Source organism: Streptomyces sp. Ncost-T10-10d, assembly GCF_900091955.1.
Lineage (GTDB): Bacteria > Actinomycetota > Actinomycetes > Streptomycetales > Streptomycetaceae > Streptomyces.
In genome coordinates this window covers 57,672-171,733 of the sequence record NZ_FMDF01000073.1, presented here as the reverse complement: position 1 = coordinate 171,733, position 114,062 = coordinate 57,672, and the positions used below count along the sequence as shown (strand labels likewise).

At 67.3% G+C, this 114,062-nt stretch carries 109 protein-coding genes, 3 tRNA genes and 5 pseudogenes (2 of these 117 cut by a window edge); 60 read left to right on the top strand and 57 right to left on the bottom strand.

Going from position 1 to position 114,062, the window contains the following annotated elements; translation table 11 throughout:
- On the bottom strand, window positions 1–336 hold the 5' end (the start) of the coding sequence (locus GA0115254_RS11040) for a serine hydrolase domain-containing protein (protein ID WP_093895090.1). 1,047 nt of this gene lie to the left of the window's left edge; 336 of the gene's 1,383 nt are visible here — the first part of the coding sequence; its start codon is at window positions 334–336; its stop codon lies off the left edge, out of view.
- A gap of 87 nt (window positions 337–423) precedes the next feature.
- A complete protein-coding gene (locus tag GA0115254_RS11035) occupies window positions 424–1,008 on the bottom strand; it encodes a dihydrofolate reductase family protein (protein ID WP_093895089.1) in 585 nt (194 codons plus the stop codon).
- Between the two features lie 125 nt (window positions 1,009–1,133).
- On the opposite strand from GA0115254_RS11035, the gene GA0115254_RS11030 reads away from it, so the two are divergent.
- Window positions 1,134–1,733: a TetR/AcrR family transcriptional regulator gene (locus GA0115254_RS11030; protein WP_093895168.1), complete on the top strand. Its 600-nt coding sequence runs from the start codon at window positions 1,134–1,136 to the stop codon at window positions 1,731–1,733.
- Window positions 1,734–1,906: 173 nt separating this feature from the next.
- Here the strand turns inward: GA0115254_RS11030 and GA0115254_RS43030 are convergent.
- Window positions 1,907–2,065 (bottom strand): annotated as a pseudogene (locus GA0115254_RS43030) (ABC transporter); the annotation flags it as partial.
- Window positions 2,066–2,077: 12 nt separating this feature from the next.
- Window positions 2,078–2,746 carry a DUF4097 family beta strand repeat-containing protein gene (locus GA0115254_RS11020; RefSeq protein ID WP_093895087.1) on the bottom strand — a complete coding sequence of 223 codons (669 nt, stop codon included), beginning with the start codon at window positions 2,744–2,746 and terminating at the stop codon, window positions 2,078–2,080.
- Window positions 2,747–2,976: 230 nt separating this feature from the next.
- Here GA0115254_RS11020 and GA0115254_RS11015 point away from each other — a divergent pair, with 230 nt between their 5' ends.
- Complete coding sequence (locus tag GA0115254_RS11015; RefSeq protein ID WP_093895086.1) at window positions 2,977–3,732, top strand: GbsR/MarR family transcriptional regulator; 756 nt, start codon at window positions 2,977–2,979, stop codon at window positions 3,730–3,732.
- On the opposite strand, the gene GA0115254_RS45860 is transcribed toward GA0115254_RS11015, so the two are convergent.
- The 6 genes from GA0115254_RS45860 to GA0115254_RS10985 form a co-directional block, all read right to left on the bottom strand.
- Complete coding sequence (locus GA0115254_RS45860; protein WP_256102496.1) at window positions 3,707–4,351, bottom strand: dienelactone hydrolase family protein; 645 nt, start codon at window positions 4,349–4,351, stop codon at window positions 3,707–3,709. The two genes, GA0115254_RS11015 and GA0115254_RS45860, sit on opposite strands and share 26 nt — an antisense overlap.
- Before the next feature lie 217 nt (window positions 4,352–4,568).
- Window positions 4,569–4,814, bottom strand: a complete 246-nt coding sequence (locus tag GA0115254_RS11005; protein ID WP_256102495.1) for a hypothetical protein — start codon at window positions 4,812–4,814, stop codon at window positions 4,569–4,571.
- 242 nt (window positions 4,815–5,056) lie between these two features.
- A complete protein-coding gene (locus tag GA0115254_RS11000) occupies window positions 5,057–5,452 on the bottom strand; it encodes a hypothetical protein (protein ID WP_093895085.1) in 396 nt (131 codons plus the stop codon).
- A 39-nt stretch (window positions 5,453–5,491) separates the two neighbouring features.
- Window positions 5,492–5,839 (bottom strand): hypothetical protein, encoded by a 348-nt coding sequence (locus GA0115254_RS10995; protein WP_256102494.1) that lies wholly within the window; start codon window positions 5,837–5,839, stop codon window positions 5,492–5,494.
- A 215-nt stretch (window positions 5,840–6,054) separates the two neighbouring features.
- Window positions 6,055–6,972, bottom strand: a complete 918-nt coding sequence (locus tag GA0115254_RS10990) for a recombinase family protein (RefSeq protein WP_093895084.1) — start codon at window positions 6,970–6,972, stop codon at window positions 6,055–6,057.
- A 162-nt stretch (window positions 6,973–7,134) separates the two neighbouring features.
- The gene (locus GA0115254_RS10985; RefSeq protein WP_093895083.1) at window positions 7,135–7,797 is read right to left on the bottom strand and encodes a GntR family transcriptional regulator; all 663 of its coding nucleotides are present in this window, start codon (window positions 7,795–7,797) and stop codon (window positions 7,135–7,137) included.
- Window positions 7,798–7,925: 128 nt separating this feature from the next.
- On the opposite strand from GA0115254_RS10985, the gene GA0115254_RS10980 reads away from it, so the two are divergent.
- From GA0115254_RS10980 to GA0115254_RS10945, 8 genes are all read left to right on the top strand, one after another.
- Complete coding sequence (locus GA0115254_RS10980; RefSeq protein WP_093895082.1) at window positions 7,926–8,357, top strand: VOC family protein; 432 nt, start codon at window positions 7,926–7,928, stop codon at window positions 8,355–8,357.
- 49 nt (window positions 8,358–8,406) lie between these two features.
- A complete protein-coding gene (locus tag GA0115254_RS10975; protein WP_093895081.1) occupies window positions 8,407–9,060 on the top strand; it encodes an NAD(P)H-binding protein in 654 nt (217 codons plus the stop codon).
- A 48-nt stretch (window positions 9,061–9,108) separates the two neighbouring features.
- Window positions 9,109–9,510, top strand: a complete 402-nt coding sequence (locus GA0115254_RS10970) for a RidA family protein (RefSeq protein WP_093895080.1) — start codon at window positions 9,109–9,111, stop codon at window positions 9,508–9,510.
- 2 nt (window positions 9,511–9,512) lie between these two features.
- Window positions 9,513–10,178 carry an NAD(P)H-binding protein gene (locus GA0115254_RS10965; protein WP_093895079.1) on the top strand — a complete coding sequence of 222 codons (666 nt, stop codon included), beginning with the start codon at window positions 9,513–9,515 and terminating at the stop codon, window positions 10,176–10,178.
- 100 nt (window positions 10,179–10,278) lie between these two features.
- On the top strand, window positions 10,279–11,388 hold the full coding sequence (locus GA0115254_RS10960) for an NADH:flavin oxidoreductase/NADH oxidase (RefSeq protein WP_093895078.1): 1,110 nt from the start codon (window positions 10,279–10,281) through the stop codon (window positions 11,386–11,388).
- 78 nt (window positions 11,389–11,466) lie between these two features.
- On the top strand, window positions 11,467–12,210 hold the full coding sequence (locus tag GA0115254_RS10955) for an SDR family oxidoreductase (protein WP_093895077.1): 744 nt from the start codon (window positions 11,467–11,469) through the stop codon (window positions 12,208–12,210).
- Between the two features lie 96 nt (window positions 12,211–12,306).
- Window positions 12,307–12,741 (top strand): SRPBCC family protein, encoded by a 435-nt coding sequence (locus GA0115254_RS10950; protein ID WP_093895076.1) that lies wholly within the window; start codon window positions 12,307–12,309, stop codon window positions 12,739–12,741.
- Window positions 12,742–12,928: 187 nt separating this feature from the next.
- Window positions 12,929–15,964, top strand: coding sequence for a Tn3 family transposase (locus tag GA0115254_RS10945; RefSeq protein ID WP_093895075.1), 3,036 nt, complete (start codon window positions 12,929–12,931; stop codon window positions 15,962–15,964).
- Window positions 15,965–16,219: 255 nt separating this feature from the next.
- On the opposite strand, the gene GA0115254_RS10940 is transcribed toward GA0115254_RS10945, so the two are convergent.
- Window positions 16,220–16,636, bottom strand: a complete 417-nt coding sequence (locus GA0115254_RS10940; protein WP_370740851.1) for a hypothetical protein — start codon at window positions 16,634–16,636, stop codon at window positions 16,220–16,222.
- A gap of 119 nt (window positions 16,637–16,755) precedes the next feature.
- Between GA0115254_RS10940 and GA0115254_RS10935 the strand changes: the two genes are divergently transcribed.
- The 3 genes from GA0115254_RS10935 (at window position 16,756) to GA0115254_RS10925 (ending at window position 19,128) form a co-directional block, all read left to right on the top strand.
- The gene (locus GA0115254_RS10935; RefSeq protein WP_256102493.1) at window positions 16,756–18,006 is read left to right on the top strand and encodes a hypothetical protein; all 1,251 of its coding nucleotides are present in this window, start codon (window positions 16,756–16,758) and stop codon (window positions 18,004–18,006) included.
- 325 nt (window positions 18,007–18,331) lie between these two features.
- Window positions 18,332–18,730, top strand: coding sequence for a hypothetical protein (locus tag GA0115254_RS10930; protein ID WP_093895073.1), 399 nt, complete (start codon window positions 18,332–18,334; stop codon window positions 18,728–18,730).
- Window positions 18,731–18,843: 113 nt separating this feature from the next.
- Window positions 18,844–19,128 (top strand): hypothetical protein, encoded by a 285-nt coding sequence (locus tag GA0115254_RS10925; protein ID WP_344316316.1) that lies wholly within the window; start codon window positions 18,844–18,846, stop codon window positions 19,126–19,128.
- Window positions 19,129–19,140: 12 nt separating this feature from the next.
- Here GA0115254_RS10925 and GA0115254_RS45855 read toward each other — a convergent pair whose 3' ends face one another.
- From GA0115254_RS45855 to dnaB, 7 genes and pseudogenes are all read right to left on the bottom strand, one after another.
- Window positions 19,141–20,592, bottom strand: a complete 1,452-nt coding sequence (locus GA0115254_RS45855; protein WP_256102492.1) for a LysR family transcriptional regulator — start codon at window positions 20,590–20,592, stop codon at window positions 19,141–19,143.
- Window positions 20,502–21,158, bottom strand: coding sequence for a hypothetical protein (locus tag GA0115254_RS45850; protein ID WP_256102508.1), 657 nt, complete (start codon window positions 21,156–21,158; stop codon window positions 20,502–20,504). The genes GA0115254_RS45855 and GA0115254_RS45850 overlap by 91 nt, the downstream gene beginning before the upstream one ends.
- Before the next feature lie 243 nt (window positions 21,159–21,401).
- Window positions 21,402–21,716 (bottom strand): annotated as a pseudogene (locus tag GA0115254_RS45845) (TniQ family protein); the annotation flags it as partial.
- 74 nt (window positions 21,717–21,790) lie between these two features.
- A complete protein-coding gene (locus GA0115254_RS10915; RefSeq protein WP_093895072.1) occupies window positions 21,791–22,909 on the bottom strand; it encodes an AAA family ATPase in 1,119 nt (372 codons plus the stop codon).
- Window positions 22,906–25,035, bottom strand: coding sequence for a helix-turn-helix domain-containing protein (locus GA0115254_RS10910; protein ID WP_093895071.1), 2,130 nt, complete (start codon window positions 25,033–25,035; stop codon window positions 22,906–22,908). The genes GA0115254_RS10915 and GA0115254_RS10910 overlap by 4 nt, the downstream gene beginning before the upstream one ends.
- Entirely contained in the window at window positions 25,032–25,763 is a 732-nt protein-coding gene (locus GA0115254_RS10905; protein WP_256102491.1) for a TnsA-like heteromeric transposase endonuclease subunit, read from the bottom strand. Before GA0115254_RS10905 ends, GA0115254_RS10910 begins: the two co-directional genes overlap by 4 nt.
- A gap of 205 nt (window positions 25,764–25,968) precedes the next feature.
- Window positions 25,969–27,447: a replicative DNA helicase gene (gene dnaB / locus GA0115254_RS10900; protein ID WP_093895070.1), complete on the bottom strand. Its 1,479-nt coding sequence runs from the start codon at window positions 27,445–27,447 to the stop codon at window positions 25,969–25,971.
- 459 nt (window positions 27,448–27,906) lie between these two features.
- On the opposite strand from dnaB, the gene GA0115254_RS10895 reads away from it, so the two are divergent.
- Window positions 27,907–29,244 (top strand): MATE family efflux transporter, encoded by a 1,338-nt coding sequence (locus tag GA0115254_RS10895; RefSeq protein WP_093895165.1) that lies wholly within the window; start codon window positions 27,907–27,909, stop codon window positions 29,242–29,244.
- Window positions 29,245–29,332: 88 nt separating this feature from the next.
- On the opposite strand, the gene rplI is transcribed toward GA0115254_RS10895, so the two are convergent.
- The 4 genes and pseudogenes from rplI to rpsF form a co-directional block, all read right to left on the bottom strand.
- Window positions 29,333–29,779, bottom strand: coding sequence for a 50S ribosomal protein L9 (gene rplI / locus GA0115254_RS10890; RefSeq protein WP_093895069.1), 447 nt, complete (start codon window positions 29,777–29,779; stop codon window positions 29,333–29,335).
- An 18-nt stretch (window positions 29,780–29,797) separates the two neighbouring features.
- A complete protein-coding gene (rpsR, locus tag GA0115254_RS10885) occupies window positions 29,798–30,034 on the bottom strand; it encodes a 30S ribosomal protein S18 (protein WP_003967857.1) in 237 nt (78 codons plus the stop codon).
- Window positions 30,035–30,077: 43 nt separating this feature from the next.
- Window positions 30,078–30,684, bottom strand: a pseudogene (locus GA0115254_RS10880) (single-stranded DNA-binding protein).
- A 74-nt stretch (window positions 30,685–30,758) separates the two neighbouring features.
- Window positions 30,759–31,049 (bottom strand): 30S ribosomal protein S6, encoded by a 291-nt coding sequence (rpsF, locus tag GA0115254_RS10875; protein ID WP_015609864.1) that lies wholly within the window; start codon window positions 31,047–31,049, stop codon window positions 30,759–30,761.
- 278 nt (window positions 31,050–31,327) lie between these two features.
- Between rpsF and GA0115254_RS10870 the strand changes: the two genes are divergently transcribed.
- From GA0115254_RS10870 to GA0115254_RS10860, 3 genes are all read left to right on the top strand, one after another.
- Window positions 31,328–31,642: a hypothetical protein gene (locus tag GA0115254_RS10870; RefSeq protein ID WP_093895068.1), complete on the top strand. Its 315-nt coding sequence runs from the start codon at window positions 31,328–31,330 to the stop codon at window positions 31,640–31,642.
- Window positions 31,643–31,881: 239 nt separating this feature from the next.
- Window positions 31,882–33,000 carry a lipid II:glycine glycyltransferase FemX gene (locus tag GA0115254_RS10865; protein WP_093895067.1) on the top strand — a complete coding sequence of 373 codons (1,119 nt, stop codon included), beginning with the start codon at window positions 31,882–31,884 and terminating at the stop codon, window positions 32,998–33,000.
- A 103-nt stretch (window positions 33,001–33,103) separates the two neighbouring features.
- A complete protein-coding gene (locus tag GA0115254_RS10860) occupies window positions 33,104–34,135 on the top strand; it encodes an alanine racemase (protein WP_093895066.1) in 1,032 nt (343 codons plus the stop codon).
- A 51-nt stretch (window positions 34,136–34,186) separates the two neighbouring features.
- Here the strand turns inward: GA0115254_RS10860 and GA0115254_RS10855 are convergent, their stop codons facing one another.
- Window positions 34,187–35,680, bottom strand: a complete 1,494-nt coding sequence (locus GA0115254_RS10855) for a glycosyltransferase family 87 protein (protein WP_093895065.1) — start codon at window positions 35,678–35,680, stop codon at window positions 34,187–34,189.
- Between the two features lie 118 nt (window positions 35,681–35,798).
- Window positions 35,799–38,162, bottom strand: a complete 2,364-nt coding sequence (locus tag GA0115254_RS10850) for a transglycosylase domain-containing protein (protein WP_256102490.1) — start codon at window positions 38,160–38,162, stop codon at window positions 35,799–35,801.
- An 87-nt stretch (window positions 38,163–38,249) separates the two neighbouring features.
- Between GA0115254_RS10850 and GA0115254_RS45840 the strand changes: the two genes are divergently transcribed.
- From GA0115254_RS45840 to GA0115254_RS10835, 4 genes are all read left to right on the top strand, one after another.
- Window positions 38,250–38,387, top strand: coding sequence for a hypothetical protein (locus GA0115254_RS45840; RefSeq protein ID WP_256102489.1), 138 nt, complete (start codon window positions 38,250–38,252; stop codon window positions 38,385–38,387).
- Between the two features lie 509 nt (window positions 38,388–38,896).
- Entirely contained in the window at window positions 38,897–39,604 is a 708-nt protein-coding gene (locus tag GA0115254_RS10845) for a PadR family transcriptional regulator (RefSeq protein ID WP_093895063.1), read from the top strand.
- A 61-nt stretch (window positions 39,605–39,665) separates the two neighbouring features.
- Window positions 39,666–40,748, top strand: a complete 1,083-nt coding sequence (locus tag GA0115254_RS10840) for an inositol-3-phosphate synthase (RefSeq protein WP_093895062.1) — start codon at window positions 39,666–39,668, stop codon at window positions 40,746–40,748.
- Window positions 40,749–40,872: 124 nt separating this feature from the next.
- On the top strand, window positions 40,873–42,135 hold the full coding sequence (locus tag GA0115254_RS10835) for an MFS transporter (protein WP_093895061.1): 1,263 nt from the start codon (window positions 40,873–40,875) through the stop codon (window positions 42,133–42,135).
- Window positions 42,136–42,264: 129 nt separating this feature from the next.
- Here the strand turns inward: GA0115254_RS10835 and GA0115254_RS10830 are convergent, their stop codons facing one another.
- Window positions 42,265–43,707, bottom strand: coding sequence for a CCA tRNA nucleotidyltransferase (locus GA0115254_RS10830; protein WP_093895060.1), 1,443 nt, complete (start codon window positions 43,705–43,707; stop codon window positions 42,265–42,267).
- Window positions 43,708–43,890: 183 nt separating this feature from the next.
- On the opposite strand from GA0115254_RS10830, the gene GA0115254_RS10825 reads away from it, so the two are divergent.
- The 7 genes from GA0115254_RS10825 to trxA all read left to right on the top strand — a co-directional run bounded on the left by GA0115254_RS10825 (window position 43,891) and on the right by trxA (window position 53,530).
- Window positions 43,891–46,179, top strand: a complete 2,289-nt coding sequence (locus tag GA0115254_RS10825) for a DUF6049 family protein (RefSeq protein ID WP_093895059.1) — start codon at window positions 43,891–43,893, stop codon at window positions 46,177–46,179.
- A 49-nt stretch (window positions 46,180–46,228) separates the two neighbouring features.
- A complete protein-coding gene (murJ, locus tag GA0115254_RS10820) occupies window positions 46,229–48,388 on the top strand; it encodes a murein biosynthesis integral membrane protein MurJ (RefSeq protein ID WP_093895058.1) in 2,160 nt (719 codons plus the stop codon).
- A 129-nt stretch (window positions 48,389–48,517) separates the two neighbouring features.
- On the top strand, window positions 48,518–50,236 hold the full coding sequence (locus GA0115254_RS10815) for a protein kinase family protein (RefSeq protein WP_093895057.1): 1,719 nt from the start codon (window positions 48,518–48,520) through the stop codon (window positions 50,234–50,236).
- Between the two features lie 170 nt (window positions 50,237–50,406).
- Window positions 50,407–51,111, top strand: a complete 705-nt coding sequence (sigM, locus tag GA0115254_RS10810; RefSeq protein WP_093895056.1) for an RNA polymerase sigma factor SigM — start codon at window positions 50,407–50,409, stop codon at window positions 51,109–51,111.
- Window positions 51,108–52,058: an anti-sigma factor gene (locus GA0115254_RS10805; protein ID WP_093895055.1), complete on the top strand. Its 951-nt coding sequence runs from the start codon at window positions 51,108–51,110 to the stop codon at window positions 52,056–52,058. Before sigM ends, GA0115254_RS10805 begins: the two co-directional genes overlap by 4 nt.
- A 134-nt stretch (window positions 52,059–52,192) precedes the next feature.
- Window positions 52,193–53,155, top strand: coding sequence for a thioredoxin-disulfide reductase (gene trxB / locus GA0115254_RS10800; protein ID WP_093895054.1), 963 nt, complete (start codon window positions 52,193–52,195; stop codon window positions 53,153–53,155).
- A gap of 42 nt (window positions 53,156–53,197) precedes the next feature.
- On the top strand, window positions 53,198–53,530 hold the full coding sequence (gene trxA / locus GA0115254_RS10795) for a thioredoxin (protein WP_093895053.1): 333 nt from the start codon (window positions 53,198–53,200) through the stop codon (window positions 53,528–53,530).
- Window positions 53,531–53,612: 82 nt separating this feature from the next.
- On the opposite strand, the gene GA0115254_RS10790 is transcribed toward trxA, so the two are convergent.
- From GA0115254_RS10790 to rpmH, 9 genes are all read right to left on the bottom strand, one after another.
- Complete coding sequence (locus GA0115254_RS10790; protein ID WP_093895052.1) at window positions 53,613–54,230, bottom strand: GNAT family N-acetyltransferase; 618 nt, start codon at window positions 54,228–54,230, stop codon at window positions 53,613–53,615.
- Between the two features lie 302 nt (window positions 54,231–54,532).
- Window positions 54,533–55,615, bottom strand: a complete 1,083-nt coding sequence (locus GA0115254_RS10785) for a ParB/RepB/Spo0J family partition protein (protein ID WP_093895051.1) — start codon at window positions 55,613–55,615, stop codon at window positions 54,533–54,535.
- Window positions 55,612–56,688, bottom strand: a complete 1,077-nt coding sequence (locus GA0115254_RS10780) for a ParA family protein (protein WP_093895164.1) — start codon at window positions 56,686–56,688, stop codon at window positions 55,612–55,614. Before GA0115254_RS10780 ends, GA0115254_RS10785 begins: the two co-directional genes overlap by 4 nt.
- 292 nt (window positions 56,689–56,980) lie before the next feature.
- Window positions 56,981–57,697 carry a 16S rRNA (guanine(527)-N(7))-methyltransferase RsmG gene (gene rsmG, locus GA0115254_RS10775; protein WP_093895050.1) on the bottom strand — a complete coding sequence of 239 codons (717 nt, stop codon included), beginning with the start codon at window positions 57,695–57,697 and terminating at the stop codon, window positions 56,981–56,983.
- A 109-nt stretch (window positions 57,698–57,806) separates the two neighbouring features.
- Complete coding sequence (locus tag GA0115254_RS10770) at window positions 57,807–58,316, bottom strand: Jag family protein (protein WP_093895049.1); 510 nt, start codon at window positions 58,314–58,316, stop codon at window positions 57,807–57,809.
- 14 nt (window positions 58,317–58,330) lie between these two features.
- Window positions 58,331–59,596, bottom strand: a complete 1,266-nt coding sequence (gene yidC, locus GA0115254_RS10765) for a membrane protein insertase YidC (RefSeq protein WP_093895048.1) — start codon at window positions 59,594–59,596, stop codon at window positions 58,331–58,333.
- A gap of 3 nt (window positions 59,597–59,599) precedes the next feature.
- The gene (yidD, locus tag GA0115254_RS10760; protein ID WP_093895047.1) at window positions 59,600–59,959 is read right to left on the bottom strand and encodes a membrane protein insertion efficiency factor YidD; all 360 of its coding nucleotides are present in this window, start codon (window positions 59,957–59,959) and stop codon (window positions 59,600–59,602) included.
- Window positions 59,956–60,327, bottom strand: coding sequence for a ribonuclease P protein component (rnpA, locus tag GA0115254_RS10755; RefSeq protein WP_093895046.1), 372 nt, complete (start codon window positions 60,325–60,327; stop codon window positions 59,956–59,958). Before rnpA ends, yidD begins: the two co-directional genes overlap by 4 nt.
- An 18-nt stretch (window positions 60,328–60,345) precedes the next feature.
- Window positions 60,346–60,483, bottom strand: a complete 138-nt coding sequence (rpmH, locus tag GA0115254_RS10750; RefSeq protein ID WP_030930485.1) for a 50S ribosomal protein L34 — start codon at window positions 60,481–60,483, stop codon at window positions 60,346–60,348.
- Window positions 60,484–60,864: 381 nt separating this feature from the next.
- Here rpmH and dnaA point away from each other — a divergent pair, with 381 nt between their 5' ends.
- The 9 genes from dnaA (at window position 60,865) to GA0115254_RS10705 (ending at window position 73,631) form a co-directional block, all read left to right on the top strand.
- Entirely contained in the window at window positions 60,865–62,667 is a 1,803-nt protein-coding gene (gene dnaA / locus GA0115254_RS47210) for a chromosomal replication initiator protein DnaA (protein ID WP_093895045.1), read from the top strand.
- Between the two features lie 1,026 nt (window positions 62,668–63,693).
- Complete coding sequence (gene dnaN / locus GA0115254_RS10740) at window positions 63,694–64,824, top strand: DNA polymerase III subunit beta (protein WP_093895044.1); 1,131 nt, start codon at window positions 63,694–63,696, stop codon at window positions 64,822–64,824.
- A 130-nt stretch (window positions 64,825–64,954) separates the two neighbouring features.
- Entirely contained in the window at window positions 64,955–65,833 is an 879-nt protein-coding gene (gene gnd / locus GA0115254_RS10735; RefSeq protein WP_093895043.1) for a phosphogluconate dehydrogenase (NAD(+)-dependent, decarboxylating), read from the top strand.
- Between the two features lie 86 nt (window positions 65,834–65,919).
- Window positions 65,920–67,050, top strand: a complete 1,131-nt coding sequence (recF, locus tag GA0115254_RS10730) for a DNA replication/repair protein RecF (protein WP_093895042.1) — start codon at window positions 65,920–65,922, stop codon at window positions 67,048–67,050.
- Window positions 67,051–67,106: 56 nt separating this feature from the next.
- Complete coding sequence (locus GA0115254_RS10725; protein WP_093895041.1) at window positions 67,107–67,631, top strand: DciA family protein; 525 nt, start codon at window positions 67,107–67,109, stop codon at window positions 67,629–67,631.
- A 401-nt stretch (window positions 67,632–68,032) separates the two neighbouring features.
- Complete coding sequence (gene gyrB / locus GA0115254_RS10720; protein ID WP_093895040.1) at window positions 68,033–70,138, top strand: DNA topoisomerase (ATP-hydrolyzing) subunit B; 2,106 nt, start codon at window positions 68,033–68,035, stop codon at window positions 70,136–70,138.
- Between the two features lie 46 nt (window positions 70,139–70,184).
- Window positions 70,185–72,818: a DNA gyrase subunit A gene (gene gyrA / locus GA0115254_RS10715; protein WP_093895039.1), complete on the top strand. Its 2,634-nt coding sequence runs from the start codon at window positions 70,185–70,187 to the stop codon at window positions 72,816–72,818.
- Between the two features lie 93 nt (window positions 72,819–72,911).
- A complete protein-coding gene (locus GA0115254_RS10710; protein WP_093895038.1) occupies window positions 72,912–73,484 on the top strand; it encodes a DUF3566 domain-containing protein in 573 nt (190 codons plus the stop codon).
- Window positions 73,485–73,554: 70 nt separating this feature from the next.
- A tRNA-Ile gene (locus tag GA0115254_RS10705) sits at window positions 73,555–73,631 on the top strand.
- 457 nt (window positions 73,632–74,088) lie between these two features.
- Here the strand turns inward: GA0115254_RS10705 and GA0115254_RS10695 are convergent.
- Window positions 74,089–74,460 carry a DUF6344 domain-containing protein gene (locus GA0115254_RS10695; RefSeq protein ID WP_093895037.1) on the bottom strand — a complete coding sequence of 124 codons (372 nt, stop codon included), beginning with the start codon at window positions 74,458–74,460 and terminating at the stop codon, window positions 74,089–74,091.
- A 307-nt stretch (window positions 74,461–74,767) separates the two neighbouring features.
- Between GA0115254_RS10695 and GA0115254_RS45200 the strand changes: the two genes are divergently transcribed.
- The 3 genes from GA0115254_RS45200 (at window position 74,768) to GA0115254_RS10680 (ending at window position 78,342) form a co-directional block, all read left to right on the top strand.
- Window positions 74,768–74,902, top strand: coding sequence for a DLW-39 family protein (locus GA0115254_RS45200; protein WP_003958712.1), 135 nt, complete (start codon window positions 74,768–74,770; stop codon window positions 74,900–74,902).
- Window positions 74,903–75,052: 150 nt separating this feature from the next.
- Complete coding sequence (locus tag GA0115254_RS10685; RefSeq protein ID WP_256102488.1) at window positions 75,053–76,981, top strand: vWA domain-containing protein; 1,929 nt, start codon at window positions 75,053–75,055, stop codon at window positions 76,979–76,981.
- Complete coding sequence (locus tag GA0115254_RS10680) at window positions 76,981–78,342, top strand: hypothetical protein (RefSeq protein WP_093895036.1); 1,362 nt, start codon at window positions 76,981–76,983, stop codon at window positions 78,340–78,342. Before GA0115254_RS10685 ends, GA0115254_RS10680 begins: the two co-directional genes overlap by 1 nt.
- A 52-nt stretch (window positions 78,343–78,394) precedes the next feature.
- On the opposite strand, the gene GA0115254_RS10675 is transcribed toward GA0115254_RS10680, so the two are convergent.
- Together GA0115254_RS10675 and GA0115254_RS10670 are read right to left on the bottom strand one after the other, a co-directional pair.
- The gene (locus tag GA0115254_RS10675) at window positions 78,395–79,732 is read right to left on the bottom strand and encodes a serine/threonine protein kinase (RefSeq protein ID WP_093895035.1); all 1,338 of its coding nucleotides are present in this window, start codon (window positions 79,730–79,732) and stop codon (window positions 78,395–78,397) included.
- An 83-nt stretch (window positions 79,733–79,815) separates the two neighbouring features.
- Window positions 79,816–80,364, bottom strand: coding sequence for a helix-turn-helix domain-containing protein (locus tag GA0115254_RS10670; RefSeq protein WP_093895034.1), 549 nt, complete (start codon window positions 80,362–80,364; stop codon window positions 79,816–79,818).
- 172 nt (window positions 80,365–80,536) lie between these two features.
- On the opposite strand from GA0115254_RS10670, the gene GA0115254_RS10665 reads away from it, so the two are divergent.
- Window positions 80,537–80,609: transfer RNA gene (locus tag GA0115254_RS10665), tRNA-Ala, on the top strand.
- A gap of 67 nt (window positions 80,610–80,676) precedes the next feature.
- On the opposite strand, the gene GA0115254_RS10660 is transcribed toward GA0115254_RS10665, so the two are convergent.
- Complete coding sequence (locus tag GA0115254_RS10660) at window positions 80,677–81,411, bottom strand: DUF5324 family protein (protein ID WP_093895161.1); 735 nt, start codon at window positions 81,409–81,411, stop codon at window positions 80,677–80,679.
- A 429-nt stretch (window positions 81,412–81,840) separates the two neighbouring features.
- Here GA0115254_RS10660 and GA0115254_RS10655 point away from each other — a divergent pair, with 429 nt between their 5' ends.
- Complete coding sequence (locus GA0115254_RS10655) at window positions 81,841–82,368, top strand: peptidylprolyl isomerase (protein ID WP_093895033.1); 528 nt, start codon at window positions 81,841–81,843, stop codon at window positions 82,366–82,368.
- A 154-nt stretch (window positions 82,369–82,522) separates the two neighbouring features.
- Complete coding sequence (locus tag GA0115254_RS10650) at window positions 82,523–83,422, top strand: rhomboid family intramembrane serine protease (protein ID WP_093895160.1); 900 nt, start codon at window positions 82,523–82,525, stop codon at window positions 83,420–83,422.
- 300 nt (window positions 83,423–83,722) lie between these two features.
- Here the strand turns inward: GA0115254_RS10650 and crgA are convergent, their stop codons facing one another.
- Window positions 83,723–83,977 carry a cell division protein CrgA gene (gene crgA / locus GA0115254_RS10645; RefSeq protein WP_093895032.1) on the bottom strand — a complete coding sequence of 85 codons (255 nt, stop codon included), beginning with the start codon at window positions 83,975–83,977 and terminating at the stop codon, window positions 83,723–83,725.
- A gap of 142 nt (window positions 83,978–84,119) precedes the next feature.
- Between crgA and GA0115254_RS10640 the strand changes: the two genes are divergently transcribed.
- Genes GA0115254_RS10640 through GA0115254_RS10615 form a run of 6 tightly spaced genes read left to right on the top strand, consistent with a single transcriptional unit; the run spans window position 84,120 to window position 88,612 of the window.
- Entirely contained in the window at window positions 84,120–84,887 is a 768-nt protein-coding gene (locus tag GA0115254_RS10640; RefSeq protein ID WP_093895031.1) for a DUF881 domain-containing protein, read from the top strand.
- A gap of 26 nt (window positions 84,888–84,913) precedes the next feature.
- Window positions 84,914–85,609, top strand: a complete 696-nt coding sequence (locus tag GA0115254_RS10635; RefSeq protein ID WP_093895030.1) for a class E sortase — start codon at window positions 84,914–84,916, stop codon at window positions 85,607–85,609.
- 56 nt (window positions 85,610–85,665) lie between these two features.
- On the top strand, window positions 85,666–85,848 hold the full coding sequence (locus tag GA0115254_RS10630; protein ID WP_093895029.1) for a hypothetical protein: 183 nt from the start codon (window positions 85,666–85,668) through the stop codon (window positions 85,846–85,848).
- Window positions 85,845–86,483 (top strand): aminodeoxychorismate/anthranilate synthase component II, encoded by a 639-nt coding sequence (locus GA0115254_RS10625; protein ID WP_093895028.1) that lies wholly within the window; start codon window positions 85,845–85,847, stop codon window positions 86,481–86,483. The genes GA0115254_RS10630 and GA0115254_RS10625 overlap by 4 nt, the downstream gene beginning before the upstream one ends.
- Window positions 86,480–87,856: a class E sortase gene (locus GA0115254_RS10620; RefSeq protein WP_093895027.1), complete on the top strand. Its 1,377-nt coding sequence runs from the start codon at window positions 86,480–86,482 to the stop codon at window positions 87,854–87,856. Before GA0115254_RS10625 ends, GA0115254_RS10620 begins: the two co-directional genes overlap by 4 nt.
- Before the next feature lie 27 nt (window positions 87,857–87,883).
- A complete protein-coding gene (locus tag GA0115254_RS10615; protein ID WP_093895026.1) occupies window positions 87,884–88,612 on the top strand; it encodes a class E sortase in 729 nt (242 codons plus the stop codon).
- On the opposite strand, the gene GA0115254_RS47465 is transcribed toward GA0115254_RS10615, so the two are convergent.
- From GA0115254_RS47465 to GA0115254_RS10580, 9 genes and pseudogenes are all read right to left on the bottom strand, one after another.
- Window positions 88,609–88,851, bottom strand: coding sequence for a hypothetical protein (locus tag GA0115254_RS47465; protein ID WP_370740850.1), 243 nt, complete (start codon window positions 88,849–88,851; stop codon window positions 88,609–88,611). The two genes, GA0115254_RS10615 and GA0115254_RS47465, sit on opposite strands and share 4 nt — an antisense overlap.
- A gap of 100 nt (window positions 88,852–88,951) precedes the next feature.
- Window positions 88,952–89,047: pseudogene (locus tag GA0115254_RS47460) on the bottom strand (restriction endonuclease); the annotation flags it as partial.
- A complete protein-coding gene (locus GA0115254_RS47455) occupies window positions 89,014–89,340 on the bottom strand; it encodes a hypothetical protein (protein WP_370740849.1) in 327 nt (108 codons plus the stop codon). The gene GA0115254_RS47455 and the pseudogene GA0115254_RS47460, both read right to left, overlap by 34 nt.
- 224 nt (window positions 89,341–89,564) lie before the next feature.
- Entirely contained in the window at window positions 89,565–91,547 is a 1,983-nt protein-coding gene (gene pknB, locus GA0115254_RS10605) for a Stk1 family PASTA domain-containing Ser/Thr kinase (RefSeq protein WP_093895025.1), read from the bottom strand.
- A gap of 167 nt (window positions 91,548–91,714) precedes the next feature.
- Window positions 91,715–93,172 (bottom strand): penicillin-binding transpeptidase domain-containing protein, encoded by a 1,458-nt coding sequence (locus tag GA0115254_RS10600; RefSeq protein ID WP_093895024.1) that lies wholly within the window; start codon window positions 93,170–93,172, stop codon window positions 91,715–91,717.
- Window positions 93,169–94,569, bottom strand: coding sequence for an FtsW/RodA/SpoVE family cell cycle protein (locus GA0115254_RS10595; RefSeq protein WP_093895023.1), 1,401 nt, complete (start codon window positions 94,567–94,569; stop codon window positions 93,169–93,171). The genes GA0115254_RS10600 and GA0115254_RS10595 overlap by 4 nt, the downstream gene beginning before the upstream one ends.
- Window positions 94,570–94,592: 23 nt before the next feature.
- A complete protein-coding gene (locus GA0115254_RS10590; RefSeq protein ID WP_093895022.1) occupies window positions 94,593–96,089 on the bottom strand; it encodes a Stp1/IreP family PP2C-type Ser/Thr phosphatase in 1,497 nt (498 codons plus the stop codon).
- 129 nt (window positions 96,090–96,218) lie between these two features.
- Window positions 96,219–96,734: an FHA domain-containing protein FhaB/FipA gene (locus tag GA0115254_RS10585; RefSeq protein WP_093895021.1), complete on the bottom strand. Its 516-nt coding sequence runs from the start codon at window positions 96,732–96,734 to the stop codon at window positions 96,219–96,221.
- Window positions 96,735–96,744: 10 nt separating this feature from the next.
- Window positions 96,745–97,629 carry an FhaA domain-containing protein gene (locus GA0115254_RS10580; protein ID WP_093895020.1) on the bottom strand — a complete coding sequence of 295 codons (885 nt, stop codon included), beginning with the start codon at window positions 97,627–97,629 and terminating at the stop codon, window positions 96,745–96,747.
- 315 nt (window positions 97,630–97,944) lie between these two features.
- Between GA0115254_RS10580 and GA0115254_RS10575 the strand changes: the two genes are divergently transcribed.
- A tRNA-Leu gene (locus tag GA0115254_RS10575) sits at window positions 97,945–98,027 on the top strand.
- Between the two features lie 239 nt (window positions 98,028–98,266).
- Here the strand turns inward: GA0115254_RS10575 and GA0115254_RS10570 are convergent.
- Window positions 98,267–98,496 (bottom strand): annotated as a pseudogene (locus tag GA0115254_RS10570) (FMN-dependent NADH-azoreductase); the annotation flags it as partial.
- Here GA0115254_RS10570 and GA0115254_RS10565 point away from each other — a divergent pair.
- Window positions 98,459–98,731, top strand: a complete 273-nt coding sequence (locus GA0115254_RS10565; protein WP_256102503.1) for a winged helix-turn-helix transcriptional regulator — start codon at window positions 98,459–98,461, stop codon at window positions 98,729–98,731. The pseudogene GA0115254_RS10570 and the gene GA0115254_RS10565 sit on opposite strands and share 38 nt — an antisense overlap.
- A 91-nt stretch (window positions 98,732–98,822) precedes the next feature.
- Here the strand turns inward: GA0115254_RS10565 and GA0115254_RS10560 are convergent, their stop codons facing one another.
- Entirely contained in the window at window positions 98,823–99,293 is a 471-nt protein-coding gene (locus tag GA0115254_RS10560) for a MarR family winged helix-turn-helix transcriptional regulator (RefSeq protein ID WP_093895019.1), read from the bottom strand.
- Window positions 99,294–99,383: 90 nt separating this feature from the next.
- Here GA0115254_RS10560 and GA0115254_RS10555 point away from each other — a divergent pair, with 90 nt between their 5' ends.
- The 4 genes from GA0115254_RS10555 to GA0115254_RS10540 all read left to right on the top strand — a co-directional run bounded on the left by GA0115254_RS10555 (window position 99,384) and on the right by GA0115254_RS10540 (window position 103,542).
- Window positions 99,384–100,529, top strand: coding sequence for an ABC-2 transporter permease (locus tag GA0115254_RS10555; protein WP_093895018.1), 1,146 nt, complete (start codon window positions 99,384–99,386; stop codon window positions 100,527–100,529).
- A gap of 148 nt (window positions 100,530–100,677) precedes the next feature.
- Window positions 100,678–102,126, top strand: coding sequence for a DUF2252 domain-containing protein (locus GA0115254_RS10550; RefSeq protein ID WP_093895017.1), 1,449 nt, complete (start codon window positions 100,678–100,680; stop codon window positions 102,124–102,126).
- A 59-nt stretch (window positions 102,127–102,185) separates the two neighbouring features.
- On the top strand, window positions 102,186–103,151 hold the full coding sequence (locus tag GA0115254_RS10545) for a J domain-containing protein (protein WP_093895016.1): 966 nt from the start codon (window positions 102,186–102,188) through the stop codon (window positions 103,149–103,151).
- A gap of 46 nt (window positions 103,152–103,197) precedes the next feature.
- Complete coding sequence (locus tag GA0115254_RS10540) at window positions 103,198–103,542, top strand: rhodanese-like domain-containing protein (protein WP_093895015.1); 345 nt, start codon at window positions 103,198–103,200, stop codon at window positions 103,540–103,542.
- 87 nt (window positions 103,543–103,629) lie between these two features.
- Here GA0115254_RS10540 and GA0115254_RS10535 read toward each other — a convergent pair whose 3' ends face one another.
- The 6 genes from GA0115254_RS10535 to paaA form a co-directional block, all read right to left on the bottom strand.
- Window positions 103,630–104,826: an acyl-CoA dehydrogenase family protein gene (locus GA0115254_RS10535; protein WP_093895014.1), complete on the bottom strand. Its 1,197-nt coding sequence runs from the start codon at window positions 104,824–104,826 to the stop codon at window positions 103,630–103,632.
- 112 nt (window positions 104,827–104,938) lie between these two features.
- Window positions 104,939–105,997 carry a 2Fe-2S iron-sulfur cluster-binding protein gene (locus tag GA0115254_RS10530; RefSeq protein WP_093895013.1) on the bottom strand — a complete coding sequence of 353 codons (1,059 nt, stop codon included), beginning with the start codon at window positions 105,995–105,997 and terminating at the stop codon, window positions 104,939–104,941.
- Window positions 105,998–106,504 carry a 1,2-phenylacetyl-CoA epoxidase subunit PaaD gene (paaD, locus tag GA0115254_RS10525; protein WP_093895012.1) on the bottom strand — a complete coding sequence of 169 codons (507 nt, stop codon included), beginning with the start codon at window positions 106,502–106,504 and terminating at the stop codon, window positions 105,998–106,000.
- Window positions 106,498–107,199 (bottom strand): 1,2-phenylacetyl-CoA epoxidase subunit PaaC, encoded by a 702-nt coding sequence (paaC, locus tag GA0115254_RS10520; protein WP_093895011.1) that lies wholly within the window; start codon window positions 107,197–107,199, stop codon window positions 106,498–106,500. Before paaC ends, paaD begins: the two co-directional genes overlap by 7 nt.
- The gene (paaB, locus tag GA0115254_RS10515) at window positions 107,196–107,486 is read right to left on the bottom strand and encodes a 1,2-phenylacetyl-CoA epoxidase subunit PaaB (RefSeq protein WP_072487546.1); all 291 of its coding nucleotides are present in this window, start codon (window positions 107,484–107,486) and stop codon (window positions 107,196–107,198) included. Before paaB ends, paaC begins: the two co-directional genes overlap by 4 nt.
- Entirely contained in the window at window positions 107,483–108,487 is a 1,005-nt protein-coding gene (paaA, locus tag GA0115254_RS10510; RefSeq protein WP_093895010.1) for a 1,2-phenylacetyl-CoA epoxidase subunit PaaA, read from the bottom strand. The genes paaB and paaA overlap by 4 nt, the downstream gene beginning before the upstream one ends.
- A gap of 119 nt (window positions 108,488–108,606) precedes the next feature.
- On the opposite strand from paaA, the gene GA0115254_RS10505 reads away from it, so the two are divergent.
- The 3 genes from GA0115254_RS10505 (at window position 108,607) to GA0115254_RS10495 (ending at window position 111,391) form a co-directional block, all read left to right on the top strand.
- Window positions 108,607–109,362, top strand: coding sequence for a DUF5819 family protein (locus GA0115254_RS10505; protein ID WP_093895009.1), 756 nt, complete (start codon window positions 108,607–108,609; stop codon window positions 109,360–109,362).
- Entirely contained in the window at window positions 109,359–110,624 is a 1,266-nt protein-coding gene (locus GA0115254_RS10500) for an HTTM domain-containing protein (RefSeq protein ID WP_093895008.1), read from the top strand. Before GA0115254_RS10505 ends, GA0115254_RS10500 begins: the two co-directional genes overlap by 4 nt.
- A gap of 125 nt (window positions 110,625–110,749) precedes the next feature.
- Window positions 110,750–111,391, top strand: a complete 642-nt coding sequence (locus GA0115254_RS10495; protein WP_093895007.1) for a TrmH family RNA methyltransferase — start codon at window positions 110,750–110,752, stop codon at window positions 111,389–111,391.
- A gap of 197 nt (window positions 111,392–111,588) precedes the next feature.
- Here GA0115254_RS10495 and paaN read toward each other — a convergent pair whose 3' ends face one another.
- Complete coding sequence (gene paaN / locus GA0115254_RS10490) at window positions 111,589–113,289, bottom strand: phenylacetic acid degradation protein PaaN (protein ID WP_093895006.1); 1,701 nt, start codon at window positions 113,287–113,289, stop codon at window positions 111,589–111,591.
- A 123-nt stretch (window positions 113,290–113,412) separates the two neighbouring features.
- On the opposite strand from paaN, the gene GA0115254_RS10485 reads away from it, so the two are divergent.
- Together GA0115254_RS10485 and GA0115254_RS10480 are read left to right on the top strand one after the other, a co-directional pair.
- A complete protein-coding gene (locus GA0115254_RS10485; RefSeq protein WP_093895005.1) occupies window positions 113,413–114,006 on the top strand; it encodes a TetR/AcrR family transcriptional regulator in 594 nt (197 codons plus the stop codon).
- Between the two features lie 41 nt (window positions 114,007–114,047).
- Window positions 114,048–114,062 carry the beginning of an alpha/beta hydrolase family protein gene (locus tag GA0115254_RS10480; protein WP_093895004.1) on the top strand. The gene runs 786 nt beyond the window's last position, so only the first 15 of its 801 coding nucleotides appear in the window; the start codon lies at window positions 114,048–114,050; its stop codon lies off the right edge, out of view.

The following is a 114,062-nucleotide window of genomic DNA, read 5'->3' as shown; positions in this document are numbered from 1 at the left end:
GCTGTGGCCCAGGAGTTGGTGGACAGTGACTCCACCGACGCCCGTCCCGGGCAGATGCTTCTCCAGCGGGTCGTCCAGATCCAGAAGTCCCTCGTCGCGCAGCCGCAGAACCAGCACTGCCGTGAACGTTTTGGTGATTGAGCCGATCCTGAACTGGGTGTCCGCGTCGGGAGCATGGCCGTCCACGCAGCTGCGGGAGCCACTCCAGGCGATCTGTCCCTGTCTCTGTACTGCGGCGACGAGCGAAGGTGCCCGGCCTTCCGACTGTGCGGTGGCGATGCGGTGCAGCAGGGCCCGCTGCGTACCGGGGAGCAACTGTTCAGATGCGGAGGTCATGCTCAACAACTACCCGCCGAACCCGAGCTGTGGCGAGCGCATTTCACGGCACCGGGACCGCATCCCGCCATCGCCACCAACGACCGGTCAGCGCGTCCGGCTATAGGCTCTGACCAGGGCGCCGTTGTCGAAGACACGAACCGAGTCCAGCGCGAACACGGTGGGCGCGAAATCCGATCCGAACATCGGCATGCCCGATCCATAGACCAGCGGATACGTCTTGATCACCAGCTCGTCGATCTCCTCGATCAGCTCTCCGGCGAGCTGGGAGCCACCACAGAGCCAGATCCCGAGCTTGCTGTTCTCCGCCTTGAGTTTCCGGACCCTTGCGACCACGTCGTCGGAGACGAGCTCGACATTCGGGTCGGGTGACTCCTTGAGGGTCCGCGAAGCGACGATCTCTCGCAGCTGGGCGTACGGACTGGTGATGTTGACATCCAGCGCCAGTTGATAGCTGGCCCGCCCCTGGATCACAGTGTCGAACTGCTGGTTCTCGACTCCGTGAAAGCCGAGCAGCTTGCGGCCCTCGGCCGAAATCGTCTCCGGGTACTGCGTTTTCAGGAACTCAAGGAACTCCTCGTTCACGAACTGATACATGGACGACGCGTCACCGCTCGGGTCTCCGATGAAACCGTCGATGGAGCAGGCGATGAAGTAGGTCAGCTTGCGCACAGGATCCCCGTTCCGTTGCGGCGTATCCGAGCCGCAACCACTTCACCTAGAGTGCTTCATCTGTAGTGGTTAAGCAATCCTTTTCCGTGGAAGAGCCGAAGAAGAAGATCAAGGAAGGCATACGCATGGCCAGGAACCCCGAGCGCAGAACAGCGCTCGTCGATGCCGCCATCGAAGTACTGGCGGACGAGGGCGCGCGAGGGCTCACGTTCCGCGCGGTCGATGCACGCGCCGGCGTCCCGGTGGGCACGTCGTCCAACTACTTCGCCAACCGTGACGACCTGTTCATGCAGGCGGCCGCCCGTATCACCGTCCGGATGACACCGGACCCGGCCAAGGTCGAGGAGGCCATGCGCCCGACGCCCTCGCGTGAGCTGGTCGCCGACCTGATGCGATGGCTGGTGCAGCGCATGGAGGACGACCGCACCGGCTACCTCGCCATGCTGGAACTCCGCCTGGAGGCCACTCGCCGACCGGCGCTCCGCAACCGGCTGACGCGGCCCGTCCGTGCCAACCTCGACGAGAGCGCCCGGTTCCACCGGGAGGCGGGGCTGCCGGGCGATGCGGACGCCTTCCTGGTGCTCTACCTGGCCATGACGGGCCTGCTGCTGGAACACTTCACGCTGCCCGGCGTTCTCATCGGCCCCGAGAACGGTCTCCGGGCCGAAGCCACCTTGAACCGGCTGGTGGGGACGGTGGTCACGCACGTCATTCCGTCGTCCTGAACCCGTCCCGCACCGGTCGTCCGAGACCGGGAAACTCCACAGTTCGGCCCGCGGTTCCTCAGCCTGCCTCACGTGATGCCATGGCGGGTTCGACATCCTTGACGGCATCGGCCGTGAGAGCACGACACGGTGCGCGAGACCCCGCAGGACCGCTGCAGGCCCGCTGCGGGAGAGGTGGTGCAGGTCCGCCAAGCGGTGGTCTTGCCGGCGCCGTTCGGGCCGAGCAGGGAGGAGATCGTTGCTTCGGGCGCGGCCAGGTCGACGCAGTCGAGCACGACCTTGTCGCCGTAGGACTTGCGCAGCCCGTTCGCCGCGATGGCCAGGTTGGTCATGATGGGTGCTCCTCAGAGGCTTCGGGCGGTGATGTCGCCGTAGGCGGTGGTCGCGTGGATGTTCAGGCCGGCGGCGCCTTCGGTGTTCTTGAGCGCGTTGTGAATCCGGCCGTAGGTGGTGCCGGCGTCCAGGGAGGCGGAGACTCCGTGGGCGGCGCCGACGGAGATCTCGCCGGACTCCGTGCGCAGTTCGACCGTGCCGCGCACGGCCTCGGCGACGTGGATGTCGCCCTTTTTGGTGCTGATCTCCGCGGGGCCGCCCAAACGGCCGACCGAGACGTCGCCGGCGAGGAGGTTGAGGCGGGCGCTCGCGGTCTCGTCGACCTTGACCGAGCCCTGTGCACACTCGAAGGCGACGTCGCCGAGCCGTCCGACGCCCCGGAACTCGGCGCTGGCCGCCTTCGCCTCGATGCGGGAGCCGGCGGGCAGCTGGATGGTCACTTCGATGGATCCGGAAGCGCCGAGGATCCGGTTCTTCGCCGGTGAGGCCGTGATCCGCAGGACGCCGTCGCTGTATTCGACCTCGGTCTGCTCCGCCGCCTTCATGTCGCGGCCGTTCGAGGTGTCCGCGGGCAGGACCTCGACCGCGGTGTCGGCCCGGTCGGCGGCGATGAACCGGATGCGTCCCGCGGGGATGTCGAGGACGGCGGAGACCGGGGTGGGGGTGTCGAACTTCTGCATCATGCACTCCTTGAGTCGTTGTTTCTGACAATAGAAACGCTACGTTGCATTCAAAGATCCAGCAACACAGTCGTTGCGCATACTTACAATAAACACAGGTGAAGGCCGATATATCGTTGCAATGACCCCAAGTTTAACGCAACAACCTCCATCCGGTTCGTTGCAATGGATTGGATGTGAATGCTATGCTGGAGAGACCAGGGCCACGAAAGACCGCGAAGGAGACCGCGATGCCGGGAGGCAGGCTCACCCAGCAGGAACGCCAGCAGATCGCGCTGGGGCTGGCCGACGGCCTCGCCTACGCGGAGATCGCCCGACGTCTCGACCGCCCCACCTCGACGATCACGCGTGAGGTGATGCGCAACGGCGGCCCCACCGCCTACCGCGCCGACTTGGCCCACCGCGCCACCGAACGCCGCGCCCACCGGCGCAAGCACACCCCGCCCCGAGGGCAGGGGGCGCCGGCACAGAGCCACGGGCGCGACGACGAGGCCCTGCGCGAGTACGAAGAGGCGTTCACCACCCTCCTGATGCAACAGGGCCTGCCCAAGATGACGGCTCGGGTGCTGACCTGCCTCTTTATCGCCGACGCGGGCAGCCTCACCGCGTCCGAACTCGTCCAGCACCTCCAGGTCAGCCCGGCGTCCGTCTCCAAGGCGATCGCGTTCCTCGAAGATCAGGGCCTCATCCGCCGGGAACGCGACGAACGCCGCCGCGAGCGCTACTTCGTCGACAACGACGTCTGGTACCAGTCGACGATCGCCAGCGCCCGCGGCGTCGCCCAGGTCGCCGAGACCGCACGGCAGGGCGTCGGCGTCCTCGGCCGCGGCACCCCGGCCGCCGCCCGCCTGGAGAACATCGCCCGCTTCAGCGACTTCATCAGCGAGAGCATCCTCCGCGCCGCGGAGCAGGTCCGAGAGGTCCTCTACACGAAACCCGAAGCGAGCTCAGGCGGCAGTGCTACGCCGGGTTCGGATCGCGGATAGACAGCTGTCCTGAGGTCACAGCCAGTGGTGCCCCCGCCCGATCTTTCAACCTGAGCCGACCCCGTCGCGCGCCCGCCAGGCGGCCTCGTTCATGCGAACGTCGGTGAGGCCGGCACGTCATTCGTCGCAGCTCTGTGGCTGATCGGATGGCGGCACCCGCCGGGGTACGAGGATGGGGCACAGCCACGGCCGACCCCGGGTCGAGCCGGGCGTCCATGTCCAGACGGAAGGTGCCGCAGGGGTTCACGTCCGACCGGAAGAGCGCGGTCAGCCCCCGCCGCTCCGCGTCCGTCAGCCGCGATCCCACGTCGGCTCCGACAGGACCTGCTGCAGCGGCAGCGTGTGACGTGCACGAGGCCGTGCCGTAGCCGATGGCGGCGATCCGGTCGGGGTCGGTCCGCGTTTCGGCACGCAGCACATCGAGTGCCGCATGGCCGATACCCCGCATCCGGTCGGGGCCGGCGAGCAGCGGGGTCACGCGCGCCAGCATCTCCTGTGGGTCGGTGAACCAGCGCCCGCCGTGGACGTCGAAGGCCAGCGCAACGTAACCCAGTTCGGCGAGGGCGTCGGCCCGGCGACGCTGGAATTCGTTCAGGCCCGGCCCGTCGGGCCCGATCACTGCAATCCGTATAGGACCTCGCGTCTTGTGGCATACGCCGATTGCCCAACCAGCAGGTTTCCCCGCTGTCTCATGGCGATGGCACACGGTCCGGTCTCACGAGATGTGGCGCGTCCTCAGGGGCAGCCCCTGACCAGTGGGTTTTCGGGTGGTCTCACACCGTGGCCGGATGCTCTTGTCTCAGGACGGGTGGTTCTTTCTCGCGTCCCGTCAGAAGTCATGACGGCCGGGCTGTGATCCTCCGACGGGCCGTGTCCCAGAGCTCTTCGATGACCGTGTGCAGGAAAGGCTGAGCCACGACGGACCGCACGCCGGCATCGAAATCGGCGAAGAGCAGCCTCGCCGATCCCAGGCGCGACTCGTAGATCACATGGTCGCGCACCGTCGCGGACCAGTAGATGCCGGAGTAGTGCTTCTGGCCCTTGTACCAGCGGAAAGTCCGCCATGGAGCAGCCGACTCCACAAGGGTGAAAGCTCCGACCAGCGAGTCTCACAACGGCGACACAAGTGCCACCGTTGTGCCATCGCGGCTGAGTTCGTGCCGCGAAATCTGAGGCCCTGCAACAACGCTGTAGGTTCTCACTTTCGGTGTCATGCGCGGACGCTATGACCTGGATGTTCCTCTCCAGTCTCACGACGTGTCGGCAGGCGGCTGTCTCAGATCGATGTCATTTCCTCAGACTGCCCAGCCGGCTGCGCCGGACCTCATGAACCTGCATCGGCGGCCGTCCGTTCCATCCACTCCCGCACCTTCACTGCTTGCTCGATGCGGTTGACGATGTCCTTCTTGGACTCCGTGTCCAAGGTCTCCGGGATCTTGTCGAAGGTGTCGGGAAGGACGTCGAGGAGACCCCAGATCTGTTCGCCGGTACTGACGGTCAGCAGTTGCTGGCATCTCCACTGCAGCGGCACCTCGGGACGGTGCGTGAGCCGCTGCACGAGCGTCGGGAACAGGTAGTGCGTCGCCTCTGCGGCCAGGTGCTCTCGGAGCCAGTCGACCGGGAGCCGCTGGCTGAAGCCATGCATAGCGGCCTCCTGGGCCAGGTCCAGGAGCTGAGCGGTGTCGACGGCTCGGACGGTGCGGGGAAGGGGCGGGGCCATGCCCCGATGATGCCAAGAAGCCTCCGCGGGGCCGAGCGGTCAGCCGGGCCGGGATGCAATCTGGCAACGGGCAGGACCCCAGACTTCCTCGAACTCCTCGAAGGTGAGTTGTTCGGGCTCGTGGCCTTCCCACTCCGAGACGGGCAGCTCGGCTGTGATCCCGAACCTGCTGTCGTACTCATCGAGGCGGCCTGCATCGCGGGCCCCCTGCCACTCGGCGAGGGAGGCAGCTGCGATCGGGATCAGCTCAGGCCCTTCGAGTTCGACTTGCCGGATCAGGGGTGCCGTTAACGAGCGGCGAACAAGGTGACAAGTAACCCGCCAGTAGTTTTGGATCGGCCCCGGGGGCAGGGCGGTTTCAAAGTCTTGTCGATTGTCCTGTGACATCGGATCTTGAGCGTGTGCAACCGAACCTTGACCGGGCGCGAGTCTGGGGTCCGAGTAGGAACGGACCAAGAATCCGGTGTTGCTGTCAGAAGTTTTGACAGGCCGTGATCGACCGAAGCCCTTCGATCCGAAGGCGCCTGTGACCAGCTGAACAGCGAAGGCCTTCGACATCTCCCAAGTCGGAAGCCCCTTGGTTTTGAAGCCCGGATAGCTTGCTACGGGGTCTCGGTCCCGAGGGCGTTGACGCGGTTCGCGTACTCGCGGCGGGCCTTGCGCTGGGCCGGGATCGCCGAGGGGGCGTCGAGCGGCTGGCAGCGGTCGAGGAGTTGGCGGTGGACCGAGGGCACCGCGGGGACGCGAAGTGTGTAGCCCTGGCCGCGCCGTACGGTCACGCCCTGGTCGAGCGCGTCCTGCTCGGCGGGCTCCAGTTCGGCCGCGCGCAGGAAGTCGGCGACCTTGCCCGGCATGTCGAGGGCGACCGCGATCTCCGGTGCTGGGGTGTCCTGGCGATCGTCGGTGTGCTCGGGCATGAGGTCGGCGACGGCTGTACGGATGGCGCCGCGGCTGACGTGGTGGTCGCGGGCCAGACCGGCGATGGACTGGCCGCCCAGGTATCCGGCGCGCACGGCGGCGGCCTTCGCGGCCGTGACAGCCGGGCGTCGTCCGCCCTTGTTGCCCTTGGCCTCGGCGGCCCGCAGCCCGTCGTAGGTCAGTTCCCGCTGGAGGTCGCGCTGGAGTTCGCCGGCGGCGGCGAGGGTCTGCACCATGAACTTCACGGTGGACAGCAGCTCCCCGGTGCGCGGGTGGCGTGCGGTGAGGTCCATCGCGGAGAACGCGCCGTCGTGGATGCGCAGCGCCACCTGGTCGCGGTGGAGGACGTCGAGCACGTCGAGGATGTGCCCGGTGCCGCGCACGAGGCGGAACATCTCGGAGATGTGCACGGTGTCGCCCGGCCGCGCGTACGTGTGTAGCTCGCTGAACTTCGGCCGCTGGAGCGGGTGGAGGCGGCTGGAGGTGCCCGGGGCCTCCTCGAAGACGACCGGGCCCTCGATTCCGGCCTCGTCCAGGACGAGGTTCTGACGGTCGGTCGACTGCTGGTCGGTCGAGACCCGCTTGTAGACCAGGTTCGCCACCGAGGGGCCCCTTCCGTACGGAGGATCGGACCCTATCTGTCGTCAAACCCTGTCAGCAATCACCATCGGATCTGATTGGATTCGAGCCGCCGTGAACCCCAAGATTGCGCGGGTTCATTGGACGTGTCGGGCGCCTGTCGTCATTCGAACGTTTGCCGACACTCAGGCGGTGGTTCCGGCGACCACGTCGACGGCGTGGCGGCGGTGGGCTGCGAAGAGGTTGAGGGCGGTGTCGGTGTCGCGGGCGCGCAGTGCGGTGACGAGTCCGTGGTGCTCGCGCGGGATGCAGTCGAGGTAGCCGGCGGTGCTGCGACTGATCCGGGTCAGCAGGAACAGGTGGACCTGGCAGCGTATGCCGTCCCAGGCGTCGGCGAGGCGCTGGTGTCCTGCGGCGGCGAACACCGCGTCGTGGAAGGCGATGTCCAGGCGCACCATCTCGTGCGCATCGCCGGCCCGCTCCATCATGTCGGCCGTCTTCGCGATGGACGCGAGGTCCTCGTCCGAGGCGTGGGCGATCACCTGCCGTACGGCGAGGTCCTCCAGCGCGCCGCGCAGGCTGTCGAGCTCAGCCACGTCCTCGGCGGACAGCGTCGTCACCGTCGTGCCCCGGTGCCACGCACAGTGCACCAGGCCCTCGCGCTCCAGCAGCCGCAGCGCCTCGCGCACCGGACCACGGCTGACGTCCATCTCGCCGGACAGCTCCACCTCGCGCAGCTGCTCGCCCGGGGCGTAGGCCCCGTTGAAGATGGCGTCGCGGATGCGGTCCGCGACCTCGTCGGCCAGACCCCGGCGGCGAGCCGGGGCCACCTTGCCCTGATCACTCATGCCCGAATTGCACCTCCTCCACCAATGGCCTAATGTTAACATTCAGACGTTGTCGTGATGTCAACATTAGGACAAGTCCAGCAGGACCGCCCACGGGCCGCTCCGCTCCCCGGCAGGAAGGCAGTGCCTTGACCGTTCTCGACTCCCCGATCCCCCGCTTCCACCTGGCCGTGCCGGTCGACGACCTGGCTGCCGCGCGCCGCTTCTACGGCGACGTCCTGGGCCTGGAGCAGGGCCGCAGTGCGGACACGTGGGTGGAGTGGAATCTGCACGGCCATCAGTTCGTCACGCACCTCGCGCCGGAGCGCGCGCAGCGCCTACACAATCCGGTCGACGGCCACGACGTACCCGTGCCGCACTTCGGTCTGGTTCTGACGGTCGAGGCCTTCCAGGAGTTTGCCGAGCGGCTGCGGGCGGCGGGCACCGAGTTCGTCATCGAGCCGTATGTGCGTTTCGCGGGCCAGAAGGGTGAGCAGTGGACGATGTTCCTCCTCGACCCGGCCGGCAACGCGCTGGAGTTCAAGGCGTTCGCCGACGACTCGCAGGTGTTCGCCGCCTGACCGGCTGTCGGCACCACCCACCCCCACACGCGAAAGACGGGACGAGCTCATGAAGGTGTTCCAGATCGGCGCTGCCGGAGGAGTCGGCCGCCGCCTCACTCAAATCCTCACCCAACGCGGTGACGTCGTGACTGGCATGCACCGCGGGCCCGCTTATGGCGAGACCGTGCGGGCGGCCGGCGGGACTCCGGTGATCGGTGATCTCATCGCCGACTCGGTCGATGACCTGGCCGGCAGGATGCGCGGCCATGACGCCGTGGTCTTCTCGGCCGGCGCACACGGCACCGGTCAGGACAAGACGACCCTCATCGACGGCCGTGGCCTTCAAAAGGCCGCCGACGCGGCCGCGCTGGCCGGGGCGGCGCGGTTCGTCCTCGTCTCGGTGTTCCCTGACGCGCTGCGCGACGGGGAACGTAGTGAGGGCTTCGAGCACTACATCAAGGTCAAGAAGACCGCCGACGTCTATCTGACCCGTACCGGCCTGGACTGGCTGATCGTCCGTCCCGGAACCCTTCTGGACACCCCCGGCACCGGCCGGGTCACCGCCGGTCCCGCCGTCGAGTACGGCGACGTGCACCGCGACGACGTCGCCGCGTTCCTTGACGCCGCCCTGCACGCCCCGGCCCTCAACCGCGTGATCGTCGAGCTCACCTCCGGTGACACCCCCGTCGCGGACGCCGTCACCCGCCTCACGGCCGCCTGAGCTCACACCCGCACCTCAACCACAGCACCATCAGCAAGGAGAAGCACCATGACCGCCATCGATTCCTACAGCCACGACGTCTCCGGTGAGAAGGACTTCGGTTTCGCCCAGGCCATCAAGGTCGGCGACACGATCTACGTCTCCGGGCAGCTCTCGCACGACGAGCAGGGCAACTTCCTCTACCCGGGCGACTTCGACGCCCAGCTGAAGCAGTCCTACGCCAACTTCGAGAAGGTGCTCGCCCACTACGGCGCCACCCGCAACCAGGTCGTCTCCGAGACCCAGTTCATCGTGGACCTGCCGAAGCACAACATGGCGATGGCTGCGGCGAACCTGGCCTACTTCGGCGACCACCGCCCCACCAGCTCCACCATCGGCGTCGCGTCGCTGTTCTTCCCAGGCCAGCTCATCGAGGTCAACTTCGTCCTCGACACCCGCCTGCCGGCCTGATCATGAAGGTCGTGATCGCCGGAGGGCACGGCAAGATCGCCCTCATCCTGGAGAAGCTCCTTACCGAGCGCGGCCACTCGGTGGCAGGGCTCGTACGGAACCCGGCCTACGCCGATGACCTTGCCGAGGCCGGCGCCGAGACCATCGTGCTCGACCTGGAAAAGGCCACGGTGAGCGAGCTCACCGAGCATCTGGCCGGCGCGGACGCTGTCGTCTTCGCCGCCGGCGCCGGGGCGGGCAGCGGATCGGCCCGAAAGGAGACCGTCGACCGCGACGCGGCGGTCCTCCTCGCGGACGCCGCCGAGGCTGCCGGAGTCGGCCGCTACCTGCTCGTCTCCGCCATGGGCGACCACCTGCGGGCCGACCCGGCGGACTTCGAGCAGGAGTTCGGCATCTACATGCGGGCCAAGGCCGCAGCCGAGGACGCCATCCGCGCCCGGAGCAATCCCCGGGCGACGATCGTCCGCCCCGGCCTGTTGAACAACAATCCGGGGACCGGACGGGTCGACCTCGGTGACCGCACCGGCACCGGCCCGATTCCCCGCGCCGACGTCGCCGCCGTCCTGCTCGCCCTCCTCGAAGACCCCCGGCTGGACGGCCGGACCGTCGAGGTCATCGGCGGCCCCACCCCGATCGTGGACGCCCTGGACACGCTCGCCGGCGCCTGAACGCGTTCCGGACACCAGGAAGGGCCAGGTCAGCCACCGAAGGCGGAGGCCAGGCCCGACCGGGACAACCCAGCACACCACCATGAAAGAAGACTCAGCCGTGAGTGCCCTGTTCACCCCCCTCAAGCTGCGATCCCTCCAGATACCCAACCGGGTCTGGATGTCCCCGATGTGCATGTACTCCGCTGCCCCCACCGGGCCGGAGACCGGTGTGCCGACAGACTTCCACCTCGCCCACCTGGCCTCCCGCGCGGCCGGCGGCGCGGGCCTGGTGATGGCCGAGGCCACCGGTGTCCGCCCGGACGGGCGGATCAGCCAGTGGGACCTGGGCCTGTGGAACGACCACCAGCAGGAGGCGTTCGCGCGGATCACCCGGGCCATCAAGGCCCACGGCTCTGTCCCGGCCATCCAGCTCGCGCACGCCGGCCGCAAGGCGTCCGTCGACAAGCCCTGGCTGTCCGACCGGGCCCTGCCCGATAGCGAGGGCGGCTGGCAGGCCGTCGCCCCGAGCCCGATCGCGTACAACGGCCTGACCGTCCCCCACGAGCTGACCGTCGCCGAGATCCAGCAGCTCGTCCGCGACTTCGCCGACTCCGCCCAGCGCGCCCTGGCCGCCGGCTTCGAGGTCGCCGAGGTCCACGGCGCCCACGGCTACCTGATCAACTCCTTTCTCTCTCCGGTCTCCAACCACCGCACCGACGCCTACGGCGGCAGCTTCGCCAACCGCATCCGCTTCGCCCTCGAAGTCGTCGACGCCGTCCGCGCCGTGTGGCCCGCCGACCTGCCGGTCTTCTTCCGCACCTCCGCGACCGACTGGCTCACCGAGAACCCCGAGGACACGCGCGAGGGGTGGACCTCCGAGGACACCGTCCGCCTCGCCAAGGAGCTCCAGGCCCACGGCGTGGACCTGCTCGACGTGTCCACCGGCGGCATGGTCCGCGACGCGAAGATCGTCGCCGGTCCGAACTACCAGGTCCCCTTCGCCGCCCAGGCCCGCGACCAGGCCGGCATCCCTACCGCCGCCGTCGGCATCATCACCGAGCCGCAGCAGGCCGAGGACGTCATCGCCTCCGGCCAGGCCGACGCCGTCTTCCTCGGCCGCGAACTCCTGCGCAACCCGTACTGGGCACAGCACGCCGCCCTCGCGCTGGGCGCCGAGCCGAACTGGCCGGACCAGTACGCCTACGTCGTCAAGCGCCGCAAGCGCTGACGCCTGCCGCTTTCATCACCACCGGCCGCACTGTCCTTACCAGGGAAGACGTGCCGGACACCTCACACGGAGATCCCCATGAACCACCTTGAAGGCAAGGTCGTCGTCATCACCGGCGCCTCCTCCGGCATCGGCGCCGTCAGCGCCAAGGCACTCGCCGCCCGCGGCGCCACAATCGTCGCCGCAGCCCGCGGCCAGGAAGCCCTCGACCAGCTGGTCGCCGACATCGAGAAGGCCGGCGGCACCTCCGTCGCCAGGCTCACCGACGTCGCCGACGCGCAGGACGTCCAGGCGTTGGCCGACTTTGCGGTCGAGCGGTTCGGGCGGATCGACATCCTGGTCAACAACGCGGGCCTGATGCTGTTCTCCTTCTGGAAGGACGGGGCGATAGACGACTGGAACCGGATGATCGACGTGAACATCCGCGGGTACCTCAACGGCGTCCACGCCGTTCTTCCGGTGATGCTGCGCCAGAAGTCCGGTCACATCCTGAACATGGACTCGGTGGCCGGTCACCAGGTCGGCGACGGCGCCGGGGTCTACAGCTCCACCAAGTTCTTCGTCCAGGCCATGACCGAGTCCATGCGCAGGGAGCTCAGCGTCCGCGAAGGCATCAAGGCGTCCACGATCAGCCCCGGCGTCATCGACACCGGCTGGGCCGACAAGGTCACCGACCCGATCGGACGCCAGGCCGCCCAGGAACTCAACAAGGTCGCGATCACCCCCGAGAGCGTGGCCGACGCCGTCGTCTACGCCCTCGACCAGCCCGCCGACGTCAACGTCAACGACCTGATCATCTCCCCGGCCCGCCAGAACTGGTGACACGGTAACTCCCCACTCCCGCACGACAAGCAGAGAAGACGGCGGGCGGCCACTCACACGGTCGCCCGCCACCCCGAAACGAGAGGACCACCGGCCATGGCACAGGCGTACTGGAGCTCGGCCTTCACCAGCTCCGCAGAGGACACATGGGCCGTCGTACGACGGTTCAACGGGCTGCCCGACTGGCACCCGGCCATCCAGGACAGTGCTCTCGTCGAAGGCGAGAGCGAGTTCACGTCCGGCGCGATCCGCCTCCTGACCGGCACGGACGGCAACACCTACCGGGAACGCCTCGTGGCCCTGGACGACGCCCGACGGACCCTGACCTACGAGATCGTCGACGCACCGCTGCCAGTCAGCGGCTACCGCTCGACCCTCCAGGTCCAGACCGTCGCCGACACCGGCGGCTCATTTCTTACCTGGCAGTCCACCTTCGACGCGGCCGACGGCACCACCTCCGAAGAGGCCAGCGCGGTCCTCGAAGGCGCCTACGCCCAGGCCATCGTCGGCCTCCACAAGACCCTCGGCTGACCCGCACCGACTAGCGCAGCGTTCCTTGATGCGCTCGCCTGGACCCGACGTGGGCGGAAGCCGGTACTTCTAGCAGGTCCGCCTGCCCGGCCGGACTATTTCGCGGATATCCGCGTGCGCTGTACAGCGGCGCCTCTACCGTCCAGCCCGAATGCTGATCACGGGGGCGTGCGGAAGGGGCTGTCGAGTGGGGCGGGATCTGGGTCTGGACGGGGTGGTGGACCACTTCACCCTGTCCGGTGACGAGGCGGGCTGGTTACGGAACAAGACCGGGGCCACGAGGCTGGGCTTCGCCGTTCAGCTCAAGTTTTTGACCTGGCGCGGCCGGTTTCCCAAGATGCGCCTGGAACTGCCGCCCGACGCGGTCGAGCACGTCGCCAAGCAGGTGGGCGTCGCCGCGTCCGAGCTGGGGTTCTACGACTTCACCTCCCGCGCCGCGAAGCGGCACCGCAGCGAACTACGGGATCTGACCGGGTGGCACGAGTGCAGCCTGACCGGCCAGGTCAAGCTCATCTCGCAGCTGGTGGACGTGATCTGGCACGACGAACGCCGCGAGGAACAGGTACGCGCCGAGCTGCTGCGGCAGATGCGCATGGACCTGATCGAGCCGCCGATCGCGGCCCAGGTCGACGCGATCATCCGGTCCGCGCTGCACCAGGCCGACGAGCGGGCCGTCGCCGAGGTCGCGATGCGCCTCGCCCGGAAAGAGGACTGTCCCCGCCGCCTGGACGCGCTGGTCTTCACCGACCCGACCGCCGACAGTGCACAGGACGACGACACCGAGACCGTGGACGGCGACGGTGCGGAGGACGAGGACGATGTGGAGTCGGTGCTCTCCGACATCAAGGCTCATCCGGGCAACGTCAGCCTCAACTCGCTGCTGGACGAGATATCCAAGCTCAAGCAGGTCCGCGCCGTCGGCGTCCCGGTCGGCGTGTTCGCCGGCATCGGCGTACAGGTCATCAACGCCTGGCGGGCCAGAGCATCGGCCGCCTCCCCGAGCCACCTGCGGCGCTTCGACGCCCCCGTGCGCCGCGTCCTGCTCGCAGCCCTGCTGTTCCAGCGTCAGCGGGAGACCACCGACACCCTGGTGGAGCTGCTGAACTCCACCGTGCACCGCATCAACGCGCGGGCGGAGAAGAAGGTGACCGAGGCGTTCGTCGCCGAGTTCACCAAGGTCCGCGGCAAGTCCGGGCTCCTCGGGAAGATCGCGGCAGCCTCGCTTGCCGCCCCGGACGGCTCGGTCCGCTCCGTGGTGTACCCGGCGGCCGGCGGGGAGAAGACCCTCAAGGATTTGGTCGCCGAGATGAAGGCGACCAACGCGGAGTTCGCCCGCAACAAGCGGGAGGTGTTCAAGTCCTCCTACAGCAACCACTACCGCAGCGGGCTGATGAAGCTCCTCGGCGTGCTCGACTTCCGCTCCTCCAACGACCAGCACAAGCCCGTCATGGACGCGCTGAAGCTCATCGAGCGGCACAAGGACTCCTCCACCACCTACCTGCCGCTCGGCGAGACCATCCCGCTCGAGGGCGTCGTACGCAAGGACTGGATGGAGTTCGCGCTCTTCACCCCCGACAAGGGGCCCAAGCGCGTCATGCGCACCGTGTACGAGGCATGTGTCTTCCAGGCCCTGCGCGACCGGCTGCGCTGCAAGGAGATCTGGGTGGTCGGAGCCGACAAGTGGCGCGACCCCGACGACGACCTGCCCGACGACTTCGAGGTCCGCCGCGCCGAGTACTACGAGAAGCTGAACAAGCCGCGCGACGCGAAGCTGTTCACCGCCCAACTCCAGGCCGAGATGCGCGCCGAGCTCAGCGCGCTGGACACCAAGCTCCCGAAACTCCCGTGGGTGACGATCAGCGGCAAACACCGCAACGGCGCGATCAAGTTCACCGAGCCCGAGCCGCAGAAGGAACCCAAGAACCTGCGCAAGCTCAAGAAGGCGATCCGCAAGAAGTGGGGCACCGTCGCCCTCATCGACATCCTCAAAGAGGCCGCCCTGCGCACCGGGATGCTCAAGGCCCTCGCACCCGTGGGCACCCGCGAGGCGATCGACGAGGCCAAGCTCCTGGAACGCCTGCTCCTGATCGCCTACGCGTACGGCACGAACTCGGGGATCAGCTCGGTCGCGGCCGGCGAGCACGGGCACAGCGAGGAAGAGCTTCGCTACACCGCCCGCCGCTATCTGACCGCCGTCGGGCTCAAGGCGGCCGGTGTCGAGATCGCCAACGCCACCTTCGCGGCCCGCTCCGAGGCCGTGTGGGGGCAGGGCACCACCACGGTGGCCTCGGACTCCACGCACTTCAAAGCCTGGGACCGCAACATCTTCACCGAGTGGCACTCCCGGTATGGGGGCCGCGGCGTGCTCGTGTACTGGCACATCGAAAAAGGGTCGATGGCGATCCACAGCCAGCTTCTGAACTGCACCGCCTCCGAGGTCGCCGCCGCGATCGAGGGCATGATGCGGCACGCCACCACCATGCAGGCCGAGGGCAACTACGTGGACTCGCATGGCCAGTCGGAAATCGGGTTTGGGCTGACCAGGCTCCTGGGCTACGACCTGCTGCCCCGCATCAAACAGATCAACAAGGTCAAGTTGTACCGGCCTGGCCGGGAGGACGAAGACACCTACAAGCGGCTGTCCGACGCGATGACCCGCCCGATCCGCTGGGACGTCATCGAGAACAACTACGACCAGCTCATCAAGTACGCCACCGCGATCCGGGTCGGCACCGCCTCCACCGAGGCCATTTTGCGGCGCTTCACCCGCACCGCCTCCCACCCCGTCTACCAGGCCATGCTCGAAGTCGGGCGCGGGCAGAAGACCATCTTCGTGGCCCGCTACCTGCGCGACCGCGACCTCCAGCGCGAGATCCAGGAGGGCCTCAACGTCGTCGAGGGCTGGAACGGCGCCAACGACATCATCTTCTTCGGCAAGAGCGGCGAACTCTCCTCCAACCGCCGTGACCAGCAAGAACTATCCGTCCTCACGCTCCATCTCCTGCAAACAGCGCTCGTCTTCGTCAACACTTTGATGATCCAGGAGATGCTCGCCGACCCGGAGTGGGCGAACCTCCTGACCGACGAGGACAAGCGGGCCCTGACCCCGCTCATCTGGATGCACATCCAGCCCTACGGCGAGGTGCGGCTCAACATGGGCAGCCGCCTCCAACTCGCCCAGCCCGTACCCCAGGAACCGGACCCCGAGCCGGTCGCCGCGTAGCCCGGCACCCCCAGAGCCTGAGAGGACCCCGGCCACGGCCGGAGTCCTCTTCTGCGTAGAGCGCCTTCGATCCAAAAATTACTGACGGGTTACTTGTCACCTTGTTCGCCGCTCGTTAACGGCACCCCGATCACCCAGCCGTCGGCGTCTACCTCGAAGTAGAACCAGGTGTCTTCCTCGTCCCAGTAGCAGCGCATCCATGTGGTCACCAGGCCATGATGCCGGGCCAGATGCGCCGCCCTACTCCGCTCTACCTCATGACTGGGCGATGAATCCTGCGGATCGGTCAAGCTGGAAAGGAGAACCGACCCGGGTTGGATCCCAGCCTTGATCCCGTGCCTCTCGAATGCTGGCAGCAACGTGAGCCGGACGAATGGGCTCCGTCTCGACGCCCACCCAGTTGCTGGGATGGGCCTGACCGCTGGTGACGATCAAGGTCGTGCCCGGCTGGCTGCCGCTGGCCGCTTCAACCGCATAGGTCATCGGTGTCCAGCAGAGTCCCTGCATGTAGGAGGGCTTCCTGCGGATCCGCCAGCGGTACTCGATCCCGTCAACGGTTATGCGCCGGGAACCCTTCTTGTTCAGCGCCATCTTCGCCTCCTCCGCTGTTGGACTGTGCTGTGTCGCCGCGGTCGCGAAAAGCAGGTTGCACGCGAACGTACCGAACGTCATCGCCGACAAGCACCTTCGGGACTACGGATGGGTTGATCAGCCCATAAGTTGGTGTCAGTGCCGAGCGACCCGGCGCATCGCACCCACCCCGGGTGCACTCACCGCGATCGGAGAGCACCGTGAAGAACAGCCCGTTGTGGCGAGTGGTTGACAACGAGAGCGGTACCCAGTCCATCGTCAGCACGCCCTCCGAGGCGGTCGCTTTCGTCAACAGCCGGTTCGACACCGATGACGACGACGAACCCTTCAGCATCACCGAGGTCGGCCCTCTCCTTCCGAAGCCACTCGAGATCATCACCGCATGGGCCGCCGAGAAGGACGGCGAGCGAACCGACGGGCGTACTGCCCCGATCACCATCTGGCCGGTTGTGACGGACAACGCCAGCGAGTGCGACGACGTCGTGCTCTGGGGCGACGTGTACGTCTCCTGGGACCACGACATGTACACCGTCGAGGAGCCGGACAGCTCCGAGTACAGCGAGGCTTACAGCGCAACCGAGTTGAGTGCGATCCTCGACGAGTACGCCGACGACTATGAGTACGCGCCTGAAGGGCCTGAAGGGCCCGACAGCCACAGGTGGCCGAAACCGGAAGAGTTGATCACCTACGGCGCCCAGGAGTGTGCCAAGCGGTTCGGGCACCTCGACGACGACGCCCTGCTGTGGCTCGCTGCCACCCGGATCACGCTCGCCGTGTGGCGCAACACACCCGTCGAGAATTGGCATGCCGGGAAGAGTCCGCTCCACGACGGCACAATGATGCGGATCAACACGGCAACCACCCGACTCGTGCGCTCGATGCTGTCGTTCGACCATGTCGACTGGATCGGTCTCGGTCTCGCGATCGTCAACCCGTCCCGGGTTCTACCGACAGGGCAGTCCGTACTCGAGCTCGGGCTGGCCTGCCACAACCCTGACGACCCGGCGCACGAGGTTGATCCGCGAGAAGAACTCGCGGAGATGGCGCAGGTCGCGATCTCATGGGGGCGAAGGTACTGCCTTCACGAGAAGGAGTTCGGCCTGCGAACCCTGATCGAATCCTTCTGTGCGTCCGACAACGGCTGGTTCGGAGCACCGAGTTGGGGGCGCATCGTCGATCGGTTCCTTACGGCTGTCGACGACCGGGAGAATGCGCACTGGCGCATATACCGGGACAAGTCTTGGTTCAACGAGTGGTTCACCAACCGGCCGGCCGACATTGCGGACACCACGGAATTTCGTCGGCTGCTCCTTGCCGGGCCCGACCTGCTTTCCGAGGAGGCCGCCGAATGGTGCGTGGATGGTGCCATCGGCTACGTCTGCCAGGACGACCACGCGAACGACTGCTGGCGGTGCGGTATCCCGCTGGCAACGGAGTCCCCCAACGAGTGAATGTGTGCACCAGCATAGAAAAGCAGCAATCCACTGACCGCACTCTCTCCCGCCTACTCGGCGGCCTCCCCTGCTTGGGGAGCCAGTCGCGGCTCCACTGACTGGAGATGTGCGGGTGCTTCTGACGGATCTGTGGCAGCAACGCTGGCCCGGCTGCCCGCCGGTCGGCCACAAGCTCCGTGAGCCCTACAGGAATGTCTGGGTCCGCTTCCACAGTCCGTCGGGTCTTTGACATCAGTATCACCGGCCTGCCGGTTTCTTGATAACCACGGCTTCCACGACACGGAGGTCGAGCAGGTCGCCGGACCTCCGGGATCATGACGCCATGCAACTCCGATACTTCAATCAGACCGGATGGACCGCCATCTTCAATGGCACTAAGACCGAGATCGGTCGCATGGTGCGCGTGGAGGGATGGGATCCCGCAACCGGGACAGCCTTGGTGGTCGACCCGCAACGAGGGGCACTGCGCCAGGTCACGGACTACGTGGACTTCTCCCACTTGGAGCGGGCCGATCAGGTGGTCGCCGCGATACCCGGTGGGGGATGGCGGGCACACTGGACGGATGAAGGGCCGGGTGGATCACCTCTCACGGAGCAGGTGCTGGCCTGGTTGATCACTTCGCAGGGCCGGGCGACTGCCATCACAGTCGATGCTCAGGGGCATGTGGAGGACGCCGACAGCGCCGACGCCTTCATACCGCCGGGTGAGGAGCTTCAGTGACGGCGTCGATGCCGCAACAGGCGGGCCCGGCGTCCGAGGGTCGGGCTTCTGATGCCGACTGGGAGGCTCCCTACTACCGGGTTCGGGCCGCCGGCTTCCAGGTGCTCTTCCTCGTGGAACCGGACGAGGCGATCGAAGAGGTCTGCAACGTCGATGCCGAGGTTCATCTTGCCGACGGGTCGCGCTGGAGTTCCACGATCTTCACTCTCGCCGAGGTGGATCGGCTCATGCGGAGCTGGGAGGCGAGCGGAGAGGCGGTCTCCGGGCAGTGCTTCTTCTGCGCGGACGGGCTGATCGTGCGGAATCCCGGCATCGGCAGCATGGTGCGCGTGATTGCCGGGCTCGTGGCATCCGGCGAGTTCGACGGGGTGTTCCGACGCATTGCCGACCCGGAATGATCATGCCGCGTCTCAGGGCATCGTGTTGTCCTGCATCTTTCGAATGGCCTTGAGCACCTTCTTCCCCAGGGGAGTGAGCGTCATGGGCCTACCGCGTTCCGCCCGGACCAGGAGTGGTCCACCGAGTTCTCGTTCGATCCGGTTGATCTGTGCAACGAGGGTGAACGTGTTGAGGCCGAGGCCGCTCGCTGCGGCACCGAGGCTGGGGTAGGGAGATGCAGCCGCGAATCGGCTCAACCGTTCGCTGGCCCCCTGGCCGCCGAGTGCCGGCCGAAGGATGCTTGGTGCTCGGCTGGCCTGGTCGATTGCCCGAAGTACCTGGCTGTGACTGGATCCTCCGCGTGGTCGCAGCGGAACGTTGTGGGTCTTGGCCCAGCGGGCCATGTTCGCGGTGCTCATGCCAGCTTCTCGGGCGAGGTCCGGCAGGGTCCGGCGGCGGTGGACGTACTGCTCGATGAGCCAGGCCCGTTCGACGGTGCCGCGGCGCTTGTAGTCCTTGGGGCCCTCGCGGAGCGGGATGCCGTACTCCTTGGCAAGGCCGGTCAGCACTCTGCGGGAGAAGCCGGTGAGGGTGGCGATCTGCTGGAGGGACCGGTGTTCGTCAAGGTAGAGCCGGGTGAAGCGCTCTGCCGGAATGGCTTGCCGGGCCTGCTGCCGGATGCGGCCGGCGGCCCTGGCGGTGCTCTTCGTCAGCGGGGGTGCAGGGGCTGGATGTTCGTCGAGAACATGTCGGATGGCCTCGACGGTCGTACCCAGAACCTGGGCGGCGTGCTGAACAGGGTGCTGGCGTTCGCGGACAAGCTGGTGCAGGCGGGGTAGGTCGACGTGTGCCGGGTCGGGGCCGGGAAGGGAGAGCCCTGCCAGCAGGGTGGCGGGCGGCTGCCAGGTCATGGGCTCGTCGTGGATGTGGTGTGAGGCCAGGAAGTTGAGGGCTTCCTGCTGGAGGGCGTGCGCGAGTTCAGGGGTCTGAAGCGCGGTGAACCGCAGGGACGTCGCCCGGAACTCTGCACTGTCGGGCCCGCCCAGGTCGTCGGGGGCAGACTCGGCGGGCAGGCCGCTGAGACGTTGGAAGAGCTGGCTGCGTGCGATGCGTTCGCGCCGTCCGGTTCCCGGTGGTGTTCCGGTGTGGCGGCAGATCTCCAGCCAGCGGTCATGAGGAAGCAGGCCGGTGTAGTCGAGGAGTCGGCGCCGACCGTAGTCGATGGGGGTGCTGTTGGCACCGAGGTAGTCCGCGAGCCGGTCCAGAGCAGTGGCGATGTCCGGCCATTGCGGAAGGTCGTCGACTTCCTGGAGGAGGCGTGACACCTCAGTGCCGTCGATGACGTCACCGATCAGCCCGGCTGCCTGGTCCAGGGATGTGCGGCTGTCGGGAATCAGCAACAGGGCGGCGAGAACGGGAGCCAGAGCCCGCGCATGGATTCCTTCAGGTGGTGCGAGGCGGATCGTCCAGGGCGGCCAGAACATCGTGGGGATCTTCCTGGCTCGCTGCTCGATGTCCCGAGTGGTCCGGGTCGGCCGGCGGGGGTCTCGGTCATGATGCGGTAGCGGACGTATTCGCTGGGGCGGAGGGAAGGGGCGAGGGCCGCCAGGTGCACGGACTGCAGCACCGGGCTGATGCCCCTGCCCCAGCTGTCGATGCTGGTCGCCGAGATCTGCGTGAGTTCCTCGCGTACTGCTTCCAGCAGGCTCCGCAGGGCCTCGCCGGCCGGGTGGATTCCTGGTTGCTCCAGGATGCTCAGGGCCGTGGTGACCGCGACGGCCGTGTCTGCGGCTCGGGGCGGGGCCATGAACCCCGGACGTTCCATGGCCTGTCCGGTGTGCGGGGAGACCGCATCGGTGCTGAGGTGAGCTTCTGCGATGTCAGCCGGAATCTGTTCTTGGAGGACGGCCGTGGGCAGGTCGCTCAGGACGCGTATGCCCAGGGCCCGGATGTCGGCCAGCACCGCCGAGGCCGGCTGGGGAGAGGTTCGGTAGGGGCCGAAAGCTGCCGTTGCCCCGTCGATGATCTCCATCACTCGGTCTTGGGCCATGAGAACCGGATGGCCAGGAGGCAGGAGAAGTGTCGAAGCGCGAGTCAGATCGGTGCCGCAGCCCGCCGAGAACGGGCGGGTGGGGCGGGTCGGTGGATTGCCGCAGAGTTCAGGCCGGGGGACGGACCGGCCGGAACGGGGCCGCTGCCGCGGCACCCTCCCGCAGTGCGGGCAGCAGTCCGCCAGCAGCCTGCGGTGCCGGGTGCAGGCAAAGGAGAAACCGAGCCTCCAGGACAATTGCCATCGCCCACCAGTGGCATGAAGGCACTCCGGACAGAACCGGGATCCCCCTCCGCGGCCCCAAAGGACGTGCCGTGACACGGCCCGGCCCCCGGCACTCAGGTGGAGGGCCCGTCCGTCGTAATGAGCCAGGGTCAGGGCAGCGACTTTCTCCGGGGACGTCCCGGTGGCGTGCGCGACGGCATTGGTCTGCTGCTCGTCGAGGACGATCGTCCAGTCTGCCGGGATGCCCCTGAACTGGTTTCCGGCCCGGTGCCGGACCGGGAAGCCGAAGTGCAGCAGGACATCACCGAGCGCGGTGTCCATCCGCCTGGCCATCGCCTCCAGCCATGAGTCCAGAGCCTCGCCGGGCAGTGGAGGAAGCCGGATCGGCAGGGTGCGGACCGGCGTTCTCATGCGGGTCGCCGGCTCCGGGGCCGCGGGCGGCTGGTCAGCCGTTTCTTCTCCAGCGCGGCCTGCAGTTCGAGGCGGGCGGCCTCGGATGCCTCGTCGTTCTTCACCCGGTCCATGAGCTCCTGGTCAAGACGTTCGGCGCCGGTGCGGACCGCCCGCTGGCAGCTGCGGTTGATCAGCGTCATCAGCGAGCCGATGTGTCCGGTGCTGCGGGCGAAGAGGTAGTCCGACAGGTCGTCCGCGAGCATGCCGGGATGCTTGTCGGTGAGCACGACTCGCTGTTCGAGGGCCAGCAGCATCTGCCGCCACTCCCGGCGCCCGGCCTCCATATCGATGGTGAACGGACGAAGCCCGAGGCGGGTGGTGCGGCGGCCGGTCTGGGCCAGAGCGGTGTCGCGCCCGTTCGTGCCCTCGCCAAACAGGCCCTTCTTCGCGAGCTCGACCCCCACCATCAGCAACGTCACCGGAAACTCGTTGGCGATCCACTTCAGGTGGTTGCTCACCTCGATGCCGCTCTTCTGTCCCCACTTCAAAAAGTGCAGATCGTCCAGAACCACCAGGCGGACATCGCAGGACAGCACGCAGTCCAGCACCCGCCGTCCGAACTGGGCGGTGGTCCCCCGCATCTGTCCGGGGTGGCCGAAGAACTCCAGCATGGCCCGGTTGAGATCCTTCATTCCGGTGTTCCCAGTCAGTCCGACCCGGCAGACCGGGATCCGCTCGTGCCCTTGGCTCGTGAACGCTCCAGACTCCTCGATCTCCCGCTGGTGGAAGTCGCGTGCAAAGGCCAGCACCGAGGTCGTCTTGCCCAGCCCCGGGAACGCGTCGACGGCCACCGCCCCCTTGGCCTTGTCGCCGTCCTGCTCGTTGCTGTCGACGATGTCCCATAGGTCTTCATGGAGCTCCGTCAGCTGCGGCGTCTTCACTGGGCCGATGTTCGCGTGCCACTGCCGGCGCTGACGGTCGTAGTCCGCCCGGGCCTGCGTGGGCAGGGACTTCAGCTGCTTGCGGGTCAGCAGATCGGGCCGACTGCGGCGAGGGCTCTCGGCGAACGCCTTGAAGTCCTCCTTCCGCGACAAGGCAAGACTGCCCGGCTCCGGAACGCTGCCGACGGTCACACGTCCTCCAGGGCATCAGCGTAGAAGTCGTCCTCCCCGGCGAGGTCCTCCAGATCAACCTCGTCGTCATCCCCCGTCTCCGCCACCACGTCGGGCTCCCGCAGTTCCGCGGTCTGCTCGTCCTGACCGAGGGCCTTGCGTACGGAGGAAAGCGAGACGACCGTCTCCGCCTCACTCTCCGGAAGCTCGATAGCGGCCTGCTCGCGCGAGAGCCGCAGGGCCATGCGCCGCTCGGCGATCGTGGTGCCCAGCCCGAGATTCCACCGCTCCAACAAATCAGCGACGGCAAGCCGGTCATCAGGAAAGCGATACTTCGAGACCGCCAGTTGGCGGGCGAACGTCAACGCGTCCTCGCTCAGCGGCATCTCGGCCGACGGCGCGTGCTCCCAGACCAGCGTGTGCCAGGCCCGAGTAGCCGGATCGCGGAAGTAGATCCGGGTGATGTCGTCGGGGTCCACCTGGAAAGGCCAGCCGTTCTTGACCGGACTGTCGTAGGGGCTGCGGACTCCCGTCTCGGGCAGGCCGGGGCCGCTGTAACGGCGGCGGCCGATCTCGACCCCGTAGTGCTGGACCGTGCGCCACTTCGTCTGCAGGAACTCGTAAGCCAGGTCCCGGTCGCGGGGCGCTTCGATGTAACCCGCCCGCGCCATGCCGTGCTCGAACATCTTCGCCGGGGACATCCGCAGACCCGGCAGACCCGGATCGACCAGACTGGAATGCGGCCGGCAGTGATAGACCGCCGCGGTCCACTCCCGGATGATCGCCTCAAGCTCGTCGAGGAAGAAGAACGCGTCGTCCTCCGGGCTCTCGCCTCGCGAGTGGATGTCGGGGCCCTTATAGCCGGGCAGCACCTGCAGCAGACCCTCCCGCAGGGTCCGGAAGTAGCGCTCGACCGGCCCCTTATCGCGGCCCGTCCGCAGCCGGGCCGGCTGGATGGAGATGCCCATCCGGCGGCAGACGCTGGTCAGGTGCTCCGAGACGTAGACCTTGCCGTGGTCGACGACCAGCGTCTCGGGAACCAAAGGCGGCGAGGCCAGCCCCGGCCCGGTGGCGCCCTTGACGTCGACCAGGACGGTGCGGGGGATGCCGTGCTCGGGCCAGACCGCGTGCCGCGGCCAGTCCCGCCCCGCAGGCCGCGGCCGAAATGACTGGAACAGCACTGCGCTGACATCCACCGCCTTCGTCGAGACCGGCGTGAGCCGGATCCCCGTGATGCAGCGGGTGTACCAGTCCATCCCGACACTCAGCTCGGCCTGCACCCACTTCAGGGTCAGCGGGTCGAACGCGAAGACGTCCAGGCGGGTGGAGTCCATCAGCAGGTACTCGCCCGGCCGCGTCGGCCGCAGCTTGCCGTACGGACCCTCCGGCCGATCGGCGATATCCCGGTTGCGCTTCGTACTCAGCCGGAACAGCGGGTGTCGCCGCTCCAGCTCTGTGAGCACCCGGTAGGCCGTGGCTTGGCTGGGCTGGGGTACGACTTCAGGACCGAACCGCGCGATCACCCGGGCCTGAGTCCGATCTATGACCATCTTGCGTGATGGCTTCGACTCTCCGGTGTGCTCGACCATGACTTCCAGCGCGGTCTCCACCCATCGGTCATCGGCCCTGCCGAAGGACCGTGCCTGGAGACTTGTCCGCTGGACCAGGCCGGCCTCACCGTGTCGGCGGTAGTCGGCGACCCACCGTCGAATAGTGCGATCAGTGACTCCGAGTTCCGCAGCTTTCGCCGCATAGCGGGCGTCCAGCGACAGCGTCGGCGCGTACGGAGCTCGCGGTTCGCCTTCACGCGCAAGTTCGGTGCTGCCGGACCGATATCCCGTGAGGAGTTCCCGAATGTGCTCGGCCCGCTCCAGGATCTGCTGTCTGTCCTTCTCGTCCAACTGCCCCAGTACCACCGAGGCAATCTCCTCGGCGTCGTCCGAGGACGGTCCAGGCCCCTCGGGGATAAGAGTGGCCCGGTCGGAGAAGAGCAGTTCCCGCAATGACAGACGCAGGAGCCTGCCGTGGCGGTCCTTGAGGACGACCTCGTTGCCGGCCGTGGTGGCGGCCATCTCGACCACCTCGACGGTCTCCCCGTCGTAGCGGAAGTGTGTACCGACGCCGACCCGCGCTCCGGCCCTGGTCACGCCGTTCTCCTGAGCAAGTGCGCCGGGCTGAACGGCCGGTCGAGGTCCACCGTGAACTCGTGCGTCCACAGCAAGTGATAGACCGCAGATCGGACTTGCTCCTCCGGGCGACCGGGCAAGCTGGCCGCCGCACGCCGCAGAGAGACTCCGTTGAGATCAGCCCCACGGAGCTCGTCGACGAGCCCACGGTCGAACAGCCAGTCTCTGCGGTAGCCCGACAAGAAGCGGACGTTCTCCAGCTCAGCCGTGGGTGGCTCGCTCCAGACCTCGTACTTCCACCCGCGGGCCTCCACCGCCTCACGGGTCCAGCCGAAAGTGAAGGCCACCTCCGGCTTCGACAACCGGTGCAGTGGCTTCACATCCACGACCACGGGCCCCTCGTCGGTGACGAGGAGGTAGTCCGGGATGTGCTTGCGCACAGCCCCGTCCACCTCGGCCTTGAGCAGAAATGGCTGGGCCACGACACGCCGTACGGACGGATCGAAATCAGCGAAGAGGAGCCTCGCCAGTTCGAGGCGCGACTCGTAGATCACGTGGTCGCGCATCGTGGCGGACCAGTAGGTGCCCGAGTAGTGCCGCTGGCCCCTATACCAGCGAAAGGTTCGCCAGGGTGACGCCGCCGCAAGCAGGTCGATCGAGGACGCGCTCCACTCCCGGTTCTCAACCTGGCTGCCATCCGGGCCCCGCAGGCTCACGGTGATCGATGCCGCTCTCAGCCCTGCCGCCATGCGTCACCCCCGGATCGTCGGCCGCCTCCTCCGCGAGCGCTACGTTCGCATCCGTGCGAGGCTCCCACGCCGGGCCTAAGGCAAGGTCAGCCGAACGAGTGAAGGCAGTGGCCAGCGATTCTCAATCCCATGTCAGTTCGGCCAATCAGATGACATTGCGACTGAGAAAATGACACGGGATTTGAGAACCTACAACAACGCCCGCTCAGGTCTGTGCCATGTCCACGAAGCGCGAGTAGTGGCCCTGGAAGGCCACGGTGATCGTCGCCGTCGGGCCGTTACGGTGCTTGGCGACGATCAGGTCGGCCTCGCCGGCGCGGGGGGACTCCTTCTCGTACGCATCCTCGCGATGCAGCAGGATCACCATGTCGGCATCCTGCTCGATGGATCCGGATTCACGCAGGTCGGAGACCATCGGCTTTTTGTCCGTGCGCTGTTCGGGGCCACGGTTCAGCTGGGAGAGCGCGATGACCGGGAGCTGCAACTCCTTCGCGAGCAGCTTGAGGTTTCGGGACATGTCCGAGACCTCCTGCTGGCGGCTCTCGGCACGCTTCGAGCCGCCGGACTGCATCAGTTGCAGATAGTCGATGACCACGAGCTTGAGGTCGTTGCGCTGCTTGAGCCGACGGCACTTCGCCCGGATCTCCATCATGGAGAGGTTCGGGGAGTCGTCGATGTAGAGGGGGGCGGCCGAGACATCCGGCATCCGGCGAGCCAGCCGCGTCCAGTCCTCGTCGGTCATGGTGCCGGAACGCATGTGGTGCAGCGCCACTCGCGCCTCGGCCGAGAGCAGTCGCATCGCGATCTCGTTGCGCCCCATTTCGAGGGAGAAGATCACGCTGGGAAGGTTGCTCTTGATCGAACAGGCTCGTGCGAAATCCAGCGCCAGAGTGGACTTACCCATGGCCGGACGGGCTGCGATGACGACCATCTGGCCCGGGTGCAGGCCGTTCGTCAGGGCGTCGAGGTCGGTGAAGCCGGTCGGCACCCCGGTCATCTCACCGCTGCGCGAACCGATCGCCTCGATCTCGTCGAGAGCGCCTTCCATGATGTCGCCGAGCGGTAGGTAGTCCTCGCTGGTGCGCTGCTCGGTGACGGCATAGATCTCGGCCTGCGCGGAGTTCACGATGTCGTCGACATCACCGTCGGCCGCGTATCCCATCTGCGTGATCTTCGTCCCGGCTTCGACGAGCCGTCTGAGGACCGCCCGTTCGTGGACGATCTCCGCGTAGTACGAAGCATTCGCCGCGGTCGGCACGGACTGGACGAGGGTGTGCAGATACGGCGCTCCGCCCACCTTGGTGATCTCACCGCGCTTGACCAGTTCGGCCGCCACCGTGATCGGGTCGGCCGGCTCCCCCTTGGCATAGAGATCGAGGATCGCCTGGTAGACGGTCTCGTGGGCGGGTCGGTAGAAATCGTGTCCCTTGATGATCTCCACGACGTCGGCGATGGCGTCCTTGGACAGGAGCATGCCGCCGAGGACCGACTGCTCGGCATCGAGGTCCTGGGGCGGCACCCGCTCGAAACCGGGGGAACCGCCGTCCCATCCGCCGCTCTCCCTGCCGCGTTCGTGCTGCTTGCCACGGTCCCGGCCTTCGCCGCGTCGCTGGCGGGAAACGGGCAGACGGTCACTGGGACCGGCATCGGCCCAGGGGTCGTCCAAAGGCTCGGGAATGCTCACCGGGCCACCTCCTCCCGTCCGCTCCGCGGACCTCACCGTGCCACTCTTTCTTACGGCACAGCACCGACAAACAAGACGCCCGACTCCGGTTCCGGCACGTCGAGTTCTGGGGGGCTCCAGGGCCGGAACGGGGTGCGGGCGCCGGACCACGGTAGGCCGCTCAGCACCGTCAGCCAATCTGGTTATCCACAGGGCATGTGGACAACGGATCAGATGCTGTGGAGAACTCGGCGGAACCTGTGCACGGAGCGGGGGACAGCACTGTGGACAAACTCATAGCGCCCACACCATCAAGGCCCTGACCTGGAGTTTCTCCATCCACGGGCTGTGGGGGAGAAAAACTTTCCGAGTCAACACAAGATCACGACAAACAGCGCACGCGAGAATACCGAGCGGCAATAAATGTAAGGACTGTAAGCACCTTGCATCCATTACCTGTGGAAGATTAGATTGGCCCCCGTGATCCAGGCCCCGACACCCCTGCCCCCCAGTCGCCGACGGCACGACCGCGAGATCATCTCGCTGGCCGTCCCTGCCTTCGGCGCGCTCGTCGCCGAGCCGCTCTTCGTGGTGGTCGACAGCGCCATCGTCGGCCACCTCGGCACACCGCAGCTGGCCGGCCTGGCCGTCGCCGCAGCCCTGTTGACCACAGCCGTCAGCGTCTTCGTCTTTCTCGCGTACGCCACCACCGCGGCAGTGGCGAGGCGGGTCGGAGCGGGCGATCTGGCCTCCGCGATCCGGCAGGGCATGGACGGCATCTGGCTGGCCCTACTGCTCGGCATCCTCGTCATCGCCATCACGCTCCCCACAGCGCCCTGGCTCGTGAACGTCTTCGGTGCCTCCGACACCGCAGCCCCCTACGCCACCACATATCTGAGGATCTCCAGCCTCGGCATCCCGGCCATGCTCGTGGTGATGGCCGCGACCGGCGTACTCCGTGGCCTGCAGGACACCCGAACCCCGCTCTATGTCGCCATCGGAGGCTTCGCGGCCAACGGAGCCCTCAATGCAGGACTCGTCTACGGCGCCGGGCTCGGCATCGCCGGATCGGCCTGGGGCACTGTGATCGCACAGATCGCCATGGCCGCCGCTTATCTCATCGTGGTCGTACGGGGAGCACGTCGGCACGGCGCCTCGCTGCGCCCCGACGCCCAAGGCATCAAGGCCAGCGCCCGGGCAGGCGTTCCGCTGCTGGTCCGTACGCTGTCGCTCCGTGCCGTACTGATGATCGCCACAGCCGTCGCCGCCCGCCTCGGCGACACCGAGATCGCCGCGCACCAGATCATCCTCTCCCTCTGGAGCCTGATGGCCTTCGCCCTCGACGCCATCGCCATTGCAGGGCAGGCCATCATCGGCCGCTACCTGGGAGCCGATGACACCAAGGGCGCACGCGAGGCGTGCCGCCGCATGGTCCAGTGGGGCATCGCTTCCGGGGTGGTGTTCGGGGCACTGATCGTCCTTGCCCGGCCGTTGTTCGTGCCCCTGTTCACCGGCGACCAGTCCGTTCAGGACACGCTGTTCCCGGCGCTGCTGGTGGTGGCGTTGTCCCAGCCGATCGCCGGTGTGGTCTTCGTCCTGGACGGCGTGCTGATGGGTGCCGGAGACGGGCGGTATTTGGCCTGGGCCATGCTCGTCACTCTGACCCTCTTCGCCCCGGTCGCCCTGCTGGTGCCGACGTTCGGTGGCGGCCTGACCGCGCTGTGGTGGGCGATGGCCCTGATGATGACCGTCCGCATGGTGACGCTCCGGCTGCGCACCCGATCGGGCAAGTGGATCGTCACAGGAGCCACCCGCTGAGCCATCGGCGACACCCGTTTCACGTGAAACAGCAAAGGGCCGCACCCCGTGGGGTACGGCCCTTCACCTGCTCAGGTGAGCTGTGCCCTTAGGCAGCAACGACCTCGATGCCGAGCTTCGCAGCGACCTCGGGGTGCAGACGCACGGACACCTGGTGTCCGCCGAGCGTCTTGATCGGCGAGCCGAGCTCGACCCGACGCTTGTCGACGTCGGGGCCACCGGCAGCCTTGATCGCCGAGGCGATGTCGGCCGGGGTCACGGAACCGAAGAGACGGCCGGCGTCGCCGGAGCGAACGGCCAGACGGACCTTCACGGCCTCGAGCTTGGTCTTGATCTCGTTGGCCTGCTCGATCGTGGCGATCTCGTGGATCTTGCGGGCGCGGCGGATCTGCGCCACGTCCTTCTCGCCACCCTTGGTCCAGCGGATGGCAAAGCCACGCGGAACCAGGTAGTTACGGGCGTACCCGTCCTTGACGTCGACGACGTCGCCCGCAGCACCGAGGCCGGAGACCTCGTGGGTGAGGATGATCTTCATGATTCGGTCACCCTTCCCTTATCGCGCGGTGGACGTGTAGGGCAGCAGCGCCATCTCACGGCTGTTCTTGACTGCCGTGGCGACGTCACGCTGGTGCTGCGTGCAGTTGCCGGTCACGCGGCGGGCACGGATCTTGCCGCGGTCGGAAATGAACTTCCGCAGCATGTTCGTGTCCTTGTAGTCCACGTACTGGGTCTTGTCCTTGCAGAACGCGCAGACCTTCTTCTTAGGCTTGCGCACAGGCGGCTTCGCCATGGTGTTTCTCCTGTGTGATCAAGAAGTGGGAGTACGAGCTGCCCTAGAAGGGAGGCTCGTCCGAGTAGCCGCCGCCGGAGCCGCCGGAGCTTCCGCCCCAACCGCCTCCGCCGCCCTGCTGGCCCCCGCCCTCGCTGGCCGCCGGCAGGCGCGCTCGTGGCCCACGGGTCGTCGGCGGGAGCGCCGCCGCCACCCTGCTGGCCACCGCCACCGGGACCGCCGCCCCAGTTGCCGCCGCCCTGCTGGCCGCCGCCGTATCCACCCTGGCCGCCCTGACCACCGCGACCGGTGGTCTTGGTGACCTTGGCCGTGGCGTTCTTGAGGCTGGGGCCGACTTCCTCGACGTCCAGCTCGTAGACCGTGCGCTTGACGCCCTCGCGGTCTTCGTACGACCGCTGCTTCAGCCGGCCCTGCACGACTACGCGCATGCCTCGCTGAAGCGACTCGGCGACGTTCTCCGCCGCCTGCCGCCAGACCGAGCAGGTGAGGAACAGGCCTTCGCCGTCCTTCCACTCATTGGTCTGCCGGTCGAAGATGCGGGGAGTGGACGCGACACGGAACTTCGCGACCGCCGCACCGGACGGGGTGAAGCGCAGCTCGGGGTCGTCGACGAGATTGCCGACGACCGTGATGACGGTCTCGCCTGCCATGGGTGAACCTCTCGGCGGGGATTGCTTCTGGCTGCTTGCTGCTACTCGAACCCGATGACCGCTGAGCTAGATGCTCAGTGGATCTCGGGACGGAGGACCTTGGTCCGGAGGACCGACTCGTTCAGGTTCATCTGGCGGTCGAGCTCCTTGACGACCGCAGGCTCGGCCTGCAGGTCGATGACCGAGTAGATGCCCTCGGGCTTCTTCTTGATCTCGTAAGCGAGACGACGACGGCCCCAGGTGTCGACCTTCTCAACCTTTCCGTTGCCCTCACGGACGACGGAGAGGAAGTTCTCGATCAGCGGGGAGACAGCGCGCTCCTCGAGATCGGGGTCGAGGATGACCATCACCTCGTAGTGACGCATGTGGAACCCACCTCCTTTGGACTCAGCGGCCACGGTCGTTCCGTGGCAGGAGGGTCGTGATGCGTAAAGCAACAGTGTCTCCGAGTAAAACAGCCGCCACTGACAGCACCCCCTGTCGAGAGGGGCCGACGTGCTGGCCTGGGCAGACACCGGTGCAGACGTTACAGACTACCCGCACACCGGCTTCCGGTTGAAATCCGGTGCTCAGGAGACGCAATCTGTACACATCGGGTGTGAGCGGCGCCACGATGCGCCGCCTTTCGGCCAGGAGGTACTCCATGGCACAGGCAACTCGGTCCCGTCCTCCCGTCTCCCTTCTCGCCACGGACGGCAAGACCCATCCGCTCCAGGAAGCCCTGGTGGTGGTGACCCTGGTCCTCGGTGCGCTCGCCTTCGTGACGGCGATGTTCCACAGCCTGCATCTGATCAGTTCGTGGGCCGGACTCATCGGGATCCTCACGGCTGCGTACGGGCAGTACGTCTCGGTGACCACGCGCGAGAGGTTCCCGCTGATCATCGGCCTGGGTGCATCCGCCATCGGGTTCTTCCTCGGCATGGCCCACGGCGGCCTCTTCGGCGGCCTGGTGGGCTGATTCGAGACAGACGCAACCAGGCACAACCGGACACAGCCGGACGCACGGGCCCGGCGCGAGGACCCCGTTCAGGGGCTTGGCGCCGCTCCCCGTACAAGGACGGGGCCATCCCGGTCCCGGCGGGACGGACCGGCAAGGTCCCATAGGGCCAGACGGGGCGCTCCCCGGTCGCAGTAGGCTTCGGCGCGAGAGCCGGAGCCCCTGACCGATGGGGACACACCTGCCGAGGAGCGCCCCGCATGAGCCTGACCCTGAGGACCATCAGCCGAGAGCAGCATCTGGCGTACATCCAGAATCTGCCCGCGGCGAGTCACTGCCAGGTCCCGGCGTGGGCTGATGTGAAGACCGAATGGCGCTCTGAGAATCTGGGATGGTTCGACAAGAGCGGTGAGTTGGTCGGTGTCGGCCTGGTGCTGTACCGCCAACTGCCCAAGATCAAGCGGTACCTCGCGTACCTTCCCGAGGGCCCGGTCATCAACTGGCACGCCCCCAACCTGGACGACTGGCTGCAGCCGATGCTGGCGCATCTCAAGCAGCAGGGCGCCTTCTCCGTGAAGATGGGCCCGCCGGTCGTCATCCGCCGCTGGGACGCGGCCGCCATCAAGTCCGGTATCCAGGACCCCGATGTGAAGCGCCTGCGCGATGTCGAGGCCACCCACATAGAGCCGCGCGCCTTCGAAGTCTCGGACCGGCTGCGGAAGATGGGCTGGCAGCAGGGCGAGGACGGCGGCGCCGGATTCGGTGACGTACAGCCGCGCTATGTCTTCCAGGTCCCGCTGGCCAACCGGTCGCTCGAGGACGTCCTCAAGGGCTTCAACCAGCTGTGGCGACGCAACATCAAGAAGGCCGAGAAGGCCGGTGTCGAGGTCGTCCAGGGCAGTTACGAGGACCTCGCCGAATGGCAGCGGCTGTACGAGATCACCGCGGTCCGCGACCACTTCCGGCCGCGCCCGCTCTCTTATTTCCAGCGTATGTGGACGGTGCTCAATTCCGAGGACCCCAACCGCATGCGGCTCTATTTCGCGCGTCACAACGGCGTGAACCTGTCCGCGGCGACGATGCTCGTCGTCGGTGGCCACGTCTGGTACTCGTACGGCGCGTCCGACAACATCGGGCGTGAGGTCCGGCCCTCGAACGCGATGCAGTGGCGCATGCTGCGCGACTCGTACGCGATGGGCGCGACCGTCTACGACCTGCGCGGTATCAGCGACTCGCTCGACGAGACGGACCACCTCTTCGGTCTGATCCAGTTCAAGGTCGGTACCGGCGGCGAAGCCGTCGAGTACATCGGCGAGTGGGACTTCCCGCTCAACAAGCTGCTGCACAAGGCGCTCGACATCTACATGTCGCGCCGCTGATACGCGTCGTCCCGCTGACGAAACCGGCTTCATTCGTTTCAATGGGGACTTCGACTCCGCACACCTCCCACACCGCAGCCACCAGAAGGGTTCCGGACCGGCCATGGCGCTCTCCCTCTACGTCGACACCGCGCGCTGGCGGGCGCACCAGAAATCCGTCCTCGACCAGTTCCCCGGCCTCGTCCCGGTCTGCAAGGGCAACGGATACGGCTTCGGTCACGAGCGGCTCGCCGACGAGGCCATCCGCTTCGGTTCCGACATGCTCGCCGTCGGCACCACCTATGAAGCGGCCCGCATAAAGGACTGGTTCAGCGGCGATCTGCTGGTCCTCACCCCGTTCCGCCGGGGCGAGGAGCCGGTGCCGCTGCCCGACCGTGTCATCCGGTCCGTCTCGTCCGTGGACGGCGTGCACGCCCTAGTGGGCGCACGGGTCGTCATCGAGTGCATGAGCTCGATGAAGCGCCACGGTGTCAAGGAGGAGGAGCTCGGGCAGCTGCACGCCGCCATCGAGGACGTACGTCTCGAAGGCTTCGCTCTGCACCTGCCGCTGGACCGCACGGACGGCTCGGACGCGGTCGAGGAAGTCATCGGCTGGATGGACCGGCTGCGCGCGGCCCGGCTGCCGCTGCACACCATGTTCGTCAGCCATCTGCGCGCCGAGGAGCTGGGCCGGCTTCAGCAGCAGTTCCCGCAGACCCGTTTCCGCGCCCGCATCGGCACCCGGCTGTGGCTCGGCGACCACGAGGCGACGGAGTACCGGGGCGCCGTTCTGGACGTCACGCGCGTCGTCAAGGGTGACCGTTTCGGCTACCGCCAGCAGAAGGCCGCCTCGGACGGCTGGCTGGTGGTCGTCGCCGGCGGTACGTCGCACGGTGTGGGTCTGGAGGCCCCGAAAGCCCTGCACGGTGTGATGCCGCGCGCCAAGGGTGTCGCCCGCGCGGGCCTGGCCACCGTCAACCGCAACCTGTCGCCGTTCGTCTGGGCCGGCAAGCAGCGGTGGTTCGCCGAACCGCCGCACATGCAGGTGTCGATCCTGTTCGTCCCCTCGGACGCGCAGGAGCCGAAGGTCGGCGACGAGCTGGTGGCCCATCTGCGCCACACGACCACCCAGTTCGACCGCCTCGTCGACCGGTAGGAGGCGCCGAGACGTTCTTCAGGGGACCCCGGCCCCCTGAAGAGGCCCTTCTCAGTCGGCGGCCGGTCCGTGCGCCGCTCCCCATTCCACCCGCGGCCCTTCGACGGCGGGAACGGCATGCCGCGGCGGGTGCGCAGCCCGCCCCAGCACGAATACGTCCTCGGCCCCGTCGAGCACCCCACCGGACGGATCGTCCGACCCGTCGCGCCGCACGACGTCCCGCTCCGGCATCAGAATGTCCCGTACGACAACGGCGCAGAGGTACAGCGTGCCCAGCAGATGCAGGATGATCGCCAGCTGATACCCCTCCGTGGGCAGCCCCTGGTGCTTGTCCCCGCTCGTCGTGTACGCGAGGTACGTCCAGATGCCCAGGAAGTACATGACCTCGCACGTCTGCCAGATCAGGAAGTCGCGCCAGCGCGGCCTGGCCAGGGCAGCCAGGGGAATCAGCCACAGCACGTACTGCGGCGAATAGACCTTGTTGACGAGGATGAACGCGGCGACGACGAGAAAGGCGAGCTGCGCGAAGCGCGGCCTGCGCGGTGCCGTCAGCGTCAGGACACCGATGGCTCCGCACAGCAGGATCGTCAACAGGGTCGAGACTGTGTTGACGGTCGTGACCTCGAAGATCTTTCCGGTGCGCTGTGTGATGACCAGCCAGAATGAGCCGAAGTCGATGCCTCGTTCCTCGCTGAATGTGTAGAACTTCTTCCACCCCTCGGGTGCGAAGACCATCACCGGCAGATTCACGACCAGCCAGGCCCCCGCCGCCCCGAGCGTCGCCATGGCGAACTCCCGCCATTTACCCGCCCGCCAGCACAGAACGAAGATGGGCCCCAGCAGGAACACGGGATAGAGCTTGGCTGCGGTGGCAAGCCCGATGAGGATGCCGAACGCCAGCACCCGCCCCCGGGACCACATGAGCATCGCCGCAGCCGTCAGCGCGACCGCCAGCAGGTCCCAGTTGATCGTCGCGGTGAGCGCGAAGGCGGGCGCGAGGACGATCAGCAGCCCGTCCCAGGGGCGGCGCCGGTGTGTACGGGCGACACAGACGGCGATGATCACGGCGCAGATCATCAGCATGCCGGCATTGACCATCCAGTACATCTGCTCGCGGTGCTGAATGGATCCGCCCGGTGTCAGCCAGGACGCGATCTGCATGAACGCGCCGGTCAGGACGGGGTACTCCAGGTACTGCATGTCGCCGGGCAGCCGGTCGAAGTACGGCACGAGACCTTCGGAGAAGCCACGTCCGACATAGAGATGCGGAATGTCCGAGTAGCAGGCGTGCGTGTACTGCGAACCGGCGCCCCTGAACCACGCCCAGTTGTAGCAGGGCAGCTTCTGCACCATGCCCAGCGCGAACATCCCGAGGGCCACCAGCGCGATGACGCCCACTGGCGTGAGTGCCGTACTGCCGAGCCGTGTCCAGCGCCCCGACCGGCCGCCGATCAGAGCACTGCCCGCCTCGGCGATCTCGTCCTGGTGCGTGGGCCGTACGACGGGCCGTTCCTGGTGCACACTCGTGTCTTCTGCGCTTGGCATGCCGCTCATCCTGCCGTACGGGACTGTGGAAACGTCGAGGGCCGCCGCACCATGTGGTGCGGCGGCCCTCGGCCAGGTCCGGCCGGCCGGCTCGCCGGTCTGTCCGGCCGGAGGGACGTTAACCGGCCGGGCCCCCGAAGATTCCGCCGTTCCCGTTGCCGTTGCCGTTCCCGTTCCCGTTGCCGTTGCCGTTGCCGTTGCCACCGCTCGGTGGCGAGGTGGTTGTCGGCGGACTGGTGCTGGGACCGCCGGCGGCTCCGCCATTCGTCGCGCCGGTGTTGGTCCCGCCGTTGCTGTTCTGGCAGTTCCAGTCCCATGCGCTACAGGTGTCGCTGGGGTCGGGCGCCGGCGTGGACGGGCTCGTCGAGGGCGACTCGGACGCCGACGTGGACGGCAAGGGCGACTCCACCGTGGTGGGCGACGGCTTGGGGCTCTGCGCGCCGCCACCGTAGACCTTCTCACCGATCGGCTGCGGCTCCGGGAATGTCACGACCGGCTTGCCCTGCATCGCCTTCGCCATGTAGTCGTGCCAGATCTGGGCCGGGAACGAGGCACCGTGGATCGTCTTCTCGCCACCCGTGCCGTACATCTTCTCGAACTTGCGGTTCGCGTTCTTCTCGTCGTCGTCCAGCCGGTACATGCTGATGGCCGTGGACAGCTGCGGGGTGTAGCCGACGAACCAGGCCGACTTGTTCTCGTCCGTCGTACCCGTCTTGCCCGCCACGTCACGGCCGGGGAGCTGCGCGGGGGTACCGGTTCCCTTCTCGACGACGTTCTTCAGGACGTCGGTGATGTTGTCGGCGATGTCGGCATCGAAGGCGCGCTTGGGGGCGTCCTTGTGGCGGTAGATGGTTTCGCCCTCGTGCTTCACCTCGGTGACCGAGTAGGGCTCGCGCTGCTGTCCGCTGGCGGCGAAGGTCGCATACGCACCGGCCATACGGATCGCACTGGGCGAGGACGTACCGATGGAGAACGACGGCACATGTGAATCCGCCATGCTGTCGTCGTCCTTGAGGCCGGCGGCAATGGCGACTTTCTTCACCTTGTCGGTGCCAACGTCCATGCCGAGCTGGACGTACGGGGAGTTGGCGGACCACTGCATCGCCTCGCGAAGGGTGATGTTGCCCTTCGACTCATGGCCGTCGTTGGTCTGCAGCCACTCCTTGCCGTTCTCGTCGGTCCAGATCTGACCGTTGTACTTCTTGATCTTCAGCTTGTCGTCGGCGTTGTAGATGCTCAGCGGCGAGACCTGCTCACGCTGCGACACGTCCTGGTCCTCGTCGAGCGAGGGGTCGCGCTTGCCGTACTCCATCGCTGCCGCCAGCACGAACGGCTTGAAGGTCGAACCGACCTGCGCACCCGTGGGGTTGGCGTTGTTGGTGTAGTGCTTGGTCGCGTCCTGACCGCCGTAGATCGCCACGATGGCACCGGTCTTGGGATCCACCGACCCGCCGCCGAACTGGACGTGAGTGTCCGTCTCGGGACGCTGCTTCGGCTTGATCTTGCTGTCGTAGACCTTCTGGACCGCGGCGTTGAGCTCCTTGACCTTCTTCTCGTTGAAGGTGGTGTGGATCTCGTAGCCGCCCTGGGCCAGCTTGTTCGCCGTCATACCCTCGACGTTGTTCAGGGCGTACGACTTGGCGAGGTCGACCAGGTAGCCGGTCTGACCGCCCAGCTGGGCGCTCTTCCTCGGCGGAAGGGGCATCGGGAACTTGGTGTACTTGTCGCGCTCCGCCTGCGAAAGGCGCTTGTCCTTCACCTCTTCGTTGAGGATCCACTCCCAGCGCTTCTTGGCCCGGTCGGTGTTCTTCGCCTTGGTGGCCTCCTTCGCATCCTCCTCGGGGACGCCCGCCGGGTCGAAGTAGGTGGGACCCTTGAGCAGCGTGGCCAGGAACGCACACTCGCTCGCGTTCAGGTCCTCGGCGTCCTTGCCGTAGTACGTACGGGCCGCCGCCTGGATCCCTGAGGCACCTCGCCCGTAGTAGGAGATGTTCAGGTAGTCACGGATGATGACCTTCTTGTCCGTCTCATTGGTGACCTTGAGCGTGATGAAGAGTTCCTGGAACTTCCGGCTCAGGGTCTGTTCCTGGGACAGATAGGAGTTCTTCACGTACTGCTGGGTGATCGTCGATCCACCCTGGGTCTGGCCGCCGGTCGCCATGTTGTACAGAGCACGGGCGATGCCCATGGGGTCGATGCCGCTGTCATGCTCGAAGGACTTGTTCTCAGCCGAGATGACCGCGTTGCGCATGGCTTCGGGGATCTGCGCGTAACCGATCATCTGACGGTTGACCTCACCGCCCGTGGCGACCATCTGCGAGCCGTCGTCCCAGAAATAGACGTTGTTCTGCGCTTTCGCGGTGTCTTTCACGTTGGGCGTGGAAACCATCGCGTACGCGAGGCCGGCCAGGCCCATGAGCAGGCCGAGGAAGCCGATACAGAGGCTGGAGACCAGCTTCCACGACGGCACCCAGCGCCGCATGCCGTACTTCCCGGCGCGCGGATAGTCGATGAAGCGCTTCTTGACAGGACGCTGACCACCGCGGCCACGCCCCCTGCCCGGGCCCTCGTGTCCGCTGTCGCCACCACCACCACCACGACGACGACCACCGCCGCCGCCACGGCTCCCGCCGCCACGCTGGGCGGCTCGCCTCGCCTCGGCGCGGCCGCCGTACGGGCTGTCCCCGCCATGCGAACCGGAAGGTGACTCGGACGTTACTCCGCGTGACGGAGCGGCGCGGCGTCCTGAGGACTGCTGGGCGGCTCGTCTGGCCGCTGCGCGCCCACCACCCTGCGGTTGCGGCGTTTTGCGACGGTGCTCGCTCATGGAACGACTACTCCTCGGGCAGGCGAGAACGCCTGGAAGCGGCAGTTGAGATCCGGTCCCCCCGAATGACGGACCAGCCCTGCGACAGGCTCATCCGCAGTGCATCCGATTGGTCCGCGAAGACTGACGCGCACAGGCGTCTCACGGTTCCCGGTGGTCTGCATGCCGCACAGACTACGCACGGTCAAAACCCTCCTAGGGCCGAACTTCACCCCAAACGACGCAAGTCGGTGCCTACGAATTCACGATGTGACGCCGTTCACGATGACCCCTCTTGTCGCAGCACGACGACCGATCTATCGTCATGATGTATCGAGTCGATACATCAGCTCGGTACATCAGCTCGGCACAGGGCTCCGCGGGAGCACTCGGAGAAGGAGGAGGCGGAATTGAGCAGACGCTCAGGCATCCTCGAATTCGCCGTTCTCGGTCTGCTCCGCGAATCCCCGATGCATGGGTACGAGCTGCGCAAACGTCTCAACACCTCGTTGGGGATCTTCCGCGCCTTCAGCTACGGAACGCTCTACCCCTGCCTCAAGACGCTGGTCGCCAACGGCTGGTTGATCGAAGAGCCGGGAAGCACCCCGGCCGACCTTTCGCCTGCTGCCGGCCGTGCGGTCGCCCCCGCCTCCTCGCTGGCCGGGCGCCGCGCCAAGATCGTCTACCGGCTGACGGCGGAAGGTAAGGAGCACTTCGAGGAACTGCTCTCCCACACCGGGCCCGACTCCTGGGAGGACGAGCACTTCGCAGCCCGTTTCGCCTTCTTCGGGCAGACGGAGCACGAGGTGCGGATGCGGGTGCTGGAAGGCCGGCGCAGCCGGCTGGAGGAGCGCCTGGAGAAGATGCGGGCCTCTCTGGCCCGCACCCGCGAGCGCCTCGACGACTACACGCTTGAGCTGCAGCGACACGGCATGGAGTCCGTGGAGCGCGAAGTGCGCTGGCTGAACGAGCTCATCGAGAGCGAGCGGTCGGGACGGGATCAGCGACGGTCCTCGCCCGGGAGCGAAGCTCCGCAGAACACAGCAGGAGAGACGGACGGCCTGCCCCGGCACCGGGGTAACACCCCGCCGGATCCGTCCGACGACACCTCAAAGTGAGGTCCCCGCAGATCCGCGGGGCTTCATCGGGAACATCCATTACACACAGGGAGCAACCGGAATGGGTTCGGTTCGCGTAGCCATCGTCGGCGTGGGCAACTGCGCCGCCTCGCTGGTCCAGGGCGTCGAGTACTACAAGGACGCCGATCCGGCCGGCAAGGTGCCCGGTCTGATGCACGTCCAGTTCGGCGACTACCACGTGCGGGACGTCGAGTTCGTCGCCGCCTTCGACGTCGACGCGAAGAAGGTCGGCCTCGACCTCGCGGACGCCATCGGTGCCAGCGAGAACAACACCATCAAGCTCTGCGACGTGCCGAACGCCGGCGTCACCGTCCAGCGCGGCCACACCCACGACGGCCTGGGCAAGTACTACCGCCAGACCATCGAGGAGTCGACCGAGGCCCCGGTCGACATCGTCCAGGTCCTCAAGGACCGTAAGGTCGACGTCCTCGTCTGCTACCTGCCTGTCGGATCCGAGGTCGCTGCGAAGTTCTACGCGCAGTGCGCCATCGATGCCAAGGTCGCGTTCGTCAACGCTCTCCCGGTCTTCATCGCCGGCACCAAGGAGTGGGCGGACAAGTTCACCGAGGCCGGTGTCCCGATCGTCGGCGACGACATCAAGTCGCAGGTCGGCGCCACGATCACGCACCGCGTGATGGCGAAGCTCTTCGAGGACCGGGGCGTCATCCTGGACCGCACGATGCAGCTGAACGTCGGCGGCAACATGGACTTCAAGAACATGCTCGAGCGTGAGCGCCTGGAGTCCAAGAAGATCTCCAAGACGCAGGCCGTCACTTCCCAGATCCGTGACCGCGAGCTCGGCGCGGACAACGTCCACATCGGTCCGTCGGACTACGTGGCCTGGCTGGACGACCGCAAGTGGGCGTACGTGCGCCTCGAGGGCCGCGCCTTCGGTGACGTTCCGCTGAACCTGGAGTACAAGCTGGAGGTCTGGGACTCCCCGAACTCCGCCGGTGTCATCATCGACGCCGTCCGCGCCGCGAAGATCGCCAAGGACCGCGGCATCGGTGGCCCGATCCTCTCCGCGTCCTCCTACTTCATGAAGTCCCCGCCGGTCCAGTACTTCGACGACGAGGCCCGCGAGAACGTCGAGAAGTTCATCAGGGGCGAGGTCGCCAACTGACGCGACCGGACACGGCGCGTCGGCGCGGCTCGGTGATGAGCGGCAACGCTCCTTCCCTTCCGCACCTTTGAGGGTCCCCGGGTAATCCGCCCGGGGACCCTCAACGTATGTGACCCTTGATCACATGCCTGTCGTAGGTGATCTGCGCGTACTTCTGCGCCTTCGGAACTTCCGTCGTCTGCTCGCCGTACGACTTCTCTCCCAGTCGGCCGACGGCGTCTACCAGGTGGCACTGGCGGCTCATGTCGTCTTCTCCCCGGAGAAACAGGCATCGGCGGCGGCCATCGCCTCCGCAATGGCCGTGCTGCTGCTGCCGTACTCGCTCATCGGCCCCTTTGCCGGCGTCCTGCTGGACCGCTGGCCGCGCCGTCAGGTCTTTCTGTACGGCAACCTGCTGCGCGCCGCACTCGCCTGCTGCACCGCACTCCTGATCCTCGGTTCCGCACCCGACTGGCTCTTCTACGCCTCGGCGCTGTGCGTCACCGCGGTCAACCGCTTCGTACTGGCCGGGCTCTCGGCCGCACTGCCACGCGTCGTCGACAGGGACCGACTGGTAGTGGCGAACTCGCTCTCACCGACCGCGGGCACCCTCGCCGCAACGGCCGGCGGTGGCCTCGCCTTCATCATGCGGCTGCTGCTCGCCGACTCCGATGCGGCGGTGGTGCTGCTGGGCGCGGCTCTCTACCTCGCTTCGGCGCTGGCATCCCTGAGCCTTGCCACCGGGCTCCTCGGGCCGGATCAGGACGAGGCCCGCATCCGGCTGAGAGAGGCTCTGGTCACCACCGCGCGGGGGCTCGCCGGCGGACTGCGCCATCTCGCGGAACGGAAGCAAGCAACCCGGGCACTGGCCGCCATGACCGTGATCCGCTTCTGCTACGGGGCACTGACCGTGATGGTGCTGATGTTGTGCCGGTACGCCTGGTCCGACAGCGAATCCGAAGGCCTGGCCCTCCTCGGAGTGGCTGTGGCGATCTCCGGTGCGGGGTTCTTCGCGGCAGCCGTGGTGACACCTTGGGCGGTAGGGCGGCTCGGCCGATTCCGCTGGATGGCGGTGTGCGCGGCGTCGGCCGCCGTCCTCGAACCCGCGCTGGGGCTGTGGTTCGTCCCCGTACCGATACTCGTCGCGGCCTTTATCCTCGGACTCGTCACCCAGGGGTCGAAAATCGCGACGGACACGGTGGTGCAGACCTCGGTGGACGATGCCTTCCGAGGCCGGGTCTTCTCCCTCTACGACGTGCTGTTCAACGTGGCATTCGTGGGCGCTGCCGCAGTCTCCGCTCTGATGCTGCCCCCTGACGGTCAGTCGTTCGTGGTGGTGATCGGGGTAGCGGTGCTCTATGCGGTCATCGCCGTACTGCTGTTCCGGTGGAGCCGCGCCGACAGCTAGCACCGGTACGGCGAGGGGCGCTGTTTCACGTGAAACAGCGCCCCTCGCCGTACCGGGTCGCGGTCATGTTTCACGTGAAACATGACCGCGACCCGGTCCTCACTCCTACCGATCGAGCCTCCAGCGATCTCAGGTCTGCGCCGCCCACCACTTCTTGAGCTTCTCTACCGCCACGTCATGCCCCATCGGCCCGTGCTCCAGCCGCAGCTCCAGCAGGAACGCGTAGGCCTTGCCGATAACCGGCCCAGGACCGACACCCAGGGTCTCCATGATCTCGTTGCCGTCGAGGTCGGGCCGGATGGCATCCAGCTCCTCCTGCTCCTGCAGCTGCGCAATGCGCTCCTCAAGCCCGTCATAGGTCCGCGAGAGAGCAGCGGCCTTGCGCTTGTTCCGCGTGGTGCAGTCCGAGCGGGTCAGCTTGTGCAGCCGCTCCAGCAGAGGCCCCGCATCACGCACATACCTGCGCACAGCGGAGTCGGTCCACTCGCCGTCGCCGTAGCCATGGAAGCGCAGGTGAAGCTCCACTAGCTTCGAGACGTCCTTGACCATCTCGTTGGAGTACTTGAGTTCCGCCATCCGCTTCTTGACCATCTTGGCGCCCACCACCTCGTGGTGATGGAAGGAGACGCGCCCGTCCTTCTCGAAACGCCGCGTCCTCGGCTTGCCGATGTCATGGAGGAGAGCGGCAAGACGCAGAACCAGATCAGGGCCGTCCTCCTCCAGGTCGATCGCCTGCTCCAGGACGGTCAGCGAGTGCTCGTAGACATCCTTGTGACGGTGATGCTCGTCACTTTCCAGACGCAGCGCGGGGAGCTCCGGCAGCACCTGCTGTGCCAGCCCCGTGTCGACGAGCAGCGCCAGACCAGTGCGGGGGTTGGCGGAGAGCAGCAGTTTGTTGAGCTCCTCCCTGACCCGCTCGGCGGAGACGATCTCGATACGCCCGGCCATTTCCGTCATTGCCGTGACCACATCCGTGGCGACATCGAAGTCCAGCTGCGCGGCGAAGCGAGCAGCACGCAGCATGCGCAGCGGATCGTCGGAGAACGACTCCTCGGGGGTGCCGGGAGTGCGCAGTACACGTTCGGCCAGGTCCTCAAGACCGCCGTGGGGATCGATGAAGTCCTTCTGCGGAAGCGCTACCGCCATCGCGTTGACCGTGAAGTCGCGACGGACGAGGTCTTCCTCAATGGAATCGCCGTAGGACACCTCGGGCTTGCGCGAGGTCCTGTCGTACGCCTCCGACCTGTATGTGGTGACCTCGATCTGGTAGCCGTCCTTCTGAGCACCCACGGTGCCGAAGGCGATCCCGACCTCCCATACCGAATCGGCCCACGGCCGGACGATCTTCAGCACGGCCTCGGGGCGGGCGTCGGTCGTGAAGTCCAGGTCGTTCCCGAGCCTGCCGAGAAGCGCATCCCGGACCGAGCCGCCGACCAGGGCGAGGCTGAATCCGGCATCCTGGAAACGGCGGGCGAGGTCGTCGGCGACCGGGGACACCCGCAGCAGTTCACTGACTGCGCGGTGCTGCACCTGGGTCAGGGCACGGGAGCTGTCTTCATTGGCGTTCGACACAACAGAAAAGGGTACGTGCCCGGACCGGCCCGGTCGTCCTGGTTTCGTCCCGCCCTGCGAGACTCTTCCGATCATGTAGCGGACTCCCCAGCACTTGGCACCCACGCACATCGTTACCATGCGGGGACGCAGCAACCGACAACCATCGACACCATCTGACAACGACGAGGGACGGGTAGGCGCGTGGCCGAGGCGGCAGACATTCAGGGGATCGGTCCCTCTCCTGCCCGCCGGTGGCTGCGGCGCACAGCCTCCTTGATCCTCGGGGCGCCGCTCGTCGCAGCTCTGCTGGCCGGACCGGCCGCACCCATCGCACAGGCCGGCGGGACCTCCAAGGCCCCGACCGTCTCCGAAACAGTCAGTGTGTCCCTGGACACCCTCGCTCCGAGCGCGCCGGTGAAGGGGGACACCCTGACCGTCTCCGGCACCGTGACCAACAGGGGCAAGGACACGATCACGCAGGCGAAGGTCGACCTGCGAGTCGGCCCGAGGCTCTTCGACAGGACATCGATCGACACCGCCGCCAAGCGCACCGGGTTCGTCCCCGGCAGCGACCCGGCTCCACTCGGCGGCAAGTACACGGTGAAGTTCGCGAAGCTCGCTTCCGGAACAAGCCAGGACTTCACGCTGTCCGTCCCGGTCGGCAAACTGGGGCTCGGCGACGACGGCGTCTACCAGCTCGGCGTCTCGCTGTCGGGGCAGACCCCCCGGGCCCGGTACGACCAGGTTCTGGGGATCCAGCGCACCTTCCTGCCCTGGCAGGAAGAGGAGCGTGACTCCACGACGAAGGTCACCTATCTCTGGCCGCTCATCGCATCGCCCCACGTCACTGCCGAGACCGGCTCCGACGATCAGCAGACGCCTGTGTTCGCGGACGACGACCTGGCCGCCGAACTCGCTCCGGGCGGACGCCTCGAACAGCTGGTCTCGCTGGGCAGTCAGCTGCCCGTGACGTGGGTCATCGATCCGGACCTGCTGGCCAGTGTCGATGCGATGACGATGAACTACCGCGTCAAGTCCGGCGACACCACCGTCGCCGGGAAGAATCAGGCCGTCGCCAAGAAGTGGCTCACCTCGCTGGAGGCCGCGGTCTCGGACAGCAAGGTTGTCGCGCTTCCGTTCGCCGACCCCGATCTGGCGTCCATCGCACACCGCGGCAAGAACGTGTCGGGCACTCTCAGCCACCTGCAGACCGCCACGGAGGTGGCCGGGACAACGGTGCAGACCATCCTTCATGTGAAGCCGTCGACCGACTTCGCCTGGCCCGTCGACGGAGCGATCGACCCGTCGATCGTCGACGTCGCCACCTCGGCCGGCGCCCACAACGTGATCGCCCGCAGCGACAGCCTCCCGGAGACCGGCGGCCTGTCGTACACGCCCACCGCGGCCCGGCCGATCGGCGGCGGCACGACCGCGGTGGTCTCCGACGCCCGGCTCTCCACGGCCTTCGAGGGCGACATGTCGAAGGCGGGGAACTCCACCCTCGCCGTACAGAAATTCCTCGCTCTGACCCTCGCTCTGACCCAGCAGGACACCGACGCGGAACGGAGCATCGTCGTCGCACCGCAGCGGATGCCGACTGTCGCCCAGGCCCAGTCGATGGCCGCCGCCCTGCACGCCCTCGACGACGAACGCTGGACAGAACCCCTCGGGCTCGTGGACGCGGCCGAGGCGAAGCCCGACACGGACGCGACGACCAGCGTCCCCGGATCGTCCCAGTACCCGAAGAAGCTCCGCAGCCAGGAGCTGCCCACCCAGGCGTTCCAGGACATCAAGTCCACCCAGGTCTCGCTCAACAACTTCCAGGTCATCCTCACCCAGCCCGAGCGGGTGGTGACTCCCTTCGGCAACGCGGTCAACCGCTCCATGTCGACGTCATGGCGTGGCAGGCCGCTGGAGGCCCAGCAGTACCGGGACTCGGTACGCACCTATCTGCAGGGCCTCATCAACGAGGTCCAGCTCATCTCGAAGTCGGACGTCACCCTGTCCGGCCGCAGCGCCACGATCCCGGTGACCGTTCAGAACAGACTGTTGCAGGGCGTGGACCATCTGGTCCTCCGGCTCAAGTCGGAGAACGCGACCCGGCTCAAGCTGAACGACGACGGGGCCGTGGCGGAGCAGCCGATCCGGATCGCCGGCGGCCACAGCCAGTCCGTGAAATTCGACGCCGCGGCCAACGTCAATGGCCAGGTGCAGATGACCGCACAGCTCTACACCGAGGACGGCACACCGTACGGCGGAGAAATGACCTTCACCGTGAAGGTCTCCGAGCTCACCCCGACCGTGCTGCTGGTGATCGCCGGTGGGCTGCTCCTTCTGGTCCTCGCAGGCATCAGGATGTACACCCACCGCAAGCGCGCCAACGCGGGCGGGGACAACGGCGGCGAACCCGAGCAGCCGAGTGACCCGACCCCGGACACCGATCCGGAAAACGGGGAGCCGTCGGGCTCGGGTGAGAAAGTGGAACGTTGAGCGATGTCTGTCGTGGCCTGTCGGCCGGGGACGATGAGGTGGGGTTTCGATGAACGCGCCGTACGACGGTGACCGCGGTCAGGGTGCGGACGGAGCCGGGTCTTCCGGCGGGCCCCCGATGCCGCCCGGACCGGGCCAGGTTCCGCCGACGCCCGATCCGTACCTGCAGACCGCGTACGACCACGATCCCTACCGGTCCCAGGATCTGTCCGTCCAGGACCCGGTGACCGAGGCGCTGTACGACCGCGCCGCGCACCCGCCGCCACCCCCTGGCACCTACCAGCAGCCCCAGCCGCTCTATCAGCAGCCGCCCGTGGCGCAGTACGCACCCGATCCGCGCATCTGGGCGCAGACCCCGCCGCCCGAGCCCGACGGCCCGTCGCGGTACCTGCCGTACGGCGATGACCCGGTGACCACCCAGTTCGTCGGGGTGGATGACCTCGTCAGCCAGGCGTCCCAGGACCACGAGCAGCCGGATGCCTTCGCGCACCTGTTCCGGGACCAGGAGGGCCCGGCGGGGTCCTCCCCCGTTCCGGCGGAGCCCGAACCGGCCCCGGCGCCCGCGCCGCCCAAGTCCGGCGGCCGGGCCTCCGGCCTGCTGAAGTCCAGTGCGGTGATGGCGGCCGGCACGCTCGTGTCCCGGCTCACCGGATTCGTCCGCAGCCTCGTGATCACCGCCGCGCTCGGTGCGGCACTGCTCGGCGACAGCTTCACCATCGCGTACACGCTGCCGACGATGATCTATATCCTCACCGTCGGTGGCGGGCTGAACTCGGTCTTCGTTCCCCAGCTCGTACGATCCATGAAGGACGACGAGGACGGCGGCGAGGCCTACGCCAACCGCCTGCTGACTCTCGTGATGGTTGCGCTCGGTGTGATCGTCGCGATCGCGGTATTCGCCGCTCCGTGGCTGATCCACATGATGTCGCCGACGATCGCCGGGGACGCAGCCGCCAACAGTGTTGCCGTGACGTTCGCCCGGTACTGCCTGCCGACCATCTTCTTCATGGGCGTGCATGTCGTGATGGGCCAGATCCTGAACGCCCGCGGCAGGTTCGGCGCGATGATGTGGACCCCGGTCCTCAACAACATCGTCATGATCTTCACGTTCGGCATGTTCATCTGGGTCTACGGCACCTCCGCCGAATCCCAGATGGGCGTCCAGACGATCCCGCCCGAGGGCGTCCGGCTCCTGGGCATCGGCACGCTGCTCGGCCTGGTCGTCCAGGCCCTGGCCATGGTCCCGTATCTGCGTGAGGCCGGCTTCCGTTTTCGGCCGCGCTTCGACTGGAAGGGGCACGGGCTCGGCAAGACGGTCAAGCTGGCCAAGTGGACCGTCCTGTTCGTCCTGGCCAATCAGGCGGGCGTGATCGTCGTCACTCAGCTCGCGACCTCGGCGGGCAAACTGTCCGGCAAGGACGGCACCGGCTTCCTCGCGTACTCCAACGCCCAGCTCATCTGGGGCATGCCGCAGGCAATCATCACCGTGTCGGTCATGGCGGCCCTACTGCCCCGCATCTCCCGCGCCGCCCACGACAACGACCCGGGCGCCGTCCGCGACGACATCTCTCAGGGACTGCGGAACTCGGCCGTGGCGATCGTGCCGGTAGCCTTCATGTTCCTCGCTCTCGGCCTGCCGATGTGCACGCTCCTGTATGCCTCCGCGGGCACCGAAGCCGCCCGCTCCATGGGCTTCATCCTCATGGCATTCGGCCTCGGCCTGATCCCGTACTCCGTGCAGTACGTGGTGCTGCGCGGCTTCTACGCCTACGAGGACACCCGGACACCCTTCTACAACACGGTCATCGTCGCAGCGGTCAACGCGGCCGCCTCGGCCCTCTGCTACGTGGTTCTGCCGGCCCAGTGGGCCGTAGTCGGCATGGCTGCCTCGTACGGACTCGCCTACGCCGTCGGCGTGGGTATCGCCTGGCGACGGCTGCGCAACCGGCTGGGCGGTGATCTGGACGGCGCCCACGTCGTACGCACCTACGCCCGTCTGTGCCTCGCTGCCGTCCCGGCAGCGGTGCTCGGCGGCGGCGTCGGCTTCGCTGTTCTCCTGGGCCTCGGCGAAGGCGCCTTCGGGTCGCTCGTCGCGCTGATCTGTGGTGGGGCCGTTCTGCTGGGCGTCTTCTTCATCGCCGCCAAGCGGATGCGGATCGAAGAGATCAACGGGATGGTCGGCATGGTCCGCGGGCGGCTCGGGCGCTGAGGATCATTCCGGCCGCACAACCATCACTGCCCTTTGCGTGTCGTGCATAGCGCCGGAGTGTGGGCACAATTGGCGTGACTGTGCAGAGCTGGCTGGCATCGCGCAACGGATGGGGAGGCAGGAACGACGGTGGCGGAACGTAGCACGGCTGCCGTCGACGTGGCCGACAACAGCGGTGATGAACCGCTGGCCGCCAAGGCGGACGAGGCCACGACCGACGGGACGGCACAAGCTCAGGACACAACGGGCACAAAGCCGCAGAACACGGACGGTGAGCGCATCAACACCGAGGCCACCCTGCCGACCCCGGATCTGCACAGCGGGCACAAACTCGCCAGACGCTACCGGCTCGAAGAGTGCGTCACCCGTTTGGACGGATTCAGCAGCTGGCGCGCTGTCGACGAGAAACTGCGCCGCGCGGTGGGCGTGCATCTGCTCCCCGCCGACCACCCCCGAGCGCGCTCAGTGCTGGCCGCAGCCCGCTCCTCCGCTCTGCTCGGCGACCCGCGCTTCGTGCAGGTACTCGACGCCGTGGAGGAGGACGACCTCGTCTATGTCGTCCATGAATGGCTCCCCGACGCCACCGAGCTCACTTCTCTGCTGGCCGCGGGGCCGATGGAGGCGCACGACGCGTACCAGCTCGTCAGCCAGGTCTCCCAGGCCATGGCAGCCGCACATCGAGAAGGTCTCGCACATCTGAGACTGACCCCGGGCGCGGTGCTGCGGAGCTCGACCGGGCAGTACCGGATCCGCGGCCTCGCGGTGAACGCCGCGCTGCGGGGCATCACCAGCGACGGCCCGCAACGCACGGACACCGAGGCCATCGGCGCCCTGCTCTACGCCGCGCTGACCCAGCGCTGGCCGTACGAGACCGATGCCTACGGCCTGTCCGGGCTCCCCAAGGGAGTGGGGCTGATCGCCCCCGACCAGGTGCGGGCCGGTGTCCACCGCGGTCTTTCCGAGCTCGCCATGCGCGCACTCGCCAACGACGGCGCCACTGCCTCCCGGCAGGAGCAGCCGTGCACCACCCCGGACGAACTGGCCAAGGCCGTTGCCGCGATGCCCCGCATCCGCCCTCCGGAGCCCACCTTCACGGCGCCCCCGGAGTACCAGCGCACGACCTACCAGCAGGGCACCTACGGACGCCCGACGACCGGCCCCGGGGCCACCACTCAGCCGGTGATCGCCGTGCCCCCGGCCCCGCTCCAGAGCCGCACCGGCAAGGTCCTCAAGTGGGCGGTGTCCGCACTGCTCATTGCCGCCCTGGGCCTCGGCAGCTGGCAGCTCGCCGAGACGCTCCTGGACCGTGGCAAGGACTCGGGGACCGACGACACCACACAGACCACACCGGAGAACGGCGACAACAAGCCCTCGGCCCCATCCAAACCGCTCCGGATCGACAGTGCGACGGAGTTCATGCCCAGCGGTTCGGGGATAAGCCAGAAGGACGTACCCAGGGCGATCGACGGCAACGCCGACACCGCTTGGGTCACCCCCCGTTACCTGGGATACGCGAACTTCGGCAACCTGGCGCCCCGCAGAGACGGCAGCGGCATAGTCATCGATCTGGGTAGCGTTCAGGACATCGCCGGCATCAAGATCGAGATGTACCGCAGCGGACAGAAGGCCGAGGTACTCGCGGCCGAAGCGAGCGCCTCCGCCCCGTCGTCTCTCTCGGACTTCTCTCAGCGCCTCACGAAGCTGGAAACCGTGGGGAGCGATCTGAAGAAGACCTTGGACAAGCCCGTGCGGACCCGCTACGTCCTGGTCCACCTCACCGAACTGCCGTCGGACGGAACAGCCGATGGCTACCGGGGCGGGATCTCGGAGATCTCAGTACTCGGCTGACGGAACAGGCCGGTGGGAGAAACTCCCACCGGCCTTTCGCGCAATCGGACCAGCCGACGTAGACGATCACAACCCCACGGCGGACCGTGCAGCTTCCGCCCTCTGCCCCTGCTCACTCGAATCGTGATAGACAGACGCACCTTGACGCAGAGAAAGGGAGGGAGGGGGAGGTGGCCGCCGAGCCGTCAGAAGCACTCAGCGACTCAGACCTCCTCGCTCGCCATGTGGCCGGTGAAGCCGACGCCTTCGGCGAGCTCGTACGGCGCCACCGCGACCGGCTGTGGGCTGTGGCACTCCGGACCCTGGGCGACCGCGAGGAAGCCGCCGATGCCGTCCAGGACGCCCTGGTCTCCGCCTTCCGGGCCGCCCACACCTTCCGCGGCCAGTCCGCCGTCACCACTTGGCTGCACCGCATCACCGTCAATGCGTGCCTCGATCGGGTCCGCAAGGCGGCCACCCGAAAGACCTCACCGGTCGATGACACCGAACGCTTCGAGCAGCTCCTTGAGCCGCACGAGTCGGCAGAGGCACCGGCAGAGCGCCAGGATCTGCACCGCGAGCTCCTGGCCGCACTCGCCACTCTCCCCGCCGAGCAGCGTGCCGCACTTGTCCTCGTGGATATGCAGAGCTACCCCGTGGCCGAGGCGGCACGCATCCTCGATGTACCGACAGGCACCGTGAAGAGCCGCTGTGCACGGGGCAGAGCCCGGCTCGCCCCTCTACTCACTCACCTCCGCAGTGAGGGCGCAGAAGCCGATGAAACCACCACGGGAAGGAACCGGACGCCGCGCGCATCCGTCCCACCCGCATCGGGACCGAAGGACGCAGGAACGAGTAATCCTGCTGCAGTGAAGGGCGGAGGTGGGCGCGCATGACATCAACGACCGACACGACCCGGCACCCGGACGTCTCGGAGATCTCCGATCTCACGGAGGGGCTGCTCCCGCCGTCGCGTGCGGCAGAGGTACGCAGTCATGTGGACGGCTGTGAGCTCTGCGGTGATGTCCATTCCTCACTCATGGAGATCCGCGAGCTGCTCGGCACTGTGCCCACGCCACAGCACATGCCCGACGATGTCGCAGACCGCATCGACACCGCGCTCGCCGTAGAGGCTCTCAGTACTGCGGCGCCCGTCGGAGCGGTGCATGTTTCACGTGAAACAGAACCCTCTGTGGCACAGAGGCCGGAAACGGAGTTCAGTCTCCCGGACCGCCCTGCCGGGCGTCCCCGGGCAGCCACCGGTCCCGGCCGTCGGCCGGCCTGGCGCCGCCGCACAGCCGTACTCGGCACCGCTTTCGGTGCAGCCGTGGTCGGTGTGGGCGTCTTCATGCTGCAGAACGTCCAGCCGTCCCAGGAGGATGCCAGCCTCAAGGCGGCGGACCGGGGCTCCAGCTCCGCAGCGAAAGGTGCAGGAACCTTCTCGGCCTCCGCCCTCGAAGGCCGAGTCCAGACGCTCCTTCTGAGCGCGGGCATCGAGCAGTCACATACGAGCGGTACCAGCACCGAGAAGAAGGCGCCGCCGTCCGTCGACATTCAGTCGACGCCCAAGAGTGACTCTCCCAGGACCGAGTCGCCTCAAACGCCGTTGCGCGCGCCCACCGTGTCCGTCCCGACCTGTGTGAAGCAGGGCATCGGGCGGACGACTGCGGCCCTCGCCGTGGAAGAAGGCACCTACGAAGGCTCGGATGCCTTCCTCGTCGTCCTGCCCCACCCCTCCGACGCGACCCGCGTCCAGGCGTATGTCGTCGATGCGGCCTGCGTCCGGGAAAAGCCCGCTGCCAAGGGGAAGGTACTACTGACTCACGCCTACGCGCGCCCCTGAGATACGCACCGGAACGCCGCCCCGGCACGTCGGGAATGCATGCCCCGTAGGATCCGTTGGGTGGGGTGAGAGTCGTTGAACCGGCCCCAGTAGGCGTGGACAGTAGGCAGTCTGCAGAGACGAGGAAGAAACCCGTGAGCGACGTCCGTAATGTGATCATCATCGGCTCCGGCCCCGCGGGCTACACGGCCGCCCTTTACACCGCACGCGCCTCACTGAAGCCGCTGGTGTTCGAGGGCGCCGTCACCGCCGGCGGCGCGCTGATGAACACCACCGACGTGGAGAACTTCCCGGGCTTCCAGGACGGGATCATGGGCCCCGAGCTCATGGACAACATGCGCGCCCAGGCCGAACGCTTCGGTGCCGAACTCGTCCCCGACGATGTCGTCTCCGTGGACCTCACAGGCGACATCAAGACGGTCACCGACACCGCTGGCACGGTGCACCGCGCCAAGGCTGTCATCGTGACGACCGGGTCCCAGCACCGCAAGCTCGGCCTGCCCAACGAGGACGCCCTCTCCGGGCGCGGCGTCTCCTGGTGCGCCACCTGTGACGGCTTCTTCTTCAAGGACCAGGACATCGCCGTAGTTGGCGGCGGCGACACCGCGATGGAGGAGGCGACCTTCCTCTCCCGCTTCGCGAAGTCGGTCACCATCGTCCACCGCCGCGACTCGCTGCGAGCCTCCAAGGCCATGCAGGACCGCGCCTTCGCCGACCCGAAGATCAAGTTCGCCTGGGACAGCGAAGTTGCCGGAGTACACGGGGAGCAGAAGCTGTCCGGCCTGACCCTTCGGAACACCAAGACCGGCGAGACGTCCGAGCTCGCGGTCACCGGCCTGTTCATCGCGGTGGGCCACGACCCGCGCACCGAGCTCTTCAAGGGCCAGCTCGACCTCGACGAGGAGGGCTACCTCAAGGTCGAAGCTCCCTCAACGCGCACGAACCTCACCGGTGTCTTCGGCGCCGGTGACGTCGTCGACCACACCTACCGACAGGCCATCACCGCTGCCGGCACGGGTTGCTCGGCCGCTCTCGACGCCGAGCGCTTCCTCGCCGCGCTCGCCGACGACGAGAAGGCCGCTGCGGCCACCGTCTGATCCACGCCTCACCCCACACCCCAAGTAGTTAAGGAGGTCGCCGTGGCCGGCGCCCTGAAGAACGTGACCGACGACTCCTTCGACGAGGTCGTCCTGAAGAGCGACAAGCCTGTGCTGGTGGACTTCTGGGCCGCATGGTGCGGTCCGTGCCGCCAGATCGCGCCGTCTTTGGAGGCCATCGCTGCTGAGCACGGCGACCAGATCGAGATCGTCAAGCTCAATATCGACGAGAACCCGGACACGGCAGCCAAGTACGGCGTCATGTCCATCCCGACCCTGAACGTCTACCAGGGCGGCGAGGTCGCCAAGACCATCGTCGGCGCCAAGCCGAAGGCCGCGATCCTCCGCGACCTCGAAGGCTTCATTGGCGAGTAGGACTGTGGTCCGCTGTTTCACGTGAAACGGGTCCATCCCCTCGGGGGGATGGACCCGTTTCACGTTGTCATGGCCTCTCGGATCAAAGAGGCCGCAGCGCCGGCTCCTTCTGGACGGCACCCAGCAACCGGTCCAGCGCCAGCTCGACGTCCTCCTTCCAGGAGAGCGTCGTACGCAGTTCCAGTCTCAGCCGCGGATGAACGGGATGCGGCCGTACAGTCTTGAAGCCGACCGCGAGGAGATGATCCGCGGGAAGCACACAGGCAGGCTCCTTCCACCGGGCGTCACCAAAAGCCTCGATCGCCCTGAATCCCCGACGCAGCAAGTCCTTGGCAACGGTCTGCACCATGACTCGGCCCAGCCCCTGCCCCTGGTATCCCGGCACGATCCAGCCAGTCATCAACAGCACTGCATCAGGGGAGACGGGACTCGTCGGAAAAGCCGTCGAGCGCGGCACGTAGGCAGGCGGTGCATAGAGAACGAAGCCCACCGGCGCATCGTCGACATAGACGACGCGGCCGCATGATCCCCACTCCAGCAGAACGGCCGAGATCCATGCCTCTTTCTCCAGCTCGGGCGTTCCCGCCTTCACCGCAGCTTCGCCACTGACCGGATCAAGCTCCCAGAAGACACACGAGCGGCAACGCCTGGGGAGATCGGAAAGGTTGTCCAGTGTGAGCGGTACGAGCCGACGCCCCATGAAGGCTGTTCCTCGCTTCCTTCGCCCGCCGCACCGCGTGCGGCAGTCAGTGCACTCCGTTCAAGGAGCAGGCTGCCGACGAACCCTCCGACAGCCCCCAGGCCCAGCCCCACTGTCACCAGTCGGCTGCGGCTCACTGATCGCATGGCCCTCCCTCCGCCGAGGTGACTCAAGCCGGATGTGCCATACCAGAACGCATCGTATCCACCCAGAGATGAAGCCGACACCGAGAGAAAGCAAAGGGCGGGCTCTAATCCGGTATCCACCGGAACACAGCCCGCCCCCAGTCCATCGAGCAGAGATCAGCTCTCGTCGCCCTCGGCAGGATCCTCAGAGGAGGCCCGATCCAGCACGCGCCCCTCACCCGGTGCCAGGCTGCCGAGAATGCGGTCCAGATCCTCCATCGATGCGAACTCGACGACGATCTTTCCCTTCTTCTGGCCGAGGTCGACCTTCACTCTGGTCTCGAAGCGGTCCGAAAGCCGGGAAGCAAGATCTGACAGCGCAGGCGACACCCGGCCACCGGCCCGCGGCCCCTTGGCCTTGGCAGTGCTCGTGGGACTGGAGCCCATGAGGGTCACAATCTCTTCGACCGCACGCACCGACAGCCCCTCGGCCACAATGCGATGTGCCAGCCTGTCCTGCTCCTCCGAGTCGTCCACGGACAGCAGCGCCCGTGCATGACCGGCCGACAGCACCCCGGCCGCGACCCTCCGTTGAACCGAAGGCGACAGCCTCAGCAGTCGCAGCGTGTTGGACACCTGCGGGCGGGAACGCCCGATCCGGTCGGCCAGCTGGTCATGCGTGCACTTGAAGTCCTTGAGCAGCTGGTCGTACGCGGCTGCCTCCTCCAACGGGTTCAGCTGAGCCCGATGCAGGTTCTCCAGGAGCGCGTCCAGGAGAAGCTTTTCGTCGTCCGTGGCCCGGACAATAGCGGGGATCCGCTCCAGACCCGCCTCACGGCAGGCCCTCCAACGCCGCTCGCCCATGATGAGCTCATAGCGTTCCGGTCCCATCTTCCGCACCACGACGGGCTGGAGAAGGCCCACCTCCTTGATGGAGGTCACCAACTCGGCAAGCGCGTCCTCGTCGAATACCTCACGGGGCTGACGAGGATTCGGGGTGATGGAACCGAGAAGAACCTCGGCGAAGTACGCTCCTGCGGCTGCCTCGGGCCCCGAAACCGGCGCACTCGGCTCCGGCACAACCGGAGCGGGCGCAAGAGTGGCCACCTTCGCAGCGGCCACTCCCCGCTCTGCCGTCATGACAGGAGTCGCCCCAGGAGAGGCCGCGCCCACCCCCGTGGACGGCACCTGCTTCTCCTGCGGAGCGGCGGGGATCAGGGCACCTAGCCCACGCCCCAACCCTCTTCGACGCTCACTCACTGGATCCCCTCCGAAATGCTCTGCTGACTGTTCCCACTGCCCGTGTGGGCATGCTGGGCCTCGTACTGCACCCCGACACCCCGCAGGGCGATCTCACGCGCCGCTTCGAGGTACGACAGCGACCCACTCGATCCTGGGTCGTAGGTCAGTACCGTCTGCCCATAGCTCGGTGCTTCCGAAATCCGCACCGACCGCGGAATGCTCGTCCGCAGCACCTCCTTGCCGAAGTGGCTGCGTACCTCCTCCGCGACCTGCGAAGCGAGCCTGGTCCTGCCGTCGTACATGGTGAGCAGAATCGTCGACACATGAAGATCGGGGTTGAGATGCCCCCGCACCAGATCCACATTGCGCAGCAGCTGCCCCAGCCCTTCCAGTGCGTAGTACTCGCACTGGATAGGAATCAGCACCTCGGCACCGGCGACCAAGGCATTGACCGTCAGCAGACCGAGCGAAGGCGGGCAGTCGATGAGGATGTAGTCCAACGGCTGCTCATATGCCTGGATCGCCCGCTGCAACCGACTCTCCCGCGCCACCAGCGACACCAACTCGATCTCCGCACCAGCGAGATCGATAGTGGCGGGCGCGCAAAAGAGGCCTTCGACGTCCGGAACAGGCTGAACCACCTCGGAGAGCGGCCTGCTCTCCACCAGGACGTCATAGATGGAGGGGACTTCGGCATGATGATCGATACCCAGAGCCGTAGAGGCGTTCCCCTGCGGGTCGAGGTCGACCACCAGAACACGTGCCCCGTGAAGCGCAAGTGAGGCCGCAAGATTGACCGTCGTGGTCGTCTTGCCCACCCCACCCTTCTGGTTGGCCACCACCATGACGCGCGTCCGGTCAGGACGGGGTAGGCCCTCGCCGGCGCGGCCAAGGGCCTCGACCGCCAGCTGGGCCGCACGACCGATGGGTGTGTCATCCATCGGCGGCGGTGTTTCACGTGAAACACCCTCCCCCGCCGATTCGGTTCGGGGACCGGGGACCGGATCGGTCATCGGTCCCGCGATGTTGGCGTCGGACCGCAAGGATTCACTCTCCTCGACTTCAGGCTCGCAATGAACAGAGCCTGCCATGCTTTCGGGGTCGTGAACCAGCGAGGCCCGCTCTTCTGTGGATGAATCCACTTCTGTGGACAACTCCGTAGCCCTAACGGGCCTGCGGTGCCGCGGCGCGGCAGCCGCGCGACCGCGGCTGATGATCCCATGCAGCAGAGAGCGACGTTTCACGTGAAACACGATGCCCCTGCAGCCTAGCTACAGGGGCACGACACTCCGCGTGGGGTATGTATGGCCGCTTGTCGGAAGCATCGCCGATAGACAACACAAACCGCATGTAACGGTCAATTTCGCAGCGTAACCAGACGCATCAGCGGCGACGCCTGGTGCGGCTCGCCCTCGCGGCCTTGGCTCTCTTTGCGGCAAACCTCACACCGCCCGGACTCTCCCCGACCACCACGCGCACCACCGTGGTCATCGGATCGACAACGCCCTCCCCGACATGCAACACCTCGGTCTCCACCACACCGAGCTTACTCAAGGCCGCGCGGGCGCCGACGATCTCCTCCTCGGCTGCATCCCCCTTGAGCGCCAGCATCTCTCCGTACGGACGCAGCAGTGGGACTCCCCAGCCGGCCAGCCGATCGAGCGGAGCCACAGCCCGAGCCGTCACCACGTGAACCGGCTGGAGCGTCCCAAGAACCTCCTCGGCCCGACCACGCACAACCGTCACATGGTCCAGGCCCAGCAACTCGACGACTTCCTGCAGGAAATTCGTCCGTCGGAGCAAGGGCTCCAGCAAGGTGATCTTGAGATCCGGACGCACCAGCGCCAGCGGGATACCCGGAAGCCCCGCACCGGAGCCCACATCGCAGACCGTGACGCCCTCAGGCACGACCTCGGAGAGCACCGCGCAGTTCAGCAGATGCCGCTCCCACAGCCGCGGCACCTCACGCGGACCGATCAGCCCCCGCTTCACCCCGGCATCCGCCAGCAGTTCCGCGTACCGGACAGCCTCTGGGAAGAACTCACCGAAAACTGCCCGCGCCCCTTCGGGCGCCTGGGGAAGCTCTACTTCCGCCGTCACGGGAACCGTCCTTCCATACCGCACTACCGCACTGTGGGTGGCTGACTATCAGGCTGACAAAGATCGGCCCCGCCTGCGAACAGACGGGGCCGACAGAACAAGGGTCCGGTCAGGCCGGGAGAACGACGACGAAGCGCTGCGGCTCCTCGCCCTCGGACTCGCTGCGCAGACCAGCGGCCGCGACCGCATCGTGCACAACCTTGCGCTCGAACGGCGTCATCGGGTCCAGCTTCACCGGCGCACCGGTGCTCTTGACCTCGTCCGCGGCCTTGGCACCCAGCTCGGCGAGCTCAGCCCGCTTCTTGGCCCGGAAGCCCGCGATGTCCAGCATCAGCCGACTCCGGTCACCGGTCTCCCGGTGCACAGCAAGCCGCGTCAGCTCCTGGAGCGCCTCCAGCACCTCACCGTCGCGGCCCACGAGCTTCTGCAGATCACGTGCCGAGTCGCTGATGATCGAAACCGCGGCCCGGTCCGCCTCGACGTCCATGTCGATGTCGCCGTCGAGATCGGCGATGTCGAGCAGGCCCTCGAGGTAGTCCGCTGCGATCTCGCCCTCCTGCTCAAGGCGGGTCAGGGTGTCGCTGCCCTCAGCGGCCGTGGAGGTGGTGCCTTCCGTCACGGATGGACTCCTTCTTACTTCTTGGACGGGTGCTTGGGCCGCTGCGGACCCTTGCGCTGTCCGGACTTGGCTTGGCGTGAGGAGCCGGACGCGGGCTTGCCCGCCGGCTTGGGCTTGTCGTCCTGCGATGTGTCCGGCTTCTGCAGAGAGGTCTTGGATCCCGACTCGATCGAGTCGGTGTCCTTGGCCCCCGTCTGCTGGGCAGCGCCGGTCTGACGCTGGGCCTTGGTCTGGCGCTTGGGCTGCTGACGCCGCTGCGCTGCTCCGCCCTCGGCCTCGGCAAGAGCCGTGTCGCTCTTGATCACCGTGCCGTCCTCCTGGGCCACGAGGCCCAGCTTGGCCAGACCCGTGATGAACTTCCGCTCGATGTCATTGCGGTCCGGTCCCTTGGACACGATCCGCTTCACCGTATTGCGCTTGGTCCTGCCGCGAACCTCACCGTGAGCGGTGACGCTCTTCAGCAGACGTCCCAGGTACTGGTCCTGTGCCTTGCTGCCCGGCGTCGGGTTCTGGTTGATCACGTACATCTGCTGACCCATGGTCCAGACGTTGGTGGTCAGCCAGTAGACGAGGACACCGACGGGGAAGTTGATGCCCATGACGGCAAAGATCACGGGGAAGATGTACATCAGCATCTTCTGCTGCTGCATGTAGGGCGTCTTGACCGTCAGGTCGACGTTCTTCGTCATCAGCTGGCGCTGGGTGAAGAACTGCGACGCCGACATCATCACGATCATGACCGCGGTGACGACCCGGACGTCGAGCAGAGAGGCACCGAGAGCGCTGACGTCCGACGCGCTGTCCATGAACTTGGCAGCGAGCGGAGCACCGAAGATGTGTGCCTTACGGGCGCTGTCGAGCAGCGGCTGGTCGATGACACCGATCGTCTTGCCCGAGGCGATGGCCGAGAGCACGTGATACAGGGCGAAGAAGAACGGCGACTGCGCCAGGATGGGAAGGCACGAGGAGAGCGGGTTGGTACCCGTCTCCTTGTACAGCTTCATCATCTCTTCGGACTGACGCTGCTTGTCGCTCTTGTAGCGCTCCTGGATCGCCTTCATCTTCGGCTGGAGCACCTGCATGTTCCGGGTCGACTTGATCTGCTTGACGAAAAGCGGGATCAGGCAGATCCGGATCAGCACCACCAGGGACACGATGGACAGGCCCCAGGCCCAGCCCGTGTCATCGCCGAAGATCGCTCCGTACAACTTGTGGAACTGGACGATGACCCATGAAACAGGCCAGGTGATAAAGCTGAACAGACTGGCAATCGTGTCCACTAATCAGGCTCCTTGAGCTTTGGGCGAAGTCTCTGCGGCCGGGCTCGGGGGTTCGGAAACCGACCCTCCGGGAGGCACATCAACGACGGAGTCCCCGCCCTTGCTGCCACGTATTGCATTACGCAGCAGTTCGTGCCAACGCGGGCGTTTGCGTGGCGGGACGTGATCCACGCCGCCGGGTGACCACGGATTGCATCGCAGGATGCGCCAGGCCGTCAGCGCAGTTCCCTTGATCGCTCCGTGCCGGTCGATCGCCGTATATCCATAGTGGGAACACGACGGGTAGTAACGGCAGACAGGCCCGAGAAGTGGGCTGATCGTCCACTGATACAGCTTGATAAGAGCCAGCAGCGGGTACTTCATCGCGCGCCCCCTCCCAGCAGCCGCTGCAGAGCGGCGTCCAGGTCTCGGGCCAGCTGTTCATGGTCGGCGTCGCCCGCTCCGGGCAACGCTCGTACGACAACCAGGCTACCGGGGGGCAGCAGGGCCAGTCGCTCGCGGACCAGATGGCGAAGCCTGCGCTTCACCGCTGTGCGCACAACCGCTCCACCCACAGCTTTGCTGACAACGAAACCCGCACGCGGCGGGGGAGCATTCTCCCCAGTCACGTGCGGGTCCGTTGCACCGCTGCGTAGATGAACGACGAGAAGCGGGCGGCCGGCCCGGCGTCCTCGACGTACTGCGGTCGCGAAGTCCTCGCGCCGCCTCAGCCGATTCTCGGTAGGCAGCACGTCATGACCTGTAGACGATCAGGCGGACAGGTTGGCGCGACCCTTGCCACGGCGGGACGCGAGGATCGCGCGGCCGGCACGGGTGCGCATACGCAGCCGGAAGCCGTGGGTCTTCGCGCGACGACGGTTGTTCGGCTGGAAGGTGCGCTTGCTCACTCGGGGGCTCCAGAAATGACTCGTGTGTTGGCGGGACATCGCCTGGCTGTCACCGTGCGCCCACGAGAGACTCGCGCAAACGCCCTAGTGCACCGCTTCACAATCACAGATCGTGATCTTTGCCCATCGGAGGCAGGCGGCAGCAGCCATCGACAACTCGACCTGGTCACGGTACGCGCGGCTACGCCATCCGGTCAAACCGGCTCCACAGCACCCCCCACTGTGCACAGCCTGTGGACAACGACTTGAACCACGCGGGTCGGCCTGACTACCGTGGCTGAACTCCGGTTCTTTTTCTTCCTGCCTGCCGGTCCTCACCCATCCCGACCCATCCCGTCCCGAGAACCACACATTCGTGGGACCAGCGAGAGAGCGTGCCTTGTGGCTGATGTACCTGCCGATCTTGCCGCAGTGTGGCCACGAGTGCTGGAGCAACTCCTCGGGGAGGGCCAGCAGGGCATCGAGCCGAAGGACAAGCAGTGGATCGAGCGCTGCCAGCCACTCGCGCTGGTCGCCGACACGGCGCTGCTCGCCGTCCCCAATGAATGGGGCAAGCGAGTCCTGGAAGGCCGGCTCGCGCCGCTCATCAGCGAGACGCTGAGCCGCGAGTGCGGCCGCCCGATCCGCATCGCGATCACCGTCGACGACTCCGCGGGCGAACCTCCGAGCCCGCCCGCGCCTCCGATGCACCAGTCCCAGCAGCCTCAGCAGCACCGCTATCAGGGACCGCAGCACGACGAGCGTCAGCACAACGACGCATACGACGGATACGGACACCGGCCCTCCGACGACGGCATGCCGACCGCCCGGCCCGCCTACCCCGACTACCAGCAGCAGCGCCCCGACCCCGGAGCGTGGCCGCGCACCCAGGAGGACCTCTCCTGGCAGCAGCCCCGGCTCGGCGGATTCCAGGACCGCGACACCTCGGCGGAACAGTGGCGCGAGCCGTACGCCGGCGGCCGCCCCCAGCAGCCGCAGCACGACTACCGGTCGCAGCCGCCCGAGCATCAGAGTTACGAGCAACAGCGCTCCGAGCGCCACGACATGCGGGAACCCCAGCACCGCCAGGGCGGCGCCGGCACCGGACGGCCCGGCGGCGCCACCGGGCCGATGGGCGCACAGCCCGCACCCACGCCCGGCCCCGGCGAGCCGGCGGCCCGGCTGAATCCGAAGTACCTCTTCGACACCTTCGTCATCGGTGCGTCGAACCGATTCGCGCACGCCGCGGCGGTCGCCGTCGCCGAAGCACCCGCCAAGGCGTACAACCCGCTCTTCATCTACGGGGAGTCCGGACTCGGCAAGACCCACCTGCTGCACGCCATCGGGCACTACGCCCGCAGTCTCTACCCGGGCACCAGGGTGCGGTACGTGAGCTCCGAGGAGTTCACCAACGAGTTCATCAACTCGATCCGCGACGGCAAGGGCGACACCTTCCGCAAGCGCTACCGCGATGTGGACATCCTGCTGGTCGACGACATCCAGTTCCTGGCGAGCAAGGAGTCGACGCAGGAGGAGTTCTTCCACACCTTCAATACGCTGCACAACGCGAACAAGCAGATCGTGCTCTCCTCGGACCGGCCGCCCAAGCAGCTGGTGACCCTGGAAGACCGGTTGCGGAACCGTTTCGAGTGGGGTCTGACCACCGATGTGCAGCCGCCGGAGCTGGAGACGCGGATCGCGATCCTCCGCAAGAAGGCGGTGCAGGAGCAGCTCAACGCCCCGCCGGAGGTACTGGAGTTCATCGCCTCCCGCATCTCCCGGAACATCAGGGAGCTGGAGGGGGCTCTGATCCGGGTCACGGCCTTCGCCAGTCTCAACCGCCAGCCGGTGGACCTCGGGCTGACCGAGCATGTGCTGAAGGATCTGATCCCGGGCGGCGAGGACTCTGCTCCGGAGATCACGGCGACGGCCATCATGGCGGCGACCGCGGACTACTTCGGTCTGACAGTCGACGATCTCTGCGGAACCTCGCGCAGTCGCGTGCTGGTGACGGCCCGCCAGATCGCCATGTACCTCTGCCGGGAGCTGACCGATCTCTCGCTGCCCAAGATCGGTGCGCAGTTCGGCGGCCGCGACCATACGACGGTGATGCACGCGGACCGGAAGATCCGTGCGCTGATGGCGGAGCGACGCTCCATCTACAACCAGGTCACCGAGCTCACCAACCGCATCAAGAACGGCTGACGGACCACCGGCACACCTCTCCGTACGCGCCGAAAGGGCGCCTGGGGAACCCTCACAGGGTTACCCAGGCGCCCTTATCCGTTGCCCAAGGTCTGCCCGAAGCCCTTCCGGAGGGCTTCCAGGTGCCGCTCCGAAGTCCTGTTGAAGCCGTCCCGCCCCCTCCTGAAGCCTTCCCTGGGACCTTCCCCGAGCCCTTCCGGAGCCCCGGAGGGCCCTTCCTCGCCCGGCCTCCGAGGCTGCGATGCAGTCGCGGTGTTCGAATACCCGGCGCCGGCCGTCCGTTCTCCACAGATCTGGGGAGATTTTCCCTTCCACAGCCTGGGGATCCGGAAGTTGTCCATATTGCTTCCACAGGAGTGACTGCCGATACTCCATCAGGCCAGGTCAAGGGCCTGGGGATTTGTGGTCAACAGTGATCCACAGCCTGTGGACAAAATCTTTGTCCACAGGGAGCCGATGATGTTGTCCACCGACGGCCCACAGCCCGGGTCGCGTTGTCCCCAGCTTCCTCGAGCTTCTCCACACGCTTGTCCACTGTTCGGCAACGCAACACCGCCTTTCACTGCGCCGAGTGAAAGGCGTCACACCAAGAAGGTCGGTTGGGCTGTGGGGAACGTGGGTAAAGCTGGGGACAGCCCTGGGGAGAAACCCCCCTGTCCTGTGCATCGGGTGTGCAGAACTTTCGTGTGTCCACAGAAGCGCCGGGTTGTCCACCGGTGCCACCCACAGGGTCGGTGGACAAAAAACTGGGCCTGACCTGCGGAAACAACGTTATCCACGGTTTCCACAGGCCCTACTACTACTGCCACCTAGAGTTAGCCCGGAATCCGCTTCGAAGTGGGGCCTGTGCACAACTCGGCGCCGGAGCTCGCCGAACCTCTTGTCGCGACTTGACCCCGAGCAGCACCGAGTGTCGGTGCCGTACGTCAGACTGGTCCCCGGCGTCCTCCCGCTGTCATCGGTGGGGGACCCGATCAGACGACGAAGGCCAGCAGGGCGAGCGAGCAACAGCAGGAGGCGGTTCCGGTGAAGATCCGGGTGGAGCGCGATGTACTCGCGGAGGCTGTGGCCTGGGTGGCCCGTAGCCTCCCGGCCCGTCCGCCGGCGCCCGTTCTTGCGGGCCTTCTGCTGAAGGCTGAGGACGGCGTCCTCAGCTTCTCCAGCTTCGACTACGAGGTCTCGGCCCGGGTCTCGGTGGATGCCGAGGTCGAGGAGGACGGCACGGTGCTGGTCTCCGGCCGGCTGCTCGCCGACATCTGCCGCGCCCTTCCCAACCGTCCGGTGGAGATTTCCACAGACGGTGTACGGGCCACCGTGGTCTGCGGCTCCTCGCGGTTCACACTCCACACCCTTCCTGTGGAGGAGTACCCGGCGCTGCCGGAGATGCCCACCGCGACCGGCACGGTCCCGGGTGAGGTCTTCGCCTCGGCCGCCGCCCAGGTTGCCATCGCAGCGGGTCGTGACGACACGCTGCCGGTCCTGACCGGTGTGCGGATCGAGATCGAGGGCGAGACCGTCACCCTGGCCTCCACCGACCGCTACCGCTTCGCGGTCCGCGAGTTCCTCTGGAAGCCGGAGAACCCGGATGCCTCGGCTGTCGCCCTGGTGCCCGCCAAGACACTGCTGGACACCGCCAAGGCGCTGACCAGCGGTGACACGGTGACTCTGGCGCTGTCCGGCTCGGGTGCAGGCGAGGGCCTGATCGGTTTCGAGGGCGCGGGCCGGCGTACGACCACGCGACTGCTCGAAGGCGATCTGCCGAAGTACCGGACGCTGTTCCCCACCGAGTTCAACTCGGTCGCGGTCATCGAGACCGCTCCGTTCGTCGAGGCCGTCAAGCGTGTGGCTCTCGTGGCCGAACGGAACACTCCGGTGCGGCTCAGCTTCGAGCAGGGTGTGCTGATCCTGGAGGCGGGTTCCAGTGACGATGCACAGGCTGTGGAGCGGGTCGACGCGGTGCTGGAGGGTGACGACATCTCGATCGCCTTCAACCCGACCTTCCTGCTGGACGGTCTGAGCGCCATCGACTCGCCGGTCGCCCAGCTCTCGTTCACGACGTCCACCAAGCCTGCGCTGCTCAGCGGCCGTCCGGCCGTGGATGCCGAGGCGGATGACGCGTACAAGTACCTGATCATGCCGGTCCGCCTGTCCGGCTGATCCGGCCATCGGTCCTGCAAGGCAGCACCCGACGGTCAAGCTCAGTGCCGAGCGTGCCCGTCGGTCTGTCCCCTGCCGGGCGTAGGCTCGGCCTTGGGTACGAATCGGCACAACGCTTAAGGAATCTCTGATGGAGCTCGGTCTCGTCGGCCTCGGCAAGATGGGCGGCAACATGCGCGAGCGCATCCGCCGCGCAGGCCACACCGTCATCGGTTACGACCGCAACCCGGACGTCTCCGATGTCCACAGCCTCGAAGAGCTTGTGGGCAAGCTGAAGGGTCCCAGGGTCGTCTGGGTGATGGTGCCGGCCGGTGCGCCGACCCAGGCCACCATCGACGAGCTGGCCGGGCTCCTCTCGCCCGGTGACATCGTCGTGGACGGCGGAAACTCCCGCTGGACGGACGACGAGAAGCACGCGGTCGAGCTGGGCATCAAGGGCATCGGCTTCGTGGACTGCGGTGTCTCCGGCGGCGTCTGGGGTCTGGAGAACGGCTACGCGCTGATGTACGGCGGCGACGCTGAGAACGTGGCGAAGGTCCAGCCGGTCTTCGACGCGCTGAAGCCCGAGGGCGACTTCGGTTCCGTCCACGCGGGCAAGGTCGGCGCCGGGCACTTCGCGAAGATGGTCCACAACGGCATCGAGTACGCGATGATGCAGGCCTACGCCGAGGGCTGGGAGCTCCTGGAGAAGGTCGACTCCGTCACCGATGTGCGCGAGGTCTTCCGCTCCTGGCAGGAAGGCACGGTCATCCGTTCCTGGCTGCTCGACCTGGCCGTCAACGCCCTGGACGACGACGAGCACCTCGACAAGCTCCGTGGCTTCGCCGCCGACTCCGGCGAGGGCCGCTGGACTGTCGAGGCGGCGATCGACAACGCCGTGCCGCTGCCCGCGATCACCGCGTCGCTCTTCGCGCGTTTCGCCTCGCGCCAGGACGACTCCCCGCAGATGAAGATGATCGCCGCGCTGCGCAACCAGTTCGGCGGCCACGCGGTCGAGAACAAGAAGTAACCGCAACGAGGAGCGGGCCGGGCCGAGGCGTCCGACCCGTAACTACGGAGCACGGAGCAGGAAGCCGGGAAGGTCGGCGTACACCCATGCATGTCACGCATCTCTCGCTGGCCGACTTCCGCTCGTACGCCCGGGTCGAGGTACCTCTCGATCCGGGCGTCACCGCTTTCGTGGGGGCCAACGGCCAGGGCAAGACGAATCTGGTGGAGGCCGTCGGCTACCTTGCGACGCTCGGCAGCCATCGGGTCTCCTCCGATGCGCCGCTGGTGCGGATGGGCGCGGACCGGGCTGTCATCCGGGCTGCCGTGACGCAGGGCGAGCGCTCGCAGCTCGTCGAGCTGGAGCTCAATCCGGGCAAGGCCAATCGGGCCCGGATCAATAGATCGTCGCAGGTCAGACCACGTGATGTGCTGGGGATCGTACGTACGGTGCTGTTCGCGCCGGAGGATCTGGCGCTGGTCAAGGGGGACCCCGGGGAGCGCCGACGCTTTCTCGACGAGCTGATAACGGCGCGCTCGCCGCGGATGGCGGGGGTGCGTTCGGACTACGAGCGAGTGCTGAAGCAGCGCAACACGTTGCTGAAATCGGCGGCGATGGCGCGCAGGCACGGTGGCCGGTCGATGGATCTGTCCACGCTCGATGTGTGGGACCAGCATCTGGGCCGGGTGGGTGCGGAGCTGCTGGCGCAGCGGCTGGATCTGATCGCTGCGTTGCAGCCGCTGGCCGACAAGGCGTATGCGGATGTGGCGCCGGGTGGAGGTCCGGTGGCGTTGGAGTACCGCAGTTCGATCGGTGCGGGTGCGGATTCGGTGCGTACGCGTGAGGAGCTGTACGAGCTGCTGATCGCGGCCCTGATGGAGGTGCGTAAGCAGGAGATCGAGCGGGGTGTGACGTTGGTCGGTCCGCACCGTGACGATCTGTTGCTGGGGTTGCGGGGGATGCCGGCCAAGGGGTACGCGAGCCACGGTGAGTCCTGGTCGTATGCGTTGGCGCTGCGGCTGGCTTCGTACGATCTGCTGCGCGGCGAGGGCAATGAGCCGGTGCTGGTGCTGGACGATGTCTTTGCCGAGCTGGATGCGCGTCGTCGTGAGCGGTTGGCGGAGCTGGTGGCTCCGGGCGAGCAGGTGCTGGTGACGGCTGCGGTGGGCGAGGACGTTCCGGGTGTGCTGGCGGGGACGCGGTATGTGGTGTCCGCGGGTGAGGTGGAGCGGCTGTGAGCGGTGGCCGTGGTGAGGCGTCCGGGGCTTCTGGGGAGCAGCCGCAGGAGCGGCCGGTGGACGGGAAGCAGCCGGAGCCGTCGGGTGTCGATCTGGCGCGGGTGGCTTTGCGCGCGGCGAAGGAGCAGGCGCGGGCGCGTGGTGCTGCGGCTCAGCAGAAGAAGCAGGCCAGGCGGGGTGGTGGGCTGCGTTCGGGGGCGCGGGCGGATGGGCGCGACCCGTTGCCGTTGGGTGCTGCGATCAATCGTCTGATCACTGAGCGTGGCTGGGAGACGCCTGCGGCGGTGGGTGGGGTGATGGGGCGCTGGCCGCAGATCGTCGGTGAGGATCTGGCCAATCACTGTGTGCCGCTGCGGTACGACGAGGATCCGGACGAGCGGGTGCTGACGGTGCAGTGCGATTCGACGGCGTGGGCGACGCAGCTGAGGTTGCTGGCGCCTCAGCTGGTGGCCCGGCTGAATGCGGATCTGGGGCATGGCACGGTGAGGTTGATCAAGGTGTTGGGGCCGGGGGGTCCGCAGCGCAGATTCGGTCCACTGCGGGCGCCGGGGAGCACCGGTCCTGGCGATACATACGGATGAGGCCTCTGAGCTGGGCTTTCCCTTGTTTCTGAGCCCCGTGGGGCTCGGATCCGAGGTAAGTCATGGCCTTGTGCTGTCTTCTCGGTGCTGCTGTCCGTCACGTCCGTGTTGTGCCGGTGTGTGGTGGTTGAAACCGTGCAGTGGGAGTGGGGCGTCCCTCACGGTAGCGAGAGGTTGACAGGCCGAAGCGCTCAATGCCCGCGTGAGCCTCTTGGAGGCCCTTCCTGAATATGGGGAGTCGTCAGGCGCTCATTCAGGGCGGCACATGCGTACTCAGGTACCGGCAAACCCCCATTCGTGTCAGTGCTACCGGTAGACTGGTGGACAATCCCGCATATTCGCGGGAGTCGTCGATACAAGCCGAACGACGCAGCCGCTCCCGACTGTCCGGAGAACGGCCTGTGCTGTGCCAGAAAGGGCGCTTCGTGGCCGATTCCGGCAACCCCAACGAGAACATTCCGTCCACACCCGGTGAGAACGTCGGGGCGACCGCCCCGGGCGAGGCATCCGCCTCCGTCGAGGTCACCGCCTCGTACGACGCCAGCGCGATCACCGTCCTCGAGGGCCTGGACGCGGTCCGCAAGCGACCTGGCATGTACATCGGCTCGACCGGTGAGCGCGGCCTGCACCACCTCGTGTACGAGGTCGTTGACAACTCGGTCGACGAGGCCCTGGCAGGGCACGCGGACACGATCGACGTCACGATCCTCGCCGACGGCGGGGTCCGCGTGATTGACAACGGCCGAGGCATCCCGGTCGGCATCGTGCCGTCGGAGAAGAAGCCCGCGGTCGAGGTCGTGCTGACGGTGCTGCACGCCGGCGGCAAGTTCGGCGGCGGCGGCTACGCCGTCTCCGGCGGTCTGCACGGTGTCGGTGTCTCCGTGGTCAACGCGCTGTCGTCGCGGGTCTCGGTCGAAGTCCGGACGGACGGTTACCGCTGGACCCAGGACTACAAGCTCGGTGTGCCCACCGCTCCGCTGGCCCGCAACGAGGCCACCGACGAGACGGGGACATCCGTCACCTTCTGGGCCGACGGAGACATCTTCGAGACGACCGAGTACTCCTTCGAGACCCTGTCGCGCCGCTTCCAGGAGATGGCCTTCCTCAATAAGGGCCTGACGATCAAGCTCACCGACGAGCGCGAGTCGGCGAAGGCGACGCTGGGCGCGGATGTTGCCGAGGTGGCCGAGGTCGCCGAGGCGGAGCAGGCCCGTACGGTCACGTACCACTACGAGGGCGGCATCGTCGACTTCGTGAAGTACCTCAACTCCCGCAAGGGCGATGTCATTCACCAGTCGGTGATCGACATCGAGGCCGAGGACAAGGAGCGTCTCCTCTCGGCCGAGATCGCGATGCAGTGGAACACGCAGTACAGCGAGGGCGTGTACTCCTTCGCCAACACGATCCACACGCACGAAGGCGGTACGCACGAGGAGGGTTTCCGTGCGGCGCTGACGACGCTGGTCAACAAGTACGCGCGGGACAAGAAGCTGCTGCGGGAGAAGGACGACAACCTCACCGGTGACGACATCCGTGAGGGTCTGACGGCGATCATCTCGGTGAAGCTGGGTGAGCCGCAGTTCGAGGGTCAGACGAAGACCAAGCTGGGCAACACGGAGGCGAAGACCTTCGTCCAGAAGGTGGTCCACGAGCACCTCACGGACTGGTTCGACCGCAATCCGAACGAGGCGGCCGACATCGTCCGCAAGGGCATCGCGGCGGCCACGGCCCGTGTCGCGGCCCGCAAGGCGCGTGATCTGACCCGTCGCAAGGGGCTCCTGGAGAGCGCCTCGCTGCCGGGCAAGCTGAGCGACTGCCAGTCCAACGACCCGACGAAGTGCGAGATCTTCATCGTCGAGGGTGACTCCGCCGGTGGTTCGGCGAAGTCCGGCCGTAACCCGATGTACCAGGCGATCCTGCCGATCCGCGGCAAGATCCTGAACGTCGAGAAGGCCCGGGTCGACAAGATCCTGCAGAACACCGAGGTCCAGGCGCTGATTTCGGCCTTCGGTACCGGGGTCCACGAGGACTTCGACATCGAGAAGCTCCGCTATCACAAGATCATTTTGATGGCGGACGCCGATGTCGACGGTCAGCACATCAACACCCTGCTGCTGACGTTCCTCTTCCGCTTCATGCGTCCGCTGGTCGAGGCCGGGCACGTGTACCTCTCCCGCCCGCCGCTCTACAAGATCAAGTGGGGCCGGGACGACTTCGAGTACGCGTACTCGGACCGGGAGCGCGACGCCCTGGTCGAGCTGGGCAAGCAGAACGGCAAGCGGATCAAGGAAGACTCGATCCAGCGCTTCAAGGGCCTCGGCGAGATGAACGCCGAGGAGCTGCGCGTCACCACGATGGACGTCGACCACCGGGTCCTCGGCCAGGTCACGCTGGACGACGCGGCGCAGGCCGACGACCTCTTCTCGGTGCTGATGGGCGAGGACGTCGAGGCGCGGCGCTCGTTCATCCAGCGCAACGCCAAGGACGTCCGCTTCCTCGACATCTGAGTCGGCCGCACCAGCAAGCCGCCGCTCGAAAGGACTTTGACCAGCAATGGCCGACGAGAACACCCCTGTGACACCTGAAGAGGAGCCCGCCGCCGCCGGCGTGGGCATGCGTGTCGAGCCCGTGGGGCTCGAGACGGAGATGCAGCGCTCCTACCTCGACTACGCGATGTCCGTGATCGTCTCGCGTGCGCTGCCTGACGTACGGGACGGTCTCAAGCCCGTCCACCGCCGGGTGCTGTACGCGATGTACGACGGCGGTTACCGGCCCGAGAAGGGCTTCTACAAGTGTGCCCGTGTCGTCGGTGACGTCATGGGTACGTACCACCCGCACGGTGACTCGTCGATCTACGACGCACTGGTGCGACTGGCACAGCCGTGGTCGATGCGCATGCCGCTGGTGGACTCCAACGGCAACTTCGGTTCTCCGGGCAACGACCCGGCCGCCGCCATGCGGTACACCGAGTGCAAGATGATGCCGCTGTCCATGGAGATGGTCCGGGACATCGACGAGGAGACCGTCGATTTCCAGGACAACTACGACGGCCGCAACCAGGAGCCGACGGTTCTGCCGGCGCGCTTCCCGAATCTGCTGGTCAACGGTTCCGCGGGCATCGCGGTCGGTATGGCGACCAACATCCCGCCGCACAACCTGCGTGAGGTCGCGGAGGGTGCGCAGTGGTACCTGGAGCACCCGGAGGCCTCGCAGGAGGAGCTCCTGGACGCGCTGATCGAGCGGATCAAGGGCCCGGACTTCCCGACGGGTGCGCTCGTCGTGGGCCGCAAGGGCATCGAGGAGGCGTACCGCACCGGCCGTGGTTCGATCACGATGCGTGCGGTCGTCGCGGTCGAGGAGATCCAGAACCGGCAGTGCCTGGTCGTCACGGAGCTTCCGTACCAGACCAACCCCGACAATCTGGCGCAGAAGATCGCCGACCTGGTGAAGGACGGCAAGGTCGGCGGGATCGCGGACGTCCGTGACGAGACCTCGTCGCGTACGGGTCAGCGTCTGGTCGTCGTGCTGAAGCGGGACGCGGTCGCCAAGGTCGTTCTGAACAACCTGTACAAGCACACCGATCTGCAGACCAATTTCGGCGCCAACATGCTGGCACTGGTCGACGGTGTGCCGCGCACCCTGTCGATCGACGCGTTCATCCGCCACTGGGTGACGCACCAGATCGAGGTCATTGTCCGGCGTACGAAGTTCCGTCTGCGCAAGGCGGAGGAGCGGGCGCACATTCTGCGTGGTCTGCTCAAGGCGCTGGACGCGATCGACGAGGTCATCGCCCTCATCCGGCGCAGCCAGACGGTCGAGGTGGCGCGCGAGGGCCTGATGGGCCTGCTGGAGATCGACGAGATCCAGGCGAACGCGATCCTGGAGATGCAGCTGCGCCGGCTGGCCGCGCTGGAGCACCAGAAGATCACGGCCGAGCACGACGAGCTCCAGGCGAAGATCAACGAGTACAACGCGATCCTGGTGTCGACGGAGCGGCAGCGTCGGATCGTCAGCGAGGAGCTGGCGGCGATCGTCGAGAAGTTCGGCGACGACCGGCGTTCCAAGCTGGTGCCCTTTGACGGTGACATGTCCATCGAGGACCTGATCGCCGAGGAGGACATCGTCGTCACGATCTCGCGCGGCGGCTATGTGAAGCGTACGAAGACGGACGACTACCGCTCGCAGAAGCGCGGCGGCAAGGGCGTGCGCGGTACGAAGCTGAAGGAAGACGACATCGTCGACCATTTCTTCGTGTCGACGACGCACCACTGGCTGCTGTTCTTCACGAACAAGGGCCGGGTGTACCGGGCGAAGGCGTACGAGCTCCCGGATGCCGGCCGCGATGCCCGTGGTCAGCATGTCGCCAACCTGCTGGCATTCCAGCCGGACGAGCAGATCGCCCAGATCCTGGCGATCCGTGACTACGAGGCCGCGCCCTATCTGATCCTGGCCACGAAGGGCGGTCTGGTGAAGAAGACCGCGCTGAAGGACTATGACTCGCCGCGTTCCGGTGGTGTCATCGCCATCAACCTCCGGGAGACGGCGGACGGCGCCGCAGGCACGGCCGACGAGCTGATCGGCGCGGAGCTGGTGTCGGCCGAGGACGATCTGCTGCTCATCAGCAAGAAGGCCCAGTCGATCAGGTTCACTGCGACGGACGATGCGCTGCGCCCGATGGGCCGTGCCACGTCGGGCGTCAAGGGCATGAGTTTCCGCGAAGGCGACGAACTGCTCTCGATGAATGTTGTCCGGCCGGGTACGTTCGTGTTCACTGCCACCGATGGTGGGTACGCGAAGCGGACTCCCGTCGACGAGTACCGCGTTCAGGGTCGTGGTGGCCTGGGCATCAAGGCTGCCAAGATCGTGGAGGACAGGGGCTCGCTGGTCGGTGCGCTGGTGGTCGAGGAGACGGATGAGATCCTCGCCATCACGCTCGGCGGTGGTGTGATTCGTACGCGAGTCAATGAAGTCAGGGAGACGGGCCGTGACACCATGGGCGTCCAACTGATCAATCTGGGCAAGCGCGATGCCGTCGTCGGTATCGCTCGTAACGCCGAAGCCGGCCGCGAGGCCGAAGAGGTCGAGGGGTCCGAGGACGCCGAGGCCGCGACGGCAGAGGCTGCAGAGAGCACGGTCGAGGGCAATGTCGAAGGCACGTCGCCTTCGGCTGGGGAGCACGAGGAGTAGAGCGTGAGTGGAGCCACGGGCGCCGGTTCGGCCGCTTCCGGAGCTGGAGCGAACGGTGCCCGTGGCCCTGCCACGGACTCCCAAGGGGGCACTGTGACGGATACTCGGGGGCCTCAGCCCCAGTACGAGGGTTACGCGACCGGGCCGTTGCCCGGTGAGCGCGAGCCCGCACCGGGCCAGGCGAGCGGGCCGTATCACCCGCCGCAGGCGTACCCCTCGCCCGCGGGCGGGACGCAGGGCGCCGCCGCCGCGCAGGCGGCCCGACGGCCGCGGACAGGGGCGCGGACCACTCCGCGTATCCGTAAGGCACGCCTGCGGGTGGCCAAGGCCGACCCGTGGTCGGTGATGAAGGTCAGCTTCCTGCTCTCCATCGCGCTCGGTATCTGCACGGTGGTGGCGGCCGCGGTGCTGTGGATGGTCATGGACGCGATGGGCGTCTTCTCCACCGTGGGCGGCACGATCAGCGAGGCCACCGGATCGAACGAGAACAACGGCTTCGATCTTCAGTCGTTCCTGTCGCTGCCGCGGGTCCTCATCTTCACCTCGGTCATCGCTGTGATCGATGTGGTCCTGGCGACCGCGCTGGCGACGCTGGGCTCCTTCATCTACAACTTGTCGGCGGGCTTCGTGGGCGGTATCGAGCTCACGCTGGCCGAGGACGAGTAGGGCGCCGGGTATCGATTTTGGGACTGGCCCCGACGTGCGCTAATCTTCAGAAGTCAGCGCACAGCGCGGCGGGGCTATAGCTCAGTTGGTTAGAGCGCATCCCTGATAAGGATGAGGCCACAGGTTCAAATCCTGTTAGCCCCACCAGTTCAAAGACCCCCAACCGATCCTGGTTGGGGGTCTTTGGCATCTCCGGCCGGCATCAGCCGATGAGTAGATCTTCCAGCGCGACCTTGGGGTGCACCTTCAGGAAGGCCGGCAAGGTGCCGCAGGTGTGCTGAGCGAGCCGTACCGTGATCCGGCGCACTCGGGATCGTTTCACCAGGGCGTTGAAACTGCGGGAGAAGCCGGCGGGATCGATCAGGCCGCCTCTCTCGGAGGAGGAGATCGGATCCTTGTCCGGTTCCTGACTCCAGCCTTCTCCCGCGATCTTTCGCTCCAGGTCTTGCCGCGTCCGGCGTTCCTCCCGGGCCCGGGGCCCGGTGCGGCACGGAGATGTGCCGTGCTCCCGCGCTGACGGGGGCAGTGCAGGGGCTGAGCACATGAAGAAGCCCCCGTCCGGAGCGAACCGGTCCAGGGGCTGTGTGTGTCAGTGGCGTGGCTCTCATGGTGGGAGGAGGGATGCGTCCCCCGCCGGGGCTCCGTGGTCGGCGCGGGCGGTGTTCCTGGTCTCCATGGCGTCCGTCGTTTCTGTGGACAGATGCCGGGTGGCGGGTGAGGAGCCGTGTGCCTCGGCGCGGATGCGCTGCTTCATCGTGGGTGGCAGCGCCCTGTCACGCGGAAGGGTCCATCGCACCGACGGGGTGGTCGCGGTTGCCGCGGTCGCACCCGTGTGCTCCTGGTTCGTGGTGGTCGGCTCCGTGGTGCTCGGCTCCGTGGCCGCCGCCGGGGTGCTCATGAGCCCCAGTGCGGCGAGGAGTGCGAAGAAGGCGGTGACGAAGGCGGTCCAGATGTTCTTGGCCTTGACGGTGCTCATGGCCCCTCGCTTTCGGGTAGTCCGGTTTGCTTACCTTTCCGATGATGTGGATGTGGCCCGCGATTTCATGGACCGACGCCACCGATCCGCCGATCTTCAGATGAACACCACTCGTATGGTTCAACTGGCCTTGACGGGCTTGTGCGGGGCGATCGGCGTGGCCAGGTCCTCCCGCCGGAGCGATCCTTGGATGATCGCTTTTCCCTGGACGCCAGTTGGGCCGCAGGTAGGTCACCGATCGATATCGGCCGGTGTGTATAGTCGGGCGGCAGAAGTCCCCTACGTCAAGGAAAGACGAGGTCGCGCGGTGAAGAAGCTTCTCCTGGTCGCACTGGCCGCCATCGGCGGGCTCCTCGTGTACCGCCAGATCCAGGCGGATCGCGCCGAGCAGGATCTGTGGACGGAGGCGACTGACTCCGTGCCCGCAGGTTCGGGTGTGTGAGACAGAACAGCCTGATTGCGGGCCCCGGTCGCTGAGCGGCCGGGGCTTCGTGCTGTTGCGGGACCGTGACACCTGTGCCCTTGAGTTCACCTAAGCAAATCAATAGGTTGCGAGAGCAAAACAGCCGGACTTTCGGTCGAGGGGGCACGGGTGAGGGCACGGGACGACCACCGCCGTACCGCAACTGCGGGGGCATGGATCGGAGGGGCGCTGCTCGCCCTGGTGGCGGGCGCGTTGCCGGCCGCGGCAGTACCGGGCGGTGCACCCGCCACTTCGGAGACACTCCCGCCCGGCTCGGGCAGCAGCCTGGTCATGGTGCTCGACTCGTCCGGATCCATGGGGGACGACGACGGTACGGGGCGTACCCGGATGGAGAGCGCCCGTACGGCCGTGGGCACCGTCGTCGACGGCCTTCCCGACGGATATCCGACCGGACTGCGGGTGTACGGCGCGGACCGTCCCCGGGGCTGCACGGACACCACGCTCGTACAGCCGGTGCAGAGGCTCGACCGGGAAGCCGTGAAACGGGCTGTGGCGGCCGTACAGCCCAAGGGCGACACTCCCATCGGGCTGTCGTTGCAGAAGGCCGTCGAGGACCTTCCGCGGCCCGCGGGCGGTGCCATCGGCACGCGCACGATCCTGCTGATCTCCGACGGCGAGTACAACTGCGGTACGCCGCAGCCCTGCGAGGTCGCCGAGCGGCTCGGCAAGGAGGGGGTCGGTCTGCGGATCGACACGGTCGGCTTCCAGGTGAAGGGCGCGGCCCGCGAACAGCTCGAATGCATCGCGGCGGCCGGCAACGGCCGCTACTACGACGCACCAGATGCCGAGGCGCTGGCCCGGCAGTTGCAGCGGGCGTCGCAACTCTCCGCGGACGGCTACCGGTTCCGGGGCGAGCGGGTCGAGGGTACGGCGACGGGTGCGGCGGCACCCGTGCTCGTACCGGGGCAGTATCTGGACACCATCGGCCCCGGTGAGAAGCGGTACTACGCCGTCGACCTGGACGCCGCTTCGACGGTGGACTTCTCGGCGACGGCGGTGCCGCAGCCCGGGGCGGCCGTCGACACCTTCGACGCACTGCGCACCGGCATCGTGTACGGCACCGCCAGTTCCTGCGGGACGGACACCGCGCACTTCTACCAGAAGGAGGGCGCGACCCCGCTGACCTCGGCGGTCGCCCGTATCCCCGCGGAGGAGGGCAACCACGCCTGCGACCGGGCGGGCCGCTACTGGCTGGTGGTGGAGCGGGAGAGCAAGAAGGGCTCCGACGCCGCACGTTGGCCGCTCGAGCTCCTTTACGGGGTGGAGGCGGCGCTGAAGAAGGGCGTCACGCCCGCCCAGTCGCAGCCGGGGTACGGCAAGGGCGGCAAGGACGCCGCGCTGCCCACCGGCGACCCCCACGATGTGCGGGGCGGTACCGGCTTCAACGACGCCGAGGAGCTCGGCCGGGGCGTGTGGCGCGACCGGATCCTTCCGTCGCAGACCCTCTGGTACAAGGTCCCGGCCGGCTGGGGGCAGCAGGTGCGCTACGACGTGGAGTTCGCGAACGAGCCTACGGTGGAGCGCGGTACTTCCACGTACTCGTACGGGGCGACCCAGCTGTTCACCCCCGCTCGTTTCCCGCTCACCGGAGGCGGCGAGTTCACCTCGACGGCGAGGTACAACGGTCGCCCGTCGGCGATCAGGATGGGCGGGGTGCCGGTCGCCTGGACCAACCGCTATGAGTACCGCTCCGACGTCCAGCCCGTACACGCCGGGGGTGACTTCTACATCTCGGTGACGCTGGGGGCGAGGGCCGCCGATATCGCGGAGAACCCGCAGATCGGTGTGGTGCTGCGGGTGTCGGTGCTCGGCGACGAGCTGGCCGGCCCCGAACACCATGCTCCTGCCCTGGCCAAGAAGGCGGACAAGAACGGCAATTCGAGTGGTGCCGAAGACAGCGGTGGTACGGGCGGGGCAGGATGGACCGGCATTGCGGCCGCTGCCGGAGCGGGCGCCGTGGTGGTGGTGATCGCGGGGCTCGTGTCCGTACGCGGGCGTCGCAGGCGGGCCACACAGACGACGAGGGGAAGCGCGTGATGAGGCAGCGCAACAGGGGCCGGGTGGCGCTGGCCATGGTCGCGGCGACGTGCGTGGCGGCGGCGCTGCCGGGGCAGGCGTACGCGGACGGGGAGAGTGCTGCGTACACCTTCGATCCCGGGGCGAAGAAGGTCAGCGGCGCGGAGGTCAGCACCGAGGCGTCGGCGCTCACGCCCGGATCGGTCCACAAGAGCTCGATCAAGCGCGGCGAGAAGCTCTACTACCGTCTGGACCTCGACGACAGGACGAACGCGTACGTCTCGGCGGTGGCCGTGCCCAAGGGCGGCGGCCAGGTCGCCTACGGGGACGGCATCAAGGTCAGCATCAGGGACAACGCCGACCTGCAGTGCAGCTCGGAGGACGCACGGTTCGAGTCGGCGGAGTTTCCGCGTCCGATCGCGGCGTACGCCTACCGGATCACGCAGAAGGACAACAGCACCTGTCAGAAAGCCGGAACGTACAACGTCCTGATCGAGCGGGAGAGCAAGGCCACCTCGGCTTCCGATGAGTGGGACCTGGAACTGCGGTACGAGTCGGAGCCGCAGCTGGAAGCGGGCGGTTCGGTGCCGACCCAGGCACCGGAGAACTGGCCGTCGGCGTCGCCCGCGCCGCCCACCACAGCTCCGCAGAGGCGGTCGGGCGGCACCAGCTACTACGACGCGACCAGCCTGGAAACCGGCGAGTGGCACGACAGCATCGCACCCGGGCAGACCCGCTTCTACCGGGTGCCGGTGGACTGGGGCCAGCAGATCTTCGCCACGGCCGACCTGAGCAACAACAACGCCTCGGACGAATACATCGGCAACGCGCTCGCGATGTCCCTGGACAATCCGGCGCACGGCCATGTCGACGATGCGTCGCCGCTGTCGTACTCCGGCAAGCCCGCGTCCGTGTCGATGGATCCACTGCCTCCGGTGGCGTACGAGAACCGCTACGACTCCACGAGCAGCGACAGCGCCATGCGGTTCGCCGGCTGGTACTACCTGTCGGTGTCCCTCAGCCCACAGGTCGCGAAGTCGTACGGCGACAAGGCGATTCCGCTGACCCTCAGGATCAAGGTCGAGGGGACGGCGGGGAAGTCGCCGTACAAGGGGGATGCCGGGATCTTCTCGGTCACGCAGGACGACAAGGACATGGCGAGGAGCGGCCAGAGCGGTCCCGAGGCGGCCGAGAGCGACATCATGAGGATGGTCGGCGTGGCCGGGATCGGCGTGGGTGCGGTGCTGGTGCTCGGGCTGGGTGTGTGGACGCTGCTGGCACGGCGCCGTGCGGTCGCGCCGGCGGCACCGATCGGTTCGAGCAGTCCGATTGCGGGAGGGGGCGGGCAACCGCCCCACGGAGGGCCGCCGCAGGCCTGGTAGCCGGGGACCCCGGCTGCCGCCGCGTACGGCAGAGGCTCCGGCCCGGCCGTGTTCAGCTCTGGGTCAGCGCCCAGATGCCCACGGCGAAACAGATCAGCGCCACCAGCAGGACCGGGACCGCCACCTTCGGGGGCGGCCCCGGACGCTTCTGCGGTGCGTGCGCGGGAACAGCGGCCGAGGGGTGCGGGGAAACTCCTGCTCCGGGAGCGGGAACCTGCGACTGCCCGGCGGTGTACGCGCGGGTGAGAGCCGCTTCGTGCTGCACCGCGGCCGTGGGGGCCTGCGAAAGATCCGGCGCGGGGAAGGGCGACGCCGTGTGCGCCGGGATGGGTGTGGGGGGCATGGCCGGCTGCGCTGTATGGGGCAGCGGTGTGGGCTGCTGGGGAGGCGGTGGGAGGTGGAAGCTGCCCGTCTCCGACATCGGGACCGGCGGCGGCTGGGTGTAGGGCTGCTGGGCGGACTGGTCCGTCTGTGCGGGCTGAGCGTCCTGTGAGGCTGTTCCGGGTGCCGCGATCGGTCCGGCGGGGCCGAAGCCTGCGGGCAGCGGACCGAGTTGGTCGAAGACCTCCACCGGCTCGTCGTCGACGCCGGGCTCGGGCAGCATGTCGACCGCGGCCGTCAACGCCTTGCGCGCGCCCGTGGCCGTACGGAACCTGGCCTGGGGATCCGGCTGCAGCAGGCCCGCGAGCACCTGCCACAACGGCTCGGGAATCCCCTCCGGGGCGCTGGGAGTGCCGTACGAGGCGAAGTGCTCGACGAGGGCCCGCGCGTCCGGCTTCTTCCCCTGCAGCAGATACAGCGCGACCAGTCCGACCGCGAAGAGGTCCGCGGGGAAATCGGGTTCCGCGCCCATCATCTGTTCGGGCGCGAAGTAACCGGGCGTGCCCACCACGTAGTTGGTCTCGGTGAGCCGCGGCTCACCCTTGCGCATGGAGATACCGAAGTCGGACAGTCGCAGGTGCGGTCGTCCGGTGCCGGTGGCCTCCATCAGGATGTTGGCGGGTTTGATGTCCCGGTGCACGACGCCCTCCGCGTGCACCGTCGACAGTCCGGACAACAGTTGGTCGAGCAGCGTGCAGACGAAACGAGGAGGCAGCGGTCCGTAGTCGCCGATGACATGTGCCAGCGAACCGCCGCTCACCAGATCCATGGTGAACAGGACCTTGTCGTCGTCCGCGGCCCAGCTGGCCGGGGCGAGCACATGCGGATGCTCGATCCGCAGCGCCTGCTCGCGGACGAAGCGCAGCAGCGTGTGTGCGTCGCTCTGCTGGAGGACCTTGGCCGCCACATAACGGCGGCGCCGGTGGTCCCAGGCGCGCCAGACGGCGCCGACCCCACCACGTCCGATCGGATCGATCAGTTCGTACCGACCGGCGAAGACCTCACCCATTGCGCTGCGCCCGCTCCCAGTTCCTGTTTCGGCTCGTGCCCGGCTCTCGGGGGTAGTGCTCTAGGGCATGAAAGGACAGGCCCTCAGCTCTGGTGTCCCTCGTAGTGCGCCACCGCGTCCGCGGTGCGCCCTGCGCCGTACACCTTGAGGAACTCTGCCAGTTCCGGGTGGGTCGGGGCGAGGGAGTCGGCGGCATCGATGATGTCACCGGCGGCCGCGACCGACCGCAGCAGCGACTGGATCTCACGCACCACGCGCCGGACGGTCGGAGCGCCGCCGGTGTTGGAGGTCTGGCTGGTGCCGGTGAGGACGGAGCCGCCCTGGGACTTCTTGATCTCTTCCATGCGGTCGGTGGCCTCTCCCGCGCTGACGCTGCCGTCGGCGACCTGGCCGGCCAGTTCCTGGAGTGCCTGGACACGCTGGACGACTGCGGGATTGCCGATCTTCGCCCGCTGACCGCTCATCAGCTGGGAGAGCATGGGGGCGGACAGCCCGAGGACCGCGGCGAGCCTGGCCTGATTCAGGCCGAGATCATCGATCAGCCGGCGGAAGAGCGCCCCGAGAGGTTCTCCGTACCAGCTGCGCTGAAGCTCCCTGGCTCTTGCTGTTGCCTCTTGCTGAGCTGCATCCATGGCGTCTCCCCTTCGCTGCGGCTTCGCTGCTGCGAACCTCGTCGAGCATCTTACGGAGAGTGGTCGCCGACCGGGAGTCCCCATCTTTTTTGCAAGATTCCGGGGGGTACCCGGTACTCTGGTCTGCGGCGGTCGCCGAGACGTTGAAGCGTCCGGTGCTGTCCGCTTTTTCGGGGCCTTAGCTCAGTTGGTAGAGCGCTGCCTTTGCAAGGCAGATGTCAGGAGTTCGAATCTCCTAGGCTCCACAGGTGACAGAACGGGCGCCGGAAGATCTCAGGTCTTCCGGCGCCCGTTCGTCGTGCAGGGGGCTGTTCAGCGGCGGTCGTCGAGATCGGTGCCGTCCACACCTTCCGGGCCGTCCGTGCCCTTGTTCTCCGCGTCGGACTGTTTGGCCTGGACCTCCGGGTCGAGCGAGCTCGGACCGCTGCCGTCGACCGAGGACAGGGGCGCGCGGTCGGAGACCTCCGTGGGAGCGGGTGGTTCGACCAGCCAGTCCGGGTTGGCCTGCTTGTCCCACCACCTCCAGGCGGCGTAGGCGCCGCCCGCCACGATGCCGACCACGACGAACCCCTTGAGCAGCCGTCCGGCCTTCGCCCGCCGCTCGTGCTTTCTGGCCAGCTGCTTGATCTCCTTCGCAGTGACCTGACTGCGCAGCGCGGCCAGCGCGGCGGCGCTGCGGGCCGAGGCCTCCTCGGCCATGGGCTGGGCGACGGCCATCGCGTGCCCGACGCGCGGCACGGTGTAGTCCGCGGCGGTACGGGCGGCCCGGCGGGTGCGGTGCGCGGCGCGCTGGGCGGCCTCGTCGACCCTGGGCGGTACGTGAGCGCGTGCCAGTTCGAGACGTGGTGCGAGATGCGCGTCGTATTGGACGCGGGCCTGCTGGGCTGCCTTCGACACCTTCGGCGCGAGCCGCGTGCGGGCCTCGTACGCAAGATGTGCGGCCTGGTCCTTGGCCGTGTCGGCGTAGGGCGCCACCACTTCCGCGGCGTGCTGCACGCTGTCCTTCGCCGAGTCGGTTGCGGCGCGCACGCTGTCGATGCGGGTCACGGGATCCTCCTCCTTGGTGGCGGGTAGATACTCCGCCTTTCCACCCATTTCGAGATCATGCCTGCCGGGGGCCTGTATGGCATGTGGGGCAGGCATCCGGGTTATTCAGGTCATCGGTGCCGCCTTCGGGCAATGCGGTGCAAGGGGAGCTTGCCGACGACAATGCCACGGTTCGGTTCAGCCCGCGCCGGTTCGTCACGCACTTGGCCGCATTTGTTCCTGCGGGGAGCGGCACGTGAGGGTTTCGGGGAAGCCGCAGGCGGGCGGGGTGAGAACGGCCTCGGCGCACAGGGCGCGGAATCGGGCAGGAAGGTGGCGGAATCGGGCAAGAAGGTGAGTGAAGTGCGTTGGTGGTGGCGGCCGGGCGCCGGAGCGCACGGTCCGTGCGAGGATCGGTGAACGTCACTGAAGACTTACGGAAGGCAGATCGTGGCTGAGCAGCTTTACGCCACCTTGAAGACCAATCAGGGCGACATCGAGATCCGGCTTCTGCCGAACCACGCGCCCAAGACGGTCAAGAACTTCGTCGAGCTCGCCAAGGGTGAGCGTGAGTGGACGCATCCCGAGACCGGCAAGAAGTCCACGGACAGGCTGTACGACGGCACCGTCTTCCACCGCGTCATCAGCGGCTTCATGATCCAGGGCGGTGACCCGCTGGGCAACGGCACCGGTGGCCCGGGGTACGAGTTCGGTGACGAGTTCCACCCCGACCTCAGCTTCAACAAGCCGTACCTGCTGGCCATGGCCAACGCCGGCCCGGGCACCAACGGCTCGCAGTTCTTCGTGACGGTTTCGCCGACTGCCTGGCTGACCGGTAAGCACACCATCTTCGGCGAGGTCGTCGACCCCGCCAGCCAGAAGGTCGTGGACGCCATCGCGGCCACCAAGACCAACGCCCGCACCGACCGCCCGCTGCAGGACGTCGTGATCGAGGCCGTCGTCATCGAGAACCGATGATCACCGGTGGTCATCGAATGATCACGTTCTGATTCTCTTTTCGGGAACCAATCGCCCTGCTCGTCCGTACTTGTTACATAGCGGACGAGCAGGGCTGCGTTGTGCGTGCTGCCGCCACGACGAGCACCGAGGGGACCGGGAAGCGATGGCACCGATGGACCAGCAGCCGCCGGGAGACCAGGACCGGTCCGCCGCCGCGGACGGCTCGCTCAGCTGCTATCGCCACCCCGGTCGTGGGACGTACATCCGCTGCACCCGCTGCGACCGTCCGATCTGCCCCGAGTGCATGGTCAACGCCTCGGTCGGCTTCCAGTGCCCGGACTGCGCCCGCCAGGGAGCCGGTACGGGACACGGCCCGGGCGCCGCCCGGCCGCGCACGGTCGCCGGCGCCCCCGTCACGGCCGACCCCCGGCTCGTCACCAAGATCCTGCTCGCTCTCAATGTCGCCGTGTTCATCGTGGTGCACGTGAAGGGGTCGCTGCTCCAGGACCTGACGCTGTTCGGCCGGGCCAACCTCTACTACGGCGGCCCGCCGGAGGGTGTTGCGGAGGGCCAGTGGTACCGGCTGGTGACGTCGATGTTCCTGCACCAGGAGGTGTGGCACATCGCGTTCAACATGCTGGGACTGTGGTGGCTCGGCGGCCCCTTGGAGGCGGCGCTCGGCCGCGCCCGCTACCTCGCGCTCTATCTGCTCTCCGGCCTGGCGGGCAGTGCTCTCACCTACTGGCTCGCCGCACCGAATCAGCCCTCGCTCGGCGCCTCCGGGGCCATCTTCGGCCTGCTGGGCGCCACCGCCGTGCTCATGCGCCGCCTGAACTACGACATGCGCCCGGTCTTCGTGCTTCTCGCGGTGAACCTGGTCGTCACCTTCAACCCCTGGGGCGGAATCGCCTGGCAGGCACATGTCGGCGGTCTGATCGCGGGCACGCTGATCGCGATCGGCATGGTGCACGCACCCCGCGAGCGGCGCGCACTGGTGCAGTACGGCACCTGTGCCCTGGTCCTGGTGGCTGTGGTCGCCGTCGTCGTCGCCAGAACGGCCGCGCTGACCTGAGCGGACGCCATCCCTGGCGTCCCCTGGGCGTTCCCCCGGCCAGTTGTCCACAGCGCGTGCCGGATCTTGTGCATTCTGTGGGAACAACTGTGCCCCTTGTCGCTGAGCTGGGTTTTTCCAGCAGGGACAAGGGGCGTGCCATCCCCCGATGGGGGAGGCTGCAGTCACATCGGCGTCAACAGCCAGGGAGTTATCCACAGATCGTCTGACCTTTTCCCCCGGCTGTGGATAACGTTGTGGGTAACTCGGGGCAAGGGTTGCAGGACGGGGCTCTGCTGTGGGGTCACGTGCCCTGCGGTGCTACTTCCACTGCGTGGAGACACCGAAGCCGCCGGCGATGAAGCCGAAGCCGACGACGATGTTCCAGTTCCCCAGCGACTGGATCGGCAGATCGCCGTCGGTCACATAGAAAACGACGATCCAGGCCAGACCGATCAGGAACAGCGCCAGCATCACCGGCGCCACCCAGCTCCGGCTGGTCAGCTTGAGGTTGGTTGCCTGCTTCGCCGGAGGGGGCGTGAAGTCGGCCTTCTTGCGGATACGTGACTTCGGCACGAGGAACTCTCCTGTCGATGCGCTGCGTGACCGCGCAGGGAACTGTGGCTGGCGCCGGGGCAGGGCGCGAGGGGGGAATGCTGCCTCCCCCGGGCGTCCGTTAGCGTAGTGCTTCCGCGGCGCCGAAGGAGATAAGGGTACGTTGAGCAATTCTGCCGACTCCCCCCAAGGACCGGTCCGGCGCACCTTCCGGCACCCGGTCAGGGTGCTCACCGCTGCAGTCTTCGCCCTCGCCGGACTGATCTTCGTCACCAGCGCCAACACGGCCAAGGGCACCAATATCCGCACCGACTCCTCGCTGCTGAAGCTCTCCGACCTCATCCAGCAGCGCAGCGGAAAGAACGCCCAGCTGGACGAGACCAACGCATCCGTGCGCGAGGACATCGACACCCTCGTCCGGCGCGACGACGGCAGCACCAAGGCGGAGGACGCCCGGCTCAAGGAGCTGGAGCGGGCCACGGGCACCACAAAGCTCACCGGCCGGTCCGTGGCCGTCACGCTCGACGACGCCCCGCCCAACGCCACCGCCAACCCCGGCTACCCCGATCCGCAACCCAATGACCTGGTCATTCACCAGCAGGACCTGCAGGCCGTCGTCAACGCCCTCTGGCAGGGTGGCGCACGGGGCATCCAGGTCATGGACCAGCGGCTGATCTCCACCAGCGCCGTGCGCTGCGTCGGCAACACCCTGATCCTCCAGGGCCGGGTCTACTCCCCGCCGTACAAGATCACCGCAGTCGGTGACCCGGCCGAGCTCAAGCAGGCTCTCGACAGCTCCCCGGCAGTCAGCAACTACCTGCTGTATGTGAAGGCGTACGGACTCGGCTGGAAAGTCGATGAGCACAAGGCGGTGACTCTTCCCGGCTACTCGGGCACAGTGGATCTCCACTATGCGGAGCCGGTGAAGTAGCGAGCAGCTGTGGGGAGGCCCACGAGGTGTCGGTGCGACTGGTCGTGAGGACGTTCAGCGAACTCTGCATCACCGTCGGCGCCCTGATCGTGCTCTTTGTGGCGTACGTGCTTTTCTGGACCGGAGTGAAGGCCGCCGACGCGACCGAGGGGCAGATCGACACCCTGCGCGACCGGTGGGCGCAGGGAACGGTGTCCGCACCCGCGCCGCACACATCCCCGACGGCGGCGCCTCCCGCTCCCGCGGCGTACCGGGACGGCAAGCCGTTCGCGGTGCTGTACATACCCCGCTTCGGCAAGGGCTGGGAGTGGCCCGTCCTGGAGAACACCGAGGTCAGGACCCTGCAGAAGGGGCTCGGCCACTACGCCGGGACCGCCCGCCTCGGCGCGAGGGGCAATTTCGCGGTGGCCGGACACCGTCGCACATACGGGGACCCGTTCAAGAACTTCCCGAAGCTGCGCCAGGGAGACGCGGTGGTGCTGACGGACGGGACGACGTGGTTCACGTACCGCATCGACAAGAAGCCCTACCGGACGGTACCGAGCGACATCGGGGTCATCGACCCCGTCCCCCGCAAGTCCGGCTTCGCCGGCCCGGGCCGGTATCTGACGCTGACCACCTGCGACCCCGAATGGGGCAGCAGTCACCGGCTGATCGCCTGGGCGCACCTCGATGCGACCCAGCCTGTGACCGACGGCAAGCCGGCAGCTTTCCACAGCTGACCCACGCTCCTGCCCCGGCCCTTTAGTCTGGTCCCGTACCGAATGGAGGGGACAGCATGTACGGCTGGATCTGGCGGCACCTGCCGGGCAATGCATGGGTGCGTGCGCTCATCTCGCTCGTGCTGGCGCTGGCTGTCGTCTACGCGCTTTTCCAGTACGTCTTCCCATGGGCGGAGCCGCTGCTTCCGTTCGGCGACGTGACGGTGGACGGTTCGACCGGATCGGGGGCAGGCCAGTGAGTGCCCGCATCCTGGTCGTGGACAACTACGACAGCTTCGTCTTCAACCTCGTCCAGTACCTCTACCAGCTCGGCGCCGAGTGCGAAGTGCTGCGCAACGACGAGGTGACCACGGCACACGCCCAGGACGGTTTCGACGGCGTGCTGCTGTCACCCGGCCCCGGCACCCCGGAGCAGGCAGGTGTCTGCGTCGAGATGGTGCGCCACTGCGCGGCCACGGGCGTTCCGGTCTTCGGGGTCTGCCTCGGGATGCAGTCGATGGCGGTGGCGTACGGCGGTGTGGTGGACCGGGCCCCGGAGCTGCTGCACGGCAAGACCTCGCTGGTGACCCATGAGGGCACCGGGGTCTTCACCGGACTGCCGTCCCCCTTCACCGCGACCCGCTACCACTCGCTCGCCGCCGAACCCGACACGGTTCCGCCGGAGCTGGAGGTGACCGCGCGCACCGCCGACGGCATCATCATGGGGCTGCGCCACCGCGAACTGGCGGTGGAGGGCGTGCAGTTCCACCCGGAGTCGGTGCTGACCGAGCACGGCCATCTCATGCTGGCCAACTGGCTGGCACAGTGCGGCGACACAGGAGCTGTCGCCAGGTCGGCGGGGCTCGCGCCGGTGGTGGGCAAGGCCGTAGCGTGACCGCACTCCGCCCCGAACACGACGCCGGACAGGACGGCCCGTACGAGCAAGGAGCGTACGAGGCCGCGGGCGCGTTCGAGGCGGCAGTCGACCAGCTGGCGGATCCGCTGAACGATCCACTGCCGGGGCAGCATGCCTCGCCGTGGTTCCGGGCGGACACCATCGCGTCCGAGGAGCCGGGGGCGGGGCAGGAGCAGAAGCCGGGGCGGGGGCTGCACCGGGCGCCGGATCAGCCGCCGCAGGTGAAGGAACAGCCGCCATGGGGGGCACAGAAGCCCGAGGAGGCTCCGCGGGAGTGGTACGACCCCGAGGGGTTCGAACGGGACTGGTACGGGCAGCAGACGCCCGCGCCGAGGCCCGCACCTACGCACCGGGCGCAGCCCGTCGCCCCTCCCTTCCCGCGCGACGACGAGACGGTCGGTCTGCGAACGGCGGACACCCGGCGCCTTGTCGACCAGGCGATGACGACCCGGCAGCCGAGTTCCGGGCCGGAGCCGGAGCGGGGGGCGGAGAGCTTCGCGGAGCCGGGCACGGGGCCCGAGTCGGCCGATCCGGAACCACGTACCGGAGGCCGCGCCGAGCGCCGGCGCGCTGCCAAGGGGCGCGGCCGCCGGCGTACCGAACCGCAGCCGGAGACAGCGGCACCGGCCGCGAAGCCGATGTCACGCGTCGAGGCACGGCGTGCGGCGCGCGCGGCCAAGGACAGCCCGGCCGTTGTCGCCAGCCGGGTCGTCGGAGAGCTGTTCATCACCCTCGGCGTGCTCATGCTGCTGTTCGTCACGTACCAGCTGTGGTGGACGAATGTGCGTGCCGACCAGTACGCCGGCAAGGAGACGCACAAGATCCAGGACGACTGGGCGAAGGGCGACCGCAATCCCGGTGTGTTCGAAGCGGGGCAGGGATTCGCCATCATCCACATCCCCAAACTGGATGTCGTCGCTCCGATCGCCGAGGGCACCAGCAAGGAGAAGGTCCTCGACCGGGGCATGGTCGGCCACTACGACGAGGGCGCGCTCCGCACCGCGATGCCGTCGGCCAAGCAGGGCAACTTCGCGCTGGCGGGCCACCGCAACACGCACGGCGAACCGTTCCGCTACATCAACCGGCTGCGCCCCGGTGACCTGATCGTGGTCGAGACGCAGGATGCGTACTACACGTACGAGGCGACGAAGACCCTTCCGCAGACATCGCCGTCCAATGTCTCGGTGATCGGCCCGGTGCCGCCCGGTTCGGGGTTCACCGGGCCGGGCCGGTACATCACTCTGACGACCTGTACGCCGGAATTCACGAGTACGTACCGTTTGATCGTCTGGGGCAAGATGGTCGACGAACGACCGCGCAGCAAAGGGAAGCCCGACGCGCTCGTCGGCTGAGACATCATCACGACAGGGACGGGTGCGGTGACAGCGAGGACCGAGCACGAAGAGCGAATCGGTGAGTCCGCGCCGCCGCAGCGGCGCAGCGGCCGCCATCCCGTCGCGACCGCTGTCAGTCTTTTCGGCGAACTGCTGATCACCGCAGGCCTGGTGCTGGGTCTCTTCGTCGTCTACTCCCTCTGGTGGACAAATGTGCTCGCCGATCGCGAGGCCACCAAACAGGGTCACACCGTCCGCGACCGCTGGGCGGGTGGACCGGGCGCGCTGGACACCAAGGACGGCATCGGCTTCCTGCACGTCCCGTCGATGAAGAACGGCGAGGTGCTGGTCAAGAAGGGCACCGACACCGAGAACCTCAACGACGGCATCGCGGGCTACTACACGGACCCGGTGAAGTCGGCTCTCCCCTGGGACAAGAAGGGCAACTTCACCCTGGCGGCACACCGCGACGGGCACGGTGCCAAGTTCCACAACATCGACAAGGTGAAGAAGGGTGACACGGTCGTCTTCGAGACCAAGGACACCTGGTACGTCTACAAGGTCTTCAAGAAGCTTCCCGAGACGTCGAAGTACAACGTCGACGTGCTGCAGGCGGTGCCGAAGGGATCGGGAGCGAAGAAGCCCGGTCGCTACATCACGTTGACGACCTGCACGCCGGTCTACACGTCGAAGTACCGCTACATCGTGTGGGGCGAGCTGGTGCGGACGGAGAAGGTGGACAAGGACCGTACGAAGCCGGCGGAGCTGCGTTAGCCGTGACTGAGCTCCTTCGAGGAGCTCAGTCGTTCTAGGATGGCGAAGGCCCGAAGTCGCAACCAGTCTTTGCGACTTCGGGCCCATTCTCTGCCTGGTGATGGCAACCTCAGGGTCGGCAGCGGTACTCCGACGCTCCACTTTTCGAGGTGAGCGCGGTCGACGAGGGTGATGCCGTAGGTTTCGGCGATGGCGCGTGCGTCGGGTGCGAACCAGGTCGTGGCGACGAAGAGAGCCACATCGGCCCCGTGTTGGACGAAAGAGGCGCCGAGGAACTTCTTGCAGCTCGCCGCTCCACACCGGACGGTAGGGCGCGAAGCTCTTGCACTGCACGACGATGCTGCGGCCGTCTGCGGTCACTGCTGTGACATCCACACCTCGGTCGCCACGGCCGCCGTGCACTACGACGTCCGTGCAGCCGTCGCGGCGGAGCAGTGCGGCGACGTGGTGCTCGAATTCTCGCGAATTCCACAGGCCCCCTTGAAGAGGGCCAGTCGCGTGCCTGTCAGAACCTGGAGGCCGTTGGAGTCCAGCTCTTCCCTGTGGTCCTCCATAACGGACTCAAAGGTCTTCACGGTCACCTCGAAATACGCTGCGACCATCGCCGTGGTCACGTGCATGCCGTCCGGCAGCAGTGAGAGCGCCTTGACCTTGTCGAGTGCCCCTGTCCGGTCGGCGACGTCATTGCGCAGAGACCTTGACTCCAGCAGCACTGCGTCGTTGATCACGTTCGTGTCCTCTCGGCTCGTCTCGGATGTTGGTGCGAGCTGGGGTGACGTGGGGTCCGAACCCCACGTCACCCCATCGGTCCAACGATTCAGGACATATGAAGACACGATCGGTATACGACTGTATGTACGGTATGCCGGGCGGAAGGCATCGCGACGGACACAGCAAAGGGCCCCGGTCACCGTTGCGGTGACCGGGGCCCGATGGGTGGTGCGGTTCGGGGTCAGCGTCGTGAGCCGGACGGGCCGCCGAAGATGTTGCCGTCTCCACCGCCCGGCATGGTCTGGACGTTGACCGCGCTGTTCTTGTCGACCTGCTGGCCCGCATAGGGCTGGTAGGCGAAAACTGTCGCGTTGTCGCCATTCGGTCCCTGCACCTGGCCGAGCTGCAGACCTGCCTGGGCCAGCAGGGCCTTCGCCTCCCCGAGGGTCTTGCCCTGCAGGTCGGGAACCGTGGCCTTCTCCGGCTGCTGCGGGCCCTTCGAGACCGTCAGCACGATCTGGGCGGTCAGCGGCTGCGACGAGTCGGCGGGCGGAGTCTGACTGATCACCTGGCCCGCAGGCTTGTCCGAATCGACGTCGGTCCTGGAGATATTGGTGAAGCCCACGCCGTTGAGCTGAGCCACCGCGGCGTCGTAGTCCCGTTCGGCCACGTTCGGCACCTTCTGGGTGGCCTGCTTGGCGACCGTGATCGTAACCTCGGAGTTCTTCTCGGCCTTCGTGCCGCCGTCGGGATTCTGCTTGATGACCGTACCCGCGGTCTTGTCGGACTCGACCGCGGTGACGTTCACCGTGAAGCCCTTGTCCTCAAGGTCCTTACGGGCGGTCGCCTCGGTCTTCTCCACGACGTCCGGGACCTCGACCTTCGGCGCGCCGGTGGAGACGACGACCGTGACGGTGTCCTTCTCCGACATCGTGCCGCCGACGGTCGGGTCCTGGCTGCAGATCTTGCCCTTGGGCTGTTCCTCGCAGGGTTCGCGCGAGCCGACCTTGAGAATGACGTCGGAGGTTTCCGCGCGTTTCTGTGCTTCCTTCACGGTCAAGCCGACCATGTTCGGCACATCGACCTTGCCGCTGTTGTTGTTGGTGTCGCTGAACACCGACCGGCCGATCAAGATCGCGCCGATGAGCACCAGGATGCCCGCGACGATCAGCAGGATCGTCGAGGCGTTGCTCTTCTTCTGGCGGCGACGGTCCGGGCGATCGTCGTAGCCGTAGCCGCCGTCGTCCGGGTTCACCGGGGGCAGCATGGACGTGGGCGCGCCGTTCTGGTCCGCGGCGCGCAGCGCGGTGGTGGGCTGGTCGTTGCCGTAACCGTCGTAGCCGCCGTAACCGGGCACACCCATCGCCGCGGTGGCGGCGACCGGCCGGCCGTCGAGGCAGGCCTCGATGTCGGCGCGCATCTCGTCGGCCGACTGGTAGCGGTAGTCGGGGTCCTTGACCAGGGCCTTCAACACGATCGCGTCCATCTCGGGCGTGATCTCGGGGTCGAAGTTGCTGGGCTTCTGCGGCTCTTCCCGAACGTGCTGGTAGGCAACCGCGACGGGTGAGTCCCCGATGAACGGCGGCCGGACCGTCAGCAGCTCGTAGAGCAGGCAGCCGGTCGAGTACAGGTCGGAGCGTGCGTCGACCTGCTCGCCCTTGGCCTGTTCCGGGGAGAGGTACTGGGCGGTGCCGATGACGGCGGCGGTCTGGGTCATCGTCATACCGGAGTCGCCCATGGCACGGGCGATACCGAAGTCCATGACCTTGACCTGGCCGGTGCGCGTCAGCATGACGTTCGCCGGCTTGATGTCGCGGTGGACGATGCCTGCGCGGTGCGAGTACTCCAGCGCCTGGAGGATGCCGACGGTCATCTCGAGGGTGCGCTCGGGCAGCAGCTTGCGGCCGGAGTGCAGAAGCTCCCTGAGCGTCGACCCGTCGACGTACTCCATCACGATGTACGGGATGGAGACCCCGTCGACGTAATCCTCGCCGGTGTCGTAGACAGCGACGATCGCCGGATGATTGAGCGAGGCGGCGGACTGGGCTTCACGGCGGAACCGGGCCTGGAAGGACGGGTCGCGGGCCAGATCGGCCCGCAGCGTCTTCACAGCTACGGTGCGGCCGAGCCGGGTGTCGTGTGCGAGGTAGACCTCGGCCATGCCACCACGGCCGAGCACCGAGCCCAGCTCGTACCGGCCGCCGAGGCGACGCGGCTCTTCCATAACTGTTCCAGCCCTCTCCGTCAGTCCCGACCGCACCGGTGTGCGGTCCGGCGGTGTGCTGCTCGCGCATACGCTACCGGCCGCGCACTACCTGATCGGCCCGGAGTCCGGACCTGATATCTGACCGGTATCCCAATGTGCAGGTATGGCACCCGATGTGACGGGCATCACTTCTTGCTGTCGATGACCGCCTTCATTACAGCCTGTGCGATCGGGGCGGCCAGACCGCCACCGGAGATGTCGTCGCGGTTGGCCTGTCCGTCCTCGACGACCACGGCGACGGCGACCGGGGAGCCGCTGTCGGTCTTGGCGTACGAGATGAACCAGGCGTACGGCTTCTCGCTGTTGTTGAGACCGTGCTGGGCCGTACCGGTCTTGCCGCCGACGGTGACATTGGGGATCTTGGCCCGCTGTCCCGTGCCCTTCTCGACGACGGTCTCCATCATCTGCTGGAGTTTCTGGGCGTTCTCACCCGAAAGGGGCTGGCTGAGCTGCTCCTTCTCGTGGGTGTAGATCACGTCCAGGTTGGGGGCCTTGCGCTCGGCGACCATGTACGGCTGCATCAGCTTGCCGTCGTTGGCGACCGCGGCGGCGACCATCGCCATCTGCAGTGGGGTGGCGCGGTTGGACGCCTGGCCGATGCCGGCCATGGCGTTCTGCGGGCGGTTGTCCTTCGGGTAGACGCTGGCGTCGGCGCGGACCGGGGTGAAGATCTCCTTGTTGAAGCCGAACTTGTTGGCCTCGTCGATCATCTTCTGGTTGCCGAGATCGTCACTGATCTTGCCGAAGACGGTGTTGCAGGACCACCGCAGTGCTTCCCGCAGCGAGGCGTTCTCGCACGGGATGTTGCCCTCGTTGTCGAGGTTGCCGGTGGTCAGCGGGAGCCGCCAGGGCAGCGGGGAGTTCGTCTTGTCGTCGATACCCTTGTACAGCCCGTTCTCCAGGGCCGCGGCGGCGGTGACGACCTTGAAGGTCGAGCCGGGCGGGTAGGTCTCGCGCAATGCCCGGTTGAGCATCGGCTTGTCCTTGTCCTTCAGGAGCTGCTGCCGGGCATCCGCGTCCTTGAGGGAATTGCCCGCGAAGACCGAGGGATCGTACGAGGGGGTGCTGACGAGGGCCAGGATGGCGCCGGTCTGCGGGTCGATCGCGGCTACTGCACCCTTTTTGTCGCCGAGCCCTTTGAAGGCGGCCTTCTGGGCGGCGCCGTTGAGGGTGGTGACGATGTTGCCGCCGGTCTTCTTCTCGCCGGTGAAGAGGGACAGCGTGCGGTTGAAGAACAGCTGGTCGCTGTTGCCGGTGAGGATTCCGTCCTCGATGCTCTCCAACTGCGATGCGTCGAAAGCCTGCGAGGAGTAGCCGGTCACGGGGGCCCACATGGGGCCGTTCTTCCAGACTCTCTTGTACTTGAAGTCGCTGCCCTTGGTCTCGACGGACCCGGTGACGGGGTTTCCGTCGACGATGATGTTGCCGCGCTCGTGTGCGTACCGCTCGATCTGGACGCGGCGGTTGTGCTCATTCGCGTTCAGTTCGTCGGCACGTACGTACTGGAGCCAGTTGACGCGGACCAGGAGAGCGAGGACGAGCAGCCCGCAAAAGACCGCGATCCTGCGAAGGGGCTTGTTCACGGTCGGACCACCTGGGTCATCTCAGCATCGGGTGATGGGGCTGGGGCCGGCGCGGGGCGGCGCGCGGTGTCGCTGATACGGAGCAGGATGCCGATCAGGGCCCAGTTGGCGATCACTGACGATCCGCCTGCCGCGACGAACGGCATGGTCATACCGGTCAGCGGAATGAGTCCCATGACACCGCCGGCAACGACGAAGACCTGAATGGCGAAGGAGCCGGAGAGCCCGATCGCGAGAAGCTTGCCGAAGGGGTCGCGAGCAGCGAGCGCGGTACGGACACCGCGCTCGACGATCAGACCGTAGACGAGAAGGATGGCCATCATCCCGGCGAGGCCGAGCTCCTCACCGACGGTGGCGAGGATGAAGTCGGAGTTGGCCGCGAAGCCGATCAGGTCGGAATTGCCCTGGCCGAGCCCCGTGCCGAGGGTGCCGCCGGAGCCGAAGGCCATCAGGGACTTGGCCATCTGCTCGCTGGCGGCCAGTTCGCCCCATCCGGCGAACGGGTCGAGCCAGGCGGTGACACGCTGCTGGACGTGCGGTTCGAATGTGGCCACACCGACGGCGCCGGCTGCGGACATCAGCAGACCGAAGACGATCCAGCTGGTGCGCTCGGTGGCGACGTACAGCATGACGACGAACATGCCGAAGAACAGGAGGGACGAGCCCAGATCGGTCTCGAAGACCAGGATGAGGATCGAGAAGGCCCAGACCATGAGGATCGGCCCGAGGTCCCTGCCTCGCGGCAGGTAGAGGCCCATGAAGCGGCGGCTGGCCAGGGCCAGCGCGTCGCGCTTGACCATCAGATAGCCGGCGAAGAACACCGCAATGATGATCTTGGCGAACTCCCCTGGCTGGATTGTGCCGACGCCGGGGATCTTGATCCAGATCTTGGCGCCGTTCACTGCGGGGAAGAACATCGGAAGGATCAGGAGGAACAGAGCCACCAGCATGGAGATGTAGGTGTAGCGCTGGAGAATGCGGTGGTCCTTGAGGGCCACCAGAACGACGACCAGCAGCGCGACGCCCACTGCGGAGAAAAGCAGTTGCTTGGAGGCGGCGGGCGCGAAGTTCGGGGTTGCCTGAAACCGTTCGGACTGGTCCAGACGCCAGATGATGGCCAGCCCCAGCCCGTTCAACAGCGTCGCCAGCGGCAGCAGCAGTGGGTCCGCGTACGGGGCGAACCTGCGGACGGCGAGGTGGCCGACGCCGCCGAGCAGCGCCAGCCCGAGTCCGTATCCGAGCATGCCGGAGGGCAGTTCGCCATTGAGGGCGAGGCCCACGTTGGCGTAAGCGAACACCGAGATGAAGACGGCGAAGAGAAGCAGAACCAGTTCGGTGTTGCGGCGGCTCGGTGCGTCGATCGCGCCGATCGTGGTCGTGTTGGTGACAACGCTCATGGTGCTGAAGGCCCCCTACGGCTTTACTGCTTACCGCACTGCGGGACCAGCTTTTTCTCTTCCTCCGAGAGGCTGGGACCAGGAGTGGGAGTTGCGGTCGGCTTGGTCTTGGTGGCACCGGAAGTGGCCGACGTCTTGGTGACGCCCGAGCCCGTACCACCGGCTTGGCCCTCGTCGGAGCGGGCTTTCTCGGCCGCGCGTCGCTGGGCGTCCTTCTTGCATGCGGATGCCTGGACAGCGAGTTCGCCGACCTTCTCGCGTGCGGCGGTGAGGTTGCCTTCGGCGATGGTCGCCTCGACCTGCTTGCGCTGGTAGGGCGGAAGGTACTTGAGTTCGATCTCGGGGTGGTCCTTCTCGACCTTCGAGAGCGAGACCCAGGCCAGGTCCTGGCTGATGCCACGGAACAGCGCGACATGTTCGTTCTTCGCGCCGACATAGAACTGGTTCTGGGTCCAGCGGTAGCCACCGTAGAGACCGCCGCCGACGACAGCGAGCGCGAGCACGACGTAGAAGGACCTCTTGAGCCACTTACGGCCGCCGCCGGGCTTGATGAAGTCGTCGTCGGTGTACGCGTCGAAGGAGTCGTCCGGCATTCCGCCGCTGTAGCCGACGCCGTCACCGCTTCCGGGCGGACCGAAGCCGCCTGCGGGCGGCGGGACGGGGCGGCCGAGGCCGGCCGCTCGTCCGGCGGGGGTCTGCATGGCGCTGCCGTCGTTCAGCTGGGCAGCCTGGTTCTCGGCGACCGCGCCGACGATGACCGGGGTGTCGTTGAGCTGGCCGGCCAGGGTGTCATTGCTGTCGACGTCGAGGACGTCGGCGACGATGCAGGTGATGTTGTCCGGGCCACCGCCACGCAGGGCGAGCTGGATCAGCTCCTGGATGGTCTCCTGAGGGCCCTGGTAACTGGCGAGGGTCTCTTCCATCGTCTGGTGGGAGACGACGCCGGAGAGCCCGTCGGAGCAGATCAGATAGCGGTCGCCGACCCGGACCTCACGAATGGAGAGATCGGGTTCGACATGGTCGCCACTGCCCAGGGCACGCATCAGAAGGGCGCGCTGCGGGTGGGTGGTGGCCTCTTCCTCGGTGATCCGGCCCTCGTCGACCAGCCGCTGCACCCAGGTGTGGTCCTGGGTGATCTGGGTGAGCACGCCGTCGCGCAGCAGGTACGCGCGGGAGTCGCCGACGTGGACGAGGCCGAGGCGCTGGCCGGTCCAGAGCAGGGCGGTGAGCGTGGTGCCCATGCCCTCCAGCTGGGGGTCCTCCTCGACCATCATGCGCAGTTGGTCGTTGGCCCGTTGGACCGCCGTACCGAGCGAGGTGAGGATGTCCGAGCCCGGGACGTCGTCGTCGAGCTGGACGAGCGTGGAGATCACCTCGGAGCTGGCGACCTCGCCGGCTGCCTGGCCGCCCATGCCGTCGGCGATGGCGAGAAGGCGCGGACCGGCGTAGCCGGAGTCCTCGTTGCCCTCCCGGATCATGCCCTTGTGCGATCCGGCGGCGAAGCGCAGGGAAAGACTCATGCGCACCTCTCCCGTCGGCTCGGGGTACAGCCGGTCTCGAGCCACACTGCCCACCCTCCGGTCGGGAGCCGGGCCGGGTCCGTTGCCCGGACCGCCGCGGCTCGCTCGCTCCGCTCGCTCATTGTCGTACTACTTCCGCAGCTCGATGACGGTCTTGCCGATCCGGATCGGCGCGCCCAGCGGAACAGGTGTCGGGGTGGTGAGTCGGGTCCGGTCGAGATATGTGCCGTTGGTGGACCCGAGATCCTCGACGATCCACTGGCCGTCACGGTCGGGGTAGATCCTGGCATGCCTGCTGGACGCGTAGTCGTCGTCCAGGACGATCGTTGAGTCGTGGGCACGGCCCAGCGTGATGGTCTGCCCCTGGAGCGCCACCGTGGTGCCGGTGAGCGTGCCCTCGGAGACGACCAGCTTTGTGGGTGCCCCCCGGCGCTGGCGGCCGGGCTGTTGACGTTGCTGCGGCGGTGCCGCGGCATTCTGGCGTGCCTGTGGCGGCCGTGCGTCGGTCGCAGTGCGGCGTGAGCCGCGCTGCGTGACGCGCGTTCCGAACAGGTCGCTGCGGATGACCTGGACGGCCACGATCACGAACAGCCACAGAACAGCCAGGAAACCTAGCCGCATGACCGTCAGGGTCAGCTCTGACATTGCCCCCGCTTCACCCTTCGGCTTGCCGGTAAACGATGGTGGTGCTGCCCACGACGATCCGCGAGCCGTCGCGGAGCGTAGCGCGGGTTGTGTGCTGCCCGTCTACCACGATGCCGTTGGTAGACCCGAGATCCTGGATCGTCGAGGGCGTTCCGGTCCGGATCTCACAGTGCCGGCGCGATACGCCGGGGTCGTCGATCCGCACGTCGGCGTCGGTGCTGCGTCCCAGCACCAGCGTCGGGCGGGAGATCTGATGGCGGGTGCCGTTGATCTCGATCCAGCGACGCACCTGCGCGCTCGGCAGGGGGCTGGGGCCGGCCGGCGGGTGCCGGTCGGTACTGGGCGCCCCGGGCCTGCCCGCGCCCGGCGGCGGGGCGGCGGGCATGGGCGGGGCGGAGCTGGGCGGGTAGCCGTAGCCTCCGGTGGGCTGTGCAGGCCGCCCCGGGCCCGGGTAGGGGGGCTGGCCGTGCTGTTGGCTCTGCAGTCCTTGCCGGCCCTGGGGGTCCTGCTGCTGTGACGAACTCGACGCCAGGGTGCGGCTGCGCACCCGGTAGAGCCCGGTGTCGAGGTCGTCGGCCTTCTCCAGATGGACCTTGATGGGGCCCATGAAGGTGTACCGCTGCTGCTTGGCGTAGTCGCGGACCAGGCCGGAGAGTTCGTCGCCCAGCTGGCCGGAGTACGGGCTGAGTCGCTCGTAGTCCGGGGTGCTGAGCTCGACGATGAAGTCGTTGGGGACGACGGTCCGCTCACGGTTCCAGATCGTTGCGTTGTTGTCGCACTCGCGCTGGAGGGCTCCCGCGATCTCGACCGGCTGGACCTCGGACTTGAAGACCTTGGCGAAGGTGCCATTGACCAGACCTTCGAGACGCTGCTCGAAACGCTTCATGACTCCCATGGGGCACCTCCTCCGTTGTAGTCGTCCCTGTACTGCTTACTGATCGTATCCACGCGTGGGGAAATCGGCTGGTTCCCCTTGTCTGCCCTGTGGATGAGTGTCACCTCTCACACGGATCGTAGAGGCGGCCTCCTGACAGTGTCCCGCACCCGGGGTGCACTGAGGAGGAGTGGGGGCGGCCGCACGGCGTTCCCGGTTCCCGCCAGGCGTTCGGTGAAACAACGGATGTGAATCCACCCTGTCCAGCGTGCTAATCTTCCGGATGTCGCCAGGCGCTCGCACCAAACGGTGAGAGAGTCTGAAAACACCACTCTTGCGCGAGTGGCGGAACGGCAGACGCGCTGGCTTCAGGTGCCAGTGTCCTTAGGGACGTGGGGGTTCAAATCCCCCCTCGCGCACAAGAGAGAAGCCCCACAGGCCAACGGTCTGTGGGGCTTCTTCGTTCCCGGGTTTTGTTTCACGTGAAACGCCAGATTCCTGGCGCCTTGGGGTGGTGTGGGGCTTTCGGGGTTCGTGGGCTCAATGGGGCTTGTGGGGCGTTGAGGGGAGTTGCGGCAGCCCGCGGAGTCTTGGTCTCCGCGGGCTGCCGTTCGGGTCCCCGCTCCCGCGGGCCCTGATCGGCTCTGCGCCGTGCGGCTCAGGCTGCGAGGGCCTTGGCCTTCTCGGCAGCCGCAGTGAACGCCTGGGCGCGGGAGGCGTCGGCGAGCGGAATGAGCTCGGCCATCGAGGGCTGGGACCGGGCCAGCGTCAGTTCCGGGACGATGAAGTCGACCTCGGCGCCGAACATGCTCGTCAGCAGCTTCTCCAGGTGGTTCTGGACGAACTCGGCATATCCTCGCGCGGGGTGCCGGCGGCGTACGAGCTACCGCAGCCGGTGCACTTCGCAGATCTGCGGCGGGCGATTCCGGGCATCAGTGAGCGCATGCTCTCGGACCGGCTTTCCGAGCTGGGTTCGGCCGGGCTGGTTGTCCGCGAGGTCGATGAGGGTCCACCCCTGCGGGTCTCGTACCGCTTGACCCGGGCCGGCGCCGCGATGGAGCCCGCGCTCAAGGGGCTGGCTCATTGGTCGAAGACGTACCCGACCTCCGACGGCCCCTGCTGACGCGTGCCGGATACCGCGTGGCTGGCGGAGGTCTGAGGATGCGTCCCGGCTGTCGCGCCGGTTGTAGTGGGCCGGAGGGTGTTCTGCCGGGTCAGGCCTTCGTTGTCTGCGGGGAAGTCGTGCTCCTGTCGCCCGCCGCGTTGTAGCGCAGCAGGTACTCCGCGAAGCCGGCGAGGTCGTCCGTCGTCCAGTCCGCGAGGCGCTCCTGGTAGGCGGAGCGGCGGCTGGCCTGTGTCGATGCGAGCGCCTGGGTTCCGGCCTCGGTGGGGTGCAGCACCTGGATGCGGTGGTCGTCCGGGTCCGGGTGTCGCTCGACCAGTCCCAGCTTCTCCAGGGTGCCGATCTGTCGGCTTACTGTCGATTTGTCCAGCATGTAGTGCGCGGCCAGATCGGTTGCGCGGCAGCCGTGCCGGTCGTCGATGTGTGCCAGCAGTGTGTACGAGACCAGGGGCAGTTCTGGATGGAGGCGGGCCGCCGCGGAGCGCGCGCGGCGCGCGAAGGCGGTCAGTTCGCGCTGGATGACATCCAGTGACTCTTGGCGTTCTCCGGGGGTGCCTGGCACTGCTTCGCCTACCTTTCGCCTTCCTCGAGATTTCAGTTGTATAGTACAACGAGTTAGGAGTTGTAAAAGCCAACTATTGGAGTGTTCCGAATGTCGTCAGGCCCGAGCGCCGCCGCAGGCTCGACCGCCGCCGCTCTGCGTCATGTGCTGAGCCATCTCGTCACGCCGCTGCTGATGTGCATCGGCATGGGCCTCGCCTACCTCGGGGCGTTCCACGCCCCTGAGCCGCACGACCTGCGGGTGGACGTCGTCGGGTCGGGGCCGAGAGCGCAGGTGCTCGCGCAGACGCTCCAGGACAAGGGTGACGGGGCACTGAGCGTGCGCACGGTCCCCGATCGCGCGACGGCTGTGAACCACCTCCGGACGCAGGCGAGTTACGGTGCCTACCTGCCGGGGAAGCACCCCGAGTTGCTGGTGGCCAGCGCGTCCTCCGACACCAGCGCCACGGTGGTCGAGAAGGTCTTCACCAAGGTTGCGGCTGCGGCGGGGGACCCGCTGAAGGTGACGGACACGGCACCGACCGCTGACGGCGATCCGACCGGGCAGGGCATCTTCTTCCTGCTGGTCGCGGTGAGTATCGGCTCGTACGCATCGGTCGCGGTGATCGGTGGCGCGGGCGCGGTGCTGGCACTGCGGATCAGGGCCGCTCTGACGGTTGCCGCGTCCCTGGCAGTGAGCCTGATCGGAGTGGTCTTCGCCGGTCCGCTGTTCGGCCTCGTGGATCACGGGCTCGGCGGTCTCTGGGCGATGGCCTGGCTCTACTCGCTGGGCATTCTGCTGATCGGCGTCGGACTGCACACCTTCCTCAAGCGGTGGACGACACTCGGCGTGATGGTGCTTTTCGTGATGCTCAACTTCACCAGCTCCGGCGGCATCTTCCGGCCCGAGCTGCAGCCCGGCTTCTTCGGTGCGCTGCACTCCTTCTGGAACGGTGCGGGCTTCGTCGAGGGTGTACGCAGCCACGTGTACTTCGGCGGGCACGCGCTCGGCCGGCATGTGCTGGTGCTCGCGCTCTGGTTCGTGGTGGGCCTTGCAGTGATGGGTGCGGCGGGGCTGGCCGAGGCGAAGCGGCGGAGGGCCGCCGTGGAGACGGCTCAGGCCGGCGCCGCCATCGGGTCCGCCGAGGCCGGGGGAGCACAGGGACGGGGGCGGCACGTCAAGGCCGAGACCCGGACCGAGGCGGACGACGAGGAAGAACTGGAGCAAGAACTGGAAGAGGCGGCCGTCGGCGTCTGACCAGGACAGAGCGTTGTCCACAGGCTGTGAGGTGAGTTTTCCACAGGGGCAGACGGCTTTCGGTGGACGGCTGTACCTTCGTCGCAATTGATCTGCGACAAGGCATGGGGCCAGGAGCGCAGGGCGAGGGCGGGGGAGGCTGCGCGCCATGGGCGAAATCGAAGCGACAGTGCCGGTTCAGCGGGCTGTGACAGATGATCCGCGCATTCCGGTCGTGCCCGGATTCGCGCGTCGGGCGACTGTGGCGGGCAAGAGTGCGCCGCAGCCGCCCAGGGGGGCGGGCAAGACGCTGCGGGAGAGGGTGCCCAGGGCCTCTCACTGCGCCCTTGACCTTCCGGCCGGGCGGCCCGATGCCGTGCAGGCGGTCGAGGAGTCGAGCAGGGGCCGGGTGCCCGGTCTCGCCCCGATCCGGGTGGGGCGAATGGCAGCCACACCGTTCGCGTTCCTGCGTGGCTCGGCCGGGCTGATGGCCCATGACCTGGTGGGCACGCCGGTCAGCGGGGTGGGCGCACAGCTCTGCGGCGATGCGCATGCGGCCAATTTCGGGTTGTACGGCGATGCGCGGGGCAGCCTGGTCATCGATCTGAACGATTTCGACGAAACCGTGTTCGGCCCCTGGGAATGGGACCTCAAGCGCCTCGCCACCTCGCTCGTGCTCGCCGGGCGCGAGGCCGGGGCGGACGAGGACACCTGCCGCCAGGGCGCCTACGACACGGTGGGCGCATACCGGCGGACGATGCGACTGCTGGCCAAACTGCCCGCGCTCGATGCCTGGAACGCCATCGCGGACGAAGAGTTGGTCTCGCACACGGATGCGCGGGATCTGCTCGGCACCCTGGAGCGGGTCTCGGAGAAGGCCCGTAACAACACCAGCGCCCGCTTCGCTGCCAAGTCCACCGAGGATTCCGGGGACGGTCGCCGCTTCATAGACGCGCCGCCGGTGCTGCGGCGGGTGCCGGACGAGGAGGCCGCAGCAGTGGCGGCGGGACTCGGCGACTATCTGGGCACGATCTCGGAGGACCGTGTCCCGCTCCTCGCCAGATACGCGATCCACGACGTGGCGTTCCGGGTGGTCGGCACGGGGAGCGTCGGCACTCGGTCGTACGTGGTGCTCCTGCTCGATCATCGTGGCGAGCCCTTGGTGCTGCAGGTGAAGGAGGCGCGGCCGTCCGTGCTGGCGCCGTACCTCCCGGCTGTCGGGTTCGATGTGCCGGCGGTGGAGCACGAGGGGCGCCGGGTGGTGCTCGGACAGAAGCGGATGCAGGTCGTCAGCGACATTCTTTTGGGTTGGGCCACCGTCGACGGGCGCCCGTTCCAGGTGCGGCAGTTCAGGAACCGCAAGGGCAGCGTGGACCCGGCAGCACTGGCAGCCGACCAGGTCGACGACTACGGCCGGATGACCGGGGCGCTGTTGGCTCGGGCCCATGCGCACAGCGCCGACCCGCGGCTGATCGCGGGCTACTGCGGCAAGAACGAGGAGCTGGACGAGGCGGTGGCGGCGTTCGCGGTGACGTACGCGGACCGTACTGAAGCGGACCACGCGGAGCTGGTGCGGGCCATCGGTTCGGGGCGGATAGCCGCCGAGCTGGGCGTGTGAGGGGGCATTGAGTCGACCGCGTGTCCTTAGGGCGTGGACAGTGGCCATACGCTGGACGGGTGACCCACGAAGCCGCCGGGGTGCCGACCACCCGGAACGACGATGACCGGCAGGAAAACGGCCAGCAGCACGAGCAGGATGCGCAGGACGGAGGGCCGGCCGGTGCCGATGCTGGTGCCGGTTCGGAAGCCGACGCTGCCGCTGGGACTGGCGGCGGGACTGGCAGGGCTGCCGATGGAACTGCTGAGGGAGCTCGGCCCGAGGCTCGGCTCGCCAAGGCTGTGCGAGTGGCGGAGCAGGCGCTGATCGAGTTCGAGATCGCGGTGGAGACCTTCCGGGTCGAGGTCGAGAACTTCTCCCGATTGCACCACCAGAAGCTCGGGCCGATGTACACCCGCCTCGATGAACTCGATGCGCAGATCGCGGAGGCCCGGGCCGCCAGGACCGGTGACCCAGAAGACCTCCGAAAGGCCCAGGAGGCCCGGGCGATCGTGATGCCGATGCCGGGCGTCGACGAGCTGTTCCACGACTGGATCGACTCCGACGGGCTGTCCCCCGAGGCGGCGGCGATGCTGACCGAGCAGCCGGTCCGGCCGCCCAAGCGGGTCCGGCCGACCGAGGAGGCACGCAAGCTGTATCGCGAGCTGGCGCGCAAGGCCCACCCGGACTTGGCGCAGGACGAGACGGAGCGGGCACGCCGGGAGGAATTCATCACCCGCGTCAACGCTGCTTATGGGCGTGGGGACGAGGCGCTGCTGATGCAGCTGGCGCAGGAGTGGGCGGCGGGGCCGGTGGTGCCGGAGGCGGAGCTCAGCGAGAGCGAGGAGCTCTATGCCCGGCTGAACTGGCTGACTCAGCGCAAGGAACTCCTGACGGTGCTCGCTCAGGAGCTCGAGGAGAGTGCGATCGGGGCCATGCTGCGGATGGCACCCGACGATCCGGACCGGCTGCTCGACGAGATCGCCGATCAGTTGCTGGGCGAGGTCGCTCAGCGTGAGGCGGAGCTGGCGGGGCTGGTGCAGTAGCGTTCCCGGTGACTCTGGAGCGTACGTACGAGAGAAGGCATGACCCATGAATTTCGCCCCGCTGCCCTCGGTGGATGTCGCGGCGGTTCCGTCGGACGGCTTTGTGCTGGATGTCCGGGAGAACGACGAGTGGGCAGCCGGGCATGTCGCAGGCGCCCTGCACATTCCGATGAGTGACTTCGTGGGCCGTTTCGGTGAGCTGACCGAAGCTGCCGAGGACGGTCGGCGCGTGCATGTGATGTGCCGGGTCGGTGGCCGGTCCGCCCAGGTCACCCAGTACCTGGTGCAGCAGGGCATCGACGCCGTGAACATCGATGGCGGGATCCTCGCCTGGGACGGTGCCGGACGCCCGATGGTCACCGACAACGGCAACCCGGCTTTCGTACTCTGAGACCGGGGCCGCTCGGCTGCCGGAGTGCTGGGCTGCTGGAGTACCGAGCGGACGCTCGACCCGTGTTGTTCGAGGCCCTGGCCGGTGTCAGCCGAGGAGGTGCGCGGCCAGTAGGTCGCCCAGTGCCTCCTCGTGCGCTGCCGCCGGGCCGAGGGAGAGCTCGATCTGTTTCGCCCAGGCATGGAAGCGGTGCAGCGGGTAGTCGGTGTCCGCGCCGAAGCCGCCGTGCAGATGCTGTGCCGTCTGCACGACCCGGCGGACACCGTCCGACGCCCAGATCTTCGCCACGGCAATGTCGCCCTCAGAGGGCAGCGCACCCCCAGTCCCGGTGGAGATCCGCCAGGCCGCCTGCCAGAGCGTCACTTCCATGGCCCGCAGGTCGATGTAACGGTCCGCGGCCTGTACGGCGACGGCCTGGAAGGTCGCGACCGGAAAGCCGAACTGCTCGCGCTTGCCGGTGTATTCACTCGTCATGGTCAGCACAGCCTCGCCCAGACCCAGCGCGAGCGCGCATGTCCCGGTGATGAGCAGGGCGCGCAACCACTGCCAGGCCCCGACAGCGTCGATCAGCGCACGGCTGTCGATCCGCACCGAATCCAGCCGGACCTCGGCGAACAGCTCACCGCTGGTGGAGACCTGCTCGGCGAGAGCGACGCCGTCGTGGGTGGGCCGGATCAGGGCCACAACGGCCCGGCCCTCGCCTGTGTGGGCAGGAACCGCGATCCAGTCCGCGGCCTGCGCCCACGGCACCCCTGACTGCACCCCGTCGAGCACCCAGCCCGCAGCATCACCGTCGGCGTTGCCAGGTTCGTCGCCAAGACCCTCGCCAGGCCGGTTGCTCGCGGGGGCTTCCCGCCGGGCGGTGACGGCGCGCTCGGCCGGATCGTGGCCGGTGCGGCCGTTGGCCCCGACAGTGAGGATCAGCTCGCCCCGGCCGACCCGGGGCAGCAGCTCGGCGGCCAGCCCTGCATCGCCGTAGCGCTGGAGCGCCATCGCGACCGCGCACGTCTCCAGCAGCGGCACCCGTGCAAGTACCCTGGCGGACTCGCGCAACACCAGACAGAGCGCGACGAGATCGAGCCCGGCCCCGCCATGCTCCGGCAGCAGCGTCAGACTCAGCAGGTCGCCTCCGGCGAGCCCGGCCCACAAAGGTCGGTCGATGTCCTCGGCCACCGCTCCCGGCACGAGAGCAGGGCTGGGTACCCCGTCGGGCGCAGCGCCCGAGAAGACCGCTCTCGCTGCCTCAGTGGCTGCCTGCTGTTCCTCGGTGAAGGTGAAGTCCACTGCCCTGGCCTCTCGCGAACCGCTGCTCCCGTAACCTGACCTGACGGATCGTCAAGATAGAACAGGTTCTACGAGAAGGGAACAGGAGAAAGGGGACGGAGAGGGGGCGCGGTCAGCGGTCGAAGTCGAGCTCCACCTCCGGAGTAACGGGATGCGATTGGCACGCCAGTACATAGCCGGCGCCCGTCTCGTCGGGCTCCAGCGCGAAGTTGCGGTCCATCCGTACCTCGCCCGAGACCAGGAACGCCCGGCAGGTCCCGCACACACCGCCCTTGCAGGCGTACGGCGCGTCGGAGCGGCTGCGCAGCACGGTCTCCAGCAGCGATTCGCCCTCCTGTACCGGCCATGTGCCGGAGCGACCGTCCAGGGTCGCGGTGAGGCTGCTGTGAGCAGGCGTTTCGGCCCGGGTGCGGGCCGGTGCGTTCGGGCCGTCGTCCACATGGAAGATCTCCTGGTGGATACGGGTGCGGTCGACGCCCAGGCCGTGCAGCGCGCGTTCGGCAGCCTGTACCAGTCCGAACGGCCCGCACAGATACCAGCCGTCCACCTCCGGCACGGGCAGCAGTGCGGGCAGCAGCTCGGTGAGCCGGTCCCCGTCCAGTCGGCCGGAAGGGAGACCTGCCTGCTGCTCCTCCCGGGAGAGCACCGTGACCAGCTGGAACCGGTCCGGATAACGGTCCTTGAGGTCGGCGACCTCGTCCAGGAACATCGTCGAGACCGCCGTCCGGTCGCTGCGGATCAGACAGAAACTGGCGTCGGGCTCCCGTGCCAGCAGTGTCGCCGCGATCGACAGCACCGGGGTGATCCCGCTGCCCCCCACGATCGCCGCGAAATGTCCGGCGCGGGGCGTGAGCACGAAGCGGCCCATCGGGGGCATCGACTCGATCAGGTCACCGACGGAGAGTTCCTTGAGCGCGTACGTGGAGAACGCGCCGCCGTCGACGAGCCGAATGCCCACCCGTAGCGCTGGATCCGACGGTTCCTCGGTGGCCGGGGAACAGATCGAGTACGAGCGGCGGATCTCCTCGCCGTCGACGCTGTAGCGCACATTGAGGTGCTGGCCGGGCTTGTGGCGGAAGGTCTCGCGCAGCTCGGGCGGCACGGCGAAGGTGACGGCCACCGAATCGTCCGTGAGCCGTTCGATCGCGCGGACCCGGAGCGGATGGAACATCTACAACTCCTTGAAGTGGTCGAACGGTTCGCGACACGTCACACAGCGGCGCAGTGCCTTGCACGCGGTGGAGGAGAACCGGCTCAGCAGCTCCGTGTCGGTCGACCCGCAGTGCGGGCAGCGCACCGAGAGCGTGAGCGGAACCGGGCCGCCTGCGGGGGCCGTCGCATTGTGCGGGCGCGGGGGCGCGATGCCGAACTCGGCCAGCTTGCGCCGCCCTTCTGCGCTGATGTCGTCCGTGGACCAGGCAGGCGAGAGCACGGTGACCACGGAGACTTCCGGTATGCCGTGGTCGTGCAGCACCCGCTCGATGTCGGCGGACATGGCCTCGATCGCCGGGCAGCCGGTGTAGGTCGGAGTGAGGCGCACCGTGACCTTGCCGGGGGCCACCACATCCACGCCCCGGAGCACCCCCAGCTCGTCCAGGGTCAGCACGGGCAGTTCGGGATCGGGTACGGAACCTGCCAGTCGGTGCAGCTCCTCCTCCAAGACCGTTTCGGTCACCATGACGCCCCCGGGTGGCTGCGATGCAGGTGCTGCATCTCGGCGATCATCCGGCCGAAGGGTTCGGTGTGGATGCCCTGGCGTCCCGCGCCCGCCGTCCATGCTCCGGACTGCGGGCCGGCCGGTACGATCAGCGTGGCCTGCTGCAGCACTGCGGTGACGGACTCCAGCCAGCCGCTGTTCAGCGACTGCCAGTCGATCTCCACGCCCTCGACGGGCTGGAACAGCTCGCCGGTGAACCGCCACAGGGCGTCGACCCCGCGCTGCATCCGCTCATGGCTCTCGGCCGTGCCGTCACCGAGCCGCAGCGTCCAGTGCTCCGCGTGGTCCTGGTGGTAGGCGACCTCCTTGACCGCCTTCGCCGCGAGCCCGGCGAACGGACTCTCACCGGCCGCCAGCTGCTCGTAGAGCAGTCGCTGGTAAGTGGAGAAGTAGAGCTGGCGGGCGATGGTGTGGGCGAAGTCGCCGTTCGGCTGCTCGACCAGTTGGACGTTGCGGAAGGCGCGCTCCTCGCGCAGATACGCCAGCTCGTCCTCGTCCCCGACAAGGGAGAGCAGCACCCGGGCCTGCCCCAACAGGTCCAGGGCGATGTTGGCCAGGGCCACTTCCTCTTCCAGTACGGGGGCATGGCCCGCCCACTCCCCCAGCCGGTGCGAGAGCACCAGCGCGTCGTCGCCCAGGGCGAGGGCCGCGGTCACAGGTGCTTCACCCCTTCCGGGATCTCGTAGAACGTCGGGTGCCGGTACGGCTTGTCACCGGCCGGCTCGAAGAAGGAGTCCTTCTCGTCGGGCGAGGAGGCCGTGACCTGTACGGACGGGACCACCCAGATGGAGACGCCCTCGGAACGGCGCGTGTACAGATCGCGCGCGTTACGCAGGGCCATTTCCGCATCCGGGGCGTGCAGGCTGCCCGCGTGGGTGTGGGACAGCCCGCGGCGCGAACGCACGAACACCTCCCACAGCGGCCATTCGGTCGAGCTGCTCATGCTGTTGCCTCCCCGTTCCGTACTGCTGTGTGCTTCTCGGCGTACGCAACCGCCGCGTCCCGGACCCAGGAGCCCTCCTCGTGCGCCCGGCGGCGCTGGGCGAGGCGCTGCTCGTTGCACGGGCCGTTGCCCTTCAGGACCTCCTGGAACTCCTGCCAGTCGATCGCCCCGAAGTCGTGCTGTCCACGCTCCTCGTTCCACCGGAGGTCCGGGTCCGGGAGGGTGAGCCCCAGCGCCTCGGCCTGTGGGACACAAATGTCCACGAAGCGCTGCCGCAGCTCGTCGTTGGAGTGCCGCTTGATCTTCCAGGTCATCGACTGCGCCGAGTGGGCCGATGCGTCATCCGGCGGGCCGAACATCATCAAGGACGGCCACCACCAGCGGTTCACCGCGTCCTGGGCCATCTCGTGCTGTGCCGGAGTGCCGCGGCTGAGGGTGAGCAGCAGCTCGTAACCCTGGCGCTGGTGGAAGGACTCCTCCTTGCAGATACGGACCATCGCCCGTGCGTACGGGCCGTAGGAGCAGCGACAGAGCGGAACCTGGTTGGTGATCGCGGCGCCGTCCACGAGCCAGCCGATCGCGCCGACGTCCGCCCAGGTCAGCGTCGGGTAATTGAAGATCGATGAATACCTCTGGCGGCCCGCGTGGAGTTTGTCGAGCAGTTCCTCGCGGCCGGTGCCGAGAGTCTCCGCGGCGCTGTACAGATAGAGCCCGTGTCCGGCCTCGTCCTGCACCTTGGCCATAAGGATCGCTTTGCGGCGCAGCGAGGGCGCTCGCGAGATCCAGTTGGCCTCCGGCTGCATTCCGATGATTTCGGAGTGGGCATGCTGGGCCATTTGCCTGACCAGTGAGGCGCGGTACGCATCCGGCATCCAGTCGCGCGGCTCGATGCGCTCGTCCGCCGCCACCGCGGCATCGAAGGTCGCCTCCAGGGCCTCGTCCGCCCCTTCGGGCCTGCCTGCTCCTGCCTGCGCTGTCTGGTCCGCAGTCACTGCCGTCATCCCGGACTCCCTACCGACCGACCGATCGTTCGGTTCAATGTCTTCAATGGTGAGTCGACGGCCCGTAGGGTGTCAACCCTGTGGATAACTGACCGGGGATCGACGGGGATCGGGGCGGGATGGATTCGTACGAGGACAGGGGTGTCGGGAGCGGGAGCGCCGGGCCAGGGCCGGGGCAGCGCGAGGACGCGTCGTCCGGCGCCGGTCGGGGGTCGGGTCAAGGTCCCCGTGTCGGCATGGCTGCCCTGTCACTTCCGTACCAGATCGTTGCCGCGATCGCACTGTCGGTCATCGGGCTGGTCGCCTGCGTTCAGCTGGCCATGGTGTTTCTGCACGTCGCACCCTCCAACACCCTGACCAAGCAGCACGGCAAGGCGGTCGACGACTGGATCTATCCCGAGTTCGAGCAGAACTGGAAGCTCTTCGCCCCGAACCCGCTTCAGCAGAACGTGGCCATTCATGTACGAGCTGAGATAGTCGGCGCCGACGGCCGCCGCACCACCCCCTGGATGAGTCTCTCCAGTGAGGACGGCCAGGCGATACGCGGCAACCTGCTCCCCAGCCATGTCCATCAGAACGAGCTCCGTCGCGCCTGGGACTTCTATCTCGGTTCCCATGACAACGAGAACCGGGCGAACGGCCTGCGCGGCGAGGCCTCCGAGCGTTACATCCGCCGCATCGCGATGCGGCGCCTCAGCGAACACGACTACGGCGGCACCGTCGAGCGCATCCAGATCCGTTCCGAGGTGCGGTCCGTCGGGGCGCCCGGATGGAGCGAGGAGAAGATCAGCACGAAGCCGTCCTACCGGGTGCTGCCGTGGTGGACCGTAACCCCTGCCGACCTTCCCGAGAACGCCAAAGGGGTGGACAAGTGAGCACGTTCACCTTCCACCGCAAGCTCGCCCGCGGCATCCAGCGCATCACTTCCTCGGCCCTGGGCCCGTACCAGACCGCCGTCATCCGGATCGGTTTCTCCGCCACCTATCTGCTGTTCCTGCTGCGGGAACTGCCGCACCGCCACGAGATGTACGGACCCGACGCGCCGTGGAACTGGGACATGGCGCATCAGCTCATATCGGGCAATCAGGCCTTCAGTGCGCTCATGTGGTCGGACAGCACGGTCTGGTTCGAGATCGTGTACGCGATTGCTCTGCTCTCCGCCGCGCTGCTGATGGTCGGCTGGCACACCCGCGCCATGTCGGTCCTCTTCATGATCGGTGTGCTCTCCCTGCAGAACCGCAGCATTTTCATGGGCGACGGCGGTGACAACGTCATCCATCTGATGGCGATCTACCTCGTGCTGACGCGCTGCGGGCAGGTCTGGTCGTTGGATGCACGGCGTGCGGCGCGCGCGGCGCGTGCTGTCCGTGTGGCGGATGCGGATGCGGAAGACGATGGTCCGCGGCGTTCGGTGCGGAGGGATGTGGCCGGGCAGGTCCTCTGGGTGGTACTCGGCCTGGTTCTGACCGTGGCCACTGTGACAGATGGCCTCGGCGGCACCTGGTGGTTGCCGGTTCTCTTCTGGATCCTCTGGGGCGGCCAGGGTGTCTGGTGGGCCGTGAATCGCTACGCGCCGCACAGCGAAGCGCGCACCCTGCTGGATGTCGTCGCCAATCTCGCCCACAACGCGACTCTCGTCCTGATCATGGCCGAGGTCTGTCTGATCTACTCGACGGCAGGGTGGTACAAGATCCAGGGTTCGCGGTGGCAGGACGGCACGGCGCTGTACTACCCGCTCAAGCTCGACTCCTTCACGCCCTGGCCCGGGCTGTCGGACATCCTCGCGTCCAGCAGTGTCATGGTGATGCTGCTGACGTACGGCACGGTCATCGTCCAGGTTGCCTTCCCCTTCACCCTGTTCAACAGGCGGGTCAAGAACATCCTGCTCGTCGCCATGATGTGTGAGCACGCCGGCATCGCCCTGCTGCTCGGGCTGCCGTTCTTCTCGATGGCGATGATCGCTGCCGACTCCGTCTTCCTGCCGACCGTCTTCCTGGTGTGGCTCGGCGGCCGGGTGACTCTCGGGCGGGAGCTGCTGTTCTCGCGCAAGGGCAAGGTGCCGGGGCAGCGACGTGCCGTCGATGACGTGGAGGCCCCGCAGCACAGCGACGACGAGGGCCATACGCTCGTCGGGTGAGTAGTGAGAGCGGCAGCAGTAGCAACACCGGTAGTACCGGCAGTACCGGCGGGGATTCGTCGACCGAAGAGTCCGGAGGGCTCGGACGCGAACCGTCCGTCGGATCCGTAGCGGCGACGGAACCCATGCAGTACGACGACGGATTCGGGACGGGGATCGGCGTCGGGCCGCATCCGCTGCCCTGGCCCGTGGACGAGCGGTACGACCCCGAGCTGCTTGCCCACGGCGACCGGCGCAACGTGGGCGACGCCTACCGGTACTGGACACGGGAGGCGATCGTCGCCGATCTGGATCTGCGGCGGCATGACTTCCATGTGGCGGTCGAGAACTGGGGCCATGACTTCAATATCGGCTCCGTGGTGCGCACCGCGAACGCCTTCCTCGCCAAGGAGATCCACATCGTGGGGCGGCGGCGCTGGAACCGGCGCGGTGCGATGGTCACCGACCGTTACCAGCATGTGCGGCACCACCCGGACGCGGAATCGCTGACCGCGTGGGCGGCGGCGGAGGGGTTGCCGATCATCGGGATCGACAATCTGCCGGGGGCGGTGCCGCTGGAGCGGACCGAGCTGCCGCGGCGGTGTGTGCTGCTCTTCGGGCAGGAAGGGCCCGGGCTGACCGAGGAGGCCCGAAAGCACGCGGCGATGGTGTGCTCCATTGCGCAGTTCGGGTCGACGCGGTCGCTCAATGCGGGGGCCGCGGCTGCGATTGCCATGCATGCATGGGTGCAGCGGTATGCGGAGATTCCGGGGGCGGGGCGGGAGTAGGGGCCGACCCTGGAGGAGGGCCGGCGTTCTGCGATGGGTGGGGCGGCGGATGTGGGCGTGCGTGGTGCCTGGGGGACGGGTCTGTTCCGCTACCCGCCCCCTCCCGTAACCGGGGGCTCCGCCTCCTCCCGGCCCCGCTCCTCAACGTCGGAGAGGCTCGCGGAGCCCGGAAGATGATTGGGCGGAGGAGTGGAGGATTACGCCTGGCGGCGGACTTCCACCATGCGGAAGCGGTTTGCTACGAAGGCTCCGTCACACAGGGCCGCGTTCGCTGCCGGGTTGCCGCCCGAACCGTGGAAGTCGGAGAACGCTGCGGTCTGGTTGACGTACACCCCGCCGGTCAGGTTCAGCGAGAGCTGGGCCGACTCTTCCATGCAGACGTCCTCCACCGCGTGCTCCACCTCCGGTGAGGTGGTGTACGCGCCCACCGTCATCGCGCCCTTGTCGCGGATCGTGCGGCGGAGCAGTTCCACGGCGGCGGCTGTCGAGTCGACCGCTACTGCGAAGGAGACCGGTCCGAAGCACTCCGACAAATAGTGCTCCTCGTCGTCGGGCTTGGTGCCGTCCAGTTTGACGACGACGGGGGTGCGGACCACGGCGCCGGGGAATTCCGGGTTGGCCACCTCGCGAGAGGGCAGGACGACTTCGCCGAGCTCCGCGGCTGCCTCCAGGCGGGCCTTCACATCGGGGTTGACCAGGGCGCCGAGCAGTGCGTTCGCCCGGGCGTCGTCGCCCAGCAGTCCATTGACCGCGGCGGCGATGTCGTCGACGACTTCGTCGTACGTCTTGTCGCCGGCATCGGTCGTGATGCCGTCCCGGGGGATCAGCAGGTTCTGCGGGGTGGTGCACATCTGACCGCTGTACAGCGAGAGGGAGAACGCCAGGTTGGCGAGCATGCCCTGGTAGTTGTCGGTGGAGTCGAGCACGATCGTGTTGACTCCGGCCTTTTCCGTGTAGACCTGGGCCTGGCGGGCGTTGGTCTCCAGCCAGTCGCCGAAGGCGGTGGATCCGGTGTAGTCGATGATCTTGATCTCGGGGCGGACCGCGAGGGTCTTCGCGATACCTTCGCCCGGCCGCTCGGCCGCCAGAGCTACCAGGTTGGGATCGAAGCCCGCCTCGACGAGCACCTCGCGGGCCAGCTGCACCGTGAGCGCGAGCGGAAGTACGGCGCGCGGGTGCGGCTTGACCAGGACGGGGTTGCCGGTGGCCAGGGAGGCGAAGAGGCCCGGATAGCCGTTCCATGTGGGGAACGTGTTGCAGCCGATCAGGAGCGAGATGCCGCGGGGTGCCGCGATGAACGACTTGTGCAGTTGAAGCGGGTCGCGCTTGCCCTGCGGCTTGGACCAGTCGGCGCTCTGCGGGGTGCGGATCTGCTCCTCGTACGCGTACGCCACCGCCTCCAGGCCGCGGTCCTGGGCGTGCGGGCCACCCGCCTGGAACGCCATCATGAAGGCCTGGCCGCTGGTGTGCATCACGGCATGGCCGAACTCATGGGTCCTGGCACTGATCCGCGCCAGGATTTCCAGACAGACCAGGGCCCTGGTCTCGGGGCCTGCCGCACGCCAGGCGGCCATGCCCGTACGCATCGCCGGCAGCAGGACGTCCAGGTCGGCGTGCGGATATTCGACGCCGAGCTCCGGTCCGTACGGAGAGATCTCCTCGCCCGTCCAGCCGTCGGTGCCCGGCTGGCCGAGGTCGAGCCGGGTGTGCAGCACGGCGTCGAAGGCCGCCTTGCCCTCGGCGGCGCTCAGGCTGCCGGGGGCTCCGCCCTCCCCGTATGCCTTCGGATGCTCGGGATGCGGGGACCAGTAGGCGCGCGTACGGATCGCGTCGAGGGCCCGGTCGAGCGTCGGGCGGTGCTTCTCGGAGAGCAGGTGCGGGGAGAGCTCGGCGGCCATGACGGACCAACTCCTCATCGAGCTGGGCAGGGACGGGCGGACAGAGTTAGAGTAACCGAACGATCGGTCGGGACAAGGGGGCCCGCCAAACCTGTGGACAACTCGTAGGGGAGGATCGCGGACATGACCACGGCCAAGCGGGACACGTACACCCCGGAGACTCTGCTCACCGTCGCCGTCCGTGTCTTCAACGAGCGCGGCTACGACGGCACGTCCATGGAGCATCTCTCCAAGGCGGCGGGCATCTCCAAGTCATCCATCTATCACCATGTCGCGGGCAAGGAGGAACTGCTCCGCCGCGCGGTCAGCCGGGCGCTGGACGGGCTCTTCGGAATCCTCGACGAGCCGGGAGCGACTCAGGGGCGTGCGATCGGGCGGGTCGAGTACGTCACCCGTCGCACCGTCGATGTGCTGATAGCCGAGCTGCCCTACGTCACGCTGCTGCTGCGCGTACGGGGCAATACGAAGACCGAGCGCTGGGCCATGGAGCGGCGGCGCGAGTTCGATCATCGGGTGACCGATCTGCTCAGGGCGGCGGTCGCGGACGGCGATCTCCGCTCCGACGTGGACATACGGCTGGTGACACGGTTGCTCTTCGGGATGGTCAACTCCCTGGTGGAGTGGTACCGGCCGCAACCGGATGGCGGCGTCGACGGGGAGCGGCTGGCGGACACGCTCGTTCGGGTGGCCTTCGAGGGGATGCGGTCCAGCCGCTGAGCCGTTGACGGCCGGACAGGCCCAGTCCACCATCCTTCGGCATGACCGCTGTCTTG

Bases quoted from the DNA above. Each gene is read 5' to 3' on its own strand.
- GA0115254_RS10695 (WP_093895037.1), bottom strand. From the start codon at position 74,460: ATGAGCACCGTCAAGGCCAAGAACATCTGGACCGCCTTCGTCACCGCC.
- GA0115254_RS10985 (WP_093895083.1), bottom strand. From the start codon at position 7,797: ATGAGTGATCAGGGCAAGGTGGCCCCGGCTCGCCGCCGGGGTCTGGCC.
- GA0115254_RS10530 (WP_093895013.1), bottom strand. From the start codon at position 105,997: ATGTTCCATCCGCTCCGGGTCCGCGCGATCGAACGGCTCACGGACGAT.
- GA0115254_RS10855 (WP_093895065.1), bottom strand. From the start codon at position 35,680: ATGCCAAGCGCAGAAGACACGAGTGTGCACCAGGAACGGCCCGTCGTA.
- GA0115254_RS10580 (WP_093895020.1), bottom strand. From the start codon at position 97,629: ATGGGAGTCATGAAGCGTTTCGAGCAGCGTCTCGAAGGTCTGGTCAAT.
- paaA (WP_093895010.1), bottom strand. From the start codon at position 108,487: ATGACGGCAGTGACTGCGGACCAGACAGCGCAGGCAGGAGCAGGCAGG.
- rplI (WP_093895069.1), bottom strand. From the start codon at position 29,779: ATGAAGATCATCCTCACCCACGAGGTCTCCGGCCTCGGTGCTGCGGGC.
- GA0115254_RS10495 (WP_093895007.1), top strand. From the start codon at position 110,750: ATGCAGTACGACGACGGATTCGGGACGGGGATCGGCGTCGGGCCGCAT.
- GA0115254_RS11000 (WP_093895085.1), bottom strand. From the start codon at position 5,452: ATGGCCCCGCCCCTTCCCCGCACCGTCCGAGCCGTCGACACCGCTCAG.
- GA0115254_RS11015 (WP_093895086.1), top strand. From the start codon at position 2,977: ATGCCGGGAGGCAGGCTCACCCAGCAGGAACGCCAGCAGATCGCGCTG.
- GA0115254_RS10675 (WP_093895035.1), bottom strand. From the start codon at position 79,732: ATGGGTGAGGTCTTCGCCGGTCGGTACGAACTGATCGATCCGATCGGA.
- GA0115254_RS45850 (WP_256102508.1), bottom strand. From the start codon at position 21,158: ATGGCCCAAGACCGAGTGATGGAGATCATCGACGGGGCAACGGCAGCT.
- yidD (WP_093895047.1), bottom strand. From the start codon at position 59,959: ATGAAGTACCCGCTGCTGGCTCTTATCAAGCTGTATCAGTGGACGATC.
- paaD (WP_093895012.1), bottom strand. From the start codon at position 106,504: ATGGTGACCGAAACGGTCTTGGAGGAGGAGCTGCACCGACTGGCAGGT.
- GA0115254_RS11030 (WP_093895168.1), top strand. From the start codon at position 1,134: ATGGCCAGGAACCCCGAGCGCAGAACAGCGCTCGTCGATGCCGCCATC.
- GA0115254_RS10905 (WP_256102491.1), bottom strand. From the start codon at position 25,763: ATGGCGGCAGGGCTGAGAGCGGCATCGATCACCGTGAGCCTGCGGGGC.
- GA0115254_RS10590 (WP_093895022.1), bottom strand. From the start codon at position 96,089: ATGAGTCTTTCCCTGCGCTTCGCCGCCGGATCGCACAAGGGCATGATC.
- pknB (WP_093895025.1), bottom strand. From the start codon at position 91,547: ATGGAAGAGCCGCGTCGCCTCGGCGGCCGGTACGAGCTGGGCTCGGTG.
- GA0115254_RS45855 (WP_256102492.1), bottom strand. From the start codon at position 20,592: ATGTTCTGGCCGCCCTGGACGATCCGCCTCGCACCACCTGAAGGAATC.
- paaB (WP_072487546.1), bottom strand. From the start codon at position 107,486: ATGAGCAGCTCGACCGAATGGCCGCTGTGGGAGGTGTTCGTGCGTTCG.
- GA0115254_RS10970 (WP_093895080.1), top strand. From the start codon at position 9,109: ATGACCGCCATCGATTCCTACAGCCACGACGTCTCCGGTGAGAAGGAC.
- GA0115254_RS10930 (WP_093895073.1), top strand. From the start codon at position 18,332: ATGCAACTCCGATACTTCAATCAGACCGGATGGACCGCCATCTTCAAT.
- GA0115254_RS10965 (WP_093895079.1), top strand. From the start codon at position 9,513: ATGAAGGTCGTGATCGCCGGAGGGCACGGCAAGATCGCCCTCATCCTG.
- GA0115254_RS10955 (WP_093895077.1), top strand. From the start codon at position 11,467: ATGAACCACCTTGAAGGCAAGGTCGTCGTCATCACCGGCGCCTCCTCC.
- GA0115254_RS10835 (WP_093895061.1), top strand. From the start codon at position 40,873: ATGCCTGTCGTAGGTGATCTGCGCGTACTTCTGCGCCTTCGGAACTTC.
- GA0115254_RS11020 (WP_093895087.1), bottom strand. From the start codon at position 2,746: ATGCAGAAGTTCGACACCCCCACCCCGGTCTCCGCCGTCCTCGACATC.
- GA0115254_RS10630 (WP_093895029.1), top strand. From the start codon at position 85,666: ATGTACGGCTGGATCTGGCGGCACCTGCCGGGCAATGCATGGGTGCGT.
- GA0115254_RS10805 (WP_093895055.1), top strand. From the start codon at position 51,108: ATGACATCAACGACCGACACGACCCGGCACCCGGACGTCTCGGAGATC.
- recF (WP_093895042.1), top strand. From the start codon at position 65,920: ATGCATGTCACGCATCTCTCGCTGGCCGACTTCCGCTCGTACGCCCGG.
- GA0115254_RS10865 (WP_093895067.1), top strand. From the start codon at position 31,882: ATGAGCCTGACCCTGAGGACCATCAGCCGAGAGCAGCATCTGGCGTAC.
- GA0115254_RS10850 (WP_256102490.1), bottom strand. From the start codon at position 38,162: ATGCGGCGCTGGGTGCCGTCGTGGAAGCTGGTCTCCAGCCTCTGTATC.
- GA0115254_RS10870 (WP_093895068.1), top strand. From the start codon at position 31,328: ATGGCACAGGCAACTCGGTCCCGTCCTCCCGTCTCCCTTCTCGCCACG.
- GA0115254_RS10995 (WP_256102494.1), bottom strand. From the start codon at position 5,839: ATGTCACAGGACAATCGACAAGACTTTGAAACCGCCCTGCCCCCGGGG.
- GA0115254_RS10670 (WP_093895034.1), bottom strand. From the start codon at position 80,364: ATGGATGCAGCTCAGCAAGAGGCAACAGCAAGAGCCAGGGAGCTTCAG.
- GA0115254_RS10940 (WP_370740851.1), bottom strand. From the start codon at position 16,636: ATGACGTTCGGTACGTTCGCGTGCAACCTGCTTTTCGCGACCGCGGCG.
- GA0115254_RS10950 (WP_093895076.1), top strand. From the start codon at position 12,307: ATGGCACAGGCGTACTGGAGCTCGGCCTTCACCAGCTCCGCAGAGGAC.
- GA0115254_RS10485 (WP_093895005.1), top strand. From the start codon at position 113,413: ATGACCACGGCCAAGCGGGACACGTACACCCCGGAGACTCTGCTCACC.
- GA0115254_RS10780 (WP_093895164.1), bottom strand. From the start codon at position 56,688: ATGGCAGGCTCTGTTCATTGCGAGCCTGAAGTCGAGGAGAGTGAATCC.
- murJ (WP_093895058.1), top strand. From the start codon at position 46,229: ATGAACGCGCCGTACGACGGTGACCGCGGTCAGGGTGCGGACGGAGCC.
- GA0115254_RS10550 (WP_093895017.1), top strand. From the start codon at position 100,678: ATGGGCGAAATCGAAGCGACAGTGCCGGTTCAGCGGGCTGTGACAGAT.
- GA0115254_RS10595 (WP_093895023.1), bottom strand. From the start codon at position 94,569: ATGAGCGTTGTCACCAACACGACCACGATCGGCGCGATCGACGCACCG.
- GA0115254_RS10975 (WP_093895081.1), top strand. From the start codon at position 8,407: ATGAAGGTGTTCCAGATCGGCGCTGCCGGAGGAGTCGGCCGCCGCCTC.
- GA0115254_RS10555 (WP_093895018.1), top strand. From the start codon at position 99,384: ATGTCGTCAGGCCCGAGCGCCGCCGCAGGCTCGACCGCCGCCGCTCTG.
- gyrA (WP_093895039.1), top strand. From the start codon at position 70,185: ATGGCCGACGAGAACACCCCTGTGACACCTGAAGAGGAGCCCGCCGCC.
- rpsR (WP_003967857.1), bottom strand. From the start codon at position 30,034: ATGGCGAAGCCGCCTGTGCGCAAGCCTAAGAAGAAGGTCTGCGCGTTC.
- GA0115254_RS10680 (WP_093895036.1), top strand. From the start codon at position 76,981: ATGAGGCAGCGCAACAGGGGCCGGGTGGCGCTGGCCATGGTCGCGGCG.
- gnd (WP_093895043.1), top strand. From the start codon at position 64,955: ATGGAGCTCGGTCTCGTCGGCCTCGGCAAGATGGGCGGCAACATGCGC.
- GA0115254_RS10505 (WP_093895009.1), top strand. From the start codon at position 108,607: ATGGATTCGTACGAGGACAGGGGTGTCGGGAGCGGGAGCGCCGGGCCA.
- GA0115254_RS10585 (WP_093895021.1), bottom strand. From the start codon at position 96,734: ATGTCAGAGCTGACCCTGACGGTCATGCGGCTAGGTTTCCTGGCTGTT.
- GA0115254_RS10650 (WP_093895160.1), top strand. From the start codon at position 82,523: ATGGACCAGCAGCCGCCGGGAGACCAGGACCGGTCCGCCGCCGCGGAC.
- GA0115254_RS10840 (WP_093895062.1), top strand. From the start codon at position 39,666: ATGGGTTCGGTTCGCGTAGCCATCGTCGGCGTGGGCAACTGCGCCGCC.
- rpsF (WP_015609864.1), bottom strand. From the start codon at position 31,049: ATGCGTCACTACGAGGTGATGGTCATCCTCGACCCCGATCTCGAGGAG.
- GA0115254_RS10860 (WP_093895066.1), top strand. From the start codon at position 33,104: ATGGCGCTCTCCCTCTACGTCGACACCGCGCGCTGGCGGGCGCACCAG.
- GA0115254_RS10790 (WP_093895052.1), bottom strand. From the start codon at position 54,230: ATGGGGCGTCGGCTCGTACCGCTCACACTGGACAACCTTTCCGATCTC.
- GA0115254_RS10540 (WP_093895015.1), top strand. From the start codon at position 103,198: ATGAATTTCGCCCCGCTGCCCTCGGTGGATGTCGCGGCGGTTCCGTCG.
- paaN (WP_093895006.1), bottom strand. From the start codon at position 113,289: ATGGCCGCCGAGCTCTCCCCGCACCTGCTCTCCGAGAAGCACCGCCCG.